We start from the raw sequence: 114395 nt of genomic DNA on the forward strand, positions 1-114395 counted from the left end.
CCGAGACGGCTCAGCTTCCGGAGGAGGTGCGGGAGCCCGCGGGGTGGCACACCGTGCACGCCCCGGCAGCGGCCAAGGGGCGGGCCGGGGTCTCGCTCTACACCCGGCGGGAGCCGGAGCGGGTGCGGGTGGGTTTCGGGTCGGCGGAGTTCGACGGCAGCGGGCGGTACGCCGAGGCGGACCTGCCCGGTGTCACCGTCGCCAGCCTTTATCTGCCCTCCGGCGAGGTCGGCACCGAGCGCCAGGACGAGAAGGAACGCTTCATGGCGGAGTTCCTGCCGTACCTCGTCGACCTGCGGAAGCGGGCCGCCGCGGACGGCCGTGAGGTGGTGGTGTGCGGTGACTGGAACATCGCCCACCAGGAGGCCGACCTGAAGAACTGGAAGGCCAACCGGAAGAAGTCCGGCTTCCTCCCGGAGGAGCGTGGCTGGCTGACCGATGTGCTCGACGAGACCCGCGGCGGGTACGTGGACGTCGTCCGCAGCCTGTACCCGGACACCGAGGGCCCGTACTCGTGGTGGTCCTACCGGGGCCGCGCCTTCGACAACGACGCGGGGTGGCGCATCGACTACGCCATGGCCACGCCCGGCCTGGCGCAGCGGGCGGTGAAGGCGTACGTGGAGCGGGCGGACGGCTATGACCAGCGGTGGTCCGATCATGCGCCGGTGACGGTCGTCTTCGACCGCTAGGGCGCGCCTGTCGGGTCAGGGTGTGCCTGTCGGGTCAGGGTGTGTCTTCCGGATCAGGGAGTGTTTTCCGGGTCAGGGCGTGCCTTTCGGATCAGGGCGGGGTGCGCGGGACGTTTCCCGGCAGCAGAACGGCCCGCCGGGTATTCCGGCGGGCCGTTCTGCGACGGAGTCGGGTTCAGCTGTGTGGACGGTGCCTCAGAAAATGACGGTGCCTCAGGAAATGCGGGAGAACTTCACGTAGCCACCGTTGTCGGGGCGCTCCCAGATGCCCCTGAAGGCCCAGTTGATGTAACCGCCGTCGCCCTTGTTCGTGAACTCGCCGTCCTCGAAGATCCAGATGCCGTAGGTGACGCCGTCGTAGGTGGCCGAGCCGTACTGCTTCACGCCGTTGAGGTGGTCCTCATACGGCTGGCTGAGGTTGTGGACCATGACGTTGTAGTGCTGGCCGCTCTCGTAGAACGCCGACTCCATAAGGTTCTTGACGAAGCCTTCGCGGTTCTGGGCGGTCTTGATCGACGCTTCGATCTTGTTGGCAATGCCGAGAACGTCGACGTTGAAGTTCAGGTTCGCGTTGGCGCCGACATCGACCGGCGACTCGCCCGCCGCGGCGGCGGGAGCGGCCGGGGCGGCGGACGCCGCCGCCGGGAACGCGACAGCCGTGCCGCTCAGTGCTGCGCACAGCGCCGCCGCCGCAAGGCCCTTTTTCACAACGTTCTTGGTGAACATGGTTCTCCTCCATGGGTACGGATGGCAGTCCCCTCCGCTCTCCGATGCGGGTATCGGGGAGCGGAGAGGTGGACCGGGGCAGCCGCTAGGGGATTGCCGCTGCGACCGGCACAGGAACCACGTTTCGCGGTCTCGCTCATGAACTGCTCACATCGTGATCACGTACTCCGCAGATGGTCCTCATGTTTCACTGACTTTTCGTCAATTCACCTTCTGCGTCCACATAGTGAGAGCGGGGCGGAGAAACGGAACCTGGCGTTCCCGCCGGTGGTCTTCGCTGGTAAAAGGGCGGTTTGCCGTGCGTGCACCGGCGGCATGAACTTAAGGGCACAATGGTTCAGTTGCGGCTACTAGGGCCGGTTGAAATTGAAGTGAACAATGGGCGACTGCTGAGCCTGGGAACGGGCCGATTGCGCACCGTGGCCGCGATTTTGATCAGCGAGGTCAATCATGTGATCCCGGTGGCCAGGCTGATCGACCTGGCGTGGGATGCGGATCCGCCGGCCAGGGCGAGAGGTGTGGTCCACAATCATGTGCACCGCTTGCGGCAGTTGCTGGCCGGCCAGGCGGAAATAGCCACCCGGGGCCCGGGGTATGTGCTGATCGCCGACCCGTGTGCGGTGGATGTCAACCGGTTCCGGAAACTGGTGGCCGACGCTCATGAGGCCGAGCCGTGGACCGCCGTGGCGAAACTGCGCCAGGCGCTCGGGCTGTGGCGTGGTGAGGCGCTGGCGGATGTGCCCGGCGACCGGGTCAGACGGACGCTGGGCGTCGGCCTGACCCAGGCGAGGGTGGCGGCGCTGCAGGAGCTCGGCGCGAAGCTGTTGCTGCTCGGCCGCTACGGGGAACTGGTCACGGAGTTGACGGCCTGGCTGGCGGAGCATCCGTTGCACGAGGAGCTGACCGCTCTGCTGATGCGCGCGCTGCAGGCGAGCGGCAGACAGGCCGAAGCCCTCGGTCACTACCACCGGACCAGACGGCACCTGAAGGACCAGCTGGGCATCGATCCCGGCCCGGCCCTGAGCGGGACGTATCTGGCCGTGCTGGGCGGGAAGCCGGCGGCCGTGCCGCGCTCCTCCGGCCGCTCGTCGGCCGGACCCGGATCCGGTCCAGGATCCGGTCCCGGTCCCGGATCCGGTCCAGGATCCGGTCCCGGTCCCGGATCCGGTCCAGGCCCTGGTCCCGCCGTGCGGTACGCCTCCGACCGCCCGTCGGCTCCGCTGTCTCCCCTCGCGCACCTTCCGCCTGTCGCGCACCCTCCGCCCGTTGCGCAACTCCCGCCCGGTATCGCCGATTTCTGCGGGCGGGCGAGGGAGATCGCGGCGCTGGACCAGAACCTGGACCGCGTACCGGGACCGGGCTGTGTGGTGCTCGCGGGCGGGGGAGGGGCCGGCAAGACCACGCTGGCGGTGCACTGGGCGCACCGCCTCAAGGCCGAGTTCCCCGACGGGCAGTTCTTCGCCGACCTGCGGGGGTTCGAGCGTCCCCCGACGAGAGCGGGCACCGTCCTGTCGGCCTTTCTGCGGGCTCTGGGGGTGCCGGAGGCGAAGATCCCCGACTCCGTGACGGAGCGCTCGGCGCTCTACCGTTCGCTGCTCGCCGGGCGGCGGATGCTCGTCCTGCTGGACAATGCCGGCACGGCCGACCAGGTGCGCCCCCTCCTGCCCGCGACGCCGGGCGCGCTGGCCGTGGTGACCAGCCGAAGACGGCTGTGCGGACTGGTGATCCGCGACGGGGCGGCGCTGGTCACGGTGGGTCCGCTGCCGGCCGGTGATGCCCTGGAGCTGCTGGGCAATGCGCTGGGGCGGCAGCGCCTCTCGGTGGACGGAGCCGCCGCCCGGGAGCTCGTCGAGCGATGCGACCGCCTGCCGCTGGCGCTGCGGATCGCCGCCGCCCGGCTGATGGCCCACTCCGGCTGGTCGCTGGCGGACTGGACGAAGAAGCTGGCCGATGAGCGGCACCGGCTGTGTGAGCTGTCCGCATCCGACCCGGACCTGTCCGTGGAGGCCGGCCTCTATCTCAGCTATCGCGCGCTGTCGAGCGGTGCCGCCCGGCTGTTCCGCTTCCTCGGGCTCCACCCCGGCCCGGACGTGGAGGTGCACGCCGCCGCGGCACTGGCCGGGCGCGACCTGGAGCGCACCCGCCGCCATCTCGCCGAACTGTGTGACGCGCACCTTCTCGAAGAGCAGGCACAGGGGCACTACCTGCGGACCGAGCTGGTGCGCATCTATGCCGGGAAGCTCGTCGCGGCCGAGGAGACACCGGCCGACCGGGAGCTCGCCCTGCGGCGGCTGTCCGGCCACGCCGCCGGCCCCGGGCCGCGGCCCGGATGAGCGAGGGGTACCCGGCGGTGCCGGGTCACTCCTCCTCCAGCGCCTGTCCCTGTCCCAGCCCCTTCTCCTGCGCCTGTTCCGGCCCCTGCCCCTGCCCCTGCCCCTGCTCCTTCTCCTGTCCCTGCTCCCGCAGCCACTTCGCCAGCTCCGCCCGGACGCGGCGGTCCACGGCCATGGAGAGTTCGGCCTCGACCACGCCCTTGGAGAGGGGGCGGAGCTTTTCGACGGCCTCGGCGATGCGGTCGACCTCCTGGGGGCCGGGCGGCTCGCCCGACGGGGTGCGGGCAAGGACGTCGGAGAGGACGTGGGTGCGGATGAGGGTGGTGAAGATGTCGGCGAGGGCGTCGGCGTGGACGCGTACCTGGCGGCCGGCTTCGAGGACGGCGGCCAACGGGACGCCCCTGTCGACGAGTTCGGTCGAGGCATCGAGCAGGCGGCGGCTGATGTGGACGAACTCGTCCCCGTCGACGGCGAGATAGCCGATGTCCAGGGACGCGGTGAGGTTCTCGGCGGTGATGTCCTCGCTGAAGTGGTCGGCGAGTTCCTCGGGGGTCAGGCGTACAGGCGTCTCCTCGGACCAGGGCGGGACGAGGGGGTTCTCCAGGCCGAGGAGTTCGCCCACGTCGCGGCCGGTGTCGAAGGCCGAGAGGAGTTCGGCGATGCCGCCGAGGGTGTGGCCGCGCTCCAGGAGGGCGCCGATGGTGCGCAGGCGGGCGAGGTGGTGCTCGTTGTACCAGGCGATCCGGCCCTCGCGGCGCGGCGGCGGGATGAGCTTGCGCTCGCGGTAGAAACGCAGCGTACGGACCGTGATGCCGGCCTCCCCGGCCAGGTCGGCCATGCGGAATTCGCGCGCCGGCGGATGCGCCGCGGGGGCCGTGCGCGCGTCCTGGGGGTCTTCGTTCGCTGCCACGGGTTCAGCCTATGCCGGGGGTGCGGCACGGGGTCGGGGGACGGCGCGGGGCCCGGGGTACGGCGCGGGCGCGGGACCGGGGTGCGGCGCGGGGCCCTGGGCGCGGCACAGGGCTGCGGTGTGAACCGGCGGTAACTTCCTGCCGTCCGACCCCTACCGCTCGGTACGCCGCTGGCCTACGCTCCCATTGCGCCAGTGATTACTGGCACAGTTTGGCGGGGGCGGCTGTGACGCCGGGTGTCACGGCATCGAAGAGGGCAGCGGTACGTCGAACTCGGGAGGCGGCGGAATGGCCGAGCGCGAGCGCAGGCATGTGCGGGTTGCGGTGATCGGATCGGGGTTCGGCGGTCTGGGCGCGGCCGTCCGGCTGCGGCGCCAGGGGATCACCGACTTCGTGATCCTGGAGCGGGCCGACGCGGTGGGCGGCACCTGGCGGGACAACAGCTATCCGGGATGCGCGTGCGATGTGCCCTCGCATCTGTACTCCTTCTCCTTCGCGCCCAACCCGGAGTGGCCGCGGAACTTCTCCGGGCAGCCGCACATCCGCGCGTACCTGGAGCGGGTCACCGACACCTTCGGGCTGCGTGGGCACCTCCGTCTCAACTCGGAGGTGCACGGTCTGCGATGGGACGCGGAGGCGCTGCACTGGGAGGTGGAGACGGCCGGCGGGGCGCTGACCGCGGATGTTGTGGTGTCGGCGACCGGGCCGCTGTCGGACCCCAAGATTCCCGGGATACCGGGGCTGGACACCTTCCCCGGCAAGGTCTCGCACTCCGCCCGCTGGGACCACGACTACGACCTGCGCGGCAAGCGCGTCGCCATGATCGGTACGGGGGCCTCGGCGATCCAGATCGTGCCGGCCGTCCAGCCGGACGTAGCGCGCCTCACGCTCTTCCAGCGCACCCCGCCCTGGGTGCTGCCGCGTGCCGACCGCAAGATCAGCGCGGCCGAGAAATGGCTGCACACCAAGATCCCGGCGACCCGGGCCGCGCGCCGCCAACTGCTCTGGAGCATCCGGGAGTTGCAGGTCAGCGCCTTCACCAAGCGCCCCAATGAGCTGGGGCTGCTCGAATTCCTGGCCAGGAGCCACCTGAAGAAGGCCGTCAAGGACCCGGTGCTGCGGGCCGCGCTCACCCCCGCCTACCGCATCGGCTGCAAGCGGATCCTGCTCTCCAACACGTACTACCCGGCCCTGGCGCAGCCCAATGTGGACGTGGTCGCCGCGGGGCTGAAAGAGGTCCGCGGCAGCACCCTCGTGGGGGCCGACGGCAGCGAGGTGGCGGCCGACGCGATCGTCTTCGGCACCGGTTTCCATGTGACGGACCTGCCGATTGCCCGGCGCGTCACCGGCGTCAACGGGACGACGCTGGCCGAGGAGTGGAAGGACGGCATGCAGGCGCTGCGCGGCGCCAGCGCGGCCGGCTTCCCCAACTTCCTCACCATCATCGGGCCCAACACCGGCCTCGGGAACAGCTCGATGATCCTGATGATCGAGGCGCAGCTGAACTACCTGGCCGACTTCATGCGCCAGCTGGACACCCTCGGCGGGAAGATCGCGCTCGACGCCCGGCCGTCCGCCGTTCAGGAGTGGAACGAGAAGATCCAGCGGCGGATGGCGCGCACGGTGTGGAGCACCGGAGGCTGCGACAGCTGGTATCTGGACACGAGCGGCCGCAACACCACCGTCTGGCCCGGGACGACCGCGGAGTTCAAGAAGGTCACCCGGCAGGTCGACCTCGCGGAGTACGAGGTGCTGCGGCCACCGGCCGGCCGGCCCGCGGACCGGTCCGCCGGAACGGGCGCGGAGGTGGCCGCATGAGCCGCCGGCCCGGATACGTCACCACCGGTCCCTACGCCCCGCCGGTACCGCGTACGACGCTGACCGTCACCTCGGCCGACGGCGCCCGGCTCTACACCGAGGTCCACGGCCCCGGGCACGCCCCCGCCGTCGTCCTGGCGCACGGCTGGACCTGCTCGACCGCCTTCTGGGCCCCGGTCGTCCGCGAACTGGCCGCCGACCACCAGGTCGTCGTCTACGACCAGCGCGGCCACGGCCGCAGCCCCGCCGCCGGTCCGGCCGGCCACAGCACTCATGCGCTCGCCGACGACCTGGTGGCCGTATTGGAGGCGACCTTGAGGCCGGGCGAACGCGCCGTGGTGGGTGGCCACTCCATGGGAGGCATGACGATCATGGCCGCCGCCGAGCGGCCGCAGCTGCGCGAGCGGGCCGCCGCCGCGCTGCTGTGCAGCACCGGCAGCGCCGATCTGCCCGCCGAATCACGGGTGTTCCCGCTGCGCAGCCCGCAGGGCCGCCGTCGCGCACACCGGCTGATGCTGCACTCGCGAGCGCCGCTGGGCCCCGTAACACCGCTCGCCAGGCGCGCCCTGCGGTACGCCACCATGGGCCCCGGCGCGACCGCCGAGCAGATCGAGGCCTGTGCGCGCATCGTGCACGCCTGCCCGCCCGGGGTACGGGCCCGCTGGGGCAGGGTGCTGGCCGGGCTCGAACTGACCGGCGGCGTCAGCCGGCTGGAGCTGCCGACCGCGGTCATCGCGGGCACCGCCGACCGGCTCACCCCGCTGGTGCACGCCCGCCGGCTGGCCTCCGTCCTCCCCGACCTCCGCGGTCTGACCGAGCTGCCGGGCCTGGGGCACATGACACCGGTCGAGGACCCCGGCGCGGTCGCCGGCCGGCTGCGTGCGCTCGTCGCGGACCACCTGGGGACGGCGGGACCGAGCACCGGCATCGGCATCGGGAGTGGAACCGGCATCGGGAGTGGAACCGTAGGCGGTACCTCCCGCTCCACACGGCAGAAGAAGGGGAAGACGGCATGAGTGCGCGCAGGAGCCTGCAGGGGCAGGTCGTCGTGGTGACCGGGGCGGCCCGGGGGGTCGGTGCGCTGCTGGCCCGCAAGCTGTCGGCGCGTGGTGCGACGCCGGCGCTGGTCGGCCTGGAGCCGGACGAACTGCGCGGCGTCGCGGCCTCGCTGCACGGTCCGGCCCACCACTGGCACGCCGATGTCACCGACCACGAGGCGATGGCCCGGGTGGCGGGCGAGGTACAGGACCGCTTCGGGAAGGTCGATGCGGTCGTTGCCAACGCCGGGGTCGCGACCGGCGGCCTGTTCGCCGGCTCCGACCCGGTCTCCTGGAAGCGGGTCATCGAGGTCAACCTCATCGGCGGCGCGGTCACCGCCCGCGCCTTCCTCCCCGCCCTGACGGCGTCCCGCGGCTACTTCCTGCAGATCGCCTCGCTGGCCGCGATCGCCCCGGCGCCGATGATGACCGCCTACTGCGCCTCCAAGTCGGGCGTCGAGGCGTTTGCGCACAGCCTGCGCGCCGAGGTCGGCCACCAGGGCGTACGGGTCGGTGTCGGCTATCTGAGCTGGACCGACACCGACATGGTGCGCGGCGCGGACCAGGACGAGATCATGCGCGAGCTGCGCTCCCGGCTGCCCTGGCCGTCCAATAAGACCTATCCGCCGGGCCCCGCCGTCGACCGGCTCGTCGCGGGCATCGAGCGCCGTTCCGCCCATGTCTACGGGCAGTGGTGGCTGCGCGGGATGCAGCCGCTCCGCGGGTATCTGCCCGCGCTCATCGGGGCGGCGGGCCGACGGGAGATGCGGCGCCTCGGGGACCGGCCGGCCGGGGTGCGGGTCGGGCTGGTGGGCGCCGGCGGTGCGGCGGACGAGAAGGAGCGGGCGGACCGGTGAACCGGTGAACCGGTGAACCGGTGGGAGAGCGGCCCCTGACCGGACGCCGATCGGCCTCTGACCGGCCTCTGACCGGCCGCTAACCGGCCCCTGACCGTCCGCTGAGTGGCCCGCGAGTGAGCTGCCAGCTCACCTTCCACCTCACGGAGAGTAGTCATTCGTGATCGAAATGCGAGCAATGTCCGGGCGTGTCACGCTGAATCGGGGTCACAACCCCCCCCTACACCCCACTAGGAGTGAACAGCATGGGCATCAAGGACCAGTTCCAGGACAAGGCCAACGAGCTCAAGGACCAGGCGCACAAGGCCGCGGGCGACGCTCGCGAGCAGGGTCACGAGCGCGGTCAGCGCCAGGACCAGGAGCGTGGCGGTCAGCGCCAGGACCAGGACCGTCGCCAGGGCGGCCAGGAGCGTGGCCAGCAGCCGCGTGAGCGTGGCCAGCAGGGCCGTCAGCCCGCCCAGGACGCGATGGACGCGGCCGAGGGCCGCCACCAGAGCTGACACGGCTCGTCCTGAACACCACGTGCGGCGGCGTACGCGCCGAGCGTGAAGGGGCGCACCCGGTCGACCGGGTGCGCCCCACTGGTTTTCCCCAGTCCCCAGTTCCCTGGTCCCTTCGACCCCTGGTGGGTTCGGGCGCCCGCCGACCCCTGGCTCAGGCGCCCGCCGCCTCCTCCGCGCCCCCGCTCCGCGGCGGCAACGGCGGCCGTCGCCGGTCCGGCGCATCCGACAGATCCGGCGGCGTCGCCGCCGGATGCCGCTCCAGCAGCTCCAGCACCGTGCGTACCGCGACGCCCAGTTGCGGATGCCGGCCCTCGGCCCAGTGCAGCGGGGAACGCAGTGCCTCGATGTCGACCTCGACGCCGTGGTTCTCCACGCCCCAGCCGTAGAGCCGGAACCATGCGGCGTTCATCGGGACGGTGATCGTGGTGCCGTCGGCGAGCCGGTGCCGTCCGGTCATCCCGACCACCCCGCCCCAGGTGCGCATGCCGACCACCGGGCCGAGGCCCAGGAGCTTGAAGGCCGCGGTGATCATGTCGCCGTCGGACGAGGTCATCTCGTCGGCGACCGCCACGACCGGGCCGCGCGGCGCATTGCTGGTGTACGAGACGGGCTCGGCATCGCGGGTCAGGTCCCAGCCCATGATCGTGCGGGTCAGCTTCTCGATCACCAGCTCGGAGATGTTGCCGCCCGCGTTGCCCCGTACGTCCACGATCAGTGCGGGCCGGGAGACCTCCATCCGCAGATCGCGGTTGAACTGCGCCCAGCCGGAGCCGCCCATGTCGGGGATGTGCAGATAGCCGCACCGGCCGCCGCTCAACTCCCGTACCACCGCCCGGCGTTTGGCCACCCAGTCCTGGTAGCGCAGCGGCCGTTCATCGACCAGCGGGACCACCGCGACCCGGCGGGCCGGGCCCTCGCCCTCCGGCGGGGCGAAGGTGAGCTCCACCGTGGTGCCGCCGGCCGCCGCCAGCAGCGGATACGGGCCGGTGGCCGGGTCCACCCGGCGGCCGTCGACATGGGTGAGCGCCGCACCCTCGCGGATGCCCGTACCGGCCAGCGGGGAGCGGGCCTTGGAGTCCGACGACTCGCCGGGCAGGATCCGGGCGACCACCCAACGGCCGTCCCGGCACACGAAGTTGGCGCCGAGCAGCCCCATGGCGCGCTGGTAGTGCGGCGGTCCCTCGTTGCGCCGGGCGCCGACGACGTAGGCATGCGAGGTTCCCAGCTCGCCCATGACCTCGCGCAGCAGATCGGCGAACTCGTCCGGGGAGGCGACCCGGTCGAGCAGCGGCCGGTACTGCGCGAGCACCGCGTCCCAGTCGAGACCGCACATGCGCGGATCCCAGAAGTAGGCCCGGGTGATCCGGCCCGCCTCCTCGAACGCCTGCCGCCACTCGGCCGGCGGTTCGACATCGTGCAGGATGCGCCGCAGGTCCAAAAAGACCGTCGAATCGCTGTCCGGCGGCTCGTTCGCGGGCACCGCGCGCAGTTCGCCCTCGTCGTTGACGACCAGCCGCGAGCCGTCGCCGCTGAGCGCGAAACCGTCCAGGGAGCTGCTGAGTTCGGTGCGCCGCGCCTTGGTCAGATCGAAGTGTTCGAGGGTGGGACGGCCCGAGGTGTCGGCCGGGTTGGCGAACGTCTCGCCCAGCGCGCCGGAGATCGGCCAGCGCAGCCAGACCAGCCCGCCGCCGCTGACCGGCTCCAGGGAGGAGTACTTCGACGCCGCCACCGGGAACGGGGTGACGCGGTTCTCCAGCCCCTCCACCTCCACCAGCACCGTCCCCGCCTCAGCCGGCTGGAGGTCCCCCTGGACGGAGTCCGGGGGAGGAATCTCGTCCGGGTCCAGACCGCCCGCCGCGGGCCGGCCCTCCGGGGACAGCGCGAAGGGCGAGGGGGTCGCCGACGACAGCGGTACGAGATACGGGCGGCAGCCCAGCGGGAACGACAGATCGCCGGTGTGCACGTCGTAGACGGGGTCGAAGCCGCGCCAGGACAGGAACGCCAGATAGCGGCCGTCGCGGGTGAACACCGGCTGCTCGTCCTCGAACCGGCCGTTGGTGACGTCCACGATGTGCCGGTCGGCCGGCCGGGCCATCTTGATCTGCCGCAGCGTACGGCCGATGCCGGGGTGCGACCAGGTCAGCCAGCGCGAATCGGGGGAGAACGCCAGGTCGCGCACCGGGCCGTTGGCGGAGCGGATCAGCTCGGTGACACCGCCGGGGCCGGCGGCTTCCTCCTGTGCCGACCGGTCCTCCCCGGTCGGCGCCTCGTCCGGCCGGGCCACGTCCACCAGCAGCAGCCGGCCGTCGTGGGAGGCCACCGCCAGCCGTTCCCCGTCCGGCGCGGAGGTCATCTCATGGACCCGGCCCAGCTCACCGGCGGCCAGCCGGCGCGGTTCGCCCGGCGCACCGGCCCGCGGCAGGTTGGTGATCTCGATCGCGTCCTCGCCCTCGGCGTCGGTGACGTAGGCGATCCGTCCGGTGGAGCCCAGCATTTCGGGGAGCCGGACGCGTACGCCCGGGGTGTCGTGGAGGGTCCTCGCCGGCCCGTCGCGATGGGTGAGCCAGTACAGACTGCCGCGTACGCCGACCGCGCTGGCCCGCCCGGTGGTGTCCACGGCGAGCCCGGTGACGTGCGAGGCGGCCGGGACCTGGTAGGTCCGCCGGCCGGCCCGCGGACCGCCCAGGCGCACGGCCAGCTTGCGCGGTACGGCCTCCGGGCTCAGATCGTCGATCAGCCAGAGGCCGCCGGCGCACTGGTAGACGATCCGTGAACCGTCGGTCGAGGCGTGCCGGGCGTAGAAGTCGGCGTGGTCGGTGTGCCGGCGCAGATCGGTGCTGTCGGGCAGACACGAGTAGACATTGCCGATGCCCTCGTGGTCGGAGAGGAAGGCGACCCGGCCGCCGACGAACATCACCGAGTCGAGGTGCCCGCGCAGATCCGGCAGCAGCCGGGTGCCGTGCAGCCACATCCGGCCCATCGCGCCGCCCCGGTAGCGCTTCCAGGAGGCGGGCTCGTGCGGCGGTTTGCCGCTGAGCAGGAGGGTGCGGCGTTCCCCTTCGAAGTCGGCGACCGCGATGTCGGAGACCGGCCCCCAGGGCAGTTGGCCGCCGGGGCTGCCGTCGGTGGGCAGGCTGTAGGCCCACGAGTAGTACGAGAACGGCTGGCCGTGCGAGGAGACCGCGAGGATGTGCGACTGGCCTTCGTGGTCGGGCGGCGTCCACCCGCAGACCCGGGCATCGGTGCTGCCCCAGTACGTCAGCCGGCGGGCCGGCCCGCCGGCGACCGGCGCGAGATGGACCTCCGGGTCGAGGCTGCGCCAGGTGGTGAAGGCGAGGTGCTGTCCGTCGGGGGAGAAGCGGGGGTGGCCGACGCGGGTGCGGTCCACGGTCAGCCGCCAGGCACGGCCGGGTTCCTGTCCGTCCGGGGCGATCGGGGCGATCGGGGCGATCCACAGGTCGTCCTCGGCGGCGAAGCAGAGCAGGTCACCGTGCAGATGCGGATAGCGCAGATACGCGCCGTCGGACGATCCCGGCGGACTCGTGGCGGGCGGCATCCGGCGCAGCCGCCCGCGGGCCTTGGCGGGTACCGACTCCGGGCGCGGCCCGACGTCCTCGGGTGCATCGCTCACGTTCCCATGGTTTCGGGACGGGGGTGGGGCGGCAAGTCGGCCGGGCCCGCTCTCCATGTGGGGGGCGCCCTGCGCCATGAAACGGCACAAGGGCGGGCCCGTCGCGGCAGATGTTCACCCCATGATCGGGATGGGGTGCCCTGGGGTCTCCAGCCACGGTGTGTGCCGGCCGTCGGGGGTCACGGTCATACCGAAGTGCTGCGGGCGAGGGCGGGAGTGGCTCTGCCACCAGTGGTGGGCGGCCTCCACTTCATTCCAGAGCCGGCGGGGGCCTTGCTCCCAGACGGTGAACCGGTCATCCGTCCGCCCGTCGTAGTCGATGGCGGCCCAGGAGGTGGCATCAGTGGTGGCCACCCAGAGGCGGGAGGCCACGCCGTCCACGTCGGGGTCCTCGTGCCAGGTGAACCACACGTCAGGGAGCTGGAGGCCGATGGCGAACTGTGCCGCCCAGTCGTCCCCGGTGACCGTCCAGGGGGGCAGACGGGTGGCGGACTCCTCGGGTACGTGCTCGTCCCGCACCACGTCCCGGAAGATCCGCAGATCCGTGCGTTGGCCGCGCATGAGCATGAACGCGGAATACGGGTGGAAGCGGCCGGAGGCGATCCCCTTGGAGTCCGTCGTAAGGCGCAGGGGGCCATGGCACAGCCACGGTGTTTTGCCGTTCGGTGACCTCTGACAGGCGCTCTTGACCGATTGCCAGGAGATTTTGTCGACCAGTGGTTTCTGGCACATCCCGGGGCTCTTCCCTGGGCTCTTCCCTGGGCTTGAGACAATCGACAGGACCGTACGAACGAACAGGGGTGGAGATCATGGTCAATCTGGTGCTGCTCGGCGTCTTGGTGCTCGCCATCGGCGGGTGTGCATGTGTGGTGTGGGCGGAGCGCGGCGGGCCCCGTTGGGTCCGCGGTGTGGCGAGCGTGACGCTCGCCGCGAGCGAGGTGGTGCGTCGCTCCCAGAAGAAGAACCGGCGACGGAGCTCGGGGACCACCAGCGGCCGCGACTAGCTCGGAACGGATGACGCAGTCTGAACTGGGTGGTCGCAGTCGCCTGACAATTGGTCAAGATCGCCTGTCAGAGGTCATTGCGTGGGCCTCAGTTACCGAACGTCGCCGTCGGCCGAGGCGCCCCGGACTTCGTCAATGAACGCGGCGAATGCTGCCGCCGGGAATGCCAGCGTGGGCCCGCCCGGGGTCTTGGAGTCGCGGACGGCTACCCGGGCGTGCAGGTCCGCGACCTCGATGCATGCGTTGCCTTCGCCTCCGCTGTAGCTGCTCTTGAACCAACTGGGAGCCGGTACTTCTATGCCGGACAGCGGGCGATCAGCCATGAGACAGCTCCTGTCGTAGTTTGGCCAGCAGCCGCAACGACGCAGAGGTGTCGGCTGCTTGTGAGCGAAGATAGTCGAAGGTGAGCTTATAGCCGGATACATCTTCGGCTTCATCGAGATACAGCCCGCGTCGACGCATCTCGATGTAGACCACGGCCATGGAGTTGAGCGGGTTTCGTTCGTCGTTCCTGCCGAGGATGACGAAGTCGCCGGCGCCTGCCGCATGGGCTCCGGCGCTGAACGGCAGGATCTGGATCTCGACCGTAGGGCTCTGCGCCATTTCGTAGAGGTGTTCCAACTGCTGGGCCATCACAGCTGAGTTACCGACCATCCGGCGGATCACGGCTTCATCCAACACAGCCCACAGGTGTAGCGGAGGCTCCCGTCGAAGGATGCCCTGGCGCTGAATCCGGGCGTCCACCATCTGCTCGATCACATCGTTCGGGCTGCGAACCTCGCGCGCCTGATGGATGGCGAGGGCGTACTCCCGCGTCTGAAGCAGGCCGGGAATGACGGTGTTGGCGTAGAGGTGCTCGTACTCGGCTTCGTGCTCGAAGGACACCAGCGGGTCCATCCATTCCGGTACCGCGCTGTTCCCGACCCACCAGCCGTCAGTCTGGGTCCGCGCCACTCGCACCAGGGCGTCGCGTTCACTCGCGGATGCGTCACAGGCGTCGGCGATCGCTTTCACCGTGACCCACCGGATCCGGGCACGGTCCTGCCACATCTCGTAACGGCTTACCGTCGCCTTGCTGACCCCAGCCCGCTCGGCGACCTGCGATTGAGTCAAACCGCATCGCTCGCGCAACGCGATCAAGCCACGGGCGATCTGCATGCGCCCCGCCGGTCCTGTGAGTGTCGCGGTCATCCCCGCCTCTTCCTTCTCGCCCGCCGTTCGCTGTCACGCTCAGCGACGGCCCAACACGGCGAGCGTACGCAGCTATTGGCCGGCACGGGCACCTCCGGTTGCTCGTCACTCACATTGATGAACTCCATTCATGCGTCGGCTATTCATTGGAGTCCAATGGCAGTCTTCTTGCGATGTGTCGATCCTGACTCTGCAAAGGGAGTTGAGGCCATGCGCCGCCAATGTGTGCACGTCATCGATCGACTGCGGTCTCTGATCGCCCCACGTGGCCGACACCGTGCCGGAGCGCTGAGCCGTCTTCCCTGTCCGGCCCGTGCTGCCCGGTCGGCGGCCGTTGCGCTGCCGCCCCGTCGCCCCGGCCCGTACGCCACCGACACGCCCATCGACGGCCGGGCAACGGCCCTGATCCGCCCCTACCTGCTCACCCGCGAGCAGCGGCAAGAGCAAGAGCAAGAGCAACGGCAAGAGCAACCGCAAGAGCAACGGCACCGGCGAAAGGTCCGCACGCGCCGGGTCCCCGCATACGGCATGCGTGACTTGGGGGTGGCGAGGTGACCGCCGATGACTCTTCGCTGCGACGGCTGCCCTGGACCGGAGAGGACGGCCGGCCCTGTTATCTGTCCACGGCCGGCACCGGCCCGGTATCCCGTCTCGCCGACCGGGTCGAGGCCGCGCGGCTCGGCTTGGCGGACGGGCTGCTCGACCGTGCGCGGGACGTACGCGCCGACTCCGGGTGGGAAACGGAGCCCGAACCCGGCGTTCTGGCAGCTCGGTTGGCGGATGCGCTCCGCGGCACGTGGGCGCAGCCGCCTGCCGCGCCGCAGGCATGGGGCCTGCAAGCGCTCCCCGGTGGGGATCTGTCCTCCGCGGGTGCCGCCCGTCAGTACGTACGGGCCATGGCCTGCTGCTGGAGTGTGGGCCCGGAGCAGGCGGACGCCCTGGAATTGATCACCGGGGAGCTTGTCGCCAACGCGCTGAGGCACGGCAACAGTCGTCTCGTCGTCGTCATGCTCTCCCGTACGGCCCGGACCGTGTGCATCAGCGTGACGGACGAGGGGCGGGGGTGTGTGTCCGCACTCCTGGCCAGGCCGGGGCCTGAGCAGGAGTGCGGGCGCGGGCTGCTGATTGTTGAGGCGTTGGCCGACCGGTGGGGGCAGCGCAAACCGGGCGGCGGTTTCACGGTCTGGGCCGAGGTGGTCATCAAGCGCTGACGGCGGGGACGGTGGCGCAGGTCACGATCTCCTCTCCGCTCGTTCGTACGCATGTGCCCGGGGAAAGGGTGTTGCAGGTGGGGCCCGGTATTGCGGTCGCCGTGGCCGTTCCGCATCATGGGCGCTCTTGCAACGTATTTGCAGGAGGCACCACCATGGGTGGGTTGCAGCGCCTGAAGCGGAGAAGTCTGAGATGCACGTACCCGATGGATTCATCAACGCGCCGGTATCGGCCGCGACCGGTGCGGTCGCCGCCGTCGCGGTCGCGGTCAGCCTGCGCGGCGCCCGGCGCGAGCTGGCGGGAACGGGAGCGGGTGCCGCCGCGGGGGCGGAGCGCACGGCGCCGCTGGCCGGACTGGTCGCGGCCTTCATCTTCGCCGTGCAGATGCTGAACTTCCCGGTCGCGGCGGGCACCAGCGGGCATCTGCTGGGCGGGGCGCTCGCGGCGATCCTCGTCGGCCCGTACACCGGTGTGCTGTGTGTCTCCGTCGTGCTGCTCATGCAGGGCGTGCTGTTCGCGGACGGCGGGCTGACCGCGCTGGGCGTGAACATCACCGATATGGCGATCGTGACGACCGTTGTCGCCTACGCCCTGTTCCGGGGCCTGGTGAAGGTGCTGCCGCGACGGCGCCGCTCGATCACCGTGGCCTCGTTCGTCGCCGCGTTGTTCTCGGTACCGGCGGCCGCGGTCGCGTTCACCGCGATCTATGCGCTCGGCGGGACCGCACAGGTGCCGATCGGCAAGGTCTTCACCGCCATGGTGGGCGTGCATGTGCTGATCGGGATCGGCGAGGCGGTGATCACCGCGCTGACGGTCGGCGCCGTGATCGCCGTACGCCCCGATCTGGTCTACGGCGCACGCGGCCTGACCAAGCCGCTGGAGCTGCGCACCTCGCCGCTCAGTACCCCGGCGGACGAGTCCGCTCCGGTCGCCGTTCCTGCCTCCGTGCCCGCATCCGCATCCGCCGCCCCGGCCCCCGCCGCCCCGCGCCGCTCCGTCCGCCGCATCTGGCTGGCCGGACTCGCCGCCGCCCTGGTGTGCGCGGGCGGCATCAGCTACTACGCCTCCGCCAGCCCCGACGGCCTGGAGAAGGTCGCCCACGACCAGGGCATCGACGCCAAGGCCAGGGACCACGCCGCCAAGGACTCCCCGCTCGCCGACTACAGCGTCAAGGACATCACCGACCCGCGGCTGGCCGGCGGCCTCGCCGGGGTCATCGGGGTCGGCGCGACGCTGGCCGTGGGCACCGGCGTGTTCGTCGTGCTGCGGCGCCGCCGGAACACCGGCGCCGCGGAGCGGCCGGGCGAGGGTGCCGGGCACCCGTCGGAGAGCGTCTGAGATGGGCGCCGGACATGCGCACAAGCTGTACCGGCACGGGCATTCGCCGGTCCATGCCCTGCCGGCGCACTGCAAGATCGCCGCGGTCTTCTGCTTCGTCCTCGTCGTCGTCTCCACCCCGCGGGAGAAGCTCTGGGCGTTCGGGCTCTACGCACTGCTGATCGCGGCCGCCGCCGGAGCCGCCCGGATCCCGGCCGGATTCCTGCTCAAGCGGCTGCTGATCGAGGTGCCGTTCGTCGCCTTCGCCCTGCTGATGCCGTTCGTCGCCGAGGGGCCGCGGGTCCAGGTCCTCGGGATGAGCCTGAGCGCTTCCGGGCTGTGGGGCGCCTGGAACATCCTCGCCAAGGGGACGCTGGGCGTCGCCGCCTCCGTGCTGCTCGCCTCCACCACCGAACTGCGCGCACTCCTGCTCGGCCTGCAGCAGCTGAGGATGCCGCCGCTGCTCGTCCAGATCGCATCCTTCATGATCCGCTACGGCGATGTGATCACCGACGAGATGCGGCGGATGCGGATCGCCCGGCTCTCCCGCGGCTTCGAGGCGCGCGGCGTCCGCCACTGGGGCGTGCTCGCCAAGTCCGCCGGCGCGCTGTTCATCCGCTCCTACGAACGCGGTGAGCGGGTTCACCTCGCGATGGTCAGCCGCGGCTACACCGGCGCCATGCCCCAGATCACCGAGACCACCGCCACCGGCGCACAATGGACCCGCGCGGCTGCCCTCCCCGTCGCCGCGCTCGCCGTCTGCCTCCTGGGATGGACCCTTTGAGCACCGCCACGCCCGCCCCCTCCCTCGCCGTCTCCCGGCTCGCCTACGCCTACCCCGACGGCCACCAGGCGCTCTTCGGCGTCGACCTGACCGTCGGCCGCGGTGAGCGGGTCGCCCTGCTCGGGCCCAACGGCGCCGGCAAGACCACCCTCGTCCTGCACCTCAACGGCATCCTCGATGCGGGCGCCGGCACCGTCGCGGTCGCCGGACTCCCGGTCGCCAAGGAGAACCTCGCGGAGATCCGCCGCCGCGTCGGCATCGTCTTCCAGGACCCCGACGACCAGCTGTTCATGCCCACCGTCCGCGAGGACGTCGCCTTCGGGCCGGCCTCCGCGGGACTGCGCGGCGCTGCACTGGAAGAGCGGGTCACCGAGGCGCTCACCCGGGTCGGCATGGCAGCCTTCGCCGACCGGCCGCCGCACCACCTCTCCTTCGGGCAGCGCCGCCGGGTCGCCGTCGCGACCGTACTGGCGATGCGGCCGGAGATCCTGGTCCTCGACGAACCGTCCTCCAACCTCGACCCGGCCTCCCGCCGTGAACTCGCCGACATCCTGCGGTCGTTGGACGTCACCGTCCTGATGGTCACGCACGATCTGCCGTACGCGCTGGAGCTGTGCCCGCGCTCCGTCGTGCTCTCCGGAGGCGTCATCGTGGCCGACGGGAGCACCCAGGAGCTGCTGTGCGACGGGGAACTGATGCGCACCCACCGGCTGGAGCTGCCCTTCGGGTTCGATCCGCGGTCGGTCGACGTACCGCTGTGACCCGCGGCTGAGCCACACACGGTGATCTGCCGCCGCACCGCCCGCGTGTGACGAACGCCACGGGCCGCGGTCCTGGTCATCAGCACTGATCCGCGCGTTGCACCATGGATGGGTCACGAAAGCGACGGATGAGTGGGAAGCAGGAATCAGTGGTGGACGTCCAGGGCACGGTCGAGGACGGCTTCGAGCCGGTCCGGGACGCCTTCATGGCCAACTTCGCCGGGCGCGGCGAACGGGGCGCGGCGGTCGCCGTGTACCGGCACGGGCGCAAGGTCGTCGACCTGTGGGGCGGTACCAAGGACGGGGATGCGGACGGGGACGCGGCCGGGGATGCCGCCGGCGCGGCGCCCTGGGAGGCCGGCACGGCCCAGGTGATCCGGTCCGCGTCCAAGGGCATCGCCGCCCTTGTTCCGCTGCTGCTGCACCAGCGCGGACAGCTCGACCTCGATGCCCCGGTCGGCACGTACTGGCCCGAGTTCAAGGCCGCCGGCAAGGAACGCGTCCTGGTCCGCCATCTGCTGTCGCACCGCGCCGGGCTGCCGGCCCTGGACACCCCGCTCACCCCCGGCCAGGCCATCGACGGCGTCAGCGGCCCCGCCGCACTCGCCGCCCAGGCACCCTTCTGGGAGCCCGGCACCGACCACGGCTACCACGCACAGACCTACAGCTGGCTGATCGGCGAGCTGGTGCTGCGGGTCACCGGCCGCAGCGTCGGCAGCTGGATCGCCGAGGAGATATCCCGGCCGCTCGGCCTCGATCTGTGGATCGGTCTGCCCGAGGCGGAACAGTCCCGCGTCGGACGGCTGGCCCCCGTCGGCACCCCGGCCCCGCCCGCCGCGACGGGGCTGCGGGTACGCCCGAAGCCGTCCGTCGCCGACGCCTACGCCGATCCGGACTCGCTCACCAGCCGCGCCTTCGCCGCGATCACTCCGGCGCCCGACGAGAACGCCCCGGCATACCGGGCCGCCGAGCTGCCCGCCTCCGCCGGCATCGCCACCGCCCGTTCGCTGGCCCGCTGTTACGCCGCGCTCATCGGGGCCGTCGACGGCCACCCCCGGCTCTTCGCGCCCGCGACGCTCACCCTCGCCAGGACCGAGGAGTCCGCGGGGCCGGACCGCACCCTCCTCGTCCCCACCCGGTTCGGACTGGGCTTCATGCTGCACGGACCGGCCGCGCCGCTCCTGGCGCCCGGTTCCTTCGGCCACCCCGGCCGCGGGGGCGCGCTGGCCTGTGCCGATCCGGAGACCGGGTTCGCGTTCGGCTATGTGACGAACGGGATGCAGAAGAATGTGACGGCGGATCCGCGGGCGCAGGCGCTGCTGCGGGCGGTTGCCGCTGTTCCCCACGCTGCCGGGTGACCTCGCCGTACCTCTTTGGCGGGCGGTGACCCGTTCTGCGTGCCCACGGAGGGAGCGGGCGAAGCGGCGGGGTGGTCCCGGCCGGCGGTGGGTGCCGCCGGGCCTCTGTTACGTCGCCATCACCTGGCCATGGAAGGGCCATCATGCCGGGGCGTGAGGGTGTGCCGCATGAACACTTCAGCTTCCTTCTCCCGGCCCGGTGACGGGCCGGTCGAGAGTTCGGACGTCTGGTCGCCCCGGCGTCGTAGGCGTGTGGGCCTGACGGCTTCGGCGGGGGTGGTGGTGCTCGCCGGGTCGCTGCTCGTGCCGTCGAGTGCGGAGGCGAGTCCGGGGCCGGGCGAGGGGGCGGCCCCGGTGCGGACCATCCAGTGGTCCGCCTGTCCCAAGGCCGAGCCGCCCTATCCCGACCCCAGCAAGCGGACCCGGTGCGGGACCGTGGAGGTTCCGGTCGACTGGGCGAAGCCCGACGGGCCGACGATGAAGATCGCGGTGGCCCGCCAGCAGGCCACCGACCCCAAGAAGCGTCTCGGTGTCCTGCTCTCGAACCCGGGCGGCCCCGGCACCCCCGGCCTGGACGATGCCTACTACGCCGACAACCCGGTCGAGGGCTACGACAAGAACATCCGGAGCCGCTTCGACATCATCGGCTTCGACCCGCGCGGCATCGGCCGTAGCGGAGGGCTGCGGTGCGACAACGAACTCGCCGGGAAGATCCCCACCCGCCCGAAGAACGCCGCCGAGTTCCAGCGGATGCGCACCCTCAACAAACAGCTCGCCGACAGCTGCCGCACGCGCAGCGGCCCGGTCGCCGACCACATGGACAGCGTCAGCGTCGCCCGCGACATGGACGCGATCCGCGCCGCCCTCGGCGAGAAGAAGATCAGCTTCCTCGGCCACTCCTACGGCACCCTCATCGGTCAGCAATACGCCCGGCTGTTCCCGCAGAAGCTCCGGGCGCTGGCCCTCGACAGCGCGATGGACCCGTCCCGGCCGGACGCCGGGCGCTACCTCAGGGACGGTTCCACTGCCGTCGAGGGCGACGTGCAGCAGCTCGCGGACTGGTGCGCGAAGAACACGTCATGTGCGCTGAAGGGCAAGGACGTGAAGGCCGTCATCCAGGGGCTCTTCGCGCGCGCCGACGCGGGCAGGCTGTTCGAACCGGGGCCGCAGGGCCCCACGCGGAAGAAGGTCACCGCCGACCAGCTGTCCGGCTTTCTCAGCGACAACCTGGGGAAGTGGAACCCGGAGCCCACCGCCGAGCAGCTGGCTGCCCTGAACAGCGGCAGGGGCAAGGTCTACTGGATCGACAGCACTGGGGACCTCAGCTGGCGCACCGTGATGTGCCGGGACTACGACTTCCGCCTCCGCGATTGGGACCACTACCGCGAGCTGCGGCAGAGCGCCCGGTCCGCCGCTCCGCACGCCCGCTACAACGCCCAGGCCCTGGACATGATCCTCGGCTGCCAGGGGTGGCCGGCCGGGCCCGAGCCGGAGCCGGCGCGGGCCAAGGGCAGCCTCCCGCCGGTCCTGGTGGTGAACGCCCGGCACGACCTGGCGACCCCGCTGCCGGGTGCGCGGCGCATGGCGCAGGAATTCCCGAAGGGGCGGCTCGCCGTCCTCGACTCGGTGGACCACTGGCTCTACCGCAAATGCCAGTCGCCGCTCCCGGCCCGTGCGATCGACACCTATCTCCGTACGCTCGAAGTCCCGCCCCGCGGCACGGTCTATCCCCACCGCTGACGCGACCGCGGCCGGCGTTCCTTCATCAAGCTCTCCATCGAGCGTCAGCAGTCCATGCACCAGATCGCCGACGCCTGCAACATCCACCACACCTGGCTGAAGACATGGTTCGACGAGTGGGGGTGACCACCGGCAGCCAGAGGTCCGTACCGGCTCCCGCTCAGCGGTGACGCATCACTGAGGCGGGTAAGGGGAAGCACGTGCTCGTTCACACGAGAAGGAGTCACGACAGTGTCAACGATCTCCAGTGAGTCAGCATTACCGACCGAGCAGCAGACCGGCACGAAGCTGCTGTGGCTGGACCTGACGCGGAAGTGTCAGCTGGCGTGCAAGCAGTGCTACAACGCGTCCGGGCCCGACGGGACGCACGGGAGCATGAGCCGCGAGAACTGGCTCAACGTCCTGGACCAGGCCGCCGCATGCGGCGTCAAGACGATCCAGTTCATCGGTGGCGAGCCCACCATGCACCCGCACTTCGCGGAGCTGGTGGACCACGCGCTGAACGTCGGTCTCCACGTCGAGGTCTATAGCAACCTCGTGCACGTCTCCCACGAGTGCTGGGAGGTCTTCCAGCGCGACGGCCTGAGCCTGGCCACCTCGTACTACTCGGACCAGGCCGAGCAGCACAACGCGGTGACCGGCCGCCCCTCCCACGCCCGCACCCGTGGCAACATCGAGCGGGCCGTGGGGCTGGGCATTCCGCTGCGGGTCGGCATCATCGACGGTGGCAACGGGCAGCGGGTCGACCAGGCCCGCGAGGACCTTAAGGGGATGGGCGTCAGCCGCATCTCCGTCGACCACCTGCGCCCCTTCGGGCGCGGAGCCGAGGGCCAGGCCCCGGAGGCCGTCAGCCTCTGCGGCCGGTGCGGGACCGGCCGGGCCGTCATCAGTCCCACGGGCGAGGTGGCTCCGTGCGTCTTCTCCACCTGGATGGGTGTCGACAACGTCCAGGACGCCCCCTGGCCTCTATCCTCAACGGCACCGCCATGAGCGAGGCCACGAAGTCCATCCGGCGCGCGGTCGGTCGGGGCGGGGACGAAGACGACGACAACAGCGACAACAGCGGCAGCTGTGGCCCCGTGGGCGACGGTGAGTGCTCTCCGGGGTATCCCAGCAGTTCGTGTAGCCCGAGGAGTTGAGCCCCATCGACAACGAGGCACTGTGGACGCTTGTGCGTCCACACACCGGGGAACAGCACGCGATCGTGCCCACCTCGCGCGGCAACGGCTCGGACGTGACGGCGCTGGTTGAAGGCGAGCACGGCCCCGTGTTCGTCAAAGCCTGCGCCAACCGCTCCGGGGGCCGGCGCGCTTCCGTCATCCGGGAGCGGCTGGTGAACCCGTCGGTGCGCGCTGTGTCGCCGGCGCTCCGGTGGCACGCCAAGAACGACGACTGGATTGCTCTGGGCTTCGAAGTCGTCCAGGGGCGGTCGTCCGACTTCGGGCCGAAATCGTGGGATCTCCCTGTGGTCGTCGATGTCCTCAACCAGATTGCGGCACTGACGCTGCCGGATGAGGCCGGCGACTGGCGAGAGAGCCGGTGGGACCGCTTCGCTGGAGACGGTGAAGCTGCCCTGTTCGAGGGTGACACGCTGCTCTTCACCGACATCAACCCGGACAACGTGATGATCGGCGAAGAGCGCGCGTGGGCGGTCGACTGGTCATGGCCGACCCGCGGCGCCGCGTTCATCGACCCGGCGTGCCTCGTCGTCCAGCTCATCGCGGCCGGGCACACGCCCGAGTCCGCCGAGTACTGGGCGGGTAGCTGCAAGGGGTGGACCGATGCGGACACGCGGGCAATCGACGCGTTCGCCGCAGCCACCGCGCGGATGAACCGCGCCTTCGCCGACCGCAACCCTGATGCGTCCTGGCTCCGTGCCATGGCGGACGCAGCACAAGCGTGGGTGCACCACCGCACGCGATAGGGTCACGACGCTGTCCTGCCGGACGGAGTCGGCAGGAACGCAAGGACGCGCCCCCATCCTGCAAGCCAGGATGGGGGCGCGTCCTTTGGCTCAGCCGGTGTGGAGCATCAGGCCGATGCCTACGACCATCAGGCCGGCCGCGGCGATCCGGGGGGCGCCGAAGCGTTCCTTGAAGAAGACGGCGCCGATGGCGGCGCCCACGATGATGGACGACTCGCGCAGGGCGGCGATGGGGGCGAGCGGAGCCTTGGTCTGGGCCCACAGCACCAGGCCGTAGGCGAAGACGGAGAGCACGCCGCCGGCCAGGCCGCGCAGGGCGACGGGGCGGAGTTCGGTGAGGAGTTGACCGCGGCGGACGGCGAGCGCGTAGGCGGGGATGACGACGCCTTCGAGGATCATCAGCCAGCCGATATAGCCGAGGGGGGTGCCGGAGGCGCGTACGCCCAGGCCGTCGACGGTCGTGTACGAGGCGATGGCCAGGCCGGTGGCGAGGGCGGCGATGATGGCCGGCCAGTGGGGGCGCGTGCCCGAGCCGCGGATGCCCCACAGAGCGACGCCGACCAGGCCCGCGGAAGCCAGGGCGACCCCGGCCAGCGCCCAGGCGTCGGGGACCTCATGGACGAAGACGGCGGCCAGGACCGTGACGACCAGCGGCGCGGTACCGCGGGCGATCGGGTACATCTGGCCGAAGTCGCCCAGGCGGAACGACTGCATCAGCAGGGCCTGGTAGACGATGTGCAGCACCGCGGAGGCCAGGAGGAAGGGCCAGGCGCCGGCGGCCGGCAGCGGGGTGACGGCGGCCAGGGCGAGACCGCAGAGCGCGCCGCCGCCGCCGACCAGGGTGAAGGCCAGGAGCTGGTCGCGTATGCCGTGGGCGATGGCGTTCCAGCTGGCGTGGGTGACGGCGGCCATCAGGACCGCCGCGACGACGAGCGGGGTCATGCGGTGCGCTCGTGCTCGTCGCGAACCCGGACCGTGGTGTGCGCGAGCCGTCCGCGGCCGGCCGGTACCCGGGTGCGGGTGGCCTCGGCGAAGTGGAGGTGAGCTGAGGAGTGGGGGGTTTCCGTGCTGGTACCGGACCGGGAATCGCTCATGGCCCGCACGCTAGCGAAAGCCGTACGGGCCATGCGAAGGAAATCCGGTCGATGAGATACGGGACACCCCACGGGCGCCCCGCCCGGTCAGCCGGCGGTGAGGATGGCGCGGACCACCGGGCCCGCGTTGGAGCCGCCGTGGCCGCTCGCCGGGACGACGGCCGCCGCGGCGAGGTCGTCACGGTAGGCGGAGAACCAGGCGTTGGGCTTCTTCTGGTTGTCGACCTCGGCGGAGCCGGTCTTGGCGCCGATGTCACCGCTGACCCCGGCCATCGCCTCGGCGGCCGTGCCGGAGGTCGCCGTCAGCTTCATCAGCGACTTCAGGCCGCTGAGGGTGGCCGGCTTCATCGTGCGGGACGCCTTGGCGAGCGTCCGGTTGTCCAGCGACGGCGCGACGATGAACGGCTGGTGGAAGGAGCCGGCGCGGACCGTCGCGGCGAGCGAGGCGACATTGAGGGGGTTCATCCGCACCCCGCCCTGGCCGATCAGCGAGGCCGCCATCTGTGCGTCGTGCTCCACCGGCACCGCGCCGTCGAAGGTGGGGATGCCGGTCTGCCAGTTCAGGCCGATGCCGAAGACGTCCCGGGCCTCGTTGGTCAGATCGTCGTCGCCGAGGTCCTTGGCCTGCGAGATGAAGGCGTTGTTGCAGGACGCCGCGAAGCTCTGCGCGAAGGTGCCGTGCGGGATCTCGGACTTGTCGAGGTTCTGGAACTTCCAGCCGCCGACCGTCACGTACTTGGGGCACGGCTGCGGCTTGTTCGGCGAGGTCAAGCCCTTGTCCATGAGCAGCGCCGAGGTCACGATCTTCATCGTCGAGCCGGGGGCCAGCGACCCCTGGGTCGCCACGTTGAAGCCCTTTTCCGGGGAGTTGGCGAGCGCCAGGATTTCGCCGGTGCTGGGCTTGACCGCGGCCGCGGAGGCGGACTTCTTGCCCTTGACCGCCCGCTCGGCCGCCGACTGCAGCGTGGCGTCCAGGGTGGTCTTGAGCGTGCCGGGCGTCCCCTTGGAGAGCACCTTCAGCGTCTTGTCGGGCAACTGGTCGGCCGGCTTGGCGCTCTTGGCGCGGTGGATGAACAGCTCCACACCCGGCTTGCCGTCGGTCTTGTCGCCGTATTTGTCCCGCAGGCTGTCCAGCACCCCGGCCAGCGCCGGATGCGCCTCGGGGGTCAGCGCGGCGCCGTTGCGGTCCACGGCCTTGATCGGCGGCGCCTCGGCCTCGCCCGTCCGCAGCTGGTCGCCCTTGGCGAGACCCGGGTGCAGCATCGACGGCTGCCAGGCGATCTGCGGCTTGCCGGTGGTCTTGTCGCGCTGCACGGCCGCGGCGGTGCGGTACGAGTAGGGCGCCTTGGTGCCCTTGTAGTCGATCTGCGCGGCGACGGAGTACGGCACCTTGTCGCCCGCCGGCGTGCCCGGTGTCAGCGTCACCTTCGAGAACCGCGCCTGCTTGCTGAAGGACTCCAGCGCGCGCTTGCAGGTCTCCGGGTCGTCCGTCAGCCCGGCCGCCTTGGCCGCGTCGCCGGACTGCCAGGCGGTCAGGAAGTCCTGCGTCGTCGTGCGGACTTCCTTGGCCGACAGGGGACCGGCCGGCACCTTGGGGCCGTTGCCGCCCGCCTTGGCATCCGCCGACCTGACCTCCTGCGGCGACCCGTCCGAGCCGCCGAACAGCGCGAAGCCGCCCACGACTCCCGCCACCAGGGCCACCGATCCGCCGATCAGCCCGTACTTCACCTCACGGCGCATGCCACCGATTCCCTCCCAGAGCCTCGTCCTTGAATACGCACACAAGAACGTCCATCGCACTCTAAGGGACACGGGGAGGCCCTGAGTCTCGATCAGGGCACGGTCCGGTGACGCGCTGTTGTACAGCTGTTACAGAGTTGTCGCACGCGGACCGGCCCGCCCCCGGCTGCCGGGCCGGCGCCGGCCGGTCACACCCAGGTGTCGAACCACATCCGGTGGTGCCAGGCCGACTTCGGGATGGGCATACCCGTGTAGAGCGGATAGAAGTAGACGAAGTTCCACACGATCAGGAGCACCAGGACACCGGCGCCGACCGCGCCGATCGTGCGGCGGCGCTCGGTCGAGCCCGGCGGGCCGATGATCGCGCCGATCATCATCGCCAGCGCCAGACACAGGAACGGGACGAACACCACCGCGTAGAAGAGAAAGATGGTCCGCTCCTGGTAGAGGAACCACGGCAGATATCCGGCCGCGACCCCGCAGGCGATCGCCCCGGCCCGCCAGTCCCGCTTGAACAGCCAGCGGTAGAGGACGTAGAGCAGCGCGAAGCAGGCCGCCCACCACAGCAGCGGGGTGCCCAGTGCCAGCACCTCGCGGGCGCAGCCCTCGGCCGCCGTGCAGCCGTCCTGGCCGGCCTTGGGGTCCTCGTAGAAGTACGAGACCGGGCGGCCCAGGACCAGCCAGCTCCACGGGTTGGACTGATAGGTGTGCGGGGTGGTCAGTCCGGTGTGGAAGGCGTAGACCTCACTCTGGTAGTGCCACAGGCTGCGCAGCCAGTCCGGCAGCCAGGTCCAGCCGCCGCTGCGGCCCTCCGGGGTGGTCGCCCAGTCGCGGTAGTAGCCGCCCTTGGTGGCGATCCAGCCCGACCAGGACGCGAGGTAGGTGGCGAGGGCGAGGACGACGGTGGAGCCGAACGCGGGCAGTACGTCACGGCGTACGGTCGAGCGGAAGGGGTGCCGGGCGCCGGCCGTACGGCGTGCCGCCACGTCCCACAGCACCGACATCAGGGCGAAGGCCGCGAGGAAGTAGAGGCCGTTCCACTTCGTCGCGGCGGACAGGCCCAGACACAGCCCCGCCGCGATCCGCCACGGCCGCCACCCCAGCCGCAGCCGGTCTCCGACCGCGTCGTCCGGCCGGGCCGGGCCCGCCCCGTCCCCGGCGTCATCGGCGGGCGGCAGCGCCGCCGCCAGCCGGGCCCGGGTGCGGTCCCGGTCCACCAGCAGACAGCCGAACGCCGCCACCACCCAGAACATCACGATCAGATCGAGCAGCGCGGTCCGGCTCATCACGAAGTGCAGACCGTCCACCGCCAGCAGTCCGCCCGCCAGACAGCCCAGCGCCGTCGACCGCATCAACCGGCGGCCGATACGGCAGATCAGCAGCACCGAAAGGGTGCCGAGCAGCGCCACCATGAACCGCCAGCCGAAGGGGTTCATGCCGAACGCCCACTCGCCGAGCGCGATCAGCCACTTGCCCATCGGCGGATGGACGACATACGAGTGCTCGGGCGAGAGCAGGAGCTGCGGCGGATGTCCGACCAGCGCGTCATTGGCGTTCTTGGCCCAGGTGCCCTCGTAGCCGTACTGCAGCAGCGACCAGGCGTCCTTGGGGTAGTACGTCTCGTCGAATATCACCTTCCGCGGGCTGCCCAGGTCCCAGAACCGCAGCACCCCCGCGCACAGCGTCACCAGCAGCGGACCGGCCCAGCCCGACCAGCGTGCCAGCCGGGCCGCGGCGTTTGGGCCCACGCCGAACACCGCCCACAGGCGCCCGCTCGGCTCGGGGAAGGCCGGCACCAGCCGTGCGCGGACATCGCCCGGCGCGCGGGCCGGATACCCGAAGCGGCGCAGCCGCTGCCGCCACACGGGGGGCCGGTCGGCCGGCTCCGAGGCGTGCCGCGCGGCGGCGTCGGTCGCGGTGGTCTCACTCGTCACCCGGCCCATCGTAGGGAAGCCGCCTGTGGACCGGCCGGAAGCTCCCCGGGAACGCGCTGATACGGCCCCGCTCCGACCCTGCGATCAGGGGCGGAGCGGGCCCGTCCGCTCTCGTGGGGTACATCACAATGATCTGCGCGCTGCTACGCCGAGCGGTAAGCCGAACGGTGAAGGGACCTGGCCCGCAGAAAACGGGCCGCTGCGGCCCCGCGGGGCGCACGACCGCAGCGGCCCGGACCGGAGGGCGTGCGGTTCAGACGGCGGCCGTGGCCACCGCGGACGGCCCAGGGAAGTCCGCCGGCAGGGCGTCCATCAGGAGCTCATCGACAGGCTCCCCGAGCCAGTAACCGGACTGCCGCAGCCGGCCGGAAGGGCGGAACCCCGCCTTTTCGTAGGCGGCGATGCCGGCTTTGTTGGGTTCAAGCACCTTCAGCCACACCATGCGCAGTGAGCCGAGGTGAAAGGCCCAGTCGAGGGTGAGGCGGGTAGCTTCGGCCGCGTGTCCCTTGCCGCGCTCGTCGGGGGCGAGCATGATCACGAACTCGGCGGTGCGCACGTAGGGGACGGGGTTGCGTCATCGAGCTGGACGACGGTCGACGCCAGCGCGGTTGCCTCGTTGGAGGCGGGGCGAAGCTTGGTCTGTCCGGTGTCGTAGTCGATCAGGACGCAGGCGTGAGTGGTCACCGCGGCCACCGTGTTGCCGCCGTTCACTGTGTACCTGCCGGGGCCGGCGTCGTCCACTCGACGGCCGGTGAGTTCTCGACCGCCTCCAGCCACGCTTCAGCTGCCAGTGTGGACAGCAACGGGGGCCATATGGTCTCAGCCCCCAATGCCGCGGCGTGCACCGTCGCCCGCAGCGGGCCTGGGTCGATGAGGCCTCGTGCTGCCAGACGCCCGTCGGCGAGATCGAGAACGCGCCGCAGGTTCGTTCGTATTCCGCGATGGAAATCACTGGCGAAGACGCCCTTTGCGGCGTGGTGGCGGTGCAGGTCGGGCAGCAGATCGCCGCAAGCATCGACAAGCAGCGGCTTGTACCGGCGTACGGAGAACCGTTCCCAAGCAGGTGCGGACACCACGGCATCGAGAACGGCGCCGTCGAAGTAGGGGTTGTGCAGCTCGACGCCGAGAGAGTCGGCGAGCTGGATGTCGGAGTGAGCGGCCCGCGCCACATTCCGGATGCCGGCCACGAGCACCGCGTCGGCAGAGCCCGCCACCCTTGGTGGGGTAGGTACGGACGCGACGAGCCATCCAGGCCGCGTGAGCCACGGCCGGGTGACGCGGTGCGTGTCGCCCCGTAGCGCCGCCCAGATCAATGGACCGGGGCTGCGGCGGCGCAGCCGCGCCCAGTCCTGCGCATCACTGACCAGGCGCAGCCACCGCCGGCGGCCGGCAAGGTCGACGAGGTGTGTCGGTGAGGGCAGGAAGAGATTGTCGCCGCCGTCGCCGGTCAGGTGACTTACCGCGCCTTCGGCGGTCACCATCCGAAGTTGAGCTGAGAACATCGCCCATACCGAGGCTGATGGCGGCGGCTGGTCAGTCGCGGGCAAGGGGACGTCCGTGGTCGTGAACGGCAGGTGCTCGTCTTGCAAGGGAAACCGGATTCGGGCCAGACCCGGAATGTTCAAGGCTTGGGCATAGTGGAGGTCCCCACCGTCCGTGACTCCTGACGGGTGAGCAGTCATCCCAGTGATGGGACCGTAGCGCGCCGCGATCACAGCGAGGGTGGTCGAGTCCATCCCGGCGAGGTCCGTCGATGACGGCACCTCGGACACCCGTGCCCGAACTCCCTCTTCTAAGGCGCGGCGGATCGCTCGCAGGGCGTCATTGAGCTGGCGATCAGCTGGGTACCACCACTCAGACAGTGAAGCCGTCCCGTTCGGACGCAGTGTGAGCCGGTGGCCGGCCGGAACTGGGTCAACTCCAGTCCATGCACTGCGACCTGGCGCAGGCGCTTGCTTGTCCAGTAGGTACGAGGCAAGCCAATCGGAATCGACGCAACTGCCTGCCAGACTCGACAAAGCGAACGAACTTGACCCCCATGCCCGGCCGCTGGGGGTATTCACGGTGTAGAGCGGAACCGCGCCGGCTCCGTCGGCGAGCACCTCGACGGTGGCGCCACGGCCGGGTCCGCGGCGAACTTCACCCCGCCGCCCTTGCCCCTGCCACCGACCCTGACCTGGGCCTTGACCACCACACGTACACCGAGCCGCCCGGCGGCCGGCCGCGCCTCGGGCGGGTTGCCGGCCACCTCGGCGGCCGGCACCAACACGCGGTAGCTGTCGACGACTTCCCCTGCCTGATGTGCGAACAGGTCCAGGCCGGCTCCTTGGCTTGATCGCCAACGTACCTCTGGACACCGGCGATTCCATGAGGGATAACAGGTCCATACAGTATTCGTCGACTGTATGCAATCTGCCGGGTCGCCGGTCGATACCCCATGAAGGGAAGCAATGCCCCATGCCCGATGACGCGCAGGACCTCATCTCCGGTGGGCACTTGGTCGCCAAGGCGCTCAAGGCCGAGGGAGTGGACCGCATCTACACGCTCTGCGGCGGCCACATCATCGATATCTACGACGGCTGCGTCGACGAGGGCATCGACGTGGTGGACGTACGTCATGAACAGGTCGCCGCCCATGCCGCGGACGGGTACGCCCGCATCACCGGCAAGCCCGGCTGCGCGGTGGTCACCGCCGGCCCCGGCACCACCGACGCGGTCACCGGCGTCGCCAACGCCTTCCGCGCCGAGTCCCCGATGCTGCTGATCGGCGGTCAGGGCGCGCACACCCAGCACAAGATGGGGTCACTCCAGGACCTGCCGCATGTCGACATGATGGCGCCGATCACCAAGTTCGCGGCCACCGTTCCCGACACCGCACGCGCCGCCGACATGGTCTCGATGGCGTTCCGCGAGTGCTACCACGGTGCGCCGGGGCCCTCGTTCCTGGAAATCCCGCGCGATGTGCTGGACGCCAAGGTGCCGGCGCAGACGGCCCGGGTGCCGCAGGCCGGGCACTACCGCGCCTCGACCCGCTCGGCCGGTGACCCCGCAGCCGTCGAACGGCTCGCGGATCTTCTCGTACACGCCGAGAAACCGGCGATCCTGCTCGGCAGTCAGGTGTGGACGACCCGCGGCACGGAAGCAGCCGTCGAGCTGGTGCGTACGCTCAACATCCCGGCGTATATGAACGGCGCCGGGCGCGGCACCCTCGCGCCGGGGGATCCGCACCACTTCCAGCTGTCGCGGCGCTACGCCTTCGCCAACGCCGATGTCATCGTGATCGTCGGCACCCCCTTCGACTTCCGGATGGGCTACGGCAAGCGGCTCTCGCCGGACGCCACCGTCGTCCAGATCGACCTCGACTACCGGACGGTGGGCAAGAACCGGGACATCGGCCTGGGGATCGTCGGCGACGCGGGACTCGTCCTGAAATCGGTCACCGAGGCGGCTTCGGGGCGCGTGAACGGAGGCGCCACCCGGCGCAAGGAGTGGCTGGACGAGCTGCGTGCCGCCGAGCAGAGCGCGCTCGAGAAGCGACTGCCGAGCCTTCGGTCCGACGCCTCGCCCATCCACCCCTACCGCCTGGTCAGCGAGATCAACGACTTCCTCACCGAGGACTCGCTCTACATCGGCGACGGCGGCGACATCGTCACCTTCTCCGGCCAGGTCGTCCAGCCCAAGGCGCCCGGCCACTGGATGGATCCGGGTCCGCTGGGCACCCTCGGCGTCGGTATCCCCTTCGTCCTCGCCGCCAAGCAGGCCCGTCCCGACAAGGAGGTCGTCGCGCTCTTCGGCGACGGCGCCTTCTCGCTCACCGGCTGGGACTTCGAGACCCTGGTCCGCTACGACCTGCCGTTCGTCGGGATCGTCGGCAACAACTCCTCGATGAACCAGATCCGTTACGGCCAGAAGGCCAAGTACGGCCAGGAGCGCGAGCGGATCGGCAACACCCTCGGCGACGTCCACTACGACAAGTTCGCGCAGCTGCTGGGCGGCTACGGCGAAGAGGTCCGCGACCCCGCCGACATCGGGCCCGCACTGCGCCGCGCCCGCGAGTCCGGCAAGCCCTCGCTCATCAACGTATGGGTCGACCCGGACGCCTACGCCCCCGGAACCATGAACCAGACCATGTACAAGTGAGGAGCTGACGGCCATGACCAAGGCCCTCGACGGCATCCGGGTCCTCGATATGACCCACGTACAGTCCGGTCCGTCCGCCACCCAGCTGCTCGCCTGGCTCGGCGCGGACGTCATCAAGCTGGAGTCGACGTCCGGTGACATCACGCGCACCCAGCTGCGCGACCTCCCGGACGTCGACTCCCTCTACTTCACGATGCTCAACTGCAACAAGCGCAGCATCACCCTCAACACCAAGACCGAGCGCGGCAAGGAGCTGCTGACCGAGCTGATCCGGCGCAGCGACGTCCTGGTGGAGAACTTCGGACCGGGTGCGGTGGACCGGATGGGCTTCACCTGGGACCGCATCCAGGAGATCAACCCGCGGATCGTCTACGCCTCGATCAAGGGCTTCGGCGAGGGCCCGTACACCAACTTCAAGGCGTACGAGGTGGTGGCGCAGGCGATGGGCGGGGCGATGTCGACGACCGGCTTCGAGGACGGGCCACCGCTGGCGACCGGGGCGCAGATCGGCGACTCGGGGACGGGCGTGCACTGTGTCGCCGGGATCCTCGCCGCGCTGTTCCAGCGGACCACGACCGGCCGCGGGCAGCGGGTCAACGTCGCCATGCAGCATGCGGTGCTGAACCTGTGCCGGGTCAAGCTGCGCGATCAACAGCGGCTGGCCCACGGCCCGTTGTCGGAGTATCCCAATGACGACTTCGGCGACGAGGTGCCGCGCAGCGGCAATGCGAGCGGTGGCGGGCAGCCCGGCTGGGCGGTCAAATGCGCGCCGGGCGGCCCCAACGACTACGTCTATGTGATCGTGCAGCCGGTCGGCTGGCAGCCGTTGACCGCGCTGATCGGGCGCCCCGAGCTGGCCGAGGACCCGGAGTGGGCGACGCCGAAGGCCCGGCTGCCCAAGCTCTCGAAGATGTTCCAGCTGATCGAGGAGTGGAGCAGCACGCTGCCCAAGTGGGAGGTGCTGGATCGGCTCAACGCCCACAACATCCCCTGCGGGCCGATCCTCTCGACGAAGGAGATCGTCGAGGACGCCTCGCTGGCCGCCAACGAGATGGTCGTCCAGGTCGACCACCCCGAGCGCGGCACTTTCACCACCGTCGGATCGCCGCTGAAGCTGTCCGATTCCCCCGTCGAGGTCGACCGTTCGCCGCTGCTCGGCGAGCACAACGAAGACGTATACGTGGGCGAGCTGGGGCTCGGCGACGAGGAACTGCGGCTGCTCAAGGCGAACGGAGTCATCTGATGCAGGAGCGAACCGAGGCCGTACGGGCCGTACTGGCGGCCGCCCGGGCCGAGGGGCGGACGGCGCTGACCGCCCCCGAGGGAAAGCTGATCGCGGATGCGTACGGCATCCCCACCCCCGCCGAGGGCCTTGCGGAGTGCGCCGATGAGGCGGTGGCGCTCGCCGACCGGATCGGCTTCCCGGTGGCGTTGAAGATCGTCTCGCCGGACATCCTGCACAAGACGGATGCCGACGGGGTGCGGATCGGGCTGGACTCGGCGGCCGAGGTGCGGGGCGCCTTCACCGCGATCGTGCAGAACGCGAAGTCGTACGACCCGAAGGCGCGGATCACCGGTGTCCAGGTGCAGCAGATGGTGCCCGAGGGACAGGAGGTGATCATCGGGTCGGTCACCGATCCGACGTTCGGGAAGATCGTGGCGTTCGGGCTCGGCGGGGTGCTGGTCGAGGTCCTCAAGGACGTCACCTTCCGCCTCGCCCCGGCCTCGTCGGACGACGCCGCGTCGATGCTGGACGGCATCAAGGCGGCCGAGATCCTGCGCGGGGTGCGGGGCGCACCGCCGGTGGACCGCGCCGCACTCGCCGACCTCATCGTCCGTACCTCACAACTGGCCGCGGACTGCCCGGAGATCGCGGAGGTGGATCTCAATCCGGTGATCGCCTCGGCGGACCGGGTGCTGGCCGCGGACGTGCGGATCCTGCTGAGCGAGGGGGTGGCGAAGCAGCGCCCTCGCTACTCCAAGGAGGCGATCCTGACCGCGATGCGGCGGCTGATGCAGCCGCAGTCGGTGGCCGTCATCGGAGCCTCCAACGAGCCGGGCAAGATCGGCAATTCGGTGATGCGCAACCTCCTCGACGGGGGGTTCCCCGGGGAGATCCATCCGGTGAACCCCAAGGCCGATGACATTCTCGGGCGCAAGGCGTACAAAACAGTGCTCGATGTGCCGGGCGAGGTCGATGTGGCGGTGTTCGCCATCCCGGCGCCGTTCGTGCCCGCGGCGTTGGAGGAGGTCGGCCGCAAGGGCATCCCGAACGCGGTACTGATCCCGTCGGGCTTCGCCGAAACCGGTGAACACGAGCTCCAGGAAAGGATCGTGGCCATCGGCGAGGAGTACGGTGTGCGGCTGCTCGGGCCGAACATCTACGGCTACTACTCCACCTGGCAGGACCTGTGCGCGACGTTCTGCACGCCGTACGACGTCAAGGGCGGGGTGGCGCTGACCTCCCAGTCCGGCGGCATCGGCATGGCGATCCTCGGCTTCGCCCGGACGACCAAAACCGGGGTCTCGGCGATCGTCGGTCTCGGCAACAAGTCGGATGTGGACGAGGACGATCTGCTCACGTACTTCGGCGAGGACCCGCACACCCAGTGCATCGCCATGCATCTGGAGGACCTCAAGGACGGGCGGGCGTTCGTCGAGGCCGCGCGGGAGACCGTGCGCAAGAAGCCGATCGTGGTGCTGAAGGCGGGCCGGACCAGCGCCGGAGCGAAGGCCGCGGGCTCCCACACCGGGGCGCTGGCCGGCGATGACGCGGTCTACGACGACATCCTGCGGCAGGCCGGCGTCATCCGGGCGCCGGGCCTGAACGACATGCTGGAGTACGCGCGGGCGCTGCCCGTGCTGCCCACCCCCAAGGGCGACAACGTCGTGATCATCACCGGCGCCGGCGGCTCGGGAGTCCTGCTCTCGGACGCCCTGGTCGACAACGGGCTCCGGCTCATGGAGATCCCCGATGATCTGGACGCCGCGTTCCGCCGCTTCATCCCGCCGTTCGGCGCGGCCGGCAACCCCGTCGACATCACGGGTGGCGAGCCGCCGTCCACCTACGAGGCCACCATCCGGCTGGGCATGGAGGACCCCCGGATCCACGCACTGGTGCTGGGCTACTGGCACACCATCGTCACCCCTCCGATGGTCTTCGCGAAGCTGACGGCGCGGATCGTCGAGGAGTTCCGGGCGCGCGGGATCGAGAAGCCGGTGGTGGCGTCGCTCGCCGGGGACACCGAGGTCGAGGAGGCAGCCGGGTACCTCTTCGCGCACGGTGTCGTCGCCCACCCCTATTCGACCGAGAAGCCGGTGGCGGCGCTCGGTGCGAAGTACCGCTGGGCGCGGGCCGCGGGGTTGCTCGGCTGACCCCGCTCTCCTGGAGCACGAAGAGATCGGCAGGGGGCGCGCTGACCGAGTTCTTACGATTCCGAGGAAACGTGAGGGACACCATGCACGACATGCACGACATGCACGGCATGAACGATACGCACGACAGGGATGACGGAAATGACGGAGATGGCGGAGATGACAGGGACGGCTTAGGCGCAGAACACCGGAAGCAGTCTGTGGTCGGCCCCGTCCACCGGGAAGTCACCGACAGCAAGGGCCGCATCTACCGGATCGGCGAGACGGACCGGGATCTGCTCGGTCACTCGCGCAAGCTGATGATGTATCTCCCATGGATCGCGATGATGGCGATCAGCGGTTCCGAGTACGCATACGGCTCCGCCGAGGACACCCTCTCGCACGCCCACGGCTGGACCGAGAGCCACACCTTCTGGATTCTCTCCGTCTGGATCTTCTTCCAGGCCGGCATCGCCTTCCCCGCGGGCTGGTTACGGGAGCGAGGAATTCTGCCCGCCCGGCGGGCCATGTTCCTCGGGGCGGCGCTGTGTCTGGTCGGTTTCGTCGCACTCGCGCATATGGACAACGTCCTCCTGGCGATCTGCGGTTTCGGTGTCATCGGCGGTCTCGGCTCCGGCCTCATCTACGCCACCTGCATCAATATGGTCGGGAAGTGGTTCCCGGAGCGGCGGGGCGCGAAGACCGGATTCGTCAACGGCGGCTTCGCCTATGGCGCACTGCCGGTCATCTTCATCTTCAACTACACTTTCGACACCAGTAATTACCACGAGATACTGGATCTCCTCGGCGTCTACGTACTGATCGTCGTGGCGATCTGTGCCTGGTTCTTCAAGGATCCGCCGAAGAACTGGTGGCCGGCAGACATCGACCCTTCCCCAAGCTCTCAGCTGCGTTCGAGCAGGGGAGACCCCAATTCTTTCGCCGGCAACAACAAGAGTGCCAAGAGCATGGCCAAGAACCCGCCCGCGGTGAAGCAGTACACGCCCAAGGAAGCCATTCGCACCGGCATGCTCCCCCTGATGTGGGTCACCGTGGTGATGACCGCCGGGGTATCCATCTTCGGTATCTCCTTCCAGGTGGACTACGCCAAGGAAATCGGCTTCGGCCCGATGGTCGCGGCCTCGTCGATGGGCGTGATGACGGTGGTCAACGGCGTCGGCCGGGCGGTGGTCGGCTGGCTCTCCGACCTGTGGGGACGCAAGCTGACCCTGGTTCTCGTCATCGTCGTCCTGGGTCTGGCGCAATTCGGTGTGATCTGGGCCGGAGAGATCCACAGCCAATGGCTCTTCCTCTTCTTCGCCTTCCTCTCCGGCTTCGGCGGCGGCGCCTTCTATCCGATGTTCGCCGTGCTGACCCCGGACTACTTCGGCGAGAACTACAACGCCACCAATTACGGCCTGGTCTACAGCGGCAAAATCATCAGCGGCCTGTTCGGTGGCGGGCTGGGCTCGATGGTGGTCGAGGCCTGGGGCTACAACGGGGCGTATGCGCTCGCCGGTGGCGTCTCGATAGTGGCGGCGGGCTGCGCACTGCTGCTGCATCCACCGGGACGGGACCGGGTGCGGGAGGTGGCACCCCGTCCGCAGCCGATCAGCCGCGAGATGATCTGAGCCGGCCGGAAGCCGGGAAGACCGGTACATGACGAGGGTGGGCGGTGCCGCAGCGGCACCGCCCACCTGCCGGCCGACCTCATCAAAGGCTCAGTCGCCCTCGCGCGCCCGCTCGTGGTACGTACGCCGGGTGTGCTCGGTGTGTGCGCGCATGACGGACGTGGCACGCGCCTCGTCGCGGTCGACGATCGCCGCGATCAGTTCGCGGTGCTCGATCCACGACTGCTTGCCGCGCTGCCGGGCCACTGGCGTGTAGTACCAGCGCACCCGCAGGACGACCTGCGCGGCCAGCTCCGCCAGCACCGCATTGCCGGCCAGCTCCATCACCTTGGCGTGGAAGGCGGCGTTGGTTGCGACCGCCACCTCCACCTCGCCGTCCAGCACCGCGCGCTCGCCCGTGGCGCACAGCCGCTCCAGCTCCGCTATCCCCGCCGAGCCGGCGTTCGCCGCGGCCAGCCGGGCCGCCTCGGTCTCCAGGAGCGCACGGACCGTCAGCAACTGATCGGCCTCCTCCTCCGTGGGCTCATGGACGAAGGCTCCCTGAGCCGGACGCAGATCCACCCAGCCGTCGGTACTGAGGCGCTGCAACGCCTCCCGGACCGGCTGTCGGGACACCCCGAGATGGCCCGCGAGTTCGCTCTCGACCAGGTGCTGGCCCGGGCGGAGCGCACGGGTGGTGATCAGTTCGAGCAGCGCTTCGTAGACGCGCTCGCGCAGCGGGCCGGGTCGTTCGAGCTTCGGCACGGCTCCCTGCGGTAGCCCTGTGGACAGCATCGAGATCCCCCTTCTGTGGACGCGTACGAGTACCGGGCAGACGGAAATTGGATATCGTCTACAGTCTACCGAGCCAACTCCGCGCCGCGCAGCACGACGTGATGAACTGCATCATCACCAGCCAACTCGTATGCCTTCTGCGGCCCGTCGTGCTTGTGGGCCGGACAGTTCTCAAGGAACGAGCTCAACGGCCGGTGGAGAGCATCCATATCGTGATGGCCATGAATCCGATGCCGGCCACGACGGGAAACCCGAAGTTCACCAACCGCTTTGGGGAGAGGTCGAGTCGTGCGCTCCTCGGGGCGCCGGGGAGGTAGCGCACGGGGGCCGAGCCGCCGACGGGCAGGCCCTTGACTCCGGATGCCCGGGCCTGGAACGCGTGCGGACTGCCGTGCGCATCAACGAAGTTGATCACTGCGAAGGAGGTGGTTCCCCCCTCGCTGGACTTCCTGCGGTGGTGGCGGACCACCAGTCCCTTGGTGCGGATCCCCTCGCGTCGGAGGCGGCGCTGGTGCCCGGCCTCGCGGATGCCGAACCCGATCACAACGGGACCTATCAGTAGAAACAGCACCGCCAACCCCGCGGTTGCCTCCCCTCCTCCGCATTCCACGGCTCTTCATGTATCTGCTGAGACAAGAGTGGACGATGCGACGAGTCGATGCGGTTTCTGGTGGGAGCACTGGGCTGCGGCAGAGGGGTCGACTGCAGCCTGATCTGCACGTCGGGCCGACGACTGAACAAGGCCCCGCGTGAGTCCGACCCTCTGCTGTACGCGCTCAGCGGAGGGCCGGATGGGGCGGCGGCGTCAGCGGGGGACGCCCGACGTCACCTGTCTCCCGGAGTCAGGAGTAGTAGATGGCCATGGTGCCGGGGCCGTCATCCTCGCAGTGGTCGATGGTGACGTGGTGCCCCATCACCCGGTCCAGCTCCTGCTGGGTCTGGGCGGTGTGGCAGTCCGTCTGGTAGTTGCCCGGCGTTTCCACGACCTGGAGGTCGGCGGCCTGAGCGGATCCGGCGGCGATGCCGGACAGGGCCAGGAGGCCGGCCGCGACGACTGCAGTGCGCCTGAACTTGCGCATGTTTTCTCTCCTTTGGTGCATGTGCGTTGCGTGCACGCCCGACGGCGTGCGGATCCACCCTCCGGGAGCGTGGTGGCGGTAACGGCACCACTGACCCGGCCCTGCGGACGGTCGGGGATGCCGACCGGGGTGGACATGCTGTGTGTACCGAAGGTTCCCTCGGACACGTGACAGCCCATCACTGCGGATCCCGCTGATTCAAGAGAGCAAGATCTCTTGTTACAGGACTAAAACTGACCGTTTCGGAATGATTCAGTGAGGGATTTGGCGGCCTGGATGTGGATGGGCGACTGGATCCAGGCGGGAATCCGGCCGTTTCTGCAGCAAGTCCTCCTGGGCCAGTCCGTGTTCGACAAAAGATCACGACAGTTCGCGAAGACAGAGGATGAGGGCGGCGAGGGGCCGCCAGCTCGGTAGCGGCGGGCGAGTTCGTCGTAACCGGTGGCGTTGCACGTGGACTGATGGGAGGTCAGTGCAGTGAAGGCGTCGCGGAGTTCGTTGCGCCGATCCCAGTGGACGGCTGGTGTTTGCCTCCCGTCTTGCGCCGGTCGACCGGCGACGAACCGGTGTCGGCGGCACCCCCTTTTTCACCCCGCCTGCCTGCCTGCTCTCGCATGCGCCGGGGTCGTACCCGCCGAAGCCCGCAGGGGCCAAGGCATGGAGGTATGGCAGTACGAGGCGGCGCCGCGGGACGGCTGCCACGTACTTCGGCACACCTGCGCTTCCGTACAGTGGGAAGCCGGAGAATCGGTGGGCACCCTGGTGGCGTGGCGTGGACATGAATCAGCCAAGATCACGTTCCAGCACTGCGCGCACTTCATGCCCCAGGCCGGCGTGAAGGGACGTGCCGCGGTGGACAAGCCGGCCGCGCTGGACAAGCTGCTCGGGAAGCGGTCGGCCGCCGAAACTCCCCCAGAGACTCCGCACGCGCCCAAGGCCACGGCGCAACAAGGTAAAGATGCAGGTGAAAAGGGCGCGATGAGCAGCACAGGGACACTCGTACTTGCAGGGACGCCCATCGGTGAGATCGCGGACGCGCCGCCGCGGCTCGCCACCGAGCTGGCCGCCGCCGATGTGATCGCTGCCGAGGACACCCGGCGGCTGCGCCGGCTGACCCAGGGGCTGGACGTCCAGCCGTCCGCGCGGATCGTGTCGTACTTCGAGGGCAACGAGGCGGCCCGGACCCCGGAGCTGGCCGAGGCGTTGGCCGGCGGGGCGCGGGTGCTGCTGGTCACCGACGCGGGGATGCCCTCCGTCTCCGACCCGGGCTACCGGCTGGTCGCCGCGGCCGTCGAGCGCGGGATCAAGGTCACCGCCGTACCGGGCCCCAGCGCGGTGCTCACCGCGCTGGCCGTCTCCGGTCTGCCGGTCGACCGCTTCTGCTTCGAGGGCTTCCTGCCGCGCAAGGGGGGTGAGCGGCGCTCCCGGCTGCGCGAGGTCGCGGACGAGCGCCGCACCCTCGTCTACTTCGAGGCGCCGCACCGCCTGGACGACACCCTCGCCGCGATGTCCGAGATCTTCGGTGCCGGCCGGCGCGCCGCGGTCTGCCGCGAGCTGACCAAGACGTACGAGGAGGTCAAGCGCGGGCCGCTGGGCGAGCTCGTGCTCTGGGCGGCCGAGGGCGTGCGCGGTGAGATCACCATCGTCGTCGAAGGCGCCCCGCAGAGCGGGCCGCAGGATCTGGACGCCGACGAGCTGGTGCGCCGGGTGCAGGTCCGCGAGGAGGCCGGGGAGCGCCGTAAGGAAGCCATCGCCGCGGTCGCCGCGGACGCCGGGCTGCCCAAGCGGGAGGTCTTCGACGCGGTGGTCGCGGCGAAGAACGCCGCAAAGGGCTCCGGAAAGGACCCCGCAAAGGGCCCCGCGAAGGACCCGGCGGGGGATTGATGCGCGGCGCCGGGCGAAAAGCGACTCATCAGCAGGTAAATGGCTGGCCGGAAAGGTAAAGCGCAGGTCGGCGCGCCGGGGTGATTTTCCTACCGTCGGCCAAATCTGGGCCAATACCGTCGGCGACCAGCTGCGTTGTGCGCGCGGAAGGCGTCCACTGGACGAGGGACGAACGGTTCCCGGAGACCTTGTCCAGCGGACAAGAGGAGCGCACATGAGCGAGTTCGCCAAGACCACTGGCAGTTCCACCACCAGCGGAGACCACCCCATCCCCCGGCCCGACGCCGCCGCGCACGAGGCATACGCCTTCGCCTGCATGAGGTGCGGCCACGGCTGGGAGCAGGCGTACGAGATAGTCCACCAGGTCGACGGCAAGGGCGAGATGCATGTCGTCTACTACGCGGACGACGAGCGGGTCCCGTCCCCGCTGACCTGCCCCACCTGCCTGAACTGCGGCAGCAATGTCGTCCGCATCATGCGCTCCGGCCAGGTCTCGATGGTCTCCGACGCGATCGCGAGCATGCACCAGCGCCAGCACGGCAGTCAGAAGAAGAAGGCACCGTCCCCCGGGGCGGACCCGGACCGCACCGGCAGCACCGCAGAGGACTCCGGACGCCACCACTGGCACCTCTCCGACCTGCTGCACCCCTTCCAGCACCACCGCAAGTGAGGTCCGCGCCGCGGTCCTCGTAGGATCGCGGCCATGGCACCGCAGGACAAGAACACCCCGCCGCCGCTGCCCGAACCGCTTCGGGTGGCGGTCGCGGATTCGCACACCCACCTGGACATGCAGGAGAGCACCGTCGAGGAGGCGCTCGCCAAGGCCGCCTCCGTCGGGGTGACCACCGTCGTCCAGGTGGGCTGCGACCTGGCCGGTTCGCGGTGGGCGGCCGAGACCGCGGCCGCGCACGACAGCGTGCACGCCACCGTCGCGCTGCACCCCAACGAGGCGCCCCGGATCGTTCTCGGCGACCCGGATGGCTGGTCACGGCAGGGTGCCCGGGAGGCCGGCGGGGACGCCGCGCTCGATGCCGCGCTCGCCGGCATCGACGAGCTGGCCGCGCTGCCGCAGGTCCGCGGCATCGGCGAGACCGGCCTCGACCACTTCCGTACGGGGCCGGACGGCAGGGCAGCCCAGGAGCGGTCCTTCCGCGCCCATATCGAAATCGCCAAGCGGCACGGCAAGGCCCTGGTCATCCACGACCGGGAGGCACATGACGACGTGCTGCGGATCCTGCGCGAGGAGGGCGCCCCCGAACGGGTCGTCTTCCACTGCTACTCCGGTGACGCCGAGATGGCCGAGGTCTGCGCCGCGGCCGGCTACTTCATGTCCTTCGCCGGCAACGTCACGTTCAAGAACGCCCAGCCGCTGCGCGACGCCCTCGCCGTCGCCCCGCCCGAGCTGGTCCTCGTCGAGACCGACGCCCCCTTCCTGACGCCCGCCCCGTACCGCGGACGGGCCAACGCCCCGTACCTCATTCCGGTCACGCTGCGGGCGATGGCCGAGGTCAAGGCCGTGACCGAGGACCACCTGGCCACCGCCATCGCCGCGAACACGGCGCGGGCCTTCGGCTACTGAGCGGACCGCCGGCCGGTTTCCGGCCCGGCCGCCGGCGGCTTTCCGGCGCCGCCGCGGGCCCTCCGCGTCCCCCGATGTGACCACTTTCCGTATCGGGCCGACTTTGGAGAGTCACCGCCACTCCGCTACATTCCGGCCGTCAACCGCATCCCGTGGCATGTGGAGCGCGCCGTGAGTCATTCGCAGAGCAGCCACCGCGCCGCGCGCGGCCGTCGTAGACGCCGCGCCGAACGCCCCGAAGCGCTGCGCCGGCTGCTGCCCCGGGCCCTGGTCGTCGCCTTCCTCGCCGGCGGCACCACCGCCTTCATCGCGCACGACAAGGCCATCCGGCTCACCGTCGACGGCACCCCCCGCACCCTGCACACCTTCGCCGACGACGTCGACGACCTGCTGGCCGACGAGCATCTCGACGTCGGCGCGCACGATCTCGTCGCGCCCGCCCCCGGCACCGGACTCAGCACCGGCGACGAGGTCATCGTCCGGCACGGCCGCCCCGTCGTGCTGACCATCGACGGACAGCGCCGCCAGGTGTGGACCACCGAGGACACCGTCGCCGGCGCCCTCCACCAGCTCGGCGTACGGGCCGAGGGCGCCATTCTGTCGGCCTCCCGCTCCCGGCGGATCGAGCAGCACGGCATGGAACTGGCCGTACGCACCGAACGCTCGCTGGTCATCGTCGCCGACGGCCGCGAACACCGGGTGCGCACCAACGCCGCCACCGTCCGCGAGGCGCTGGCCGAGGCCGGTCTCGCGCTGCGTGACCAGGACACCACCTCGGTGCCGCCGGACAGCTTTCCGCGCGAGGGCCAGACCGTTTCCGTGCTGCGTATCACCGGCTCCAGGGAAGTCCGCGAGGAGGCCATCGCCTTCCGTACGGTCCAGCGGGCCGACCCCCGGCTGGCCCGCGGCACCGTGGCGGTCGTCCAGCAGGGGCGGCCCGGCGTACGGCGGGTCACCTACCGGGTGCGCACCGTCAACGGGGTCCACCAGAAACCGAAGCGGCTGCACACCGAGGTCGTGCAGGCCCCGCGCCCGCAGATCGTGCATCTGGGCACCAGGGAGCTGCCCGACTCCGTGCGCGGCGCCGACCACCTCGCCTGGCATGCGCTGGCGAAGTGCGAGGCGGGCGGACGGCCGGACGCCGTCGACTCCTCGGGTACCTACGGCGGGCTCTACCAGTTCGATGTCACCACCTGGCGGGCCCTCGGCGGCCGGGGCCGGCCACAGGACGCACCCGCCCGGGAGCAGACCTACCGGGCCAAGAAGCTCTACATCAGCCGGGGGGCGAGCCCGTGGCCGGTGTGCGGCCGTAAGCTTCACGGGTGAACGAGCGCAGCGAGGCTTTGGCATGAGCAAGAGCACCACCGACGATTCCGGCCCCCTGCTGGGCGCCGCCGACATCCGCGAGCTGGCCGCCGCGCTGGGCGTCCGCCCCACCAAGCAGCGCGGCCAGAACTTCGTCATCGACGCCAACACCGTCCGCCGGATCGTGCGGACCGCCGAGGTCCGGCCCGACGATGTCGTCGTCGAGATCGGCCCCGGCCTGGGGTCGCTGACCCTGGGGCTGCTGGAGGCCGCCGACCGGGTCACCGCCGTCGAGATCGACGAGGTGCTGGCGGCCGCGCTGCCGTCCACCGTCGCGGCCCGGATGCCCGAGCGCGCCGACCGCTTCGCGCTGGTGCACAGCGACGCCATGCACATCACCGAGCTGCCCGGCCCCGCGCCGACCGCGCTGGTCGCCAACCTCCCCTACAACGTCGCCGTACCGGTGCTGCTGCACATGCTCGCGGCCTTCCCCACCATCGACCGCACCCTGGTCATGGTGCAGTCCGAGGTCGCCGACCGGCTGGCCGCCCGCCCCGGCAACAAGGTCTACGGCGTGCCGTCGGTGAAGGCCAACTGGTACGCCGAGGTCAAGCGGGCCGGCGCCATCGGCCGCAATGTCTTCTGGCCCGCGCCCAACGTCGACTCCGGCCTGGTCTCCCTCGTACGCCGCGACAAGCCGGTCGAGACCTCGGCGAGCCGCGACGAGGTCTTCGCCGTGGTCGACGCGGCCTTCGCCCAGCGCCGCAAGACGCTGCGGGCCGCACTGTCGGGGTGGGCCGGATCGGCCGCCGCGGCGGAGGCCGCACTGGTCGCCGCGGGGGTCTCGCCGCAGGCCCGCGGGGAAGCGCTGACCGTCGAGGAGTTCGCGCGGATCGCCGAGCACAAGGGACCGGGCGGGGCGCCCGGCATCCGGCAGTCACGGGGCGAGCAGACATCCGGGGGAGACCAGGCATCCGGGGGCGAGCAGACATCAGGGGGAGACCAGGCATGACGACCACCACCTCGATCACCGTCCGGGTACCGGCGAAGGTCAACGTCCAGCTGGCGGTGGGCGCCGCCCGCGCGGACGGCTTCCACGACCTGGCGAACGTCTTCCTCGCGGTCGGCCTCTACGACGAGGTCACCGCGACCCCCGCCGACAGTTTCCGGATCACCGCCGAGGGCCATGACGTCGACCGCATCCCGCTGGACCGTACGAACCTGGCGGCCCGCGCCGCCGAACTGCTCGCCGCCCGGCACGGCATCGAGCCGCACGTCCACCTCCACCTCCGCAAGGACATCCCCGTCGCGGGCGGCATGGCCGGCGGCAGCGCCGACGCCGCCGGCGCCCTGCTGGCCTGCGACGCCCTGTGGTCCACCGGCGCCTCGCGGGACGAACTCCTCTCCCTCTGCGCCGAGTTGGGCAGTGACGTGCCGTTCAGCCTGGTCGGCGGCGCGGCACTGGGCCGCGGCCGCGGCGAACTGCTGACCCCGCTCCCCGTCGGCGGCACCTTCCACTGGGTCTTCGCGGTCGCCGACGGCGGCCTGTCCACCCCGGCCGTCTACGGCGAGTTCGACCGCCTGACGGCGGGCACGGACGTCCCGGAGCCGGAGGCCGCCGCTGAGCTGCTGGCCGCGCTGGAGACGGGTGACCCCACCGCGCTCGCCGCAGCCCTCGCCAACGACCTGCAGCCCGCCGCGCTCTCCCTGTGCCCTTCGCTGGCTGCGACCCTGGAGGCAGGCACCGCCGCCGGCGCCCTGGCAGCCCTGGTCTCCGGCTCCGGGCCGACCACCGCCTTCCTGGTCAAGGACGCGGAGGCGGCAGGGGAGGTGGCATCGGCGCTGCTGGCGTCGAGGACCTGCCGCCAGGTGCGGGTGGCGGAGGGGCCGGCGGTGGGGGCGAGGGTTCTTTAGAGCGGGGAGGGTTGGTGCCTCCTAAGGGGAGGAGGCCGTCGACCTGGCTCGCGCCTCATCGTCCGGGTACATCGCCCGTGGACTCCGAGACCTGTGCGACGAGTTCGGCCCCCTGAGCCGCGACCACCGCGTGGCTGAGCTGGGGGCGGAGATCGCCACGCTGAGCACGCCGTGACGAGAGGGGATGGCATGTCGCAGACCGAGGGTGCACGACTGTTCCGGGAAACCTGGATCGCGGGAGTGCACCAGCACTTCCCCGGGGAGCCGAAAGCCGGCTACGTCACTCCGTGGGACGACACCCCGCAGTGGGAGCGCGAGGCTGCCGGGTCGGTCTACGAGCAGGTGCGCCACTTCATCGAGATCAGCGCCGGGCACACGTCCAGGCTGTCCCGGGAACAGAAAAGCCGCTTCGTCGCGATCTGCTGGACAGCCCAGATGTTCCAGCACTTCGACGACCCGAAGCCGGGCTACGTCGCGGACTGGCCCGACCTCCCGGCCTGGCAGCAGGAGACCGACGCCGACATCTTCGAGGCCATCGAGAAAGCGCTGAGCTGACCACATAGAAGGTTTCTTCGTGGTCAGCCGACTGGGAGCGTTCAGGCCGAGTGGGACTCAGACGCCTGGCAGCGCAGTGTCCTTGACAGCTGAGACGAACGATGACCAGGCGGCGGCCGGGAAGACGATGGCCGGGCCGTGCGGGTCCTTGGAGTCGCGGACGGGGACGATGCCGAGGAGGTCGTCGACGACCTCGACGCAGTCCCCGCCGTCGCCATTGGTGTAGCTGCTCTTACGCCAGACGGCGGTGCTCAAGTCAATCCGGTTGTTTGTCACTTCGGTATTCCTCTGCGGCCGCCTCGATCATGGTCAGGGACGCTTCGGGAGCGAGTGCTGCGGCCCTGAGCCGATCGTATGCCTTGCGGTATTTCTTCACGAGAGCCGGATCGTCGATCGTCTCGCCGCTGTACTGCGATTCCAGGTAGACCAGCGGCGGAGCATCCGGAAAGGTCATGATCTTGGCTAGGCCCACCACCATGAGGGGATGCGGTCCGCAGTTCCACGGAAGGATCTGTGGAACGATCCGGCGCCGCCTCGCCAGCGCCGCGATGCAGTCGAGCTGATCGGCCATCTCTTCCGCGGGCAGGATCGGGCAGCGCCACACGTACTCGGGAATGACCACCCAGTACTCAGGGGTCTTGAGGTCGCTTTCGAAGAGATGAGCCCGCGCCATACGTGCGCTGACCTTCTCCTCCACTTCCTCGTCGAGTGCCAACGGATGCGTCGCCCGCACCACCGCCCCCGCATACGCCGGGGTCTGCAACAAGCCGGGGACCAGGGTCGGACACCACTCCTCGATGGTCTCGGCGCGTTTCTCCGCCTCCAGAATGTGCTCGAAGTATTCGGCGTGGCCGCTCCGCTTCGCCTTCCGCACGTCCTCGCAGCGCCGCTTGAAGAAGCCGTCCGTCTTGAGTGCCTTGTCCACGTGCTCGGCCAGCTCGGCCGGCATCCGTCGTTCGCCGCGTTCGATCTCGCTGAGATGGCTCGGGCCGTAGAAGCTGCCCTCGACCAGTTGCGAGAGCGTGAGCCCGGCCGACTCCCGCTGGTAGCGCAGCTCCTTGCCGTAGAAGGTGGGGACTCCGGCCGAGCCGTCAATGTCCTTGCGTCGTGCCACGGTTCACCGCCGTACGTGTCGCTGGTTCACAGTTGTTGCGGACGGACTCCGGCGGTTCCCCGTATTTCCACCACTTCGCTCCACGCAATCCCCGGACCACGGCCGGGAGCCCAACCCCCTTTCACGCTACGCCGCGTCACGTCACTGTGTAAGCAGTTCGTCGCTATGCGTACAGAAAGGCCCGGCTCCATGCCCCTCGACCACTCCCGCTCCGACGACGTGCACGAAAGTGCCGAAGAGCTGCGCACCGCGCTGAAGGAGAACGGCATCACGCTGCCGTCGCTCGGCGTCGATCTGCCCGGCTTCGCGGGTGTCTACAGCGTCTCGCTCGTCGCCCTCGGTAACTGCAACGCGGCCACCGCCCGCCGGCTCGCCGAGGTTCTCCGCAAGGCGGCGGCCCATTGAACGGTGGGCCGGGTCCGGTCCGCACGAGCCTCGGAAGGCTGTTGAGTCGGTTGCTTCCGGGACGGGGCGGCCATCGGGCGGCCGCCCGTACCGGTGAGGGCAGTGGCTCCGTCCGGCCGTATGCCGCTGCCCCGGAGGCGCGGCAGAGTGCTGTGGATCGGAACGCCAGGCGCCAGGAACTGGAGGAGTCCGTGCGGAGGCTCAACACCTGGTCGTCCGGTGGGGGAGGGCGCCGCTGACCCCCACAGATCCCGTCCCTGTCGCGGGGGCGGGTAATGGCCCGGCCGTCTGCGTATCTGCGCATGTCCTACGGACAGCAGCAGCCGATCGGGTACTCACTCACCATTGAAGGCACCAGGAGGAAGAGATGAACGTGCTTCTCCAGAACGACGGCAACGACGGCAACGACGGCAACTACGGCGGCGACAAGCTGCCCGGCGAGCCCTATCCCGGCCCGCACCCGGCACCGACCCCGGACGGTGGCCCCGGCGTCCCCAACCCGCCCAAGGCGGCCTGATGATGGCCGACGAGGCAGGCGAGAAGCGCCCCGGCCTCAACGGGCTGGGGCGTGCCCTCATGGCGGCGGGTGCCCTCTCCTCCGACTGGGTCTCCGCCTACACAGCCGTACCCCGGTCCGCCGTGCTGCCCGACCTCATCTGGCCGTTCGACATGGCGACCGGGCGAAGCGTGGCGGTGTCCCGGACGGAAGCCCCGGAAGCGTGGGAGGAGTTCGCCGCCGCGGACGTGCCCCTCATCATCCAATGGGACGACGGCGAGCACGGCGAGCAGCCCGGCACCGAGCCCGGCGAGGTGCCGACCAGCTCCGCGTCGATGCCCTCGGTCGTCTTCCGGATGCTCCAGGACGTGGACCTCCGCCCCGGACACAAGGCTCTGGAGATCGGTACCGCGACGCTGTGGAACTCGCTCCTCATGGCGCACCGTGCCGGACCCGGGAACGTCACCAGCATGGAGGTGGACGGGGCGCTGGCCGCCGCCGCCCGCGCGACGGCCGAGCGGTTCGGAAACTCCGTCCGCGTCATCCATGGCGACGGGAGCCGGGGACACCGGGAAGGGGCGCCGTACGACCGCATCATGGCGACCTGCGGCCTGCGGTCCGTTCCGTTCGCGTGGGTGGAGCAGTGCCGTCCCGGCGGCATCATCGTGGCCCCGTGGGGGACGGACTACAGCCACGGCGACGCGGTGGCCCGCCTGGTGGTCGCGCCGGACGGGATGAGCGCCGCCGGACGCTTCACGGGCCCCGTGGAGTTCATGAAGCTCCGCTCCCAGCGCCTTGCCGCCGTGGCCCATTCCGCATACGTGACAGGGAGCGTCGCGGATGGCGAGGAGTCGTCCACGACGCTCACCGAGGCGGAGTTCGTCGGGGCGCAGTTCGGCCCCGAACGGTTCGCCATGGGCCTGCGCGTCCCCCGGTGCCTGCACGTCGTGGCGGACAAACACGACGGCGCGCGCCCGGTGTGGTTCTACAGCCTGAGCGACGCGTCCTGGGCGTGCGTGATGTTCCGGGACCGGGACGCCGCCCGCGTCTGGCAGTCCGGCCCCCGCAGGCTCTGGGACGAGGTGGAGGATGCATTCCACTGGTGGGTCGACCGAGGACGGCCCGACCACGCCCGGTTCGGCCTGACCGTGACGGCCGAGGGCGAAAGAGTATGGCTGGACGATCCGGCCGAATCCTGGGCGCTTACGGCCCTATGACGGCCCTATGACGGAAACGACAGGCCCCATGACGGCCCCATGACGGAAACGACAGGCCCCTTGGCTAGCGCACGGCTCCGGCCGTACTAGCGCACGGCTCCGACCGCGCGTACTTCGACGAGCGCTTGCCGTGCCAGCGGGCCGAAGCCCTCGCTGTTGTTGGTGTCGATCCACTGATCGTAGGCGATCTCCCAGGCGAGCGCGCCCAGTTGCGCGGCCACACGCGCGGTCAGGCTCGGGACTCCGCGGCGGTTGAGGGCCTCGATCATCGAGGTGGTGAGGCCGATCCTTTTGAGGGCTTCGCGTTCACGCAGTTCCGTATTGGCGTTCAGCACGGCCTGGCGCCGGCCGCTGAACTCGCGGCGGTCGACGGTGAAGAACGTCCGGCCGAGCGCATCGAGGGCGTCCGCCACCGCGTCGAGCGGCCCGGCCGCCGGCGGCGCCGAGGCGATCCCTTCGACGAGCAGACCGGTCACCGTGCCCTTGTCGAAGAGCACCTCGCGCTTGTCCGGGAAGTACCGGAAGAACGTGCTCTTGGTGAGCCCCGCGCGCTCCGCGATCTCGATCACGGTCGTGTTCTCGTAGCCGTGCTCCTCGAAGAGGTCGAGGGCGGCGGCGGCGAGTCGTCCTGGTGCGTCGGGTTGCCAGCGAGCCATGGGAGCAGTGTACGGGACTTCGTCCCATCACTGGTGTACGGTCGATAAGACCAAGTCCCATCACTGGCCAAGAGAGGTCACCGATGAGTAGAGCTGTCCGTTACCGGCGATTTGGCGGTCCCGAAGTACTCGAACTGCAGGAGATACCCGAGCCGCACGCCGCACCGGACGAGGTTCGCGTCCGGGTCACGGCCGCCGGACTGAATCCGATGGATTGGCAAATCACCACACAGCCCGACATGGCGGCGCGGTTCGGCATCACCTTGCCGGCCGGGTTCGGCAGCGACTTCGCCGGAGTGGTGGACGAGGTGGGCGCCGACGCCACGGGATTCGCGACCGGCGACCGGGTGTACGGGGCTGCGATTGGCCGGTCCGTCGCCGATTTCGTGCTGGTCAAGACACCCGCGACAGACCTATGGCACACCCCGGAGGGCATCGGCGACGAGGTGGCGGGCACGCTTCCGGTGTCCGGTCTGACGGCCTCCGCCGCGCTCGCCGCGATCGGGCTCCGCACCGGGGACACCGTCCTGATCGGTGGGGCGGCGGGTGGCGTGGGCGTCTTCGCCGTGCAGCTGGCGAAGCTTGCGGGTGCCCGGGTGCTCGGCACCGCCTCCGAGCGCACGTTCGGATTCCTGCGCGGGCTCGGCGCCGAACCCGTGGCGTACGGCCCCGGCCTGGCGGACCGGGTGCGGGCCCTGGCGCCCGAGGGGATCACCGCCGCGACCGACCTGTTCGGAAGGGAGGCGGCCGAGACCGCGCTCAAGCTCGGCGTGGCACCCGAGCGGATCTCCGTCGTAGCCGACGGCCCCGCCCCGCCGCCCGGTGTGCGCAAGATGGGCGCCCTCGATGCGGGTCCGGGCGCCCTGGAGCGGATCGCCGACGCGATCCATTCCGGCGAGATCACGATCCCGATCGCGGCGACCTTCCCGGTCGAGCAGATTCGCGAAGCCGTGACGACGCAGGCCGAGAGGCATGTTCACGGCAAAATCGTGGTCGCACTGTGAACCGGCACAAGGCGGACTCGGCGACCAGGATGAACAGTCAAGCTGAATTTGCAATTCACCCCGCAAACTGACGAGGTCGTGGGCCGTGGGCGCCGGGACCAAACACAAACCGGTCAGGACACGCCCCCGGCCGCCTCGGCCAGCACCCCGGCCACCAGCCGCCCCGCCCGTACGGCGTGCTCGGCGGTCGTGGGGACGCAGCGGTCCGCCGCCGGGTCGTACGCGGTCATGATCACGCCTGCGTGGTCGGTGTCCGGCTCCTGGAGTGTCGCCACCTGGCCCGCGGCTGCCCGCAGCGACTCGGCGAGGTCGCGGGAGCGGCGGGCGTCCACGACCGCGTCGCGACTGCCGTGCACGAGGCGAACCGGCACGCCCGGGTCCCGGCCCGCGGCGAGATCGTCCAGCGGCGCGGTCCCGGTGGTACGCGCCGGCAGGTCGTAGCGGCCCGCCACCCCCACCACCGCCCGCGGCCGCCACCCCTCCACGGTCCCGGGACGCAGCGCGACCCCCAGCGCGGCCCCGGCCCCCGCCGACCACCCGGCCAGCACGAACGACTCCCCGTCGCCGCCCAGCCCGCCCGCTTCCTTGCGGACAAAGGCCAGCGACTCCAGCAGGTGCGCCCGGCCGCCGTCCGCGGCGTCCGAGCGCCAGTCCGGTACGAGCACCAGCGCCCCCAGGGCCCCCATCGACCGCGCCAGCGGCTCCAGCACATCCCGCTCATCGGGACCGATGCCGTGCCAGAGCAGCACGGTGGGCGTTGCCCCGGGCGCCGCGGAGGCTTTGCACACTGCGGCCGCGCCGGACGGCCCCGGCTCCCCGGCCGCCCCCGCTGCTCCTGCCGGACGGTGGACGTCCAACTGCTTGCCGCTCGGCCCGTAGACCAGCCCGCGTACCGTCTCCACTGCCCTGCCCGCCATGCCCATGTCCGGTGCCATGCCGGCACGTTACAGCGGGGGCGCGGTGCCCACGGCGGAGCCGGTCACCAACGGTGCATCGTCAACGGTGCATCGTCGGGCACGGGAGGTGCGGCCGGAGCCTGGTCGTTGATCATGCGGCTGACGCCAGGGCCGCCTGCCGCCCCGCCATCCGTACCGATACTCATCTCCCGGCAGCCCTCCTCCCCACGCCGACTAGGCTGGGAAGGTCGATCGATCTGAAGTGCAGGTCCGAAGTGCAGGAGTGAGATGGCCGTCAACCTCGTCAATCTGGAAGCCGTCGGCAAGGTGTACGGAACCCGTGCCCTGCTCGACGGTGTCTCGCTCGGCGTCAACGAGGGGGACCGGATCGGCGTCGTCGGACGCAACGGGGACGGCAAGACCACCCTGATCCGGATCCTCGCCAAGCTGGAGGACGCGGACGACGGCCGGGTCACCCACAACGGCGGACTGCGCCTCGGCGTCCTCACCCAGCACGACTCGCTCGACCCGGCCGCCACCATCCGGCACGAGGTCATCGGCGACCTCGCCGACCACGAGTGGGCCGGTAACGCCAAGATCCGCGACGTGCTCACCGGCCTCTTCGGCGATCTGCACCTGCCGGGCTTCACCCAGGGCCTGGACACCGTCATCGGCCCGCTGTCCGGCGGCGAGCGCCGCCGTATCGCGCTGGCCAAGCTGCTGATCGCCGAGCAGGACCTGATCGTCCTGGACGAGCCCACCAACCACCTCGACGTCGAGGGCATCTCCTGGCTGGCCGGACATCTGCGCGCCCGCCGCTCCGCCCTCGTGGTCGTCACCCACGACCGGTGGTTCCTCGACCAGGTCTGCACCCGGATGTGGGACGTCCAGCGCGGCGACGTCCACGAGTACGAGGGCGGCTACAGCGACTACGTCTTCGCCCGCGCCGAGCGCGAGCGGATCGCGGCCACCGAAGAGGTCAAGCGGCAGAACCTGATGCGCAAGGAGCTGGCCTGGCTGCGGCGCGGCGCCCCGGCCCGCACCAGCAAGCCCCGCTTCCGCATCGAGGCCGCCAACGAACTGATCGCGGACGTCCCGCCGCCCCGCGACAACGCCGAACTGATGAAGTTCGCCAGCTCACGCCTCGGCAAGACCGTCTTCGAGCTGGAGGACGTCAGCATCCAGGCCGGGCCGAAGGTCCTCCTCAAGCATCTGACCTGGCAGCTGGGCCCCGGCGACCGGATCGGCCTGGTCGGGGTCAACGGCGCCGGCAAGACCTCGCTGCTGCGGGCGCTGGAACAGGCGGCCCGGACGCAGGGCGAGACGCAGCCCGTCGCCGGCCGCGTCGTCGTCGGCAAGACCGTCAAGCTGGCGTACCTCTCCCAGGAGGTCGGCGAACTCCCCCCGGCGCTGCGGGTGCTGGAGGCCGTCCAGCAGGTCCGCGAGCGGGTCGACCTGGGCAAGGGCCGGGAGATGACCGCCGGGCAGCTGTGCGAGAAGTTCGGCTTCACCAAGGAGAAGCAGTGGACGCCGGTCGGCGACCTCTCCGGCGGTGAGCGCCGCCGCCTGCAGATCCTGCGCCTCCTCATGGACGAGCCCAACGTCCTCTTCCTCGACGAGCCCACCAACGACCTCGACATCGAGACCCTGACCCAGCTGGAGGACGTCCTCGACGGCTGGCCCGGCTCCCTCATCGTCATCAGCCACGACCGCTACTTCATCGAGCGCACCACCGACCGCGTCCAGGCGTTGCTGGGCGATGCCACGCTGCGGATGCTGCCGCGCGGCCTGGACGAATACCTGGAGCGCCGCCGGCAGGTCATCGAGGCCGCGATGCCGGCGCCGGCCCAGCAGACCGCCGCCCCCAAGAAGGCCGCCGCCGTCAACCGCGCCGCCCAGAAGGAACTCCAGAAGATCGAGCGCCAGTTGGACAAGCTCGGCTCCAAGGAGGTCTCCCTCCACACCCAGATCGCCGAGAACGCCACCGACTTCGAAAAGGTCGCCGGCCTCGACGCCCAACTCCGCGAACTGAGCGCGGAGAAGGACGAGCTGGAGATGCGGTGGCTGGAGCTGGCGGAGGAGGCGTAGGGACGGACGGGGCGGGGCGGGGTGGGCGGCGAGAAGTTATCCCAGTGGTTTCCGGACCTCACTGCGGATCTTGTCCGCCTTGTCCGCGAATTCCTGGAGGTCGACGGACTGCGGATCCTTCGCCACGTCCGAGGCATCAGTTTCGGCGACATTCCCGCTGGTACTGGAATCGGCCCAGATGCAGAACGGCACCGTGACCTTCTGCCCCATCTCCGTCCGCACATCCACACCACAGGTGAGCGAAGCTCCGCCCCCGCTGGGCGTGAACTTCCTGTCCGGAACGGCGACTTCCATCTCCCCGTTGCTCGTCATGCCGCGGATGGTGTGGTCGACGGCCGTATCGGGATCGTCGATGGTGCCGTAGAGCCCCACCATCGCCAATGACTTGGTCCCGGACGCGTACTGGCCGCCCGCCGCCTTGATGCTGTGCTCATTGGCCCCGTCCTGCGGCATCGCTCCGGAGGCCTGCTGGGATATGTCCTTGGCGAGCTTGTACTCCCCGCCTGCCAGCGTCTGCGGCACCGTGATCCGGTACCTGGGCCCGCCGGACCCGCCCGACGCACTCCCTCCGCCCCTGAACGCGGCCGACGCCAGGGTCCCGATCACCAGCACACCGGCCACGGCGCCGAGGATGCCCCACGTCTTCCCGGCATTCCGCTTCGGCGGCACGGGCGGCGGCATCCCCGGCCCGCCGTACCCGAACGGGGGCGCCTGCTGCGGCATTCCGTAGGGCCCCGGCTGTCCGTAGGGCGTGGGGGCGGCGGGGTAGGGCTGCTGCCCGTACGGTGCCGGTCCACCGGGGTGGGGCTGCTGCCCGTAGCGCGCCGGTCCACCGGGATACGGCTGTTGCCCGTACGGCCCCGGCCCACCGGGGGCGGCGCCCGCCGGATACCCGGCCGGCGGGCCGGCGGGCTGCGGCATCCCTTGCGGAGCGCCGTAACCCGGCGCCTGCCCGAATCCACCTGGTGGCTGTTGCGGTGTAGTCATTTACTTATTTCGTTTCCAAGGCGCGGCCGAAAACCCGAATAGGGGTGCAACGACACGTGTCGTTGCAGTACTAAGGCTCCGCGATATCGATACCAAGTGCCCGCCCGGCCCAGGTGGGGCTCCCGACTGTGGGACGGCCTTTAGTTGTTGCTGTGGCGAGATGCGCAATTCCATCTGGATTCAAAGTCGGCCTCCGAGATGGCGAATGCAGAAAATTCGGGTTGCGCGGCAACGTCTTCGATATCTCCGACAGGGATTTCGCTCAGCCCAATTTCCGCGGTCTCGTCAGTTCCATCCGTACGCAGAAGGCGCCCATCTCGATACTCTTGGATCTTGCGTGTCTCGTACCCATCATCGCCAATTTCGCTAAATAGGGTGACGGGCTCTTCCTTGAAGTCGTGATGCCAGCTGACTTTCCAGTACTTCATGATTAGTTCTTTCCGTGGCTTATTATTCGTTCAGCTATGCGCAGAGGTTGTTGGCCGGGTACAAGATACACGTCGGGTCGGTCTATGGAGCGCCACACATCGAGGCCTCGTACATCTATCTCCATGAAGTGGCTGAACTTATGGCCGGCCCAGGGTACGCGTAGAAAGGCGTGCGAGAGTTGCCCCGCCGTCTTTGTGCCCGGCTTTACGTCCGAGAGATATTGGCCATCGCCATATCGGGCATCCTTTGGGTTGTTAGCCTTCACCGAGGGCCGAAGTTCCCCGCTCTCCATGATCCCCTGGTATCCCTTCTCATTCGTGTAATGAAAGAGGGATCCCAGGTCATCTCCGCGAACACTCTCCACCCCTTCTGGGGTGCAGGGTGTTAGGCCGAGTGGGTCTGCCCAACTGTGCGGGTTCTCGACGTACGTAATCGGATTGGGGGAGGGCGTGAGACCCAACGGGTCTGCTGAGAGGTATCTCCCGCTCTCTGTATCGTAGTAGCGGTGGACGTTATAGTGCAGACCCGTTTCCAGGTCGAAATACTGGCCCGGGAAACGCAGAGGCGTGCAGGCAGTAGCTGTGAGATTCCAGGCTGTGATGCCCCAGAGGGTGGTGCAGGTGCGCCAAGTTATGTGGCCGTGCACATCAACGAGTACTGCCGGTGCGCCAACGAGGTCGGTGATGACGGCGAAGAACCGCTGATCGATTTCCTGTTGAGGGGCATCGGTAAGTGTTTTTCGTTCAGTTTGGGCAATGACGCGCAGTCCGTCGTGATCCCAGGTGAGGGCGATCGAATCCGGAGAGTTCCGGGTGTGGGCGCTCTGCTCGGCGAGGTTTGCGCCGTCCCAGTTGAAAACAACCTCTTCAAGCACCGCGTTGTCATGTGCTACACGCTGCTTTGCGCAGCGTCGGCCGAGGGGATCGTAAAGGTAGCGCCAGGCGGTGCCGTCGGGGGTGATGACGGTGGTGAGGCGGTCCTCGGTGTTCCAGGTGTAGTGCCAGGTCTCTGGTTTGCGGGAGAGGCGGGTTTTTTGGCGGAGGGTGACGCGGCCGAGGTCGTCGTGTTCGTAGCGGATGCGGCCGGCGCAGGTGATGCGAGTGCCGGTGTATGACCGTCCACCCCGGGCTGAGGGGTTGGGGTGGCGGTCCGGCCAGTCGGCGTGGGTTTGGTTGCCGGCTTCGTCGTAGGCGTAGGTCTCGGTCCAGTCGGTGGCGTGGACGGCGGTGACGCGGCCGGCGCGGTCGAGGTCGAAGGTGCGGCGGCCGGTGTGGGAGTCGTTTATCGCGGTGAGGTGGCCGTCGGGGCGGTAGGTGTAGCCGCGGTGGAGGACCCGTTGGGCTTCGGCGGCCGCAGGGTTCTCTGGCCCGTTGGACTGGAGCGTGCCCGTGGCCGCTGTGGTGAGGGATTGGCTGGTGAGGCGGCCGGTGGGGTCCCAGGCGTGGGTGAGGGTGAGGTTGTCGCCGATGGCGCGGTTGAGTTCCTGGCCGGCGGCGTCGTGGTCGAAGGTGAGGACGTGGCCGGCGATGTCCATGGCGGTGCGGTTGCCGGCGGCGTCGTAGGTGTAGGTGGTGGTGTGGCCGGTGGGGGTGGTGCGGGAGGTGCGGCGGCCCAGGGCGTCGTAGGTGAACGTCATGGTGCGGCCGTTGACCGATTCGGCGGTGACGCGGCCGAGGATGTCGCGGGTGTAGGTGACAGTGGCGTCAGCGTTGGCAGCCTCGCGGAGCCGGCCGCCGGAGTCGTGGGTGTATGTGGTCAGCAGTCCTGCGGCGTTCTTCTCGGTGATGCGGCCGAGGGTGTCACGCGTGTAGGCCGTCACCTCGCCCAAGGCGTTGGTGCGGGTGCCGAGTTGGCCCGCGGCGTCGTGGGTGTACGACAGGACGCGGTCGTCGAAGTCGGTCTCGGATATCAGGCGGCCGGCGCCGTCGTATGCGTAGTTCCAGGTCAGGCCCTGGGGATTGGTGACCTGGGTGAGGCGGAGTTCGGTGTCGTGGGTGAAGGTGTGGCGGACGCCGTCGGGGTCGGTACGGGCCATCAGGAGATCGAAGTGGCCGTATGCGTAGTGGGTGGTCTGGCCGATGGCGTCGGTGTGGGTGAGGCGGTTTCCCTCGCCGTCGTAAGTCCACTGCTCTGTGGCACCGGTTGCGTCGATGCGCGCGGCGAGCTTTCCCTCCACCGTCCACACCATATGTGTGGTCTCGCCGAGGGGATCGGTGACGGAGGTGGTGCGGCCGAAGGCGTCGCGGCGGTAGTGGGTGGTGGCGCCCAGCGGGTCGGTGACGGTCAGGGGCAGACCGGCCTCGTTGCAGTAGAGGCGGGTGGTGTTGCCGAGGGCGTCGGTGACCGAGGAGACGTGGCCGCGGACGTCGTGGGTGTAGGTGGTGGTGGCGCCGGCGGGGTCGGTGGTGGAGGTGCGGTTGCCGTCGGTGTCGTAGGTGTGGGTCCAGGTGGTGCCGTCCGGAGCGGTGGTGGTCAGGGGTTGGCCGAGGTCGTTGTAAGCGGTGGTGGAGCTGCTGCCATCGGGGAGAGTGACGGTGGCGGGGCGGCCCTCGTCGTCGTAGTCGATGCGGGTAGTGCGGCCCAGCGGGTCGGTGGCGGACAGGACGCGGTGCTTGGCGTCCCGGACGGTGCGGGTGGTGGCGCCGGTGGGGTCAGTGGTCGCGACGATCTGGTGGTGGTCGTTGACCTGGTAGGTGAGGACCTGGCCGAGGGAGTTGTGGTGGAGGTTGGTGCGCAGTCCCGTCACCGGGTCCGGGTCGCCCCAGGTGAAGTGGGCGCGCAGGTGGCCTTCGATGCCGCCCTGGGAGGTGCAGCGGTCCTGGTCGTCGTAGGCGTAGGTGTAGCTGCTGCTGTTGGTGTCGGTCCAGGACGTGATGCGGCCGGTGTCGTCGTAGGCGAAGCGCAACGGCAGGCCGGAGGAGTGGGTGACGGTGGCCAGGTTGCCGAACGCGTCGTAGCCGTAGGTGACCAGGAGTTGGTCGCTGCCGTCGGGGGCGGCGCCGGCGAGGTGGAGCGCGGTGATGCGGCCCTCGTCGGTGGTGAGCAGGAGGCGGTAGCCGGCGCTGTGGGTGATGGCGGTGGGGGTGCCGTCTTCGGTGTGGTCGAAGGTGTGGTGATTGCCGTGGCGGTCGGATATCTCGTCGAGGACGGCGATGTTCTCGGCGTAGGTGGTGAAGTAGCGGCGGATGCCGGTGAGGGGGTCGGTGAGGAGGTAGTCGCCGTCCGGGGTGAGTTCGAGGGGGGCGCCGTCCCCTTCTTGGGGGAGGGTGGGGACGCCGACGGCGGGGTGCGGATAGAGGAGGAAGTTGCCCTCCTCGCCGATGAGGATGACGCCTTCGGCGTCGATCTCCAGGCGCTGGTCGACCGTGGACATCCAGGTCGGGCCGAACCAGCGGCCGGTGCGGTAGGAGGACTCGAAGGTGCGGGTGAAGGTGAGGGGGAGGCTGCCGGGGAGGGTGATGTCGGTCTGCGGCAGGATCATCCGGCCGGTGGCCATGTCGATGGGGTCGCTGCCGAAGGTCTTGCACCAGGCGGTACGGGCGCGATCCATGATCGTGCGCTTGCCGCCGTCCTTGACCGCTGTCCGTGCGGCTCCCTTGGCTGCGTCCTTCGCCCCCGCCTTCAGCAGGCCCTTGCCGAGGGCGCCGGCGCCCTTGCCACCGACGACGTTGGCGAGGAGACGCCCGAACGCATCTCCCGGGTCGCTGCCCCAGCCCTCGCCGAGCATCCCCTTGGCCAGGCGCCCGGGGTGGGCGGCGGAGCCGGCCAGGCCGAGCGAGGTCTTGGCGACGTTGGCCAGGTACATATGGGGGTGGGCGATGTTGTACGGCTCCATCGGATTCAGCGTGCGGGCCAGATTGACCGTTTCCACCACGCCCTTGCCCACACCACCGACGACGTGCATCAGGTTCATACCGCCGGCCGCGATGCCGTCAATGGCGTCGAAAGCCGCCTCAGTGGTGAACTTCGGTGCCTGCGGGGCGTGTTCCAGGGCGCCCTTGAGGGCGTGCTGTGCCTTTTCTGCGGCCTCGTTGCGCTGGCTCCGGGCATTCTTGAGGATGTCCTGCGCCGCTTCGCGGCCCTGGTCGCCGGGGTCGTGGAAGGCGCCGGGCTCAGCGGGCTCGGGCCCGGGGTCGGAACCCTTGTCCAGCGCGGCGTTGTAGGCGTCGGCCTTCGCGTTGTACGTATCGACCTTGTGGCGGTAGGCGTCGTTCGCCTTTTTGCTCTTGTCCTCGGCCGCCTGCCAGGCGTCGATGGCCGCCTGGGCCTTCTTCTGCGCCCAGGAGACCGTCTCGGCGTAGGAATCGAGGGCCTTCCATGCCGACTCACAGGCATCCGCGGTGCGCATCCACTGTTTGGGGTGCACGTCGAACTTCTCGTGGAAGCTGTCGGCGGCCTTACCCTTCCAGGATCCGGCGTCCAGTTTGCGGATTCCCTGGCCGACGCGTTCGAAGGCCGCGTAGAAGTCCTTGAGGTGCGCGGCGGATTCATTGATCTTCGCGACGTCGCCGTGGATCAGCTCCTTGGGGTCGTCGCTCTCGCCCAGCTGCCGCTCATCGACCTGCGCGCCCAGTGCATCGGCGACGTCGTCACCGGCCGTGCGGACGGCCTTGGCCGCGCCGTCCGCACCGACGTAGTCGAGAGCGTCGGCGGTTTTGTCCGTGGCGTAGTCGACTGCCTCGCCGGCCGCTTCCGTTACGTCATCGACGGCGTTTCCGACCGTGTCGGCCGCGGAATTGAAGCCGTCCTTGACGTCCCCGAGAATGTCGCCGAGGCCCATCAGCTCTTACCCCCCAGATGTGCTGTGCAGCAGTCGATGTGAAGTAGGCGATGTGCAGCAGTCGATGTGCAGTAGTGGTGGCGCAACGGGGGCTCAGGATCCGTCGTGGTCGTTGGCCTGCGGCCGGCTGTCACGGGCGATTTTCAGCGGCCGCAAGGCCCAGTTGTGGTCCGCGTCGCCCGCCCACTTGGACGTCGAGAAGTCCTTGCCCGTCTGGTCCGCCGCTTGCCCGACTTCCTGAAGCGCCTTGCGGGACTCGGCCGAGGTGGGGTCCCAGTCCGCGTCGTCGAACTGGGTGACCGCGTTGTCCTCGCGGACTTGCTTCCACGTCCGGTGCTTCAGCTGTTCCTCCGTCATCGTCGGGTTCCCCATCAGCAAGGCATTGGCCCCGACCTTCAGCGTCGTCGAAACGTACTGCTCCTGCTCGTGATAAAGCCCGGCCGTCAAATCAAGGCGGCGCGCGAATTCGTTGGCCTCATGGATGAGCAGGCGAACGCCCCAGCCCCAGCGTTCACAGAACGAATCGAATGTGGAACTCACCTCGGCGTGTCCGCTCTCCAAGCCGGAGAGCGCCAGCTTGTCGAATCCCTGGCCGAGTTGGGCGCTGGTGTCGAAGCCCAGTTCCTTCAGTTCCGCGATCGCGTCGTGGATGCCCTTGGTGACCTGCTTCAGGGCATCCGGGTCGAGCTCGTACCCCTCTGCGGACGTCATGCCGCACCCCCGGCCGTGGTCGCACCGGGTCCGCTTTCGGTGTGGCCCGGCTCGGTGAGGCCGACCGCCACGGAGTCCGGGACGATGCCGCTGACCGGCGGGAACACCATCGCTTGCGCGCTGCCCGCGTCCAGTACCACGCCCGCCGGTCCCTCGATGGCGGGGAGGACGACATCCAGGAGACGCGCACCGACCGCGCGGATGTAGGACAGTTCGACCTCGGGGCCGGCGCCCCGGGAGACGGCGAAGCGGGCCAGTTCCTGTTCGTCGGAGAAGGCGTACAACCAACGGATTCCGGTCAACTCGGCTGACATGAGCGATTCATTGACAACCGGCACCCATACCGACGTCCGGCGGAACTCGCCCACCAAGGCAGCCGGATCCAGGTCGCCCTCATGAGCTGCTGCCACTTCGTCAGCCAATGGCATGGCGGATCGCTCCCTCCCCCGATGTCACCTCAACTGCCCGAACCTACTTTCGCATACGGCACTGACAGTGCCCGCAAAGGCGCTTCGGTGAAAAACCGGCAGCTGGTTCTTTTTGGCTTCAACAAGTCTGACTTCAACAAGACTGCAGGGAGTGCGCAGTGCGGAGAGCGGAGAGCGGAGAGCGGCATGGCGGAGGGCGTGCGTGGTGTGCGGTTGAGCCGGCGCGCCACCCACCGGCAGGGCCCGGTTCGCGAATATCCCGCCGACGCCGGAAAACGCCTGGCGTACCCGCCTTGGACCCCGGGCCGCTTCCCCCTCGATGAGTAGGCCCGGTGGTCCCCGTCCCCCTCGACGACGAGTCGGCCCGGTGTTCCCCGCCCCACTCGATGAGCCGGCCCGGCGGCCCCCGTCCGCGCTCCGTAACGGCGTCAACCGGCCCAGATTGGCCGGGATTCCAGCATTCCGGGGGCTTCTTCCCGGTAGAGGGCGCGCTATCGCAGCCGAGCGTGTAGCTTCCCGGGGACGAGCGGCCCGGCAGGGGTCGCGCCGGGGCCCGCCGGGGTGGAGGGGGTTGCTCGATGGGCGTGCGGCTCATGGTGGTCGACGATCATCGTCTGCTCGCGGAGGCGCTGGCCTCGGCGCTGAAGCTGCGCGGGCACCGCGTCCTGGCGGCGGCCGCGCCGAGTGCGGGGGCCGCCGAGCTGGTGGTGAGCCGGGCGCCCGAGGTGTGTCTGCTGGGCACCGCAGCGCCCGCCCGGCCGGGCGCCTTCGACCCGGTCGTACGGATCAAGAAGGAGCGGCCGCAGGTCGCGGTGGTGGTGCTGGGCCCGGTGCCCAGTCCGCGCGGTATCGCCGCCGCGTTCGCGGCCGGGGCCTCCGGGTACGTCCGTAACGACGAGCGCATCGAGGGCGTGGAGCGCGCCATGATGAAGGCGCGGGCGGGGGAGTCGGCGGTCTCGCCGCAGCTGTTGCAGCAGGCCTTCGAGGAGCTGCTGCACCCCGCGGCGCAGCCGGACGACGAGGGCGCGCGGCTGCTGGAACTGCTCACCCCGCGCGAGGTCGAAGTCTTGATGCGGGTCGCGGACGGTGAGGACACCCGGCTGATCGCGGCGGGGATGGACATCGCGCCGAGCACGGCGCGTACGCATGTGCAGCGGGTGCTGATGAAGCTGGAGGTGGGGTCGCGGCTGGAGGCCGCGGCCCTGGCGGCGCGCACCGGGCTGCTGGACCGGGCGGCGGGCGGCGGCGCGCGCGGCGGGGCGGCGGACCCGGACGAACCGGCCCCGCCGCCGCAGTAATCGCGCTCCGCTCAGCCCTCGGCGGGCTCGTCCGCCAACCCGGCCTGCAGCTCCTCGGCCGTCGGCGGGACGGTCGGCCGCAGCTTCAGCCAGACGAGGAAGAAGAGCCCGAGGGCGAGCATGCCCAGGCCCGTCCACAGGTTGATGTTGATGTCCTGGGCCTTCTTGAGATCCGCGTCCGAGGCCGTCAGACCGGCGATGGTGACGATCACGCCGTAGACGACGAACAGGCCGCCGATGATGCGCCGTACGTCGAAGAGTCGCGCGGCGGTCGCGGACTCGCGTTCCAGTTGCTCGACTTCGTGCTGGTAGTCGCTCATGGTGCGTTCCTCGGCGGGCTCAGAAGGAGAAGGGGATGTAGCAGACGGCGGCGAGGACGAGTGCGCCCCAGCCCAGCAGGGCCGGCTTGCGGTACCAGGCATCGTCACCCTCGGCCGGGAGTTCCGTCATGCCGGGGGACCTGGAGCCGTAGACCAGACCCGCCAGCGACTCGGCCGACTTGGGCTTGGTGACCAGGGTGACGAGCACCATCACCAGCGCGCCGACGACGAACGCCACGATCGAGGAGACGAAGTTGGCGCCCTGCTCGGAGGGGATCGCGATGATGCCCTGCTTGTAGAGCCAGAAGTAGTTGACCATCGCGGCGACGGTGCCGGACAGCAGACCCCAGAACCCGGCCGCGGCGCTGGTCCGCTTCCAGAACATCCCGATGATGAAGACGACGAACAGCGGGACGTTGAAGAAGGAGAACAGCGTCTGCAGGTAGTTCATGATGTTGCTGAAGGACGAGGCGATGAAGGCGGTGCCCATGCCGATCAGCACGCCGACGGCGGTGACCACCCGTCCGGTCTTGAGGTAGTAGCGGTCCTCGCGGCCCTTCTTCAGGTACACCGCCCAGATGTCGTTGGTGAAGACCGTGTTGAACGACGAGACGTTGGCCGCCATACCGGCCATGAAGGCGGCGAGCAGACCGGTCACCGCGATGCCCAGGACACCGTTGGGCAGCAGGTCCCGCATCAGCACCGGGATCGCGTCGTTGTACTGCAGTCCGTCCTTGGACTTGCCCAGCGTCGGCTCCATGACCAGCGCGATCAGGCCGGGGACGACCACCACCAGCGGGATGAAGATCTTGGGGAAGGCGGCGATCAGCGGGGTGCGCCTGGCGGCGGAGAGGTTCTTCGCGGACAGTGCGCGCTGCACCTCGGCGAAGTTGGTGGTCCAGTAGCCGAAGCTCATCACGAAGCCGAGACCGAGGACGATGGTGAGCCAGTTCGCGCCCAGTGGGTTGGCCTCGCCGATTCCGGTGCCCTTCCAGGCGGTCAGGAACGCGTCCCCGTGCGAGGAGCTCAGTGAGTCGGTCAGCCCGTGCCAGCCGCCGACGCGCTTGAGGCCGACGATGGTCAGCGGGATCAGCGCGGCAAGGATGACGAAGAACTGCAGCACCTCGTTGTAGATCGCCGAGGACAGGCCGCCGATGGTGATGTACGCGAGGACGAAGACGCCGGCGACGACGATCGCGACCCACTGCGGCCAGCCGAGCAGCGCCTGCAGCACGATCGCCATGGCGTACAGGTTCACGCCCGCGATCAGCACCGAGGAGACGGCGAAGATGACCGAGGAGAGGAAGTGGGAGGAGGGGCCGAAGCGGTGCAGCAGGAACTCCGGCACCGAGCGGACCTTGGAGCCGTAGTAGAACGGCATCATCACCAGGCCCAGGAAGACCATCGCCGGGATGGCGCCTATCCAGTACCAGTGCACGGTGTAGGCCCCGTACTGCGCACCGTTGGCGGCCATACCGAGGATCTCGGTGGCGCCGAGGTTGGCGGCGACGAAGGCGAGGCCGGTGACCCAGGCAGGCAGGGACCGCCCGGAGAGGAAGAAGTCCAGGCTCGTCTTCACGCTGCGTTTGGCTGCGAATCCGATGCCGAGGACGACGACGAAGTAGATGGCCAGGATCGTGTAGTCGAGCCCGTTGGTGGGGAGCCGTAGCCCTTCGGCCAAGGTGATCATGGGGGACTCATTTCGCGGGTCCGGGGGCGCGGCCCCCGGAGGACACATCTTTGTGCGATCGGAACGCACAAAAACGTACGCGCGGTCATCGCGAAACTGAATACTTTTGTTTGGTTCAGTTGCGCTTTCGTGATCGGTGTGGGGTGGATGTCGGATATGTCCGCCCGAGATTTCTCAAGATCCCCATGGAGTTCTCGGCGTTGACGCAACTGTTTAGTTGTGCTTCATTGTGTTTGTTTGTGTTTGGTCGCAGGGTGAGGAGCTCCCGTGAAGAAGACGTCGACCCGGCTGGCGGACGGCCGGGAGCTCATCTACTACGACGTGCGTGACGACGTCGTACGCGATGCGGTCGACCGCCGCCCCCTCGACCCCGTGGCCACCGCCTCCGAGATCCGCCACGACCGGCTCCTCGGCGACAACGTCGCCATCGCCTCGCACCGTCAGGCCCGCACCTATCACCCCCCGGCCGACGAGTGCCCGCTGTGCCCCTCCCGCCACGGCCGGGTCTCCGAGATCCCCGCCGCCGACTACGACGTCGCCGTCTTCGAGAACCGCTTCCCCTCCCTCGCCGGCGGCAGCGGCCGCTGCGAGGTCGTCTGCTTCACCTCCGACCACGACGCCTCCTTCGCCGACCTCACCGAAGAACAGGCCGCCCTGGTCCTGGAAGCCTGGACGGACCGCACCGCCGAGCTGTCCCAACTCCCCGGCGTGGAGCAGGTCTTCTGCTTCGAGAACCGCGGCGCCGAGATCGGCGTCACCCTCGGCCACCCGCACGGGCAGATCTACGCGTACCCCTTCATCACCCCGCGCACCGCGCGCATGCTCGCCTCGCTCGCCGCCCACCGTGAGGCCACCGGCGGCAACCTCTTCGACGACGTGGTCGCCGACGAGCTGGCCGACGGCCGCCGTGTCGTCCTCGAAGGCGAGCACTGGGTGGCCTTCGTCCCGTACGCCGCCCACTGGCCCTACGAGGTGCACCTCTACCCCAAGCGCCGGGTCCCCGACCTGCCCGCCCTCGACGAGGCCGCCCGCACCGAATTCCCACAGATCTACCTGGAAGTCCTGCGGCGCTTCGACCGGATCTTCGATGGGCCGGGTGACGGGAAGGAAGGGGTGCGGGACGGCGGGAAGGAAGGGAGCGGGGTGAGTGAGGAGCCCCGTCCGGCCGGCGCGGCCCGTACGCCGTACATCGCCGCCTGGCACCAGGCGCCGCTGCGCGCCGGACAGCGCGGGGATTTCGCACTGCACCTCGAGCTTTTCACCATTCGCCGCACTTCCGGCAAGCTGAAGTTCCTCGCGGGTTCCGAATCCGGCATGAACGTGTTCATCAATGATGTGCCGCCGGAGGCCGCGGCCGAGCGACTGCGAGAGGTAGCGAGCGAGTGAGCAAGAAGTACCTGGTCACGGGCGGTGCGGGATATGTCGGCAGCGTCGTTGCGGCCCATCTGCTGCAGGCCGGTCACGAGGTGACCGTGCTCGACGACCTGTCCACCGGCCACCGCGAGGGCATCCCCGCAGGCGCCCGCTTCATCGAGGGCCGCATCCAGGACGCCGCGAAGTGGCTCGACCCCTCCTACGACGCGGTGCTGCACTTCGCGGCCTTCTCCCAGGTCGGCGAGTCCGTCGTGAACCCCGAGAAGTACTGGCGCAACAACGTCGGCGGCACCATGGACCTGCTCGCCGCCATGCACGACGCCGGTGTCCGCACCCTCGTCTTCTCCTCCACCGCCGCCACCTACGGCGAGCCGCGCGCCACCCCGATCACCGAGTCCGCCGAGACCGCCCCCACCAGCCCCTACGGCGCGAGCAAGCTCGCCGTCGACCACATGATCAGCGGTGCGGCCGCCGCCCACGGCCTGGCCGCCGTCTCGCTGCGCTACTTCAACGTCGCCGGCGCCTACGGCAGCTGCGGCGAGCGCCACGACCCCGAGTCGCACCTCATCCCGCTCGTCCTCCAGGTCGCCCGGGGCAAGCGCGAGGCGATCTCCGTCTTCGGCGAGGACTACCCCACCCCCGACGGCACCTGCGTACGCGACTACATCCACGTCGCCGACCTCGCCGAGGCCCACCTCCTCGCCCTCGACGCGGCGACCGCGGGCGAGCACCTGATCTGCAACCTCGGCAACGGCAACGGCTTCTCCGTCCGCGAGGTCATCGAGACCGTGCGCAAGGTCACCGGGCACCCCATCCCCGAGATCACCGCACCGCGCCGTGGCGGCGACCCCGCCGTGCTGGTGGCCTCCGCCCGGACCGCCATCGACCGCCTCGGCTGGCGGCCCAGCCGCACCGACCTCGCCGGCATCGTCACCGACGCCTGGCAGTTCGCGCAGCACCTCGACCGGGAACACCGCAACACCTGACGAAGGGGACCTGATGACCGTTCACGGAGCCGCCGCCCCGGCCACCGAGCGCCCGCACGGCGCCCGGCACACCGCGGAGGAATTCACCGCGGTGTACGGCGCCGCCCCCACGGGCACCTGGGCGGCGCCCGGCCGGGTCAACCTGATCGGTGAACACACCGATTACAACGACGGCTTCGTGATGCCGCTCGCCCTCCCGCACACCACCCTCGCCGCCGCCTCGGCCCGCACCGACGGTGTGCTGCGGCTGCACTCCGGCGGTGCCGACGGCGGCATCGTCGAACTGCGCATCGACGCGCTGCGGCCGGCCACCGGCGCGGCGTCCGAGGCGCTGGAGACGAGCCGGGGCGAAGCGCAGCACAGCGGCGGCTGGGCCGCCTACCCGGCCGGTGTCGTCTGGGCGATGCGGGAGGCCGGCCTGCCCGTCGGCGGCGCGGATCTGCACTACGACAGCACGGTGCCCACCGGCGCCGGACTCTCCTCCTCCGCCGCCCTGGAGATCGTCACCGCGCTCGCCCTGAACGACCTCTATGCGCTCGGGCAGGAGCCGCAGCGACTGGCCCAGCTCGCCCAGCGGGCCGAGAACGCCTTCGTCGGCGTGCCCTGCGGGATCATGGACCAGACCGCCGCGGCCTGCTGCACCGAGGGAAATGCCCTGTTCCTCGACACCCGCGACCTCACCCGGCGCCAGATCCCGTTCGACCTGGCGGGGGAGGGCCTGCGGCTCCTCGTGATGGACACCCGGGTGAAGCACGAGCTGGGGGACGGCGCATACGCGGAGCGGCGCGCCGGCTGCGAGCGCGGCGCGCGGGCGCTCGGTGTGCGGGCCCTGCGCGAGGTGCCGTACGCGCACCTGCCGCAGGCACTGGACGAACTGGCCGGCGAACCCGTCGTCCAGGCCCTCGTACGGCACATCGTCACCGAGAACCAGCGCGTCGAAGAGGTCATCGCCCGCCTCGACGCGGGCCGCACCCGCGCCATCGGCCCGCTGCTGACGGCCGGCCACGCCTCACTCCGCGACGACTTCAAGATCTCCTGCCGGGAACTCGACCTCGCCGTCGACACCGCCAACGCGGCAGGCGCCCTCGGGGCGCGGATGACCGGCGGCGGTTTCGGCGGCTCGGCGATCGTGCTCGTCGAGGAGGCCGGCGCCACGGCCGTCGGCGCGGCGGTCACCGAGGCTTTCGCGGCGGCCGGCCATGCCACCCCGCGGATCTTCGAGGCCGTCCCGAGCGCGGGAGCACATCGCGTCGAGTAGGGCGCGCCGGGCGGCGCGCGGCCACCGGGCGGGCACCGAATGGCACGGGCGGGGGAGCAGTTTCGCCAATCACCTTCCCTTGCCGCAACCCGTCCGTACCCTGGGACCCTGCACCGGTGGGGGCCGGTGCCGATCAGGGGGCGAGACCGTTCGGGTACGGCGCCCGGGGTGGGGTAGTCATGCCGGCACGGCGGCGGCCGTGCGGCTGAGGCGATCTTCAATCCGGGCGTCGTGCCCGCTATGGTCCGTTCACCGGGACAGGGGGTCTCTGTGCAACGCATCCGGGTTCTGGTGGTCGACGACCACCGCATCTTCGCCGAATCCCTGGCGGCCGCGCTCGCCGCGGAACAGGACGTGGACGTCGCGGCCGCGGGCAGCGCTCCCGCGGCGCTGCGCAATCTGGACCGGGCGGTCACCGACGGCCGCCGGTTCGACGTGCTGCTCGCCGACGCCGACCTCGCCGCGCCGCTGCTCGCGGTGCCCGCGCAGGGAGCGGCCCGCGACATCGTGCCGCGCGCCGTGCCGCGGGACGGCATCGCGCTGGTCTCCGGCCTGCGCACCAGCCATCCGTATCTGCGCACCGTCGTCCTCGCCGATCGCGACGACCCGCGCCGCGCGGCCGCCGCGCTGCAGGCCGGCGCCTCCGGCTGGGTCGCCAAGGACTGCTCGCTCTCCCGGCTGCTCGCCGTGATCCGCGGCGTGCTCCGCGACGAGACGCATCTGCCGCCCGCCCTGCTGACCGGTGTGCTGCGGGAGCTGACGGCGGCCCGCAAACACCGCTCCGAGAGCGAGCGGCTGGTGGAGTCGCTGACCCCGCGCGAACGCGAGGTGCTGCGCTGCATGGTGGCGGGCCTGGGCCGCAAGGCGGTCGCCGAGCGGCTGTTCCTCTCCCCGCACACGGTCCGTACGCATATGCAGAATGTGCTCGGCAAGCTCGGGGTGCACTCCACCCTCGCGGCGGTCGCGCTGGCCCGCCGGGCGGGGGTCGGCCCGGTCGAACTGGAAGCGGCGGCCGCGGTGGGCGCGGTGGCCTCGATGCCGGTGCCGTGAAGGGCTGAAGGGCAGAAGGGCTGAGGGCCGGGTGGCCGCGGGGCGCGAAGGCCCTACCCGCCGGGTTCCGTCAGAACGGCCACGCCCCGGGCCCTCAGCACGACCCGGTCGACGGCCCCGGCCCCGGCCCCGCCCGTCCCGTCCACCGCCGCGAGCGCCTCCCGCATCGGTGCCGGCAGCGTGACCTCGACGGCCTCCGCCCCATGGTTGAGCAGGAAGACATACCGCCCACCGGCACCCTCGCGGACCGTGGCCTGCACGCCCTGCGGCAGCCCCGGCAGGACGGGCGCCACCCCGGCCGCCGCCCGGACGTCGTCCAGCAGGGCCCGCATCGGCGCCGCGTCGAGCCGGGTGCCGACGTACCAGACCGTGCCCCGCCCGTAGGCGTGCCGGGTGACCGCGGGCCGGCCGGCGAGGTCCCCGTCCGTGAAGCGGGCGAGCGCCTCGGCCCCTTCGAGGCCGATGGCCTCCGACCACAGATCCGCCCGCCCCGGCCAGTCGCCGCCGACCGTCACCGTCCGGCCCTCGTCCAGCGGCCAGAACTCCTCCACCCGCAGCCCCAGCAGCTCCCGCAGCGGCGCCGGACAGCCGCCGGGGTGCACCCGGTCGTGCGCATCGACGATTCCGGAGAAGAACGACACCAGCAGCTGACCGCCCTCGCGCACATAGGCGGTCAGCCGCTCGGCGTCGTCCGCGGTCAGCAAATACAGATTGGGCACCACCACCAGCCGGTAGCCGGACAGTTCGCGCTGCGGCGGGACCACGTCGCAGGCCACGCCCGCCTCGAACAGCGGCCGGTAATGATCCAGCGCGATCCGGGAGTGGTCCAGCGCGGTCGACGGCTTGGAGTCCAGCTCCAGCGCCCACCAGCTGTGCCAGTCCGCCAGCAGCGCCACTTCGGCCCACGACCGGGTCCCCTCGATGCCCGGCAGCGCGGCCAACTCCCGTCCCAGCTCGGACACTTCGCGGAAGATGCGGGTATCGGTCCCGCCGTGCGGCAGCATCGCCGAGTGGAACTTCTCCGCGCCGCCCAGTGACTGCCGCCACTGGAAGTACAGCACCGCGTCCGCGCCCTGGGCGACCGCCTGCCAGCTCCACAGCCGCATCGCGCCGGGCGGCTTGGGGCCGTTGCGGGGCCGCCAGTTGACCGCGCCGGGGGCCTGCTCCAGCAGCATCCAGGGCTGTCCGGAGCGCGCCGAGCGCATCAGGTCGAAGACATAGCCGGCCCTGATGTGGTCGTCGGGCGCATAGGGGTCCTGGTAGAAGTCCAGCGCCATCGTGTCCATGTGCGGTGCCCAGGCGAAGGCGTCGACCGGTTTGTGCTGCGGCATCAGATTGGTGGTGACCGGAATGCGGGGGGTGTGGCGCTCCAGCACCTCCTTCTCGGCCAGATAGCAGGCGCGCAGGGCCTCGTCGCCGAAGCGCAGATAGTCCAGCTGCTGTGCGGGGTTGGGGAAGGTGGGCGCGGTGCGGGGCGGCAGCACCTCGTCGAAGTCGCCGTACGTCTGTGACCAGAAGGCCGTCGACCAGGCGGCGTTGAGCGCGTCGACGTTCCCGTACCGTTCGCGCAGCCAGCGCCGGAAGTCCTCGGCCGACACCTCGCAGAAGCACTGGCGGGTGTGGCAGCCGTATTCGTTGCCGACGTGCCACATGGTGAGCGCCGGGTGGCCGGCGTAGCGGGTGGCGAGCTGTTGGACGAGGCGTACGGCATGGGCGCGGTAGACGGGGCTGGAGGGGCAGTAGTGCTGCCGGGCGCCGGGCCAGCGGCGCCGGCCGTCGGCGTCCTCGGGCAGGATCTCGGGGTGCGCGCGCGACAGCCACGGTGGCGGTGAGGCGGTCATGGTCGCCAGGCAGACGGCGATCCCGGCGCCCGCCAGCCCGTCCATGACGCGGTCGAACCAGCCGAAGTCCCAGGCCCCGGAGCGGGGTTCGACCTTGGCCCAGGAGAAGATCCCGGCCGTGACCATGGTGACATGGGCCGCCTTCATCAGCTTCAGATCCTCGGCCCACACCTCCTCGGGCCACTGCTCGGGGTTGTAGTCGCCGCCGAATCGGATGCCCATCGGACCCCCTGCGTCGAAGCTCGGGGCGGGCCCGCGGCCCCGCCCGCCCGGTTCACGAAGAGTTCTTGTACACGCTCCACCCGCCGTCGACGACGAGGCTCGCGCCCGTCACGAAGGACGCCTCGGCCGACAGCAGAAAGGCGATGACGGCGGCGACCTCCTCGGGCCGCCCCAGCCGCCGGGCCGCCGTCTCCGCGGCGCCGGCCTGCCGCTCCTCCTCGCCGATACCGTCCCAGGCGGCCGTCAGCACGGGACCCGGCAGCACGCTGTTGACCCGTACCTCCGGCCCGTATTCGACGGCCAGTTGACGCCCCAGACCGGTCAGCCCGGCCTTGGCCGCGGCGTACGCGGGCTGCCCCGGCAGCCCGATCAGCGCATGCACCGACGAGGTCAGCACCACCGCGCCGTCGCGCGCCCGCAGATCCTCCAGCGCGGCGCGTACGCCGAGGAACGAGCCGGTCAGATTGACCGCGAGCTGCCGGTCCCAGTCCGTGAGCGGGGTGCGGTCGGCGGCTGCCGCATACGGCAGGAAGGCGTTGCTGACCAGCCCGTCCACCGGGCCGTAGCGCCGCCGCGCCGACTCGACGGCCCGCCGCCAGTCGTCCTCGCCCGTCACATCGCAGTGCTCGTACGAGGCATGGCCGCCGGCCGCCCGGATGCGCCGCGCGGTGTGTTCGCCGCGCGCGTCGTCGATGTCCAGCAGGAGGACGCCGGCGCCCTCGGCCGCGAGCCGGTCGGCGGTCGCCGCCCCGATCCCGGCGGCCGCCCCGGTCACCAGGACCGTACGGCCCTCGAACCGCTTGCCGTACGGGCCGTACGGGCCGTGCGGGCCGTTCGCCGGGTGCGATGTGCGCTGCGGGCTCATGGCGCGATCCAAGCCCACGAGACGAGCGGCGGGCAAGGGGACGGGGGAGGAGAGGGGCGCGCGTCGATTCAGAGGGCGCGCGCTCTGCTTGCACGCCGTCAAATGCGGCGCACGGTGTTTCCCCGGCACGCGGTTTTCCGCATCCGTCGCCCGCGGGGGCAGCGGGGGCAGCGGGGGCCGTGGAGGCCGCGGACGCCCGTTGGGAAGGTGCCCCCTGATCCGAACGACCCGCCGGGATCAGGGATCAGGGGTCAGGGATCAGGGATCAGGGATTAGAAGTCAGGGATCAGGGATTACGGGACAGCCTTAGCCGGGAATGTTGTCGAACGGACCGGTCAGCCGCCGCAGCAGCCCCGCCAGTTCGCCGCGCTGCTGGCGGGAGAGCTCGGCCAGGATGGCGCGCTCCTGGATCAGCAGCCCGGCCAGCGACTGGTCGGCCTTGTCGCGGCCCTCGGCGGTCAGTCTGACCAGCACTCCGCGCCGGTCGCTGGGATCGGGCAGCCGCTCGACGAGGTCCTTCTTGGCGAGCCGGTCGATGCGGTTGGTCATCGTCCCCGAGGTGACCAGGGTCTGCGTCAGCAGCGCCCCGGGGGAGAGCTGGTAGGGCGCCCCGGCGCGCCGCAGCGCGGTGAGCACATCGAATTCCCAGGGCTCCAGGCCCACCTCGGAAAAGGCGATACGCCGGGCCCGGTCGAGGTGCCTGGCCAGTCTGGAGACGCGGCTGAGGACCTCAAGCGGTTCCACGTCGAGGTCCGGGCGCTCGCGGCGCCATGCTGCGACCAGTCGATCGACCTCGTCCTCCATGACGATCAGTGTAAAGGGTCTGTCGACATGAAGTCTCTTGACGTCGAGATATATTTGGCTGGACTATGGGGCATCGTCGGCGAGGGCTCGGTTTCCAGCCGAGACGGCCCGAATCAGACCGTGCCAGCCTTGAGTCAGCCCTGCAACGGCAAAGGGGTTTCGATCATGCATGACGCACCAACCTGGGATCCGCAGCAATACCTCCGCCACTCCGGGCACCGTACCCGCCCCTTCCACGACCTCCTCGCCCGGATACCCGAACTCCCCCGGCAGGGGCGCCCCGCCCGCATCGCCGACCTCGGCTGCGGTCCCGGAAACGTCACCGCCCAGCTCGCCGCCCGCTGGCCCGATGCGCACATCACCGGATACGACAACTCCCCGGAGATGCTCAAGGAGGCCGAGGCCCACGCCGGCCCCACCCCCGGCGGCGGCCACCTCGACTTCGGCCTCGCCGACGCCACCGACTGGGCGCCCGAGGAGAGCTACGACCTGATCGTCTCCAACGCGGCACTGCAGTGGGTCCCCAACCACCCGGACTCCTTCGCCCGTTGGACCGAGGCCCTCACCCCCGGCGGCACCTTCGCCTTCCAGGTCCCCGGCAACTTCACCTCACCCAGCCACGCCCTCCTCGGCGAACTGTGCGACGCCCCCCAATGGCGCGAACGGTTCACCACTCACGGCCGCCGCTTCGTCCATATCCTCCAGCCGGTGGACTACCTCGAACGCCTCGCCGACCTCGGCTGCGCCGTGGACGTATGGGAAACCACCTACGTCCAGCTCCTGGAGGGCGACGACCCCGTCCTCGACTGGGTCAAGGGCACCGCCCTGCGCCCCGTCCTGACCGCCTTGGAAAACGACCCGCCCGCCCGTGAGGCCTTCCTCGCCGAATACCGCGACGTCCTCCGCAAGGCCTACCCCGCCGGCCCCCACGGCACCGTCTTCCCCTTCCGCCGCATCTTCGCCGTCGCCCGGAAACCGATGGCCGGCTGACGCCCCGCACCCGGCTCCCCGCCGCGCTCCGACGCATCCCTTCCGGCCCCTTCCGGTCCCTCCGAACTCCTGCGATCCCCTCCGATCCCCTCCGAACTCCTCCGAACTCGTCCGAGGTGACTACGCCGTGATCACCGGCCTCGATCACATCCAGCTCGCCGCGCCCCCCGGCACTGAAGACGCCCTGCGCACCTACTACGCGGACCTCCTCGGCATGACGGAGGTCCCGAAGCCGCCGGCACTCGCGGCCCGCGATGGGGATACCTCCCGCTCAAGCGAAGCCTTGAGCGGGGGATGCTGGTTCGAGGCCGGTACGGCCCGGCTCCACCTGGGCATCGACCCGGACCACCACCCGTCGGCCAAGGCCCACCCCGGCATCCGCGTCCACGACATCGACGCCTTCGCCACCCGCCTGACCGCCGGGGGCGCCACCGTCACCTGGGACGACCGCCTGCCGGGCCACCGCCGCTTCTACTCCGCAGACCCGGCCGGGAACCGGCTGGAATTCCTGGAGGCGGTGGGGACGGTTACGGAATGGGATTCTTGTGGGTGAGTGTTCCGGGGAACAGCGCCAGGAATTCCTTGTCCTGGGGGACCAGCAAAGTCCCCCAGGAACCGTCGGCGAAGCCGAACTGGAACTCCTTTCGCCCGCCGGCGCGGTGACGCGTCCAGGCCAGCGCGGTACGGGAAAAGCAGGCCCCCGACTCGACCGCGCGGCCGGTCTGTGACCGGCGGACGTTCTGCACGTAGACGAATCGCAGACTGCATTCGGTGAGCGCGACAAAAATGATGACCCCGGTCTCCGCATGCGGCTGACCGGCCGCCAGCCACTGCCCCGCCAGGCTGTCCCAGGTGCCGAAGAAACGCCCGTTCTTCTTCTGCCGCTTCACCCGGGCCGCGGGGTCGCCGGTGGCCTTGACCGGCCCGGGTTTCGGGTCGGTGAGCGTCGCGGTGTCAAAAAGAAAGGAGAAAAAGCCGCGCCGCCCGTCTCCCGGCCTACCGTGCCCGACCAGCACCTTCGGCTGCCGGCCGGGCGGCACATCGGCATCGTCCTCCCGGCGGTCGGACATGGCCCGGCCGACCTCGAAGGCCCCCACGAGCCGCTCATTCACGGGCAACGCCGAGGCGACGCTTGTCATCAGGTCGGGCTGCATGGAGTGGCGCTTCCTTTCCGGGGGAGGAACGGTCCTCTTCCCTCAGCTGGGCGATGGTGCCACTGAGCGGCCGTCCCGGCCCCCAACGGCAGAGCTACGGGGTGGGGTCGCGCTCGCCGAGGGTGTGCGGGAAGAATTTCGCGCGTGCGTCCGCATCGGGGCCCATCAGCGTCCCCCACGAGCCGTCGGTGAAACCGAGTTGCACCTCGTCGGGGTTGGTGTGTGTGAGTCGGCTCCAGGAAAGGGTCTCCCGGCGGAAGGAAGCACCCAGTTCGATCGCCTCGTCCAGTTTCCCGTTCCAGCGGTTGTACTGCGCGTACACGAACTGGAAATGGCTGTCGGTGACGGCGACCGCGACGATGACGCCTGCCTTGGTCCGCGGCTGAGCGGCTGCCAGCCACTGGCCGGCCATGCTGTCCCAGCCGCCGAAGAACGCCTTCTTCCTCTTCTGGCTCTTCGCCCTCTTGACGGGATCGAGCGCCGCATCGGCCCCACTGGGCGACGGGACATCGGCGGTCAGGGTCCGGAAGAAGAAACCCCCGAGCTTTCCCAGGAAATCTCCTGAGCCGGACCGGGCATGGGTCAGCACCACGGGCCGTCGTTTGTCCGGCGTATCGCAGCGGTCCGCGCTGCTGGACGTCGAGCGTGACGTGGTGAACCCGTCCAGGTAGACCTGGCCCGCGGGCAGTACCGCGGCGATTTTCTGCTCCAGATCGGCCCGCAATGTTCTCAGCTCCTCTTATCCGAACAGGGAATCAGCCGGGGCGGAGGCACGAGTGCACGGCGCGGTCACCTCTGCGGTGAACCTGCCGGCTTCGGTGTCCGCAGAAGCGGTGAACGCATAACCTGCCGATTGCGCAGGCACATCGTCCCCGGCCCATACGCGGATGCGTTCGCCGGTGCTTTCCGTCTCCGTCTGCCATCCTCGCGACGCGAACGATGCGACTGCCCGCGGCAGCGCGCGCGAGAGATCGCCGGTCGTCACGCTGCCGATGTGCCAGCCGTGCCGTGCCGAGCAGGCGGACCGCAGGCCTTTGGCCCAGCACTGGGCACACGTCACGGAGGTGACCTGCCCGCCGCCCATGCTGCCGTGCAGCGCTACGGCATCCATCAACCGGCTGGAGTGCCAATACAGCGCCTGCTTCACTCCGTCCTCCGGCTCGACCGCGGTCGGGGCACTCTGCCGCATGGCCCGAGGTGACCAGTCGTCGTACTCATCAGGGGACTCCTTCCGGGGGAGATCACACCTGATTCATGACACTCGCCGGGAACCGGCTGGAATTCCTGGAGGCGGTGAAGCCGACCGGAACGCTTTCGCCTGGGCAGGGCCCTCGAGGAATGGTTACGGAATAGGTTCGTCAGGGGTCAAGCTCCCGGGAAAAGCTGCCAGGAAGGCGGCGGCCGCGGGGATCAGAAGTGTTCCCCATGAGCCGTCGGCGAAGCCGATTTGCACGTCGCCGCCACGCTGGCGACGGAGACGGGTCCAGGCGATGCTGTCACGGCGGAAACAGGGTCCCATTTCATGGGCATCGCCGATTTTTACTCCCCAGCGGCGATTTTGCCAGTAAATAAACCGCACATTCCGTTCAGTGACCGCAATCGCTGTCACCACGCCGCCCGTGCAGAGCGGCTGCGAGGCTGCCATCAATTTCCCTGCGAGGCTGTCCCAGGTGCCGAAGAAGCGGCTGTTCCGTTTCTGTGAGGTCACTCGGTGCGTAGGGTCGTCGCTACCCGTCCCGGGACTCGGGAGATCGTTGATCGCAACCTTGAGAACGAAGGGAATGAAGGAAAAGGCCCGTGCCCAACCGTCCCCCGGCATGCGGTGCCCGACCAGCACTCTTGGCCGTACGGCCTTCGGCGCGTCACCGCCTCCGTCTTCGTTGTGGTTCACATGAACGACGCTGAAAACTTCCGCCGCACGCTCTTCGCTGGGCAATACCGCGCGCACGCGATCTGCAATGTCATAGCGTTTCATTTGTTCCCCTCGGATTCATCCGAAAGCGGATTCGCTCGTGGAGGTATGGATGGAACGGGTACAAGGAGACGCTACTTCGGCAGTAATCCGGCTCGCGTCCTCGGATATGGTAAGGGTGAACGAAAAGCCTGTCCGTACGCCCCCTTCGCGTACTTCCCAGCTATGCACGGAATTACCCGATTCGGGGAGCTCCGATTCCCATCCGATGGCGGCGGAGAAATTAGCCACCCGGGACAACACGCCGGAAAGATCGACTGAGGCGAGAGCATTCATATGCCAGTTATGTGTGGCGTAACAAGGGGTCCGCAACCCCCTTTCCCGGCAACCCTGACAGGTGATGGGGCTGACTTTCTCCCCACCGCTCATGCGTCCTCGTATGGCCATGGAGTCGAGCAGCCTACTGGAATGCCAATAAAGCTCCTTTTTGACTGCTTCATCCGCTTCCAGGGTGACGGGCGCGGCCTGCCGCATGGCACGGTAGTCCGCAATCTCCTGGTCCGTGCCCCAGTCGATGGTATTGAGGACTTCATGGAAGAGTTCGGCATGCAGTCCCCAGTCCGCACCCGCCGGGGAGCTGAGCTCGAAAATCAACATTTCGCTGGTGCCGGGCAGCGGGATGTACGACTGGATATGCGACTGCTGAACGGCCGATTCGTGGCCTGACGCCGACCAGTCCGCATCGATGACGAACGCGGCCCCGCCCTCACGAATGAGGGCGGGGCCACACGTCAACTCCACGGCTTGACAGTCGTCGTCCGGAAACTTCCGTTCAAGAGCCTCCCGCGTGGTACGCAGCAGCTCCGGGTCGTCCTCGCTGTCGTGCCGCACCTGGCTGACGACGATGGTCGAAAGGCTCGGCCGTCCCTCTACGTCGAGCAGGCAGAGACCGGCGTAGATGACGTCTGCCTCCGCCATCGGTTCCAGCTGCGCCGAGAGCCCCAGGGCAAAGCGGTACTGGAATTCCGCGGGGTGCTCCGGGAGGATCTCGGTGACCAGCGCATACAACTGCTCCGCCGCGGCCTCATCATCCGCGGCCGCCACGGGGATCTCGTGGACGAACGGTGGCATGATCCAGCCGATGTTCAACTTGGACGGCCGCCGGGCTGCAGATGCGACTGTCGCCCCGTCTCCGGCGCTGTTCAGCAAGATTCTGGCTCCTTAGCCATTCAGGTGGTCGGCAGATCACGAGGTGCGCGGGCCATGACTAGTCGTCATGGCCGTCGAAATGATTGGACACCTCTTTTGTGGCGCCATGAATGAAGGAGCCCGCCTTGATGGGCAGCTGAATTCCAGCCTCGATCTTGTGCGGGACCTTGCCCTCCGGGAAATTGAACTTCTTGTTCAACATCCAATTGATCCCTTTCTGCGAAAGGGGAGACCGCACGCCTTCGGCGACTTTTTCGCTGAGCCGCACCCCTTCGGCCGCGACTTCTGCCCCACGCGCAGCCTTGATCCCCGCTATCGCGGTTTTTGCGACGCCGCCCACCCCAGGAATAACCCCGAGAGCATCGAGCCCGATCTTCCAGCCGGGCGTTCCGTTGCCCCGGGCGTTCCCCATCCAGTGCCCTGCCATCGCGCCGGCGGCGCACACGGCAGAAGCGCCGGCGAGCACCCCGCCGGCCACCGTTCCCACGACCGGGATGAGTTCGCACGCCAGCGCCGCGGCCGCCAGGCCCGCCGAGATCGTCGACAGCAGGTCCGCGTGCTCCACCAGCCAGTCCTTGAACCCCCGCCATGCACTCTTCAGGCCATCCACCGCACGGTTCCACCAGTGGATGTCCGGCGGGTGGTTCTCCGAAGCCTTCAAGATCGCGCGTTCGGCCTCGCCGGCCCGGTCTTTCCACTGGGCATGGATCCGCTCGGCCTCGCGGATGAGGTCCTCGAGCTTGTCCTTGGAGTGGTCGGCCTTGTCCTTGGCCGCGTCCAGATCGTCGTCCATCCGCTGGGCGTCCGCCGGCTGCATCGGCCGGCCGAAGTACGGTTTGTACTTCTCGAACACGTCGTTGTAGTGGTCGAGGTCGGACTCCGCCTGCTTGCGGGCCGTCGCGGCCTCCGCCTCGACCTTTCCGGCCTTGTCCTGGAATCCCTGCAAATGGCCGTGCCAGCCGCGCAGCGCCTTGGCGCAGTCGTGCATCGACTCGCTGCCCTGCTTGAGGTATTCGGGAAGTTCGCCGAGCTTCTTCGCGAAGTTCTGTGCGGCCTCGCCCTCCCAGGCGCCATCGCTCTTGCCGACCGCCTTGAGCAGATGATCCAGCTCGTCCAGCTCGTCGCCCACGGACTTCACATCCGAGGAGAGTGCCTGGATGGCGTGCAGATCGCCCTTGGCCGGATTGAACCCGACGCCGGGCCAGGCCGAATCGTCGTCGATGAACATGCTGCGCCAGGACACGCGTATCCCCCTGTTGCCGATCGCTTCTCGGGCCGGTCGGTTACTTCTTGCCGAGCATCTTGGCGTTTTCCTCTTCGCCTGCCTTATAGGCATCCAGCGTCGTCTTCAGTTTCTCGTGAATGTCCTTGGCGGCATCCGCGATCCGCTTGATCCCGTCACCCCATTGACCCTGGAATTCGTCACAGGCGTCGTCGAGGCCTTCGGTGCCCAGGGCTTTCGGGCCCACTTTGTTCAGGCGATGCTGGGCGTCCCGCATGCGATCGTCGGCATTCGAGAGCTTGTCGAGCATCCCCTGCACACGCTCGACATCGATGGTGAAGTCTGTCGCCACGGTGCGATTCCCCCGCCGCTCGGCTATTTCCTGGATGCGGCGATCCCGGATCGGCGCATCCGCTCACCGTACCGTGATCGCCCGATGGAGCGGAAACGCAGAGGTAAAGGGGGGAGCAATGCGAAGCGAGGTGAGATGGCGAAAGTGCATCAAAGGAATGAGGAAGTCGGCATGAGGTATGCCGGAAATATCACCACATGCTTCGGACGTCCGCATGATGGTTGCATGGCGCCGCTCCACGAAAAGGAGAGCGGCGCCCGGCCCCGGCGCTACGTGCCGTACAGCGCGGCCTGCGCATAGATGAGGTTCACATTCAGCGGGCCGGTGGCGGCGCGGTACATGACGACGGCCGATCAGTCTGTCAGACGGCGATCATCAAGTGGGTCGCCAGGGAGACACCGCCGTTGAGGTACCGCTGTTGAGGCACTGCTGTTGAGGTACCGCTGTTGAGGCGCCGCCACTCCCGCGACCGACCCTCAGTTCTTGCGATGCCCTATCAACCGCGGCCTGGCCTCCAGATTGCCCAGTCCGTGCCAGGCCAGATTCACCAGATGGGCCGCCACCTCGGCCTTCTTCGGCTTGCGGGTGTCCACCCACCACTGGCCGGTCAGCGCGACCATGCCCACCAGGGCCTGCGCATAGAGCGGGGCCAGTTTCGGGTCGAAGCCGCGGGCCTTGAATTCCAGGCCCAGGATGTCCTCGACCTGGGTGGCGATATCGCTGATGAGGGAGGCGAAGGTGCCCGTCGACTGGGCCACGGGGGAATCGCGGACCAGGATGCGGAAACCGTCGGTGAAGGTCTCGATGTAGTCGAGCAGCGCGAACGCCGCCTGTTCGAGGAGTTCGCGGGGGTGGCCCGCGGTCAGCGCACCGGTCACCATGTCCAGCAGCTGCCGCATCTCGCGGTCCACGACGACCGCGTACAGGCCCTCCTTGCCGCCGAAGTGCTCGTAGACCACCGGCTTGGACACCCCGGCCTTCGCCGCGATCTCCTCCACCGACGTGCCCTCGTAGCCCCGCTCGGCAAAGAGAGTGCGACCGATGTCCAGCAGCTGCTCCCGGCGCTCCGCACCCGTCATCCGGACCCTGCGGGCCCGCCGCGTGCCCGCGGCCGGGGAGGGCTTGCCCTTGCTGTTGCTCGCGCTGCTGTTGTCGATCGCCACCCGTCAATCATGCCTTCCCCGCCTACCGCCGGGAGCTACCCCCGGCGACCGGCTCCGCGCGTCGGGCATCGATGCGGGATGCGTCCGGCCACCGGACGTCATACGCCCAGCCCGCCTTCTCGAACCAACGGATCAACCGGGCGCTGGAATCCAGCTGCCCCTTCATCACACCGTGCCGGGCGGAGGTCGGGTCCGCGTGGTGCAGGTTGTGCCAGGACTCCCCGCAGGACAGGACCGCCAGCCACCACACATTGCCCGAGCGGTCACGGGACTTGAAGGGGCGCTTGCCCACCGCATGACAGATGGAGTTGATCGACCACGTCACGTGATGCAGCAGCGCCACACGGACCAGGGAGCCCCAGAAGAAGGCGGTCAGCGCACCCTGCCACGACCATGTCACCAGACCGCCCACCAGCGGCGGGACCATCAAAGACACCGTCGTCCACAGCACGAACTGGCGGGAGACCGTACGGAGCGCCTCGTCCTTGACCAGATCCGGTGCGTACTTCTGCTGCGACGTCTGCTCCTCGTCGAACATCCAGCCGATGTGCGCCCACCACAGGCCCTTCATCAAGGCCGGCACCGTCTCGCCGAAGCGCCACGGGGAGTGCGGGTCGCCCTCGGCGTCGGAGAACCTGTGGTGCTTGCGGTGATCCGCCACCCAGCGCACCAGCGGTCCCTCGACGGCCAGCGACCCCATGATCGCGAGCGCGATCCGCAACGGCCGCTTCGCCTTGAACGAACCATGCGTGAAGTAGCGGTGGAAGCCGATCGTGATGCCGTGGCAGCCGATGTAGTACATCGCCACCATCAGCCCCAGATCCAGCCAGCTCACCCCCCAGCCCCAGGCCAGCGGGACCGCGGCGACCAGCGCCACGAACGGGACGGTGATGAAGAGCAGGAGCGTGATCTGTTCGAGCGACCGGCGCTGCTCGCCGCCCAGCGTCGCGGACGACCCCGGCGCGCCGGCGGCGGCACCGGCGGACGAATCAGCAGGAATCGGTCGATCTTCTACGGCTTCAGGACCAGCGGTCATGGTGTCCCTCGTCGGGGGGCTCGGGGGCACGGCTACGGCTACGGAACCGTAACCTACGGTCTCGTAAGTATGGCAGTGCCGCCACCACGGGCAAGGCCGTGACAGGCGCCACACCCGCCACCTGCGACGCAGATGCCCACCCTGCGGACGGTGTGATCCGCCGATGCTGGGCAGACCTATCCTGGGGAACGTCGGACAGCGCGGTCCGCAACCCGCCCGCATCAGACCTGCCCACCCGTCGCCCGCCGCCACCCCCCTATGAGCCGCGTGCGACGCCCCTGATCGCTGCAAGGAGCCGCACCTGTGAGCCGTGCCGACAACACTCCAGCCGAGATCGCGTCCATCGAGAGCCTCGACCCCGGCCCGAGCGACAACATCGCCCTGCGCGCCGACATCCGCCGCCTCGGCGACCTCCTCGGCGAAACCCTCGTCCGCCAGGAAGGCCCGGAACTCCTCGACCTCGTCGAGCGGGTCCGCGCCCTGACCCGCTCGGACGGCGAGGCCGCGGCCCGGCTCCTGGGCGACACCGACCTGGCCACCGCCGCCAAGCTGGTGCGCGCCTTCTCCACGTACTTCCACCTCGCGAACGTCGCCGAGCAGGTCCACCGAGGCCGTGAGCTGGGCGCCAAGCGCGCCGCCGAGGGCGGCATCCTCGCCCGCACCGCCGACATGCTCAAGGACGCCGACCCCGAGCACCTGAAGGCGACCGCCCGCAACCTCGGCGTGCGCCCCGTCTTCACCGCGCACCCCACCGAGGCCGCCCGTCGCTCCGTCCTCACCAAGCTCCGCAAGGTCGCCGAGCTGCTGGAGACCGCCGACGGCAGCGAGCGCCGCCGCGCCGACCTGCGGCTGGCCGAGAACATCGACCTCATCTGGCAGACCGATGAGCTGCGCGTCGCCCGCCCGGAGCCCACCGACGAGGCCCGCAACGCCATCTACTACCTCGACGAGCTGGGGCGCGGTGCCGTCGGCGACGTCCTCGAAGACCTCGCCGCCGAGCTGGAGCGCGCCGGCACCGAGCTGCCCGCCGGCACCCGCCCGCTCACCTTCGGCACCTGGATCGGCGGCGACCGCGACGGCAACCCCAACGTCACCCCCCAGGTCACCTGGGACGTCCTGCTCCTCCAGCACGAGCACGGCATCACCGACGCCCTGGAACACATCGACGAGCTGCGCGGCGCCCTGTCCAACTCCATCCGCAACTGCGGCGCCACCGACGAGCTGCTGGCATCCCTCCAGCACGACCTGGACCTCCTCCCGGAGATCAGCCCCCGCTACAAGCGGCTGAACAGCGAGGAGCCCTACCGGCTCAAGGCGACCTGCATCCGGCAGAAGCTCGTCAACACCCGCGACCGCCTCGCCGGCGACACCCCCCACGTCCCCGGCCGCGACTACCTCGGCACCACGGAACTCCTCGACGACCTCGCCCTCATCCAGACCTCGCTGCGCGCCCACCGCGGCGGCCTGGTCGCCGACGGCCGCCTGGAGCGCACCCTGCGCACCATCGCCGCCTTCGGCCTGCAGCTCGCCACCATGGACGTCCGCGAGCACGCCGACGCCCACCACCACGCGCTCGGCCAGCTCTTCGACCGCCTCGGCGAGGAATCCTGGCGCTACGTGGACATGCCGCGCGACTACCGCCGCAAGCTCCTCGCCAAGGAACTGCGCTCCCGCCGCCCGCTGGCCCCCACCCCGGCCCCCCTCGACGAGGCCGGCGCCAAGACCCTCGGCGTCTTCCGCACCGTCCTCAAGGCCAAGGAGACCTTCGGCCCCGAGGTCGTCGAGTCCTACATCATCTCCATGTGCCAGGGCTCGGACGACGTCTTCGCGGCCACCGTCCTCGCCCGCGAGGCCGGCCTGATCGACCTGCACGCCGGCTGGGCCAAGATCGGCATCGTGCCGCTGCTGGAGACCACCGACGAGCTGAAGATCGCCGACCAGCTGCTCGACGAGATGCTCGCCGACCCCTCCTACCGACGCCTGGTCGCCCTGCGCGGCGACGTCCAGGAAGTCATGCTCGGCTACTCCGACTCCTCCAAGTTCGGCGGCATCACCACCTCCCAGTGGGAGATCCACCGCGCCCAGCGCCTGCTGCGCGACGTCGCCCACCGGCACGGCGTACGGCTGCGCCTCTTCCACGGCCGCGGCGGCACCGTCGGCCGCGGCGGCGGCCCCTCCCACGACGCGATCCTCGCCCAGCCCTACGGCACCCTCGAAGGTGAGATCAAGGTCACCGAGCAGGGCGAGGTCATCTCCGACAAGTACCTGGTGCCGTCACTGGCCCGGGAAAACCTGGAACTGACGGTCGCCGCCACCCTCCAGGCCTCCGCCCTGCACACCGCCCCCCGGCAGTCCGACGAAGCCCTCGCCCGCTGGGACGCCACCATGGAAACCGTCTCCGAGGCGGCCCACGGCTCCTACCGCCGGCTCGTCGAGGACCCCGACCTGCCCGCGTACTTTTTCGCCGCCACCCCCGTCGACCAGCTCGCCGAACTCCACCTCGGCTCGCGCCCCTCCCGCCGCCCCGACTCCGGCGCCGGCCTCGACGGACTGCGCGCCATCCCCTGGGTCTTCGGCTGGACCCAGTCCCGCCAGATCGTCCCCGGCTGGTACGGCGTCGGCACCGGCCTCAAGGCCGCCCGGGAAGCCGGACTCGACAGCGTCCTGGACGAGATGCACGAGCACTGGCACTTCTTCCGCAACTTCCTGTCCAACGTCACCATGACGCTGGCCAAGACCGACCTGCGGATCGCCCAGCACTACGTCGACACCCTCGTGCCCGACAAGCTCAAGCACGTCTTCGACCACATCAAGGCCGAACACGAACTCACCGTCGCCGAGGTCCTGCGGGTCACCGGGGAGAGCGCACTCCTCGACTCCAACCCGGTCCTCAAGCAGACCTTCCACATCCGCGACGCCTACCTCGACCCGATCTCCTACCTCCAGGTCTCGCTGCTGGACCGCCAGCGCACCGCCGCCGAGCGCGGCGAGGAGCCCGACCCCGTCCTCGCCCGCGCCCTGCTGCTCACCGTCAACGGTGTCGCCGCCGGACTGCGCAACACCGGCTGACGCACCCCCGCACACGGCGGCGGCCCGTCCCCTCCCACCGGAGAGGACGGGCCGCCGCCGTATCTGCCCGGCAAAGCCCTATTGCCCTACGAGCCCTACTGCCCTACAGGCCTGCAAAGTCCTGCCGCGCCCTACAGCGCAGTGAACGCCGCGCCCAGCAACACCGCCCCCAGCAACCCCATCACCCACGCCGTACGCCGCAGCCGCATCCCCCCGGCCACCACCAGCGCCGCCAGCAGCAACGACCCCGCGAACGGCACCCACGCATGCAAGATCCCGGCCGCCCCCGTCCGCACCGCCTGCGTCGTACCCGGCTCGACCGTCACCTCGACCCGCGCGCCCTTGACCGTGTCCGGCGCCGCCGCCTGCGCAATCGTCACCGTCGACCGAGGCCGGCCATCGCCCCCCGTCGGCACATACGACCCGGTGCACCGCTCACCCTCACACGCCGACACCGTCATCATCCCGCGCTCCCGCGCCTTGACGAGCATCGCGTACTGCGCCGTGTGCCATGACGTCCACACCCCCGCCACCAGCAGGAGCAACGCCAGCAGACCCATCAGCCCGGACCGGGCGAGAAGCAACGCCCCATAGGCGCTCTCACCGACCCGCCGGGAACGACTACGTCTGACCGAACCGGTGCGCGTACTGCTTCTGGGCATGGCGGCGATCCTTGGCCATAACCCGCACCCGGTCAACCTCGGACAACGGTTCGTCAGAGCCTGACCCCCGCTGTCCCATTCAGGAGTTGTACGTACTCTGCGCCCGTTCCAAACCGTCCACGATCAGCGTCTCCACCGCATCCGCCGCACGATCCACAAAGTAATCCAGCTCACGCCGCTCCGCCGAAGAAAAATCCTTCAGCACAAAGTCCGCCACCTGCATACGACCCGGCGGACGACCGATCCCGAACCGCACCCGGTGATACTCCGCACCCAGCGACTTCGTGATCGACTTCAAACCGTTGTGGCCGTTGTCGCCACCACCCAGCTTCAGCCGCAACGCACCGTAATCGATATCCAACTCATCATGAATCGCCACGATGTTGCCGACCGGCACCTTGTAAAAATCCCGCAACGCCGTCGTCGGCCCACCCGACAGATTCATGAAAGACAACGGCTTCGCCACCACCACACGGCGACTCGACGGACCCGGCGCACCACAACGCCCCTCCACCACCTGCGCCCGCGCCTTGTGCGCCTTGAAACGGCCCCCCATCCGCTCCGCCAGCAAATCCGCCACCATGAACCCCACATTGTGGCGATTACGCGCATACTCCGGGCCCGGATTACCCAGCCCCACCACCAGCCACGGATCAGCGTCCGCCATCTCAGCCACTCCCACATCCGCCGGCAACACCCCGCCGGCCCCGACCGCAACTGCCCAGGAAACAGGCCAACCGCCACCCCGCACCCAACGGCGCGCGGCAGCGGCTGGACAACTCGCCGAGAACCCGCCTCAGCGAAAAACGACTCAGGCCTCGGCGCCCGCTTCGCCCTCACCCTCGGCGGCCTCCTCGGCCTGCGCCTCGGCCTGCGCCGCGACAACCTGCAGCACGACCGCGTCGTCCTCGACGGACAGCGACGAACCCGACGGCAGGGCAATGTCCTTGGCCAGCACCGAAGAGCCCGCCTCCAGGCCCGCGACGGACACCGTGACCGACTCCGGAATGTGAGTGGCCTCGGCCTCGATCGGCAGCGCGTTCAGCACGTGCTCCAGGACGTGCTGGCCCGGGGCCAGGTCACCCTCGACGTGGATCGGGATCTCGACGGAGACCTTCTCGCCCTTCTTCACGGCCAGGAAGTCCACGTGCACCAGGAACTGGCGGATCGCCTCACGCTGCACGGCCTTGGGAATGACCAGCTCGCTCTTGCCGTCGAAGTCCAGACGGATCAGGGCGTTCGGCGTCTTCAGCGCCATCATCAGCGCGTGGTTGTGGATCGCCACGTGCTGCGGCTCGGCACCGTGACCGTAAATCACCGCGGGAACCAGGTCGGCACGGCGCGCACGACGGGCAGCACCCTTACCGAAGTCGGTACGAACCTGGGCGGCGAGCTTGATCTCGGCCATAACAGCACTCCTCGTATCGCAGAAAACCTCTGACGGGCGTCACCCGGCCCACGACAGACCTGCTACGAAGAGCGCGTCGATAACGGACAGCCACCACAAAAGGGCGGCCTCCCTCGCCGAGCAACTCGATGAGTCTACCCGGCCGGAAGGCCGCCCCAAAGTCGATCAGCGCCGGACTACCTCACACACCGCAACGGCCCGCCCGGCACCCCTCGCTCACTGCTCGGCTCACTGCTCCTCGAAGAGACTCGTCACCGAGCCGTCCTCGAACACCTCACGGAGCGCGCGCGCGATCGTCGGCGCCATCGACAGCACCGTGATCTTGTCCAGCTCCAGCTCCGAAGGCGTCGGCAGCGTATTCGTGAACACGAACTCACTCACCTTCGAATTCTTCAGCCGGTCCGCCGCCGGACCCGACAGCACACCATGCGTCGCCGTCACGATCACATCCGACGCACCATTCGCGAACAGCGCATCCGCCGCCGCACAGATCGTGCCACCGGTGTCGATCATGTCGTCGACCAGGACACACACCCGGTCCTTCACATCACCGACGACCTCGTGCACGGTGACCTGATTCGCCACGTCCTTGTCACGCCGCTTGTGGACGATCGCCAGCGGCGCACCCAGACGGTCACACCAACGGTCCGCCACCCGCACCCGGCCGGCGTCCGGCGACACCACCGTCAGCTTGTCGCGGTCCACCTTCGCGCCCACATAGTCCGCAAGGACCGGCAGCGCAAAAAGATGATCCACCGGACCGTCGAAGAAGCCCATGATCTGATCCGTGTGCAGATCAACGGTCACCACACGGTGCGCACCCGCGGTCTTCATCAAATCCGCGATCAGCCGCGCCGAAATCGGCTCACGACCACGGTGCTTCTTGTCCTGACGCGCATAACCGTAGAACGGCACCACCACCGTGATGCTCCGCGCCGACGCACGCTTCAGCGCATCGATCATGATGAGCTGCTCCATGATCCACTTATTGATCGGAGCCGTGTGGCTCTGAATCAAAAAGCAATCCGCGCCACGCGCCGACTCCTGATAGCGGACATAGATCTCACCATTGGCGAAGTCGAAAGCCTTCGTCGGGACCAGGCCCACACCCAGCTGATGCGCGACCTCCTCCGCCAGCTCGGGGTGGGCGCGGCCGGAGAAGAGCATGAGCTTCTTCTCGCCGGTCGTCTTGATCCCGGTCACAGCAAATCTCCTCGAATCACAGTTTGCGTGCGTTCATCACGGTACGCCCCGCACGGCGCACCCCCTGCACGGTCACCGCTCGCCCTCGGAATCCTGACGAGCGGCCGAAGCCGCCTGCGCGGCGGCGCTTCCTGGCCGCTTACGCGCGACCCAACCCTCGATATTCCGCTGCTGGCCACGCGCGACCGCCAGCGAACCCGGGGGCACATCCTTGGTGATGACCGAGCCGGCCGCCGTATAAGCGCCGTCCCCGACCGTGACCGGAGCCACAAACATGTTGTCCGACCCCGTCTTGCAATGCGACCCGACCGTCGTGTGGTGCTTCGCCTCACCGTCGTAGTTCACAAAGACGCTCGCCGCACCGATATTGGTGAACTCACCGATCGTCGCATCCCCCACATACGAAAGGTGCGGCACCTTCGTGCCCTCGCCGATCGACGCGTTCTTCATCTCCACGTACGTACCGGCCTTCGCCTTCGGACCGAGATCCGTACCCGGCCGCAGATACGCATAAGGGCCGACACTCGCACCCTCGCCGATACGCGCACCCTCGGCCACCGTGAACGACACCACCGCGCCCGCACCCACCGACGTGTCCGACAACCGCGAATGCGGACCCACCTCGGCGCCCATGGCGACATGCGTCACACCGCACAGCTCCGTACCCGGGTGAACCGTCGCATCCGGCTCGAACGTGACCGACACCTCCACCCACGTCGACGCCGGATCGACCACCGTCACACCGGCCAGCATCGCCCGCTCCAGCAGCCGGTCGTTCAGCAGCCGGCGCGCCTGCGCCAGCTGCACACGGTTGTTGATCCCCAGAATCTCCCGGTGATCGGCGGACACCGCCGCACCGACCCGGTGCCCGGCCTCCCGCACGATCCCCAGCACATCGGTGAGGTACTCCTCACCCTGGCTGTTGTCCGTACGCAGCTTGCCGAGCGCATCCACCAGCAGCCGGGCGTCAAAGGCGAAGACCCCCGAGTTGATCTCACGGATCGCCCGCTGGGCGGCCGAGGCGTCCTTGTGCTCGACGATCGCGGTCACCGCGCCGGTGCCCGCCTCGCGCACGATACGGCCGTAGCCGGTGGAGTCCGGGACCTCGGCGGACAGGACGGTCACGGCATTGCCGTCCGCCGCATGCGTGTCACCGAGCAGCCGGAGGGTCTCGCCGGTCAGCAGCGGGGTGTCACCGCAGACGACGATCACGGTGCCGTCGAGGGCGACACCGCTGTTGCTCAGTTCGTCCAGGGCCGTACGGACCGCATGGCCGGTGCCCTTCTGCTCGTGCTGCACGGCGGTGCGCACGGCGGGGTCGGCCTCGGAGAGATGCGCCTGCACCTGCTCACGGGCATGGCCGACGACCACGACGAGATGCTCGGGATCCAGCTCTCGGGAGGCGGCGACGACATGTCCGACGAGGGAGCGGCCGCAGAGGGAGTGCAGGACCTTCGGGGTCGCCGACTTCATGCGGGTGCCCTCACCCGCTGCGAGAACGACGACGGCTGCCGGGCGGTTGGCGCTCACGGGGATGCCCTTCGGCTTCTTGGCTACTTCGGGTGGTGGTCACCCGAAGGATACCGGTGCGTATAGCAGCCGAAACGCGGGCGGGTCCTGACTCGGCGGTCAGGACCCGGAATCTGCTCGTTGGATGTGGGCTCCCCCGAGAGGACTCGAACCTCTAATGGTCGGACCAAAACCGACAGTGTTGCCCATTACACCACGGGGGATGATAAAGAGGATCAAACCGGACATTCCGTCAGGCTGATCGCTCAGCACCCAACACTATGCCGTACCACCAGCCTTCGATGCGACGGTATAGCTCCGCGCTTTGCGAAACGCGGATCATGAGGCAGCCGTGGTAGTCCTCCCCGACGTTCTTGCGGACGGTCTTCGGGTTGTGTTTCTTGAGTGTTGTCTTGCCGAAGGCCGACTGGTCGGCGCCCGTGAGATCGGCCCAGAACTGCTCCGCAGCCCTTACGTCGGCGGACTCATGGATGTGTACATGGAATCGCAGCCGCTCATCGCTCACGCCCAGCAGGCGAAGCCATGTGAGGTAGACCCGGATCATGTCGGGGTCGCTGTTGATGAACATGGCGCGTTCGCTGAGGCGGTACGGCTTGCTCTTGCTGCCCTCTGACCAGTACAGGCCGACGCCGATCAGAAAGAGTTCCCGGTCGGTGAGCTCACCGACCTCAGTCGTCGCGGCCTGCTTCGTCCGCCGCCGCTCCTCGTCGCGCCGCTTGAGCGTGGCCTCCCAGCCGCGCCGGGCGATGGCCGAGGCCTCTTCGGGGGTCCGGGGCGGCGGTTTCGGCAGGTCCCGTACCCACAGGGAGATCGAGCTCTTCGAGCAGCCCAGTTCGAGCTGGATCCGGTCGTAGGTCATGCCCTGCCGGCGCAGTGCGCGGGCCCGCTCGCGCAGATCGTCCTTGGCGTTCGGGCGGCGGGTCCGGTCGGGGGTGGGGATGCCTTCGAGGAGGCGGTTGAGGATGTCGTTGTTGTGGACGTGCAGGCGGTCGCGGATCTGGCGGCGGCTGAGGCCGGCGCGGCGCAGGGCGACGGCCTGCGGGCGTAACGCCTCGTAGTCGGGGTGGTCCCGATGGGTGTTCGGCATGGGAACAGAGTGCCGCGTTCAGGTGTGCCGAAGGGGCGAAAATGTGGGCGATTCAACAGTTCGAGGGATAACCGCTGGTAAGGGCTGGTAATGGGCCTGGCCGGTGGCTGATAACGGGGCGGGGGATCGGGGGCGGGCGCCCGTAGGCTGGTCGGTATGACCGCGACGGGGGCAAGTGAAGGTGTGGGCGCGCGGGGTGCGCCGGTGGAGGGGCCGTGGTGGTGGGCCCGGCGGCGGAGTGCCGTGCTGGATGTGTTTCTGGCGCTGGCTTCCACGGTGGAGTGCGCGTGGGAGGGCTCCCTTTTCGCGCACGAGGCGCAGCTTCCCGGGTTGCTGGGGGTGCTGCTCGGCCTGCTGGCGGGTCCGGTGCTGTTGGTGCGCCGGCGGTGGCCCGTGGCGGTGGTGCTGGTCTCGATCGCGGTGATGCCCGCGGAGATGGGCGGGCTGCTGAGTGTGGTGGGGCTGTACACGCTCGCCGCGTCGGAGGTGCCGCGCCGGATCACGTCGTTGCTGGCGGGGATGACTGTGGTGGGGACGTTGGTGACGACGTTCCTGAGCTTGCGGCAGGACGTGGCGACGCAGCGGGACTTCCATCCGCCGATGTGGTTCGTACCGCTGATGGCGCTTGCGGTGGGGCTGGTGCTGACAGCGCCGCCGGTGCTGTGGGGGCTGTACATCGGGGCCCGGCGGCGGCTGGTGGAGAGTCTGCGGGAACGGGCGGACGGGCTGGAGCGGGAGCTGTCGCTGCTGGCGGACCGGGCCGAGGAGCGGGCCGAGTGGGCCCGTAACGAGGAGCGGACCCGGATTGCGCGGGAGATGCACGATGTGGTCGCGCACCGGGTGAGTCTGATGGTGGTGCATGCGGCCGCGCTGCAGGCGGTGGCGTTGAAGGACCCGGAGAAGGCGTCGAAGAACGCGGGGCTGGTGGGCGACATGGGGCGCCAGGCGCTGACGGAGTTGCGGGAGATGCTGGGGGTGCTGCGTACGGCGGAGGGGGCGGCGGGGCGTGGTGCCGTGGCGTCGGGTGCGCCGGAGCGGCTGGCGGCGGTGGCTTCCCGGGCGGGGGCGAAGGCGACGGTGCAGGCGCGGTCTTCAAAGCCGTCGGCGCAGGGGGGTGCGGCGGTGTCCTCGTCGGCCGGCGGTTCCGCCGCGGGGGCGGTGTCGTCGGTGTCCGGAGTGGGGGAGGCGGATGCCGAGGGGCCGTGTCTGACGGAGTTGGCGGATCTGGTGGGGCAGTCCCGGGCGGCCGGGATGGTGGTCGAGTTGATGGTGGACGGGGCCGTCGAGGGGGAGGCGGCCGGTGCCGGGCGCCGGTATGCGGCGCGGGTGGAGCGGACCGTGTACCGCGTGGTCCAGGAAGCGCTCACGAATGTGCACAAGCATGCGCCGGGTGCGCGGGCGCGGGTGCGGCTGGCGCACCGGGACGGCGAGCTGGCCGTCCAGGTGGAGAACGGGCCCTGTGAGGGCGGTGCGGCCGATGCGGGGCTGCCGAGCGGTGGCAATGGCCTGGTGGGGATGCGGGAGCGGGTGACGGCGCTGGGGGGTGTGTTCGTCTCGGGCCCGACGGAGGCCGGGGGTTTCCGGGTCTCGGCGGTGGTGCCGGCGCCCCGGGCGGCGGCCGGCTGAGGCGGCGGCTGAGGCGGCCGTGGCGCGGCTGCCCCGTGTGACCACGCGGACCACGGCTGTCAGTACACCTTCATCAAGCTCACCACACGCCTGATGCGGGCAGAAATTGCAGCGTCCATGGGGTCGGTGGGCGATTCGTACGACAACGCGCTGGCTGAGAACCTGTGGATGCTGATCAAGACCGAGTGCATCCGAGGCCGCGCCTTCGCCACCCGGGCCGAGGCGAACCTCGCGCTCTTCGAGTACATCGACGGTTTCTACAACCCCCGCCGCATCCAGAAACGACTCGGCTACCTCAGCCCCATCGAGTTCGAGGAGAAGCACTACGCCAACCAGGCAACGTCCGAACCGGTTAACCTGAAACCCCGCAAACCCGCCCTGACCAGCTAGTCAGCACCTCCCGCACAACGGGGGAAGCTCACTGGAGGTCGGCGACCTGGCGGAGTGCTGTTTTGAATGCGGTGTATTCCGGGTCGCCCAGTGCTTGCGCGTGGCGTTCTTCAATGGCGCGCATGATGGCTGCGGCGGCTTGCATCTGGAGCAGGCCGCGGTCGGTGGGGCAGATGAGTTTGGCCCGGCGGTCGGCGGGGTCGGGTCGGCGTTCGACGTAGCCGAGCCGTTCCAGGTCGTCGATGAGTGTCCCGATGATCTGCTTGTGCTGCCCGGAGAGCTGCGACAGCTCGCTGGCGCGGATGCCGTCGGCCCTCAGGTAGGCGAGTACGGCTCCGGTGCGGGGCTGGACGTCGTCGAATCCCTGCTCGGCGAGTGAGGCGTACAGCTCTCGCTGGACGGAGAACAGCAGTCGTGCGGCGAGCACGCCGATGTCCGGATCCCTGGCTTCCAGCCCGGTCAACGCCTTCTCCCGTCCCGGCAGTCGCCCACCGCTCACCCCTGTGACCGGCGATTTTAGTCGCCCTCCACCCGGCCTCAGCTCCCGCGTCAACGGCCGGGAGGCTCAAGCCCGGCCATAGGTCCTTGCACTCCGGCACGAAGTCGGCCTACATTGAAGAAGTCATGAATCTTGACTATCAATATTTATGACTACATTGCTTGTGGGTGCAACAGGACTCAAGGAGCGGAAAGATGAACGAGCGCAGCAAGTTCCTGGACCCGATCACACGGGAGAACGCAGCCGTGGTGCTGGTCGACCACCAGGTCGGCCTCCTGTCCGGAGTGCGCGACATTCCCGTCGGCGAGCTGAAGCACAACGTGGCGGCCCTTGCACGGGCGGCAAGCGCGCTGGACATCCCGCTGGTCGTCACCACCACGGCGGCCGACAGCCTGTGGGGGCCGACCGCACCCGAGCTGGTCGAGGCGCTGCCCGCCGGGCAGAAGATCATCGACCGGAGCACGGTCAATGCCTGGCACGACGACCGGGTCCGTGAGGCCATCGTGGCGACCGGCCGACAGAAGCTGATCTTCGCCGGAGTGTCGCTGGAGGTCTGCGCGGCCCTGCCCGCTTACGCGGCCACGGCCGCCGGGTACGACGCGTATGTGGCCGTGGACGCATCGGGCACCTTCAGCCAGGCCAGGCGGGAGGCGGGCCTGCTGCGCATGCAACAGTCCGGAGTCATCGTCAGCGACTACGCCACGCTCATGGTGGAGGCCCTCGCCGACAACGCGGATCCCGCGGCCGATGCGGTCTATGCCGCTCTGGACATGCCGTTCGCCGTCCTGGTCGGCCAGATCTCGGCCGCCCACCAGCACATTTCCGCGAGCACGAAGCGTGATGACCTTCACCTGGGGTGATCATGCGGCCGGCTCGTCCCCAGGATGTCGTTCGCCCACTCCTGGGCCGCTGCGGGGGTCGGCGCGATCCCGACCACTGATGGGTGAAGTCGTCCCACTCCTCCAGGACGCGCGGCTCGTCCGGCCGGTGCCGCCGTGCACGCCATGTCGATCGGCCGGCCGGCCCTTTCCCGCATTTACTCGTTCGGCCGAACAAGCTCCCTGCGCTGCAGCACGGCACACCGGGATCGAGACCGCAAGCAGCAACCCGTAGGAACTGCTCAGGGACGACATGTGGCCCGGACTGTGGTGCCCCGCGGGGGCTCCGCCGGAGTAGCCGGGCGAGCGCCTGATCCTGCCCGCGCGTAGAAAGAGACAGGGAGTCGAGGCGACAGAGGGAGTGCCATGCGATGCGGATCGTCCTGGACCTCACCCGCTGCCAGGCGTTTACCAGCACCTCACCTCCACCGAAGCCTTCAACGACGTACTTGCCACCCTCGTGCGAGCCGCTGACCACAAACCGCTCACGCCCCAGCCATTCCTCTTGGACCAGCCGGCGTGGCATCAGGAAGGAAAGGTGCGGCTGTGACCACCACGTCGATGGCGGGGAAAGTCGCGCTGGTGACCGGGGCGACCAGCGGCATCGGGGCAGCCGCTGCGGAAACGCTCGCCGAGCGCGGCGCGCACGTACTGGTGGCGGGCCGGGACCGAGGACGCGGCGGGGCCGTCGTCGAGGCCATCCGGCAACGTGGTGGCACGGCGGACTTCGTGGCCGCCGACCTCCTGGACGCCGACTCGTTGAGACAGCTGGCTCGGCAAGCCGTCGAACTGGGCGGTGGTCGGGTGGACATCCTGGTCAACGGCGCGGGCATCTACCCCTTCGGGCCCACCGAGCAGACGCCGCAGAGCGAGTTTGACGCCGTCTACGCGTTGAATGTGAAGGCCCCCTTCTACCTGGTGGCGGAACTCGCGCCGGCGATGGCCGAGCGGGGCAGCGGGGCGATCGTCAACGTCAGCACCATGGCGGCCGAGCTCGGCGTCCCGGGAATGGCGCTGTACGGCTCGAGCAAGGCGGCCGTGAACCTGCTGACCAAAGCCTGGGCTGCCGAATACGGCCCGCGCGGGGTCCGGGTCAACGCCGTACAGCCCGGTCCGACGCAGACCGAAGGCACGGCAGGCATGAAAGCGGACCTGGACACCATGGCATCCCAGGCGCCCGCCGGACGGCAGGCTACCCCGAGGGAGATCGCCGAGGCGATCGTGTATCTGGCCGGCGGCGCCGCGAGTTTCGTGCACGGTGTGGTGCTGCCCGTCGACGGCGGCCGCACAGCCGTGTGACCGGCACCGCCGATCCGGTCGTGCGGGTCGATTCTTGGAAACGACAGGTGTTGCTCCTCGCCTCACTGGATCTGGTTTTCAACGGCTCGGCATGATCGGCATGCGTGATACTGCCGGCGAGCCGGTGTTGCCTGGTCGATCAGGTACGACCGGTGCGTCCCGGCCCTGCTCAAGGCCGTTCGGTGCATGTCCGGACCAGCCTTACGCCTCCGCGGGGATGGCCGGTCGTGTCGCGTAGCGGTGGCGCATGGCGTCGCTGGCCGCGGGGCCTGCGGTGAAGACGTAGGTGGCGCTGTCGTCGAGTCGGCGGCCGGTACAGCGTCCATGGGGTCGGTGGGCGATTCGTACGACAACGCGCTGGCCGAGAACCTGTGGATGCTGATCAAGACCGGGTGCATCCGAGGCCGCGCCTTCGCCACCCGGGCCGAGGCGAACCTCGCGCTCTTCGAGTACATCGACGGTTTCTACAACCCCCGCCGCATCCAGAAACGACTCGGCTACCTCAGCCCCATCGAGTTCGAGGAGAAGCACTACGCCAACCAGGCAACGTCCGAACCGGTGAACCTGAAACCCCGCAAACCCGCCCTGACCAGCTAGTCAGCACCTCCCGCACAACGGGGGAAGCTCAGCCCGCCACCGTACCGCACCGAAGCCCTACGGGCGGGTCAGCCGTCACCGGGTGCCGCAAAGCCGAGCCGGCTCGGCCGCGTTCCCTGTACCAGTGTTCCGAGGGCGGTGTCGAGGTCGGGGCCCAGGTACCAGTCGCCGGTGTGGTCGAGGCTGTAGACGCGGCCTTCGGCGTCGATGGCGAGGGTGGCCTGGCCGTAGATGGTGCCGTCGGGGCCGGTGAGTTCTTCGCGGCCGAGGGGGGCCACGTCGGTTTCCAGGGCGCGGCCGAGGTCGCCGAGGGTGCGGGCGAGGTGGAGGCCGTGGAGGGGGTGGAGGGTGAACGGGGTGGGGGCGATGTGGCGTCCGGGGCCGGGGCCGGTGATGTGCAGATCGCCGAATTCGGCCCAGGCCTCGACGGCGGCGGGGAAGACGGTGTGGCGGTGGCCGGCGGGGGAGGCGTGGGCGCGGAGGGCGTCGGCCCAGTGTTCGGCCTGTTTTATGTCCCAGCGGCCGGGGTGCCAGCCGGCTTCCTGGAGGGCGACGTCGACGGCGGCGGGGAAGCGGGTCGAGTCGGGCCGGTCGTGGGCGGGGGTGCGGGGGCCGGGTGTGGTGGGCGGCATGGTGGCGGTCAGCTTCCTGTGGGCGTGGTGCCGCTGATGGGCATGACGCCGAAGTGGGCGAGGAGTGCGTCGCAGGAGCGGCAGGGTGGGGCGTAGCTGCCGTGCTGGGGGTCGCCGTCCTCGCGGATATGGCGTGCGGTGATCTTGGAGTGTTTCAGGGAGCGGCGGGCTTCGCCGTTGGTGAGGGGTTTGCGGGAGGCGCGTTTGCCGCGGTTGCCCTCGACGGCGGTGAGGTGGCGGGAGAGCAGGACGGCTTCGGGGCAGCGTCCGGTGAAACGTTCGCGCTGTGGGGTGGCGAGGGTGTCGAGGAAGTCCTGGACCAGGGGGTGCAGGGCGGGGGGCTGTTCCGCCTTGCTCGCGGTGCAGGTGAGGGTTTGTCCGCGTACCGACAGGGCGGCGCCGATGGTGGGGAGGATGCCGTCGCGGCGGTGGTGGAGGGCGGGCGCGCGATGGGCGTCGGCGGTGCCGCTCCAGCCGATCCGGGGGTCGCCGGCGGCTGAGTTGTGGTGGCGTGCGGTGGTGCTCATGGTGGTGCTTTCCCTCCCCGAATCCCCGTGGTACTGGGGGTCCCCCCGCCGAAGGTGGGGGAGGGTCAGCCTGCCAAATGTGCTGGGCGTTGCGGTAGTCGGGCGGCCTGTCGGCGATGTCACGGTGGGCTGACGGGGCATCGGCCGGGGTGGAACGGGGCTGGTGGGCGGGGTGGTGCGCGGGGGGCTCGGGGGTGGTGTGGCGGTGGGTGACGCCGGTGTGTCGCGGGGCTGACGTGCGGGGCAGGCGGGCGGGGGCGGGTGTTGCGGTACGACATAGGCTGTGCCCCAAAGCCAGCTTCAGCCAGGGGGCAACCGCGATGACGACAGGTCGGCAAGGGCTGGGGGCATTCCCCGGCCCCCGGGCGGCGGGAGATGCCGCCCCACCGAATACGGCCTATGCCGGGCAGGTCGTGCACTTTCCGGATCCGGTCCGCGCCACCCGGTATCCCGCCGGAGTGCGGGTGGACGACCGCGGTTTCCCGGAGTTCTCGCCGTATGCGCGCGCCGCGGCGGAGATCGCCGAGCCGCCGGAGGGTTTCGGCGTCGACGAGCTGCGGCTGACGGACTATGTGTCGGCGAACGCGGCCTTGCACGCGCAGGGGCACGAGCTGTGGATAGAGGTGCCGGCGGTGGCGACGCCGCACGGCTGGACCTGGCATCACGTGGCCGGTACCCGGCGGATGGAGCTGATCCCGGTCGAGGTGAAGGCGCTGTTGCGGCATCACGGGGGGCTGGCGACGGCCGCCGTGGCGCACGACAAGCGCGGTACCCGGCCGTTGCAGGAGACGCGGCCGGCGCACTTCGGGCTGCCGCACCGTGATCTGTCGGTGAGCGAGGAGCAGGTGGCGCAGGCCGAGGAGGTGCTGGGCTACCGGCTGCCGGGTGCCTACCGGTCGTTCCTCAAGGCGGCGGGCGGCTGTGCTCCGGTGGGTGCGGCGCTGGACGCGGAGTTGGGGCTGCTGGTCGACCAGCCGTTCTTCACGGTACGCGATGACGCCGCGGTCAACGATCTGGTCTATGTGAACAAGTGCCTGCGGGACCACTTCACCAAGGACTACCTGGGTGTGGCGTTCGTGCAGGGCGGTGTGGTCGCGGTGAAGGTGCGCGGCGAGGCGCTCGGTTCGGTGTGGTTCTGCCCGTACGACGATGCGCGGGACCGGGACGGGTGGACGGTGCAGGAGCGGGTGGAGCGGCTGCTGTTGCCGTGCGGCGCGGATTTCGATGACTTTCTGCAGCGGCTGGCGGGCAATCCGCCGGAGTTGGACACCGTGGCGGATTTGATGGTCGACGGCGGATTTGCGTACGCGGTTGCGGTAGGGGGTTGAGCGCGGTGGTGACGTTCGCGCAGGCGCAGGAGCGCGCCGAGCGGTGGGTGAACGGCGAGGTGCCGGCGCCGCTCCAGCGAGAGGTGCGGGTGCGGGAGTTCGATCTGGGCTTCGTGGCCTGGGCCGAGGACCGGGAGGGCGGTCCGTCGACGGGCTCGGCATCCGAGGGGCACGATCAGAGCCGGGGCGGAGCGCAGTGGAGCGGCGGCCGGGCCCGGATGGTGATCGCGCGGGACAGCGGGGAGACGACGCTGTGGCCGGGGCTGCCGGTGGGTGAGGTGATCCGGCGTTACGAGGAGGCGTACGGCGCTCCCGCGGACGGCGGCCACGGCGTGGCCGAGGCGCCGCCGCAGCGGATCGATCTGGAGGCCACGTCGTTTCTGCTGACGCCGCCGGAGTGGCTGCAGGAGGCGGCGGATGCGCGGGGGGCGGCGAACACGGGGTCTGTGGGGTCTGCGGGGTCTGTGGGGTCTGCGGGGTCTGAGGGGTCCGCCGATGCGGTCTCGGGGGCCGCGCCGTCGCCTGCGCCCGCACCGCCGCCCGCACCGTCGCCCGCGCCCGAGTTCGCGTCTGCTCCCGTGCCGACGGCCGCGGATGCCTGGGCCGAGGTGAGTGTCAACGGCGCCGGCGGTGGGGCCGGCGAGCAGGCGGCGCCGGGTGCGGGGGCCGGTGCGTCCGGTGCGCCGACGCCCTGGGCCGGGGCGGACACGACGTCCGGCGCGGGCGGCGAGGACCGTTCGGTGGGGCTGCCCGCGACGGTCTTCGCGCCGCCGCTGGCCGGTTTCGACGAGGAGGACGCCACCCCGTCGATGCCGCGGACCCGCCCGGAGGCCAGGACCGAACTGCTCCACGGCGGCAGCCAGTTGCCGCGTACCCAGGTCGCGCCCGCGCTGGGGCTGCCGGGCGAGGCCGGGCCCGACGGCGGTCCGGCCGGCCAGGCACGCCCGGCCGGCGGGCTCGGCGGCGTTCCGCTGCCGCCCCCGATGCCGTCCGCGCCGCCTGCCGTGACGGCGCTGCCGGACCTGCCGCCGCCGTCCGGGCCGCCGGTCGTCGATCTGCCGCCCCCGCCGGGTGCCGGTGCACCCGCCCCTTCCGGTCCCGCCCCTTCCGGTCCCGGCGTACCCGGCCCGGGTGTGCCGCCCGTCCCGCCCGCGGGCGGTGGGGTGCACGCCGCGGCGACGATGCTCGCCGACGGTTCGTCGCTGCCCGGGAACGCCGCCACGGGTCCGCCCCCGCCGGCCGGCGGCTATGTGCCGACGCAGCTGGTCTCGCAGCTGGATGCGGCGGACCTGGATCTCGGTGCGGTGGATGGGCCGGGCGGGGCGGGTGAGCCCGGTGGTTCCGACGGTGCCGGTGCCGGTGCTTCCGGTGCGGGTGCCGGTTCCGGCGGTACGGGTTCCCCCGGCACCGGCACCGGTGGGGTGCACGCCGCCGCGACGATGCTTGCCGACGGCGCGGCCCTGCAGGCGGGCCTCGCCGGTGCCAACGGGCCGGGCGGCGCTGCCGGCGGACCCGGTGTGCCCCCGCCCGCGCCTCCGGGCCCGCCCGGTGCGCCCAAGCCTCCCGGTGCGCCTGGTGTGCCTGGTGTGCCCAAGCCTCCCGGTCCTCCTGGTCCTCCTGGCCCGCCTGGTCCGCCTGGTCCGCCCGGCAGGACGGCTGGGCCCGCGGGCGGCCGGGGCTCCGGTGGCCAGGACGGTCCGCCCCCGCCGTCCGCACCGCCGTCCGCCCCGCCCGCCGCGCCGGTCGCGGGCGGCCCCGGTGGCGGTGGGGTGCATGCCGCGGCGACGATGCTCGCCGATGGCGCGGCGCTGTCCGGCCCCGGCCAGGGTGCTCCCGGCGGCCCCGGTGCGCCGGGCGTTCCCGGTGTGCCGCCGTCGGCCGGGCCCGGCGTCCCGCACCCGGGCCCGCCGCCCGGTCAGCCCGCCCCGCCCGGACCTCCGCCGGGACCGCCCGGTGGGCAGGGCCCCGGCGGCGGTGCGTACGGCTATCCGCAGGCGCCCGGCGGTCAGCCGACCGTGGGACCGGGCTATATGGCCGTCCTGAGCTATCGCGCGCCGGACGGCTCCGAGCAGAAGATCGTGCGTCGTTCGGCGCCCGGTACGCCGCATCCGGAGTGGCAGCTGCTGCACGAGCTGCGCGGGATGAACATCCCCCCGCAGCAGGTGCTGGAGCTGCACACGGAGCTGGAGTGCTGTGATCTGCCGGGCGGTTACTGCGCCCGGATGATCCGGGACAACTGGCCGCAGGTGCGGATCAGTCACACCGCCGCGTACGGCCACGACCATGCCTCGCGGCAGCAGGGCGTACGTCATCTCGTCGAGCATCAGGGCGAGTTGCACCAGGTCGCCGACGGTCCGGCGCGGCCGGCGCCGGTGCGGGTGCCGCTGCCGCATCCGTCGCAGGTGCAGCCGGTGCCACCGGTGCCGCCGCAGGCGATCGGGCAGGAGCTGGAGCAGGCGTTCGGGCCGCAGGGGATCTTCCGCTTCGACCAGCGGGCGGTCTCCCGGCAGGGGGTGCCCGATGTGGTGGCGCAGACGCTGGTGTGGTCCGGGCTGCCGGTCGACTTCGGGCCGTTCTTCTGGGCGCAGGCGCAGCCGGGCCGTCCGGTGCCGACGCTGGCGGAGCTGGCGGCGGAGCGGATGGTGCAGCCGGCGTCGGATGCCGGTTCGTATCTGGTGATGGGCAATGACTTCGGCCGTCAGCTGTGTGTGCAGTACGGGACCGCGCACATCGTGGCGGTGCCGATGGAGGCGGGGCCGGGCGGTGCGCCGGCGGCGCCGCAGTTCGTGAACTCGGGGCTGCCGGAGTTCACGCGCTGTCTGGCGATGCTGGGGCGGATGTGGCGGCTGCGGTACGGGCTGACGCCCGAGCAGGCGGGCCGTTGGACCGTCGACTTCCAGGCGCAGCTGGTCGCGCTGGATCCGCCCGCGCTGGGTTCTCCGGAGACCTGGTGGTCGGTGCTGCTGGAGCAGATGTGGGACGGGCTGTTGTAGGGCCTGGGCGGCAGGTCGCGGCCGGGGCCGCGGCGGACCCGGTCACGGACCCGGACCCGGTCACGGACCCGGACCCGGACCCGGACCCGGCGGCAAGGCCCGCCGTAGGGCCCGCCGTAGAGCCCGCCGCAGGGCCCGCTGTAGGGGTGCTGCGGCAGTGACAGGGCCGGGGCGCCGGGCTCCCCGGTAGCGGCACGGCCAGGGCGCTCGACCTGCGGGACGGGTCGGGTGCCCTGACCATGCGTATATGGGCCGTCCGATATCCCCGTTGTCGCAGCCGTCGCGGGCGGCTGCGACAACGTACCGGGCGCGGTTTCCGCGCTGGTGGCACCGGCGGCGGACCGCCAGGTCCCTGCGCGGTCCGGGCCCGCCCCGGCGCCGTTGGGCGTGGCTGGTCTGGCTTCTGGCGACGCTGCTGGTGCTGGCCGTCGTGCTGGTCGTGGGCGGTGCCTGGCTGTATTCCTCGGCGGGGCGGCAGCTGCGGCACAAGGATGCGCTGGGCGATTACCCGGGGCGGCCGCCCGCGGGCAAGGGCACGAACTGGCTGCTGGTCGGCTCGGACAGCCGGAGCGCGCTGACCCCGCGGCAGCGCCGGGATCTGCATGTCGGCAACGACCGGGTGCAGAACACCGACACGATCATGGTGCTGCACTACGGCGATCACGGATCCACGCTGGTCAGCCTGCCGCGCGACAGCTACGTCCCGATACCGGGCCACGGCAGCCGGAAGATCAACGAGGCGTATGCGGACGGCGGTCCGAAGTTGCTCACCCGAACGGTGGAGCAGGCGACCGGGCTGCGGATCAACCGCTATGCCGAGGTGAACTTCCTGGGCTTCGTGCAGGTCGTGGACGCGCTGCACGGTGTGCGGCTGTGTCTGGACAAGCCGTTGCGGGACGAGAAGTCCGGCGCGGACTTCCCGGCGGGCTGCCGGCGGATGAACGGCACACAGGCACTGGCGTACGTACGGGCCCGGTATACCGACCCCGAGGGTGACCTCGGACGGGTGAAGCGTCAGCGGCAATTGCTCGGTGCGGTGGCCGAGGAGATGGCTTCCGCCGACGTGTATCTCGACCCGTCCCGGTTCAGGCGGGTGCTGGACGCCGCGCTGGCGGCGTTGACCGTGGACGACGGTGCGGACCTGGCGCGGGTGCTGGATATGGGCTGGTCGATGAAGCAGATCGCCGGGGGCCGGGGGACGGCGACGACGGTTCCGGTGACCCGGCCCGGGGTGATGGTGAGCGGTGTCGGGTCGGTGCTCCAGTGGGAACAACCCGAGGCGAGGCAGCTGTTCCAGGCCCTGCGCAACGATGATCGGATGCCGACTTCTGCCGATAAATAACGCATCCTGGTGGGGTGGGTCGGCCGGCGGGCCGCGATGCGGCGGCTTCGGCGCGATCCCCGGAAAGTGCGGGTCACCGCACGGTGCCGCACAAAATCATGCGGATGGCAGCGGAACGCCGCGGGTCGCGCGCCTGCAGTGCGCGGCGGAGAGGGGCTTGAGGGATGAGTGCACCGGTTTCGCCTCACGGGTTCGAGACCGTACGAGGGCGTGGCTACCGGCCGGAGGATGTGGACCGCCGCGTCGAGGGGCTCTCGGTCGACCGTGACTCCTGCTGGGAGCGCGCCGCACGGCTCACCGTTCTGTCCAACGAGATGGCGGCCGAACTCGCGGAGCTGCGCGCCCATCTGGCGCAGCAGCCGCCGCAGACGTACGAGTCACTCGGCAAGGAGGCCCGGCTGATCCTGACGACCGCGGAGTCCGAGTCGGCCCGGCTGCGGGCCGAGGCGCGGCAGGCGGCCGAGCAGGCCCACGGCGGGGCCGCCGCCCATGCGGACGAGGTGCGGGACGCGGCCGAGCGGGCGGCGTACGCGGTGCGCGCCGAGGCGGACACGCGGGCCCGGCGGACGGAGAAGGCGGCGCGCGGTGAGACCACGGAGCTGGCGGCCGTGGCGGCCGAGGACGCCGAGCGGCTGCGGGGCGAGGCCGCCGAGGGGCTGGCCCAGGTGCGGCGGCGCACCGCGCAGCTGCTGCGTGACCAGGAGACGCGGCAGGTCGAGGAGTGGGACGCGGCCGGGCGGGACATCACGGCGCGGGAGGCGGAGACGGACCGCCGGGTCGCGGAGCTGGACGCCCGCGGGAAGGCCGTGCGTGCCGACGCCCGGCGGCTGTACGCGGAGGCCGAGGAGGAGTCCCGGCACCGCCAGGAGGACGCCGAGGACCGTGCCGCCGGGCTACTGGCCCGCGCCCACGCCGAGGTGGACCGTGTCGAGCGGACCACGGAGCGGATCCTGCGTACCCATGACACGGAGTGCGAGGAGGCCCGGGTCCATATGACCCATGTGCGCAACAGCCTGGCGGCGCTCACCGGGAAGCCGCCGGCGGGGGAGGGGGACGACGGAATCGACGGAATCGACGGGGACGACGGGGACGCAGAAGGGGGAGCGGCCGGGGCAGGCGTACGGGACTCCGGCGCCGTCGTCGGCTCGGATGTGGCGGACACCCTGGAGACGCAGCTGCCCCGTGGGGGCGGTGGCGCGGGCGCCTGACCGTACGGGCTCGGCCGGGGGCCGCGGGCTACGCCCCGTCCGGCTCGCCCTCGCCCGGCTCGCCCTCGCCCGGCCCGCCCTCGCCCGGAGCGCGGGCGTCCGCATGCACCGGGAAGTGCCGCGGCGCCAGCAGCAACAGCGCGGCCAGCGCGAGCGCGGCCGCCGCGGCGGCGCCGAGGTAGACGTGGTCGACGGTGGCGTCGACGGCGCGGCGGAGGTAGTCGGTGGCGTGGGTGGTGAGGGCGCCGGGGTGCTGGAGGGTGTGCGAGACCGCGTCGAGGTCGCCGGGCAGGCCGGGGCGGATGTCCGAAGGGGCGTGGGCGAGACGGTCGTTGAGGGTGGCGTTGGCGAGCGCGCCGAAGAGCGCGGCGCCCAGGGACTGGCCGACCTGGCGGCAGAAGAGTATGGAGGCGGTGGCGGTGCCGCGCTCGGCGTAGCCGACCGAGGACTGGACGCCGATGATCAGCGGCAGCTGGAAGAGGCCGAGGGCCGCGCCGAGCGCCAGCATGATCAGGGCGGGCTGCCAGGCCGCGCCGGGGTAGGGCAGCAGGGGGAAGGCGAGCAGGATCAGGCCGGCCGCGCCGATGCCGAGCACCGCGCAGGTGCGGATGCCGAGCCGGTTGTAGACATGGCTGCTCAGGGCGGCCGAGACCGGCCAGCTCAGGGTCATGACGGAGAGCACGAAGCCGGCGGCCGTCGGTCCCAGGCCCAGTACGGACTGTGCGTAGGTGGGCAGGAACACCGTCGGGGCGACCATCAGCAGGCCCAGGGCGCCCAGGGCGAGGTTGACGGCGGAGATGGTGCGGCGGCGCCAGACCCAGCCGGGGATGACCGGTTCCGCGGCACGGCGTTCGATCAGGACGGTGAGCGCGGCGCACAGCGCGCTGCCGCCGAACAGCAGCAGCGAGGGCGCAGAGCTCCAGGCCCAGGCCACGCCGCCCTGGACCAGGGCGGTCAGCAGCAGTCCGCCGCAGGCGAAGATCGCCAGCGCGCCGGGCCAGTCGACCCGGGGACGGCGGGCCCGGGAGTCCGCCCGGCCGCGTTCCGGCTCGGTGAAGTACCGCACGATCAGCCAGAGGGCCACCGCCCCCACCGGCACATTGACCAGGAAGATCCACCGCCAGCCGGCACAGGCGGCGAGCAGTCCGCCCAGTGCGGGTCCGGCGACCGCCGAGGCGGCCCAGACGCTGGAGAGCCTGGCCTGGATCTTGGGGCGTTCCTTCATCGGGTAGAGGTCGGCGGCGATGGTCTGGACGGTGCCCTGGAGGGCGCCGCCGCCCAGGCCCTGCACGACCCGGAAGGCGATCAGTGAGGCCATGTTCCAGGCGCCCGCGCAGGCCGTCGAGCCGACGAGGAAGAGCACGATGCCGGTGATCAGGATGGGCTTGCGGCCGAAGGTGTCGGAGAGCTTGCCGTAGACCGGCAGGGTGACGGTGACGGCCAGCAGATAGCCGGAGAAGAGCCAGGAGAAGACGGCGAAGCCGCCGAGGTCCCCGACGATCTGCGGGATGGCGGTGGCGATGATCGTCGAGTCGAGCGCGGCCAGTGCCATACCGAGCATGAGGGCGGCCACGACGGGGCGTCGGCGCGGGTCAGCGGGCACCGGGCCCGCCGTCCGCAGGGTGTCGCGTTCGCTGTGGCCGGTAGGTCGCACGCTGTTGCTCACCGTTCCCCCTCCGCAGGTCCCTGTATGGTGCACCCTTCCATGCGGGCGGGAGCCGGGGAACCGTGTTTCCGGGCCGGGGAACCGTGTTTCCGGGCCGTGGGGCCGTGTTTCCGGTCCGGGCGCGTCCCAACTGGCTCCCGGGCGCGACCGGTTGAGGCGCTTGACGGCAGAAGTGGCCCAGGTCACAGGGGTGTCCGCAGGGGGAGTTTCTCCGGTGCACCCGCCCCTTCATGCGTCGGGCGCATCCGGGCACAGTGATCGAGTCCGGCACCCATGCGCCCTGTCCCGGTAGCGGACTTCAGGATTCCGCGGCGAGGGTGTGCAGCGGTGCGCCTTCCGGCACGCCGGGGCCTTACGGGCTTGCCCGCCCGCCCGGGTGGCGGACGGGCGTAGGCTTGGCAGCCCCGGCCCGTGCGACGTGTCGGGCTGCTGCGTTGTTCGCCTCGCTGGGACGGAACCTTCTGATGAGCCTGACTGGTCTGCTCGACGCCGTCGTACGGGACCCGGCGCTCGCCGAAGCGCTGCAGGCCGCGGCCGACGGAAACCGGCCGCATGTGGATCTGGTGGGGCCGCCGGCCGCCCGCCCGCTCGCGGTCGCCGCGCTCGCCCGGCAGGCCGGCCGGCCGGTGCTCGCGGTGACCGCCACCGGCCGGGAGGCGGAGGACCTGGCCGCCGCCCTGCGCAGCCTGATGCCGGCCGGCGAGGACAACTCCGTCGTCGAGTTCCCGTCCTGGGAGACGCTGCCGCACGAGCGGCTCTCCCCGCGCTCGGACACCGTCGGCCGGCGCCTCGCGGTGCTGCGCCGGCTCGCCCACCCACGCACCGACGACCCGACGGCAGGACCCGTCTCCGTCGTCGTCGCCCCCATCCGCTCCGTGCTCCAGCCGCAGGTCAAGGGGCTGGGCGACCTGGAGCCGGTCAGTTTGCGCACCGGGCGGAGCGCCGACCTCGAAGAGATCGTCGACGGCCTGGCGGCGGCCGCGTACGCACGCGTCGAGCTGGTCGAAAAGCGCGGCGAGTTCGCGGTCCGCGGCGGGATCCTGGACGTCTTCCCGCCCACCGAGGAGCACCCGCTGCGGGTGGAGTTCTGGGGCGACGACGTCGAGGAGATCCGCTACTTCAAGGTCGCCGACCAGCGGTCCCTGGAGGTCGCCGAGCACGGGCTGTGGGCGCCGCCGTGCCGTGAGCTGCTGCTGACCGACGAGGTGCGGGAGCGGGCCGCGGCGCTCGCCGAGCAGCACCCCGAGCTGGGCGAACTGCTCGGCAAGATCGCCGAGGGGATCGCCGTCGAAGGGATGGAGTCACTGGCTCCGGTCCTGGTGGACGAGATGGAGCTGCTGCTGGACGTGCTGCCGGCCGGGAGCATGGCGGTGGTGTGCGACCCGGAGCGGGTGCGCACCCGGGCCGCCGACCTGGTGGCGACCAGCCAGGAGTTCCTGCAGGCGTCCTGGGCGGCCAGTGCGGGCGGCGGTGCCGCGCCGATCGATCTGGGCGCGGCCTCCCTGTGGGGCCTCGCGGACGTCCGGGACCGGGCGCGCGAGCTGGGGACGATGTGGTGGTCGGTCAGCCCGTTCGCGGCCGACGAGGAGCTGGCGGGGGACGGCGACACCCTCAAGCTCGGCATGCACGCCCCCGACACCTACCGCGGTGACACCCAGCGGGCGCTGGCCGACACCAAGCAGTGGCTGGCGGACGGCTGGCGCACGGTGTTCCTCACCGAAGGGCACGGCCCGGCGGCCCGTACGGCCGAGGTCCTCGGCAACGAGGGCATCCCCGCCCGTCTGGACGCCGACCTCGCCGCGCTCTCCCCGTCCCTCGTCCATGTCTCGTGCAGCTCCCTCGACAACGGCTTCATCGACCCGTCGCTCCGGATCGCCGTCCTCACCGAGACCGACCTCTCCGGCCAGAAGGCGGCCGGCAAGGACGGCGCCCGGATGCCGGCCCGCCGCCGCAAGACCATCGACCCGCTGACCCTGGAGACCGGCGACTTCATCGTGCACGAGCAGCACGGTGTGGGCCGCTACATCGAGATGGTGCAGCGCACGGTCCAGGGCGCCACCCGCGAATACCTCCTCGTCGAGTACGCGCCCGCCAAACGCGGCCAGCCCGGCGACCGCCTCTACATCCCCACCGACCAGCTGGAGCAGGTCACCAAGTACGTGGGCGGCGAGGCCCCCACCCTGCACCGGCTCGGCGGCGCCGACTGGACCAAGACCAAGGCACGCGCCAAGAAGGCCGTCAAGGAGATCGCCGCCGACCTCATCAAGCTGTACTCCGCCCGGATGGCGGCGCCCGGCCACACCTTCGGCCCGGACACCCCCTGGCAGCGCGAGCTGGAGGACGCCTTCCCGTACGCGGAGACGCCCGACCAGCTCACCACCATCTCGGAGGTCAAGGAGGACATGGAGAAGTCGGTCCCCATGGACCGGCTGATCTGCGGCGACGTCGGCTACGGCAAGACCGAGATCGCGGTCCGTGCCGCCTTCAAGGCCGTCCAGGACGGCAAGCAGGTGGCGGTCCTGGTCCCGACCACCCTCCTCGTCCAGCAGCACTTCGGCACCTTCACCGAGCGCTACGGCCAGTTCCCGGTCAACGTCCGGGCGCTGTCCCGCTTCCAGACCGACGCCGAGGCCAAGGCCGTCCTCGAAGGGCTGCGCGGGGGCACCGTCGACCTCGTCATCGGCACCCACCGCCTCTTCTCCTCCGAGACCAAGTTCAAGGACCTCGGACTGGTCATCGTCGACGAGGAGCAGCGCTTCGGCGTCGAGCACAAGGAGCAGCTGAAGAAGCTCCGTGCCAACGTCGACGTCCTGACCATGTCCGCCACGCCCATTCCCCGCACCCTGGAGATGGCGGTGACGGGCATCCGCGAGATGTCCACGATCACCACCCCGCCCGAGGAGCGCCACCCGGTCCTGACCTTCGTCGGCCCCTACGAGCAGAAGCAGATCGGCGCCGCCATCCGCCGCGAACTCCTGCGCGAGGGCCAGGTCTTCTACATCCACAACCGCGTCGAGTCGATCGACCGCGCCGCCGCCCGGCTCCGCGAGATCGTCCCCGAGGCCCGTATCCAGACCGCTCATGGCCAGATGGGCGAGACGGCGCTGGAGCAGGTCGTCGTCGACTTCTGGGAGAAGAAGTTCGACGTGCTGGTCTCCACCACGATCGTCGAGTCGGGCATCGACATCTCCAACGCCAACACCCTGATCGTCGAGCGCGGCGACAACTTCGGCCTCTCCCAGCTCCACCAGCTGCGCGGCCGGGTGGGCCGCGGCCGTGAGCGCGGCTACGCCTACTTCCTCTACCCGCCGGAGAAGCCGCTGACCGAGACCGCCCACGAGCGGCTGGCGACCATCGCCCAGCACACCGAGATGGGCGCGGGCATGTACGTCGCCATGAAGGACCTGGAGATCCGCGGCGCGGGCAACCTCCTCGGCGGCGAGCAGTCCGGCCATATCGCCGGCGTCGGCTTCGATCTCTACGTACGGATGGTGGGCGAGGCGGTTGCCGACTACCGCGCCTCCCTGGAAGGCGGCGTGGAGGAGGAGCCCCCGCTCGAAGTCAAGATCGAACTCCCGGTGGACGCGCATGTCCCGCACGACTACGCGCCCGGCGAGCGGCTGCGCCTCCAGGCGTACCGCGCCATCGCCTCCGCGTCCTCGGAGGGGGACATCGCGGCCGTCCGCGAGGAGCTGACCGACCGCTACGGCAAGCTCCCCGAGCCCGTCGAGAACCTGCTGCTGGTCGCCGGCCTGCGGATGCTGGCCCGCTCCTGCGGTGTCTCGGACATCACCCTCCAGGGCTCCAACGTCCGCTTCGGCCCGGTGGAGTTGCGCGAGTCCCAGGAGCTGCGCCTCAAGCGGCTCCACCCCCGTACGGTCCTCAAGCCGGCCACCCGCCAGATCCTGGTGCCGCGCCCGGCCACCGGCAAGATCGGCGGCAAGCCGCTGGTCGGCCGCGAACTGCTGTCGTGGGTGGGGGAGTTCCTGACCACGATCCTCGGGTCGTAGGCGTAGGCGTAGGCGTAGGCGTAGGCGTAGGGGCGCGGCGCCTTCCCGGGGTGCGCCTGCCGCCTGCCCGCCTGCTGCCCGCGTGACCGTCAGTGGCCGCTGCGAGAACCGCTGCCGTGACGGGGGCGGTGCAGCGGGGGGCCGGACGGGGCTGATGACCGTGCGGGCCGACCGGCTCGGGGACGCCGCAGGTGGTCAGCGGGCGGACGTCCGGTGCAGGACGACGAGGTCCGCGGCGGCGCCGAGGAAGACGTAAGTGGACTTGGGGTGGCGGGCGGTGGCGTCCGCCAGTGCCTGCCGCGGGGCGTGGTTGTCGTGGAGCTGGACTGCGACGTAGTCCGGTGACAGACCGCCGGTGTCGCCGGTCCAGAAGACCCGGGTACGGCCGGTGAGGCGGCTCAGCGGCCGGATGTCGGACTCCACGCTCGCACCGTCGGGTATCCGCTCCAGCAGCTTCTCGGCGGCGGTGACGGCCGGCGGCACGCGGTAGGTGTCGCCCTCGGTGAGGCGGGCCAGCGGAAGCGTCGTCGTCAGCGCGAGGGCCACGGACACCACGGCGGCCGGCAGATGGTGGGCGTACGAGCGCAGCCAGGGGCGGGCGGAGACCCGTGCCTGCGGCAGGGCGTCGATCAGCGCGAGGAAGACCACCGGCATCAGGACGGCGTTGTAGTGCCAGTCGATGCCCCAGTAGTGCGGTTCGTGGGACAGGAAACGCCACCCCAGGGTGGGCAGCGCGACCAGCAGCAGCGGGGAACGCAGCGCGAGCAGGCCGGTGGTGGGCAGCAGGACCCACAGCGTGGTGCGCACGGCGGTGCCGAGGGGGACGGTGAGACCGCCGCCGTCGGCGCCGAACTTGCTCCAGTAGTCGTACGAGCCGGAGCCGTTGAAACCCGGTATGAGCACGCCGAGGGTGACGGCGGTGGCGGTGATGCCGAAGGCGACCAGCGCGATGGCCAACGGGCTGGCCCGCCGGGTGCGTATCAGGGCCAGCGCACCGATGACGGCCGCGGTCACCCCGAGATCCTCCTTGACCAGCACCAGGGGCGCGGCCCAGCACACCACCGCGGTCCACCGTCCGCGCAGCACCGCTTCGAGCGCGAAGGCGATCAACGGCAGCGCGAACGCGATCTCGTGGAAGTCGAAGTCGACGGCCTTCTGCACGCCCCAGGACGTGCCGTAGGCGACACCGATCGCCAGGCCCGGGACGCGGCCCAGGTAGCGGGTGGCGGCACGGGTGACCGGTATCGCGGACAGCGCGAACAGCGCGGCCTGCGCGATCAGCAGAGTCAGCGCGGAGGGGAACAGCCGGTAGAGGGGAGCGAGCACGATCAGTACGGGACTGAAGTGGTCGCCGAGGATGTTGGTGCCGGGACCCTTGAGGTCGACGATCGGGGCCTGGAAGTGGGCGTAGCCCCGTATGGCCTGTTCGAAGATGCCCAGGTCCCAGGAGGACGTGGACAGCGTGCGGAAACGGCAGAAGGCCAGCAGCGCGAACGCGACGAAGAAGAACCCCGCCGTCCAGTAGGGGTCGAAGCGAGGGGCGTGCAGGGGAGCGGTCCGGGTGCGCAGCCGGCGCGCGGCACGACGGAGGGGGCCGGACGGGGGCGGTGGGGGTGCGTCGGTGGTCGCGGCTGCGGCTGCGGCTGCGGTCGCGGGACCGTCCGGCGCGGCCGTCCGCTGCGGTGGTACGGCGCCGGTCCGGGCGCCGGCCCCCGGATCCCGTTCGGGGGCATTCCCAGCCGTTGCTGCGGCCGTGTTCATACGGAACCTCACTCTCCCCCAGATCGAAAAGATACTCGAAGAAACACCCGCCCCGGCCCGATCGACGGCTGCGCTGGGTCGCCCCGCCGCCAGTCCCGGACAGTGGTTCAGACGCGGGGCCGGACGGGCCCGTTCCCGGAGGGGGCGTCCGGGGAGCGTCCGGGAGGGGAGCGGAGGAGAGGGAATGCGCCCGCAGGGGCGGGGACTTGGCGGAAGGCGGGAACTCGGCCCCAGGGACGGGGACTTGGCCGCTCCGTCCTCAGCGGCGGGGTCGCGCGGTCCGCCGGTCTCCCGGCCTTGTCCGGGCCGTCCTGCTCCGCTCACCGTGAGGGCGGGGACGGCGGCGCACCGGGCGGCGCCGGAGAGGCGCATACGGGCCCGTCCTCGGCCGTCCGGCGAACCGGCACGGGCGCAGCCGTTGGAGCCTCCCGCCGGTACTGCGTCCAGGTGCGGGTGTGCGCGCTGTGCGGTGCGCACACCCGCAGGGCAGAGCCGAATGCGCCGAGGATGCCGGCCACGCGCGGATGCCCGGCAGCAGTCGAGGGCACGCTCATCGCCGTGGCCACGGCCGCTTCGATCTCCCCCTGGCCCAACTGCGCCTGCGCCAGCCGGGCGGTCACGAGCGCGCGGTCGCGCTGCATATGGGGTCGGAGCAGGGTCAGGCTGCTGTGGGCATGGGCTTCGGCCCGTTCGAAGTCGCCGAGGCCGAGGTATGCGGAGAGCGCGAGTTCGGCGATTTCCGCCTGGTCGCGGACCGCCGCCATCCACACTGGCCGGAGGGTGTCCGGGTCGGCGCGGAGCGCGGCGTCCTGCGCATGACCGACGGCGCGTTCCACCGCGGACCTGCTGCCGGTCAGACCGTGGATGGCTGCGTGCCGGGCATGCCCGAGAGCGGCGAACAGCGGGTCACGCCGGGCAAGGGAGAGGTGTCGCGCCACGTCGTTGGCCGCGAGCGCGTCCGAGGGGCGCCCCAGGTGCCGGTACAACGTCCCCGCATGCGACCAGATCCGGGACTGGATCGTCTGGTCACCCGACATGGCGGCCAGGCGCGCCGCCCGCTCGTGGTGGCGCCGCGCCGCATCGAAGCGGCGCCCGTCGATCGCCGCCCACGTCGCGCTGGAGGCGAAGGCGGCGGCCACCGCGTAGAGCTGACCGCGTACCCGCTGGCCGGTGGATCCGCGGCCCTGGAGTTCGACGGCCTCGGCGGCGAGTTCGAGAGCGCGGGTTTCGATGCTGCGGATGCCGCCGTGCTGGTGGTCGCCGGCCACGACACCGGCGAACTTGCCCTGGAGCCTGGCGATATCCGTGGCTCCTACGCGGTGCGGTGCGGCGGTGACGGGAAGGGGCGGTGCGGCGGTGGCCGCTGTGGTGGCCGCAGCGGCCGTCAGGAAACCGCGGCACTTCACGGGATCCTCCTGCCGTGATGGCGGGGCGGATCCGGCACGGCACCGGGGTACGAACCCCAAAGCGGTCGCCGGTAAGCCGGTGACGTTCTCCAGCGCGGCTCGGGTGGCGGACTTCGGCCACCGGACCCGCCCCGCCTTCCAGTCCCGTACGGACGACCCGTCCAGCCCTCCGGGCCTGCCGGTGAGGTCGCCGACGGCCTGATTGACCGCGTCGGCAAGGGTGTTGGAGCTGTAGCCGTGCTCTGCCATCCACGCGGCGAGTACCAGGTTTCGCGTGGTGTTCATGCCCGCACGGTAGCCCCCGGAGCACCGGCCAGTCAGGCCAATAGCTGGTCAAATCGCCCTAGGGGCCGGGGAGGGGAAATGGACGGATCGCACTAACCGCGACCCGGCGGCGCCGCGTTGGCTGGTGTGGAGCCGCCGACGCCCGGCACTCCTGGGACGGCTCGGCTTCGGCTTGGGGGACGCCGCACGACGGGCGCTCCGTCGGCGACTCCACGCGGCCGGCCCCACCTCGGAACATTTCCGAAAGGGACTT

At 70.3% G+C, this 114395-nt stretch carries 99 protein-coding genes, 1 tRNA gene and 3 pseudogenes (1 of these 103 only partly in view); 49 read left to right on the forward strand and 54 right to left on the reverse strand.

The annotated features are described in order from the left end of the window. On the forward strand, positions 1 to 689 hold the 3' portion of the coding sequence (locus ACWGJY_RS00870; RefSeq protein WP_453258650.1) for an exodeoxyribonuclease III. Its footprint begins 115 nt before the window's first position; only the last 689 of its 804 coding nucleotides appear in the window; the start codon falls outside the window, past its left edge; the stop codon is at positions 687 to 689. 213 nt (positions 690 to 902) lie between these two features. Here ACWGJY_RS00870 and ACWGJY_RS00875 read toward each other — a convergent pair whose 3' ends face one another. Beyond that, positions 903 to 1415, reverse strand: coding sequence for a stress protein (locus tag ACWGJY_RS00875; protein WP_453258651.1), 513 nt, complete (start codon positions 1413 to 1415; stop codon positions 903 to 905). Positions 1416 to 1786: 371 nt separating this feature from the next. Between ACWGJY_RS00875 and ACWGJY_RS00880 the strand changes: the two genes are divergently transcribed. Then, positions 1787 to 3748, forward strand: a complete 1962-nt coding sequence (locus tag ACWGJY_RS00880) for a BTAD domain-containing putative transcriptional regulator (protein WP_453258652.1) — start codon at positions 1787 to 1789, stop codon at positions 3746 to 3748. A gap of 25 nt (positions 3749 to 3773) precedes the next feature. Here the strand turns inward: ACWGJY_RS00880 and ACWGJY_RS00885 are convergent, their stop codons facing one another. Beyond that, on the reverse strand, positions 3774 to 4658 hold the full coding sequence (locus ACWGJY_RS00885) for a MerR family transcriptional regulator (protein WP_453258653.1): 885 nt from the start codon (positions 4656 to 4658) through the stop codon (positions 3774 to 3776). Positions 4659 to 4947: 289 nt separating this feature from the next. Here ACWGJY_RS00885 and ACWGJY_RS00890 point away from each other — a divergent pair, with 289 nt between their 5' ends. The 4 genes from ACWGJY_RS00890 (at position 4948) to ACWGJY_RS00905 (ending at position 8871) form a co-directional block, all read left to right on the forward strand. Further along, positions 4948 to 6477 carry a flavin-containing monooxygenase gene (locus ACWGJY_RS00890; protein WP_453258654.1) on the forward strand — a complete coding sequence of 510 codons (1530 nt, stop codon included), beginning with the start codon at positions 4948 to 4950 and terminating at the stop codon, positions 6475 to 6477. Continuing rightward, positions 6474 to 7493: an alpha/beta fold hydrolase gene (locus ACWGJY_RS00895; RefSeq protein WP_453258655.1), complete on the forward strand. Its 1020-nt coding sequence runs from the start codon at positions 6474 to 6476 to the stop codon at positions 7491 to 7493. Before ACWGJY_RS00890 ends, ACWGJY_RS00895 begins: the two co-directional genes overlap by 4 nt. Then, a complete protein-coding gene (locus ACWGJY_RS00900; RefSeq protein ID WP_453258656.1) occupies positions 7490 to 8371 on the forward strand; it encodes an SDR family oxidoreductase in 882 nt (293 codons plus the stop codon). Before ACWGJY_RS00895 ends, ACWGJY_RS00900 begins: the two co-directional genes overlap by 4 nt. A 245-nt stretch (positions 8372 to 8616) precedes the next feature. Continuing rightward, positions 8617 to 8871: a hypothetical protein gene (locus ACWGJY_RS00905; RefSeq protein WP_453258657.1), complete on the forward strand. Its 255-nt coding sequence runs from the start codon at positions 8617 to 8619 to the stop codon at positions 8869 to 8871. Between the two features lie 154 nt (positions 8872 to 9025). On the opposite strand, the gene ACWGJY_RS00910 is transcribed toward ACWGJY_RS00905, so the two are convergent. Both ACWGJY_RS00910 and ACWGJY_RS00915 read right to left on the reverse strand, forming a co-directional pair. Then, positions 9026 to 12430, reverse strand: a complete 3405-nt coding sequence (locus tag ACWGJY_RS00910) for a S41 family peptidase (protein ID WP_453258777.1) — start codon at positions 12428 to 12430, stop codon at positions 9026 to 9028. A 189-nt stretch (positions 12431 to 12619) separates the two neighbouring features. Further along, positions 12620 to 13237, reverse strand: coding sequence for a hypothetical protein (locus tag ACWGJY_RS00915; protein ID WP_453258658.1), 618 nt, complete (start codon positions 13235 to 13237; stop codon positions 12620 to 12622). Between the two features lie 77 nt (positions 13238 to 13314). Here ACWGJY_RS00915 and ACWGJY_RS00920 point away from each other — a divergent pair, with 77 nt between their 5' ends. Then, positions 13315 to 13509: a hypothetical protein gene (locus tag ACWGJY_RS00920; RefSeq protein WP_453258659.1), complete on the forward strand. Its 195-nt coding sequence runs from the start codon at positions 13315 to 13317 to the stop codon at positions 13507 to 13509. A 92-nt stretch (positions 13510 to 13601) separates the two neighbouring features. Here the strand turns inward: ACWGJY_RS00920 and ACWGJY_RS00925 are convergent, their stop codons facing one another. Together ACWGJY_RS00925 and ACWGJY_RS00930 are read right to left on the reverse strand one after the other, a co-directional pair. Further along, positions 13602 to 13832, reverse strand: a complete 231-nt coding sequence (locus tag ACWGJY_RS00925) for a DUF397 domain-containing protein (protein WP_453258660.1) — start codon at positions 13830 to 13832, stop codon at positions 13602 to 13604. Next, positions 13825 to 14700, reverse strand: coding sequence for a helix-turn-helix domain-containing protein (locus ACWGJY_RS00930; RefSeq protein ID WP_453258661.1), 876 nt, complete (start codon positions 14698 to 14700; stop codon positions 13825 to 13827). The genes ACWGJY_RS00925 and ACWGJY_RS00930 overlap by 8 nt, the downstream gene beginning before the upstream one ends. A 551-nt stretch (positions 14701 to 15251) precedes the next feature. Here ACWGJY_RS00930 and ACWGJY_RS00935 point away from each other — a divergent pair. From ACWGJY_RS00935 to ACWGJY_RS00970, 8 genes are all read left to right on the forward strand, one after another. Next, a complete protein-coding gene (locus tag ACWGJY_RS00935; protein ID WP_453258662.1) occupies positions 15252 to 15911 on the forward strand; it encodes an ATP-binding protein in 660 nt (219 codons plus the stop codon). A gap of 193 nt (positions 15912 to 16104) precedes the next feature. Then, entirely contained in the window at positions 16105 to 17250 is a 1146-nt protein-coding gene (locus ACWGJY_RS00940; protein ID WP_453258663.1) for an energy-coupling factor ABC transporter permease, read from the forward strand. Between the two features lies 1 nt (position 17251). Then, positions 17252 to 18013, forward strand: coding sequence for a cobalt ECF transporter T component CbiQ (cbiQ, locus tag ACWGJY_RS00945; protein ID WP_453258664.1), 762 nt, complete (start codon positions 17252 to 17254; stop codon positions 18011 to 18013). After that, entirely contained in the window at positions 18001 to 18774 is a 774-nt protein-coding gene (locus ACWGJY_RS00950) for an energy-coupling factor ABC transporter ATP-binding protein (protein WP_453258665.1), read from the forward strand. The genes cbiQ and ACWGJY_RS00950 overlap by 13 nt, the downstream gene beginning before the upstream one ends. Positions 18775 to 18902: 128 nt before the next feature. Continuing rightward, positions 18903 to 20132, forward strand: a complete 1230-nt coding sequence (locus ACWGJY_RS00955; RefSeq protein ID WP_453258666.1) for a serine hydrolase domain-containing protein — start codon at positions 18903 to 18905, stop codon at positions 20130 to 20132. 168 nt (positions 20133 to 20300) lie between these two features. Then, on the forward strand, positions 20301 to 21872 hold the full coding sequence (locus ACWGJY_RS00960) for an alpha/beta hydrolase (RefSeq protein ID WP_453258667.1): 1572 nt from the start codon (positions 20301 to 20303) through the stop codon (positions 21870 to 21872). A gap of 231 nt (positions 21873 to 22103) precedes the next feature. Beyond that, complete coding sequence (locus tag ACWGJY_RS00965) at positions 22104 to 22862, forward strand: radical SAM protein (RefSeq protein ID WP_453258668.1); 759 nt, start codon at positions 22104 to 22106, stop codon at positions 22860 to 22862. A 145-nt stretch (positions 22863 to 23007) separates the two neighbouring features. Then, positions 23008 to 23796 (forward strand): hypothetical protein, encoded by a 789-nt coding sequence (locus ACWGJY_RS00970; protein WP_453258669.1) that lies wholly within the window; start codon positions 23008 to 23010, stop codon positions 23794 to 23796. A gap of 90 nt (positions 23797 to 23886) precedes the next feature. On the opposite strand, the gene ACWGJY_RS00975 is transcribed toward ACWGJY_RS00970, so the two are convergent. The 8 genes and pseudogenes from ACWGJY_RS00975 to ACWGJY_RS01010 form a co-directional block, all read right to left on the reverse strand. Further along, positions 23887 to 24738, reverse strand: coding sequence for an EamA family transporter (locus ACWGJY_RS00975; RefSeq protein ID WP_453258670.1), 852 nt, complete (start codon positions 24736 to 24738; stop codon positions 23887 to 23889). After that, entirely contained in the window at positions 24735 to 24890 is a 156-nt protein-coding gene (locus ACWGJY_RS00980) for a hypothetical protein (RefSeq protein ID WP_453258671.1), read from the reverse strand. Before ACWGJY_RS00980 ends, ACWGJY_RS00975 begins: the two co-directional genes overlap by 4 nt. 87 nt (positions 24891 to 24977) lie before the next feature. Then, complete coding sequence (locus ACWGJY_RS00985; protein ID WP_453258672.1) at positions 24978 to 26630, reverse strand: penicillin-binding transpeptidase domain-containing protein; 1653 nt, start codon at positions 26628 to 26630, stop codon at positions 24978 to 24980. Between the two features lie 188 nt (positions 26631 to 26818). After that, positions 26819 to 28573 (reverse strand): dolichyl-phosphate-mannose--protein mannosyltransferase, encoded by a 1755-nt coding sequence (locus ACWGJY_RS00990; RefSeq protein WP_453258673.1) that lies wholly within the window; start codon positions 28571 to 28573, stop codon positions 26819 to 26821. A gap of 244 nt (positions 28574 to 28817) precedes the next feature. Then, a pseudogene (locus ACWGJY_RS00995) lies at positions 28818 to 29126 on the reverse strand (GNAT family N-acetyltransferase); the annotation flags it as partial. Further along, positions 29099 to 29248: a hypothetical protein gene (locus tag ACWGJY_RS01000; protein ID WP_453258674.1), complete on the reverse strand. Its 150-nt coding sequence runs from the start codon at positions 29246 to 29248 to the stop codon at positions 29099 to 29101. The gene ACWGJY_RS01000 and the pseudogene ACWGJY_RS00995, both read right to left, overlap by 28 nt. 23 nt (positions 29249 to 29271) lie before the next feature. Next, entirely contained in the window at positions 29272 to 30666 is a 1395-nt protein-coding gene (locus tag ACWGJY_RS01005) for an albusnodin/ikarugamycin family macrolactam cyclase (protein ID WP_453258675.1), read from the reverse strand. 11 nt (positions 30667 to 30677) lie between these two features. After that, positions 30678 to 30881, reverse strand: a pseudogene (locus tag ACWGJY_RS01010) (ATP-grasp domain-containing protein); the annotation flags it as partial. Positions 30882 to 31021: 140 nt separating this feature from the next. Here ACWGJY_RS01010 and ACWGJY_RS01015 point away from each other — a divergent pair. The 4 genes from ACWGJY_RS01015 (at position 31022) to ACWGJY_RS01030 (ending at position 37689) form a co-directional block, all read left to right on the forward strand. After that, the gene (locus ACWGJY_RS01015; protein WP_453258676.1) at positions 31022 to 32704 is read left to right on the forward strand and encodes a thiamine pyrophosphate-binding protein; all 1683 of its coding nucleotides are present in this window, start codon (positions 31022 to 31024) and stop codon (positions 32702 to 32704) included. 13 nt (positions 32705 to 32717) lie between these two features. Next, complete coding sequence (frc, locus tag ACWGJY_RS01020; protein WP_453258677.1) at positions 32718 to 33947, forward strand: formyl-CoA transferase; 1230 nt, start codon at positions 32718 to 32720, stop codon at positions 33945 to 33947. Next, positions 33947 to 36079, forward strand: a complete 2133-nt coding sequence (locus ACWGJY_RS01025; RefSeq protein WP_453258678.1) for an acetate--CoA ligase family protein — start codon at positions 33947 to 33949, stop codon at positions 36077 to 36079. The genes frc and ACWGJY_RS01025 overlap by 1 nt, the downstream gene beginning before the upstream one ends. A 200-nt stretch (positions 36080 to 36279) precedes the next feature. After that, positions 36280 to 37689 (forward strand): OFA family MFS transporter, encoded by a 1410-nt coding sequence (locus tag ACWGJY_RS01030; protein ID WP_453258679.1) that lies wholly within the window; start codon positions 36280 to 36282, stop codon positions 37687 to 37689. A 90-nt stretch (positions 37690 to 37779) separates the two neighbouring features. On the opposite strand, the gene ACWGJY_RS01035 is transcribed toward ACWGJY_RS01030, so the two are convergent. From ACWGJY_RS01035 to ACWGJY_RS01045, 3 genes are all read right to left on the reverse strand, one after another. Next, positions 37780 to 38463, reverse strand: a complete 684-nt coding sequence (locus ACWGJY_RS01035) for a GntR family transcriptional regulator (RefSeq protein WP_453258680.1) — start codon at positions 38461 to 38463, stop codon at positions 37780 to 37782. Positions 38464 to 38647: 184 nt separating this feature from the next. Further along, positions 38648 to 39007, reverse strand: coding sequence for a DUF3592 domain-containing protein (locus ACWGJY_RS01040; protein ID WP_453258681.1), 360 nt, complete (start codon positions 39005 to 39007; stop codon positions 38648 to 38650). Positions 39008 to 39305: 298 nt separating this feature from the next. Continuing rightward, positions 39306 to 39542, reverse strand: a complete 237-nt coding sequence (locus ACWGJY_RS01045) for a hypothetical protein (protein ID WP_453258682.1) — start codon at positions 39540 to 39542, stop codon at positions 39306 to 39308. A gap of 978 nt (positions 39543 to 40520) precedes the next feature. Between ACWGJY_RS01045 and rsmI the strand changes: the two genes are divergently transcribed. The 7 genes from rsmI (at position 40521) to ACWGJY_RS01080 (ending at position 46779) form a co-directional block, all read left to right on the forward strand. Beyond that, positions 40521 to 41426 (forward strand): 16S rRNA (cytidine(1402)-2'-O)-methyltransferase, encoded by a 906-nt coding sequence (rsmI, locus tag ACWGJY_RS01050; RefSeq protein WP_453258778.1) that lies wholly within the window; start codon positions 40521 to 40523, stop codon positions 41424 to 41426. A 214-nt stretch (positions 41427 to 41640) separates the two neighbouring features. Next, positions 41641 to 42096, forward strand: a complete 456-nt coding sequence (locus ACWGJY_RS01055; protein WP_453258683.1) for a hypothetical protein — start codon at positions 41641 to 41643, stop codon at positions 42094 to 42096. Between the two features lie 33 nt (positions 42097 to 42129). Next, on the forward strand, positions 42130 to 43005 hold the full coding sequence (locus tag ACWGJY_RS01060; protein ID WP_453258684.1) for a TatD family hydrolase: 876 nt from the start codon (positions 42130 to 42132) through the stop codon (positions 43003 to 43005). A 171-nt stretch (positions 43006 to 43176) separates the two neighbouring features. After that, the gene (locus ACWGJY_RS01065) at positions 43177 to 44331 is read left to right on the forward strand and encodes a ubiquitin-like domain-containing protein (protein WP_453258685.1); all 1155 of its coding nucleotides are present in this window, start codon (positions 43177 to 43179) and stop codon (positions 44329 to 44331) included. A 22-nt stretch (positions 44332 to 44353) separates the two neighbouring features. Further along, positions 44354 to 45322 (forward strand): 16S rRNA (adenine(1518)-N(6)/adenine(1519)-N(6))-dimethyltransferase RsmA, encoded by a 969-nt coding sequence (gene rsmA / locus ACWGJY_RS01070; protein ID WP_453258686.1) that lies wholly within the window; start codon positions 44354 to 44356, stop codon positions 45320 to 45322. After that, a complete protein-coding gene (locus ACWGJY_RS01075) occupies positions 45319 to 46224 on the forward strand; it encodes a 4-(cytidine 5'-diphospho)-2-C-methyl-D-erythritol kinase (protein WP_453258687.1) in 906 nt (301 codons plus the stop codon). Before rsmA ends, ACWGJY_RS01075 begins: the two co-directional genes overlap by 4 nt. A gap of 189 nt (positions 46225 to 46413) precedes the next feature. After that, complete coding sequence (locus tag ACWGJY_RS01080) at positions 46414 to 46779, forward strand: hypothetical protein (RefSeq protein ID WP_453258688.1); 366 nt, start codon at positions 46414 to 46416, stop codon at positions 46777 to 46779. A 57-nt stretch (positions 46780 to 46836) separates the two neighbouring features. Here the strand turns inward: ACWGJY_RS01080 and ACWGJY_RS01085 are convergent, their stop codons facing one another. Both ACWGJY_RS01085 and ACWGJY_RS01090 read right to left on the reverse strand, forming a co-directional pair. Beyond that, complete coding sequence (locus tag ACWGJY_RS01085) at positions 46837 to 47034, reverse strand: DUF397 domain-containing protein (RefSeq protein WP_453258689.1); 198 nt, start codon at positions 47032 to 47034, stop codon at positions 46837 to 46839. A gap of 1 nt (position 47035) precedes the next feature. Beyond that, positions 47036 to 47893 (reverse strand): helix-turn-helix domain-containing protein, encoded by an 858-nt coding sequence (locus tag ACWGJY_RS01090; RefSeq protein WP_453258690.1) that lies wholly within the window; start codon positions 47891 to 47893, stop codon positions 47036 to 47038. Between the two features lie 189 nt (positions 47894 to 48082). Between ACWGJY_RS01090 and ACWGJY_RS01095 the strand changes: the two genes are divergently transcribed. From ACWGJY_RS01095 to ACWGJY_RS01105, 3 genes are all read left to right on the forward strand, one after another. Beyond that, positions 48083 to 48298: a hypothetical protein gene (locus tag ACWGJY_RS01095; protein ID WP_453258779.1), complete on the forward strand. Its 216-nt coding sequence runs from the start codon at positions 48083 to 48085 to the stop codon at positions 48296 to 48298. A gap of 367 nt (positions 48299 to 48665) precedes the next feature. Next, positions 48666 to 48815: a hypothetical protein gene (locus ACWGJY_RS01100; protein WP_453258691.1), complete on the forward strand. Its 150-nt coding sequence runs from the start codon at positions 48666 to 48668 to the stop codon at positions 48813 to 48815. A gap of 2 nt (positions 48816 to 48817) precedes the next feature. Beyond that, entirely contained in the window at positions 48818 to 50011 is a 1194-nt protein-coding gene (locus tag ACWGJY_RS01105; protein ID WP_453258780.1) for a protein-L-isoaspartate(D-aspartate) O-methyltransferase, read from the forward strand. A gap of 86 nt (positions 50012 to 50097) precedes the next feature. Here ACWGJY_RS01105 and ACWGJY_RS01110 read toward each other — a convergent pair whose 3' ends face one another. Next, positions 50098 to 50667, reverse strand: coding sequence for a TetR/AcrR family transcriptional regulator (locus ACWGJY_RS01110; protein WP_453258692.1), 570 nt, complete (start codon positions 50665 to 50667; stop codon positions 50098 to 50100). Between the two features lie 83 nt (positions 50668 to 50750). Here ACWGJY_RS01110 and ACWGJY_RS01115 point away from each other — a divergent pair, with 83 nt between their 5' ends. Continuing rightward, entirely contained in the window at positions 50751 to 51671 is a 921-nt protein-coding gene (locus tag ACWGJY_RS01115) for an NADP-dependent oxidoreductase (protein WP_453258693.1), read from the forward strand. A gap of 113 nt (positions 51672 to 51784) precedes the next feature. Here the strand turns inward: ACWGJY_RS01115 and ACWGJY_RS01120 are convergent, their stop codons facing one another. Next, the gene (locus ACWGJY_RS01120) at positions 51785 to 52606 is read right to left on the reverse strand and encodes an alpha/beta hydrolase (protein ID WP_453258694.1); all 822 of its coding nucleotides are present in this window, start codon (positions 52604 to 52606) and stop codon (positions 51785 to 51787) included. A gap of 249 nt (positions 52607 to 52855) precedes the next feature. Here ACWGJY_RS01120 and ACWGJY_RS01125 point away from each other — a divergent pair, with 249 nt between their 5' ends. Continuing rightward, positions 52856 to 54655, forward strand: a complete 1800-nt coding sequence (locus ACWGJY_RS01125) for an ABC-F family ATP-binding cassette domain-containing protein (RefSeq protein ID WP_453258695.1) — start codon at positions 52856 to 52858, stop codon at positions 54653 to 54655. Between the two features lie 36 nt (positions 54656 to 54691). Here ACWGJY_RS01125 and ACWGJY_RS01130 read toward each other — a convergent pair whose 3' ends face one another. The 5 genes from ACWGJY_RS01130 to ACWGJY_RS01150 form a co-directional block, all read right to left on the reverse strand. Continuing rightward, the gene (locus ACWGJY_RS01130) at positions 54692 to 55576 is read right to left on the reverse strand and encodes a hypothetical protein (RefSeq protein WP_453258696.1); all 885 of its coding nucleotides are present in this window, start codon (positions 55574 to 55576) and stop codon (positions 54692 to 54694) included. Positions 55577 to 55782: 206 nt separating this feature from the next. After that, entirely contained in the window at positions 55783 to 56070 is a 288-nt protein-coding gene (locus ACWGJY_RS01135) for a DUF6881 domain-containing protein (RefSeq protein WP_453258697.1), read from the reverse strand. Between the two features lie 2 nt (positions 56071 to 56072). Next, the gene (locus tag ACWGJY_RS01140) at positions 56073 to 60851 is read right to left on the reverse strand and encodes a putative T7SS-secreted protein (RefSeq protein ID WP_453258698.1); all 4779 of its coding nucleotides are present in this window, start codon (positions 60849 to 60851) and stop codon (positions 56073 to 56075) included. Between the two features lie 93 nt (positions 60852 to 60944). After that, a complete protein-coding gene (locus ACWGJY_RS01145; RefSeq protein WP_453258699.1) occupies positions 60945 to 61562 on the reverse strand; it encodes a hypothetical protein in 618 nt (205 codons plus the stop codon). Beyond that, on the reverse strand, positions 61559 to 61990 hold the full coding sequence (locus ACWGJY_RS01150; RefSeq protein ID WP_453258700.1) for an SseB family protein: 432 nt from the start codon (positions 61988 to 61990) through the stop codon (positions 61559 to 61561). The genes ACWGJY_RS01145 and ACWGJY_RS01150 overlap by 4 nt, the downstream gene beginning before the upstream one ends. A gap of 578 nt (positions 61991 to 62568) precedes the next feature. On the opposite strand from ACWGJY_RS01150, the gene ACWGJY_RS01155 reads away from it, so the two are divergent. Further along, on the forward strand, positions 62569 to 63288 hold the full coding sequence (locus tag ACWGJY_RS01155) for a response regulator transcription factor (protein WP_453258701.1): 720 nt from the start codon (positions 62569 to 62571) through the stop codon (positions 63286 to 63288). 11 nt (positions 63289 to 63299) lie between these two features. On the opposite strand, the gene ACWGJY_RS01160 is transcribed toward ACWGJY_RS01155, so the two are convergent. Both ACWGJY_RS01160 and ACWGJY_RS01165 read right to left on the reverse strand, forming a co-directional pair. Then, positions 63300 to 63608 (reverse strand): hypothetical protein, encoded by a 309-nt coding sequence (locus tag ACWGJY_RS01160; protein WP_453258702.1) that lies wholly within the window; start codon positions 63606 to 63608, stop codon positions 63300 to 63302. A 19-nt stretch (positions 63609 to 63627) separates the two neighbouring features. Beyond that, positions 63628 to 65298, reverse strand: a complete 1671-nt coding sequence (locus ACWGJY_RS01165) for a sodium:solute symporter family protein (RefSeq protein WP_453258703.1) — start codon at positions 65296 to 65298, stop codon at positions 63628 to 63630. Positions 65299 to 65565: 267 nt separating this feature from the next. Between ACWGJY_RS01165 and galT the strand changes: the two genes are divergently transcribed. The 4 genes from galT (at position 65566) to ACWGJY_RS01185 (ending at position 69966) form a co-directional block, all read left to right on the forward strand. Further along, positions 65566 to 66684 carry a galactose-1-phosphate uridylyltransferase gene (gene galT, locus ACWGJY_RS01170; RefSeq protein WP_453258704.1) on the forward strand — a complete coding sequence of 373 codons (1119 nt, stop codon included), beginning with the start codon at positions 65566 to 65568 and terminating at the stop codon, positions 66682 to 66684. After that, positions 66681 to 67658 (forward strand): UDP-glucose 4-epimerase GalE, encoded by a 978-nt coding sequence (gene galE / locus ACWGJY_RS01175; RefSeq protein WP_453258705.1) that lies wholly within the window; start codon positions 66681 to 66683, stop codon positions 67656 to 67658. Before galT ends, galE begins: the two co-directional genes overlap by 4 nt. Before the next feature lie 13 nt (positions 67659 to 67671). After that, positions 67672 to 68916 carry a galactokinase gene (gene galK, locus ACWGJY_RS01180; RefSeq protein WP_453258706.1) on the forward strand — a complete coding sequence of 415 codons (1245 nt, stop codon included), beginning with the start codon at positions 67672 to 67674 and terminating at the stop codon, positions 68914 to 68916. 270 nt (positions 68917 to 69186) lie between these two features. After that, entirely contained in the window at positions 69187 to 69966 is a 780-nt protein-coding gene (locus ACWGJY_RS01185) for a LuxR C-terminal-related transcriptional regulator (protein WP_453258707.1), read from the forward strand. A gap of 53 nt (positions 69967 to 70019) precedes the next feature. On the opposite strand, the gene ACWGJY_RS01190 is transcribed toward ACWGJY_RS01185, so the two are convergent. The 3 genes from ACWGJY_RS01190 to ACWGJY_RS01200 form a co-directional block, all read right to left on the reverse strand. Beyond that, positions 70020 to 72029, reverse strand: a complete 2010-nt coding sequence (locus ACWGJY_RS01190) for a beta-galactosidase (protein WP_453258708.1) — start codon at positions 72027 to 72029, stop codon at positions 70020 to 70022. A 52-nt stretch (positions 72030 to 72081) separates the two neighbouring features. Further along, complete coding sequence (locus ACWGJY_RS01195; protein WP_453258709.1) at positions 72082 to 72894, reverse strand: SDR family NAD(P)-dependent oxidoreductase; 813 nt, start codon at positions 72892 to 72894, stop codon at positions 72082 to 72084. Between the two features lie 306 nt (positions 72895 to 73200). Continuing rightward, positions 73201 to 73698: a MarR family winged helix-turn-helix transcriptional regulator gene (locus ACWGJY_RS01200; RefSeq protein WP_030082551.1), complete on the reverse strand. Its 498-nt coding sequence runs from the start codon at positions 73696 to 73698 to the stop codon at positions 73201 to 73203. 165 nt (positions 73699 to 73863) lie between these two features. Between ACWGJY_RS01200 and ACWGJY_RS01205 the strand changes: the two genes are divergently transcribed. After that, positions 73864 to 74688, forward strand: a complete 825-nt coding sequence (locus tag ACWGJY_RS01205) for a trans-aconitate 2-methyltransferase (protein WP_453258710.1) — start codon at positions 73864 to 73866, stop codon at positions 74686 to 74688. 127 nt (positions 74689 to 74815) lie between these two features. Further along, entirely contained in the window at positions 74816 to 75241 is a 426-nt protein-coding gene (locus ACWGJY_RS01210; RefSeq protein ID WP_453258711.1) for a VOC family protein, read from the forward strand. Here ACWGJY_RS01210 and ACWGJY_RS01215 read toward each other — a convergent pair. The 9 genes from ACWGJY_RS01215 to ACWGJY_RS01255 all read right to left on the reverse strand — a co-directional run bounded on the left by ACWGJY_RS01215 (position 75216) and on the right by ACWGJY_RS01255 (position 82736). Further along, entirely contained in the window at positions 75216 to 75842 is a 627-nt protein-coding gene (locus ACWGJY_RS01215) for a hypothetical protein (RefSeq protein ID WP_453258712.1), read from the reverse strand. The genes ACWGJY_RS01210 and ACWGJY_RS01215 overlap by 26 nt on opposite strands. 94 nt (positions 75843 to 75936) lie before the next feature. Next, entirely contained in the window at positions 75937 to 76566 is a 630-nt protein-coding gene (locus ACWGJY_RS01220; protein WP_453258713.1) for a hypothetical protein, read from the reverse strand. Positions 76567 to 76581: 15 nt separating this feature from the next. Beyond that, on the reverse strand, positions 76582 to 76989 hold the full coding sequence (locus tag ACWGJY_RS01225) for a hypothetical protein (protein WP_453258714.1): 408 nt from the start codon (positions 76987 to 76989) through the stop codon (positions 76582 to 76584). Positions 76990 to 77184: 195 nt separating this feature from the next. Then, entirely contained in the window at positions 77185 to 77817 is a 633-nt protein-coding gene (locus tag ACWGJY_RS01230; RefSeq protein WP_453258715.1) for a hypothetical protein, read from the reverse strand. 15 nt (positions 77818 to 77832) lie between these two features. Next, a complete protein-coding gene (locus ACWGJY_RS01235; RefSeq protein ID WP_453258716.1) occupies positions 77833 to 78963 on the reverse strand; it encodes a hypothetical protein in 1131 nt (376 codons plus the stop codon). A 58-nt stretch (positions 78964 to 79021) separates the two neighbouring features. Further along, a complete protein-coding gene (locus ACWGJY_RS01240; protein ID WP_453258717.1) occupies positions 79022 to 80191 on the reverse strand; it encodes a putative T7SS-secreted protein in 1170 nt (389 codons plus the stop codon). 55 nt (positions 80192 to 80246) lie between these two features. Next, positions 80247 to 80537, reverse strand: a complete 291-nt coding sequence (locus ACWGJY_RS01245) for a WXG100 family type VII secretion target (RefSeq protein WP_453258718.1) — start codon at positions 80535 to 80537, stop codon at positions 80247 to 80249. A gap of 476 nt (positions 80538 to 81013) precedes the next feature. Further along, positions 81014 to 81700: a TetR/AcrR family transcriptional regulator gene (locus ACWGJY_RS01250; RefSeq protein WP_336054067.1), complete on the reverse strand. Its 687-nt coding sequence runs from the start codon at positions 81698 to 81700 to the stop codon at positions 81014 to 81016. Between the two features lie 22 nt (positions 81701 to 81722). Further along, positions 81723 to 82736: an acyl-CoA desaturase gene (locus tag ACWGJY_RS01255; protein ID WP_453258719.1), complete on the reverse strand. Its 1014-nt coding sequence runs from the start codon at positions 82734 to 82736 to the stop codon at positions 81723 to 81725. A 342-nt stretch (positions 82737 to 83078) separates the two neighbouring features. Between ACWGJY_RS01255 and ppc the strand changes: the two genes are divergently transcribed. Continuing rightward, entirely contained in the window at positions 83079 to 85805 is a 2727-nt protein-coding gene (gene ppc, locus ACWGJY_RS01260) for a phosphoenolpyruvate carboxylase (RefSeq protein WP_453258781.1), read from the forward strand. Positions 85806 to 85936: 131 nt separating this feature from the next. Here the strand turns inward: ppc and ACWGJY_RS01265 are convergent, their stop codons facing one another. The 7 genes from ACWGJY_RS01265 to ACWGJY_RS01295 form a co-directional block, all read right to left on the reverse strand. After that, complete coding sequence (locus ACWGJY_RS01265) at positions 85937 to 86467, reverse strand: hypothetical protein (RefSeq protein WP_453258720.1); 531 nt, start codon at positions 86465 to 86467, stop codon at positions 85937 to 85939. A 79-nt stretch (positions 86468 to 86546) separates the two neighbouring features. Beyond that, positions 86547 to 87134, reverse strand: coding sequence for an aminoacyl-tRNA hydrolase (gene pth, locus ACWGJY_RS01270; RefSeq protein ID WP_260639141.1), 588 nt, complete (start codon positions 87132 to 87134; stop codon positions 86547 to 86549). 144 nt (positions 87135 to 87278) lie between these two features. Continuing rightward, positions 87279 to 87875: a 50S ribosomal protein L25/general stress protein Ctc gene (locus tag ACWGJY_RS01275; protein ID WP_453258721.1), complete on the reverse strand. Its 597-nt coding sequence runs from the start codon at positions 87873 to 87875 to the stop codon at positions 87279 to 87281. 228 nt (positions 87876 to 88103) lie between these two features. After that, complete coding sequence (locus tag ACWGJY_RS01280) at positions 88104 to 89078, reverse strand: ribose-phosphate diphosphokinase (RefSeq protein WP_350251353.1); 975 nt, start codon at positions 89076 to 89078, stop codon at positions 88104 to 88106. A gap of 72 nt (positions 89079 to 89150) precedes the next feature. Continuing rightward, entirely contained in the window at positions 89151 to 90608 is a 1458-nt protein-coding gene (glmU, locus tag ACWGJY_RS01285) for a bifunctional UDP-N-acetylglucosamine diphosphorylase/glucosamine-1-phosphate N-acetyltransferase GlmU (RefSeq protein WP_453258722.1), read from the reverse strand. 131 nt (positions 90609 to 90739) lie between these two features. Beyond that, positions 90740 to 90811: transfer RNA gene (locus ACWGJY_RS01290), tRNA-Gln, on the reverse strand. Positions 90812 to 90840: 29 nt separating this feature from the next. Continuing rightward, complete coding sequence (locus tag ACWGJY_RS01295) at positions 90841 to 91695, reverse strand: hypothetical protein (protein WP_453258723.1); 855 nt, start codon at positions 91693 to 91695, stop codon at positions 90841 to 90843. A 156-nt stretch (positions 91696 to 91851) separates the two neighbouring features. Here ACWGJY_RS01295 and ACWGJY_RS01300 point away from each other — a divergent pair, with 156 nt between their 5' ends. Both ACWGJY_RS01300 and ACWGJY_RS01305 read left to right on the forward strand, forming a co-directional pair. Then, entirely contained in the window at positions 91852 to 93321 is a 1470-nt protein-coding gene (locus tag ACWGJY_RS01300) for a sensor histidine kinase (protein ID WP_453258724.1), read from the forward strand. Between the two features lie 93 nt (positions 93322 to 93414). Beyond that, complete coding sequence (locus ACWGJY_RS01305; protein WP_453258725.1) at positions 93415 to 93711, forward strand: IS3 family transposase; 297 nt, start codon at positions 93415 to 93417, stop codon at positions 93709 to 93711. A gap of 28 nt (positions 93712 to 93739) precedes the next feature. Here ACWGJY_RS01305 and ACWGJY_RS01310 read toward each other — a convergent pair whose 3' ends face one another. Next, a complete protein-coding gene (locus ACWGJY_RS01310; protein ID WP_453258726.1) occupies positions 93740 to 94210 on the reverse strand; it encodes a MarR family winged helix-turn-helix transcriptional regulator in 471 nt (156 codons plus the stop codon). A gap of 194 nt (positions 94211 to 94404) precedes the next feature. On the opposite strand from ACWGJY_RS01310, the gene ACWGJY_RS01315 reads away from it, so the two are divergent. Together ACWGJY_RS01315 and ACWGJY_RS01320 are read left to right on the forward strand one after the other, a co-directional pair. Beyond that, entirely contained in the window at positions 94405 to 95070 is a 666-nt protein-coding gene (locus ACWGJY_RS01315) for an isochorismatase family protein (RefSeq protein WP_453258727.1), read from the forward strand. Between the two features lie 579 nt (positions 95071 to 95649). Further along, positions 95650 to 96387 (forward strand): SDR family NAD(P)-dependent oxidoreductase, encoded by a 738-nt coding sequence (locus tag ACWGJY_RS01320; RefSeq protein ID WP_453258782.1) that lies wholly within the window; start codon positions 95650 to 95652, stop codon positions 96385 to 96387. Positions 96388 to 96588: 201 nt separating this feature from the next. Here ACWGJY_RS01320 and ACWGJY_RS01325 read toward each other — a convergent pair. Then, positions 96589 to 96702: pseudogene (locus ACWGJY_RS01325) on the reverse strand (winged helix-turn-helix transcriptional regulator); the annotation flags it as partial. Between the two features lie 18 nt (positions 96703 to 96720). Between ACWGJY_RS01325 and ACWGJY_RS01330 the strand changes: the two are divergent. Then, on the forward strand, positions 96721 to 96984 hold the full coding sequence (locus tag ACWGJY_RS01330; protein WP_453258728.1) for an IS3 family transposase: 264 nt from the start codon (positions 96721 to 96723) through the stop codon (positions 96982 to 96984). Between the two features lie 68 nt (positions 96985 to 97052). Here the strand turns inward: ACWGJY_RS01330 and ACWGJY_RS01335 are convergent, their stop codons facing one another. Next, entirely contained in the window at positions 97053 to 97616 is a 564-nt protein-coding gene (locus ACWGJY_RS01335) for an SUKH-3 domain-containing protein (protein ID WP_453258729.1), read from the reverse strand. Between the two features lie 8 nt (positions 97617 to 97624). Next, positions 97625 to 98143, reverse strand: coding sequence for a YwqJ-related putative deaminase (locus tag ACWGJY_RS01340; protein WP_453258730.1), 519 nt, complete (start codon positions 98141 to 98143; stop codon positions 97625 to 97627). Positions 98144 to 98463: 320 nt separating this feature from the next. Between ACWGJY_RS01340 and ACWGJY_RS01345 the strand changes: the two genes are divergently transcribed. The 4 genes from ACWGJY_RS01345 to ACWGJY_RS01360 all read left to right on the forward strand — a co-directional run bounded on the left by ACWGJY_RS01345 (position 98464) and on the right by ACWGJY_RS01360 (position 105014). Next, a complete protein-coding gene (locus ACWGJY_RS01345; RefSeq protein WP_453258731.1) occupies positions 98464 to 99471 on the forward strand; it encodes an SMI1/KNR4 family protein in 1008 nt (335 codons plus the stop codon). A gap of 5 nt (positions 99472 to 99476) precedes the next feature. After that, positions 99477 to 102464, forward strand: coding sequence for an SUKH-4 family immunity protein (locus ACWGJY_RS01350; RefSeq protein ID WP_453258783.1), 2988 nt, complete (start codon positions 99477 to 99479; stop codon positions 102462 to 102464). Between the two features lie 247 nt (positions 102465 to 102711). Continuing rightward, complete coding sequence (locus tag ACWGJY_RS01355) at positions 102712 to 103806, forward strand: LCP family protein (protein WP_453258732.1); 1095 nt, start codon at positions 102712 to 102714, stop codon at positions 103804 to 103806. A 164-nt stretch (positions 103807 to 103970) separates the two neighbouring features. After that, positions 103971 to 105014: a cellulose-binding protein gene (locus ACWGJY_RS01360; protein ID WP_453258733.1), complete on the forward strand. Its 1044-nt coding sequence runs from the start codon at positions 103971 to 103973 to the stop codon at positions 105012 to 105014. 28 nt (positions 105015 to 105042) lie between these two features. Here ACWGJY_RS01360 and ACWGJY_RS01365 read toward each other — a convergent pair whose 3' ends face one another. Continuing rightward, positions 105043 to 106575, reverse strand: coding sequence for an MFS transporter (locus ACWGJY_RS01365; protein WP_453258784.1), 1533 nt, complete (start codon positions 106573 to 106575; stop codon positions 105043 to 105045). 569 nt (positions 106576 to 107144) lie between these two features. Between ACWGJY_RS01365 and mfd the strand changes: the two genes are divergently transcribed. Beyond that, entirely contained in the window at positions 107145 to 110690 is a 3546-nt protein-coding gene (gene mfd / locus ACWGJY_RS01370; RefSeq protein ID WP_453258734.1) for a transcription-repair coupling factor, read from the forward strand. A gap of 195 nt (positions 110691 to 110885) precedes the next feature. Here the strand turns inward: mfd and ACWGJY_RS01375 are convergent, their stop codons facing one another. After that, a complete protein-coding gene (locus ACWGJY_RS01375) occupies positions 110886 to 112451 on the reverse strand; it encodes a DUF2079 domain-containing protein (RefSeq protein ID WP_453258735.1) in 1566 nt (521 codons plus the stop codon). A 320-nt stretch (positions 112452 to 112771) separates the two neighbouring features. Beyond that, positions 112772 to 114142 (reverse strand): XRE family transcriptional regulator, encoded by a 1371-nt coding sequence (locus ACWGJY_RS01380; protein ID WP_453258736.1) that lies wholly within the window; start codon positions 114140 to 114142, stop codon positions 112772 to 112774. Positions 114143 to 114395 lie beyond the last annotated feature (253 nt).

Source organism: Streptomyces sp. NPDC054765 (genome assembly GCF_053612065.1).

Coding starts and splice junctions, on each gene's coding strand:
- ACWGJY_RS00960 (WP_453258667.1), top strand. CDS start 20,301: ATGAACACTTCAGCTTCCTTCTCCCGGCCCGGTGACGGGCCGGTCGAG.
- pth (WP_260639141.1), bottom strand. CDS start 87,134: ATGGCGGACGCTGATCCGTGGCTGGTGGTGGGGCTGGGTAATCCGGGC.
- ACWGJY_RS01125 (WP_453258695.1), top strand. CDS start 52,856: ATGGCCGTCAACCTCGTCAATCTGGAAGCCGTCGGCAAGGTGTACGGA.
- frc (WP_453258677.1), top strand. CDS start 32,718: ATGACCAAGGCCCTCGACGGCATCCGGGTCCTCGATATGACCCACGTA.
- rsmI (WP_453258778.1), top strand. CDS start 40,521: ATGAGCAGCACAGGGACACTCGTACTTGCAGGGACGCCCATCGGTGAG.
- ACWGJY_RS01230 (WP_453258715.1), bottom strand. CDS start 77,817: ATGAAACGCTATGACATTGCAGATCGCGTGCGCGCGGTATTGCCCAGC.
- galK (WP_453258706.1), top strand. CDS start 67,672: ATGACCGTTCACGGAGCCGCCGCCCCGGCCACCGAGCGCCCGCACGGC.
- ACWGJY_RS01240 (WP_453258717.1), bottom strand. CDS start 80,191: ATGTTCATCGACGACGATTCGGCCTGGCCCGGCGTCGGGTTCAATCCG.
- ACWGJY_RS01130 (WP_453258696.1), bottom strand. CDS start 55,576: ATGCCGCAGCCCGCCGGCCCGCCGGCCGGGTATCCGGCGGGCGCCGCC.
- ACWGJY_RS00875 (WP_453258651.1), bottom strand. CDS start 1,415: ATGTTCACCAAGAACGTTGTGAAAAAGGGCCTTGCGGCGGCGGCGCTG.
- ACWGJY_RS01110 (WP_453258692.1), bottom strand. CDS start 50,667: ATGGCTCGCTGGCAACCCGACGCACCAGGACGACTCGCCGCCGCCGCC.
- ACWGJY_RS00915 (WP_453258658.1), bottom strand. CDS start 13,237: ATGTGCCAGAAACCACTGGTCGACAAAATCTCCTGGCAATCGGTCAAG.
- ACWGJY_RS01045 (WP_453258682.1), bottom strand. CDS start 39,542: ATGCGCAAGTTCAGGCGCACTGCAGTCGTCGCGGCCGGCCTCCTGGCC.
- cbiQ (WP_453258664.1), top strand. CDS start 17,252: ATGGGCGCCGGACATGCGCACAAGCTGTACCGGCACGGGCATTCGCCG.
- ACWGJY_RS01305 (WP_453258725.1), top strand. CDS start 93,415: ATGCGGGCAGAAATTGCAGCGTCCATGGGGTCGGTGGGCGATTCGTAC.
- ACWGJY_RS01140 (WP_453258698.1), bottom strand. CDS start 60,851: ATGGGCCTCGGCGACATTCTCGGGGACGTCAAGGACGGCTTCAATTCC.
- ACWGJY_RS01025 (WP_453258678.1), top strand. CDS start 33,947: ATGCAGGAGCGAACCGAGGCCGTACGGGCCGTACTGGCGGCCGCCCGG.
- ACWGJY_RS01215 (WP_453258712.1), bottom strand. CDS start 75,842: ATGCAGCCCGACCTGATGACAAGCGTCGCCTCGGCGTTGCCCGTGAAT.
- ACWGJY_RS01145 (WP_453258699.1), bottom strand. CDS start 61,562: ATGACGTCCGCAGAGGGGTACGAGCTCGACCCGGATGCCCTGAAGCAG.
- ACWGJY_RS01255 (WP_453258719.1), bottom strand. CDS start 82,736: ATGACCGCTGGTCCTGAAGCCGTAGAAGATCGACCGATTCCTGCTGAT.
- ACWGJY_RS00905 (WP_453258657.1), top strand. CDS start 8,617: ATGGGCATCAAGGACCAGTTCCAGGACAAGGCCAACGAGCTCAAGGAC.
- ACWGJY_RS01165 (WP_453258703.1), bottom strand. CDS start 65,298: ATGATCACCTTGGCCGAAGGGCTACGGCTCCCCACCAACGGGCTCGAC.
- ACWGJY_RS01105 (WP_453258780.1), top strand. CDS start 48,818: ATGGCCGACGAGGCAGGCGAGAAGCGCCCCGGCCTCAACGGGCTGGGG.
- ACWGJY_RS01060 (WP_453258684.1), top strand. CDS start 42,130: ATGGCACCGCAGGACAAGAACACCCCGCCGCCGCTGCCCGAACCGCTT.
- ACWGJY_RS01315 (WP_453258727.1), top strand. CDS start 94,405: ATGAACGAGCGCAGCAAGTTCCTGGACCCGATCACACGGGAGAACGCA.
- ACWGJY_RS01035 (WP_453258680.1), bottom strand. CDS start 38,463: ATGCTGTCCACAGGGCTACCGCAGGGAGCCGTGCCGAAGCTCGAACGA.
- ACWGJY_RS00950 (WP_453258665.1), top strand. CDS start 18,001: ATGGACCCTTTGAGCACCGCCACGCCCGCCCCCTCCCTCGCCGTCTCC.
- ACWGJY_RS01080 (WP_453258688.1), top strand. CDS start 46,414: ATGTCGCAGACCGAGGGTGCACGACTGTTCCGGGAAACCTGGATCGCG.
- ACWGJY_RS00900 (WP_453258656.1), top strand. CDS start 7,490: ATGAGTGCGCGCAGGAGCCTGCAGGGGCAGGTCGTCGTGGTGACCGGG.
- ACWGJY_RS01075 (WP_453258687.1), top strand. CDS start 45,319: ATGACGACCACCACCTCGATCACCGTCCGGGTACCGGCGAAGGTCAAC.
- ACWGJY_RS01100 (WP_453258691.1), top strand. CDS start 48,666: ATGAACGTGCTTCTCCAGAACGACGGCAACGACGGCAACGACGGCAAC.
- ACWGJY_RS00940 (WP_453258663.1), top strand. CDS start 16,105: ATGCACGTACCCGATGGATTCATCAACGCGCCGGTATCGGCCGCGACC.
- ACWGJY_RS01205 (WP_453258710.1), top strand. CDS start 73,864: ATGCATGACGCACCAACCTGGGATCCGCAGCAATACCTCCGCCACTCC.
- ACWGJY_RS01360 (WP_453258733.1), top strand. CDS start 103,971: ATGAGTGCACCGGTTTCGCCTCACGGGTTCGAGACCGTACGAGGGCGT.
- ACWGJY_RS00980 (WP_453258671.1), bottom strand. CDS start 24,890: ATGAGCGATTCCCGGTCCGGTACCAGCACGGAAACCCCCCACTCCTCA.
- ACWGJY_RS01155 (WP_453258701.1), top strand. CDS start 62,569: ATGGGCGTGCGGCTCATGGTGGTCGACGATCATCGTCTGCTCGCGGAG.
- ACWGJY_RS01295 (WP_453258723.1), bottom strand. CDS start 91,695: ATGCCGAACACCCATCGGGACCACCCCGACTACGAGGCGTTACGCCCG.
- ACWGJY_RS01355 (WP_453258732.1), top strand. CDS start 102,712: ATGGGCCGTCCGATATCCCCGTTGTCGCAGCCGTCGCGGGCGGCTGCG.
- ACWGJY_RS01320 (WP_453258782.1), top strand. CDS start 95,650: ATGGCGGGGAAAGTCGCGCTGGTGACCGGGGCGACCAGCGGCATCGGG.
- ACWGJY_RS01115 (WP_453258693.1), top strand. CDS start 50,751: ATGAGTAGAGCTGTCCGTTACCGGCGATTTGGCGGTCCCGAAGTACTC.
- ACWGJY_RS01340 (WP_453258730.1), bottom strand. CDS start 98,143: ATGAGCACCACCGCACGCCACCACAACTCAGCCGCCGGCGACCCCCGG.
- ACWGJY_RS00955 (WP_453258666.1), top strand. CDS start 18,903: ATGAGTGGGAAGCAGGAATCAGTGGTGGACGTCCAGGGCACGGTCGAG.
- ACWGJY_RS01200 (WP_030082551.1), bottom strand. CDS start 73,698: ATGGAGGACGAGGTCGATCGACTGGTCGCAGCATGGCGCCGCGAGCGC.
- ACWGJY_RS00925 (WP_453258660.1), bottom strand. CDS start 13,832: ATGGCTGATCGCCCGCTGTCCGGCATAGAAGTACCGGCTCCCAGTTGG.
- ACWGJY_RS01135 (WP_453258697.1), bottom strand. CDS start 56,070: ATGAAGTACTGGAAAGTCAGCTGGCATCACGACTTCAAGGAAGAGCCC.
- mfd (WP_453258734.1), top strand. CDS start 107,145: ATGAGCCTGACTGGTCTGCTCGACGCCGTCGTACGGGACCCGGCGCTC.
- ACWGJY_RS00920 (WP_453258659.1), top strand. CDS start 13,315: ATGGTCAATCTGGTGCTGCTCGGCGTCTTGGTGCTCGCCATCGGCGGG.
- ACWGJY_RS01055 (WP_453258683.1), top strand. CDS start 41,641: ATGAGCGAGTTCGCCAAGACCACTGGCAGTTCCACCACCAGCGGAGAC.
- ACWGJY_RS01300 (WP_453258724.1), top strand. CDS start 91,852: ATGACCGCGACGGGGGCAAGTGAAGGTGTGGGCGCGCGGGGTGCGCCG.
- ACWGJY_RS01120 (WP_453258694.1), bottom strand. CDS start 52,606: ATGGCACCGGACATGGGCATGGCGGGCAGGGCAGTGGAGACGGTACGC.
- ACWGJY_RS01275 (WP_453258721.1), bottom strand. CDS start 87,875: ATGGCCGAGATCAAGCTCGCCGCCCAGGTTCGTACCGACTTCGGTAAG.
- ACWGJY_RS00895 (WP_453258655.1), top strand. CDS start 6,474: ATGAGCCGCCGGCCCGGATACGTCACCACCGGTCCCTACGCCCCGCCG.
- ACWGJY_RS00990 (WP_453258673.1), bottom strand. CDS start 28,573: ATGGGCCGGGTGACGAGTGAGACCACCGCGACCGACGCCGCCGCGCGG.
- ACWGJY_RS01365 (WP_453258784.1), bottom strand. CDS start 106,575: ATGCTCGGTATGGCACTGGCCGCGCTCGACTCGACGATCATCGCCACC.
- ACWGJY_RS00890 (WP_453258654.1), top strand. CDS start 4,948: ATGGCCGAGCGCGAGCGCAGGCATGTGCGGGTTGCGGTGATCGGATCG.
- ACWGJY_RS00985 (WP_453258672.1), bottom strand. CDS start 26,630: ATGCGCCGTGAGGTGAAGTACGGGCTGATCGGCGGATCGGTGGCCCTG.
- rsmA (WP_453258686.1), top strand. CDS start 44,354: ATGAGCAAGAGCACCACCGACGATTCCGGCCCCCTGCTGGGCGCCGCC.
- ACWGJY_RS01190 (WP_453258708.1), bottom strand. CDS start 72,029: ATGGGCATCCGATTCGGCGGCGACTACAACCCCGAGCAGTGGCCCGAG.
- ACWGJY_RS01160 (WP_453258702.1), bottom strand. CDS start 63,608: ATGAGCGACTACCAGCACGAAGTCGAGCAACTGGAACGCGAGTCCGCG.
- ACWGJY_RS01195 (WP_453258709.1), bottom strand. CDS start 72,894: ATGAGCCCGCAGCGCACATCGCACCCGGCGAACGGCCCGCACGGCCCG.
- ACWGJY_RS00930 (WP_453258661.1), bottom strand. CDS start 14,700: ATGACCGCGACACTCACAGGACCGGCGGGGCGCATGCAGATCGCCCGT.
- ACWGJY_RS01095 (WP_453258779.1), top strand. CDS start 48,083: ATGCCCCTCGACCACTCCCGCTCCGACGACGTGCACGAAAGTGCCGAA.
- ACWGJY_RS01345 (WP_453258731.1), top strand. CDS start 98,464: ATGACGACAGGTCGGCAAGGGCTGGGGGCATTCCCCGGCCCCCGGGCG.
- ACWGJY_RS01265 (WP_453258720.1), bottom strand. CDS start 86,467: ATGCCCAGAAGCAGTACGCGCACCGGTTCGGTCAGACGTAGTCGTTCC.
- ACWGJY_RS01375 (WP_453258735.1), bottom strand. CDS start 112,451: ATGAACACGGCCGCAGCAACGGCTGGGAATGCCCCCGAACGGGATCCG.
- ACWGJY_RS00910 (WP_453258777.1), bottom strand. CDS start 12,430: ATGCCGCCCGCCACGAGTCCGCCGGGATCGTCCGACGGCGCGTATCTG.
- ACWGJY_RS01015 (WP_453258676.1), top strand. CDS start 31,022: ATGCCCGATGACGCGCAGGACCTCATCTCCGGTGGGCACTTGGTCGCC.
- ACWGJY_RS01150 (WP_453258700.1), bottom strand. CDS start 61,990: ATGCCATTGGCTGACGAAGTGGCAGCAGCTCATGAGGGCGACCTGGAT.
- ACWGJY_RS00975 (WP_453258670.1), bottom strand. CDS start 24,738: ATGACCCCGCTCGTCGTCGCGGCGGTCCTGATGGCCGCCGTCACCCAC.
- ACWGJY_RS01380 (WP_453258736.1), bottom strand. CDS start 114,142: ATGAACACCACGCGAAACCTGGTACTCGCCGCGTGGATGGCAGAGCAC.
- ACWGJY_RS01335 (WP_453258729.1), bottom strand. CDS start 97,616: ATGCCGCCCACCACACCCGGCCCCCGCACCCCCGCCCACGACCGGCCC.